This window comes from Dietzia sp. PP-33, assembly GCF_033790845.1.
Lineage (GTDB): Bacteria > Actinomycetota > Actinomycetes > Mycobacteriales > Mycobacteriaceae > Dietzia.
In genome coordinates, this window is sequence record NZ_JAMYEI010000008.1 from 1 (window position 1) to 114,666 (window position 114,666).

At 70.5% G+C, this 114,666-nt stretch carries 109 protein-coding genes and 1 tRNA gene (1 of these 110 only partly in view); 36 read left to right on the forward strand and 74 right to left on the reverse strand.

Going from position 1 to position 114,666, the window contains the following annotated elements:
• The first annotated feature begins 230 nt into the window (after positions 1-230).
• Positions 231-830: an aminoacyl-tRNA hydrolase gene (gene pth / locus NJE57_RS13865; RefSeq protein ID WP_319029074.1), complete on the forward strand. Its 600-nt coding sequence runs from the start codon at positions 231-233 to the stop codon at positions 828-830.
• Entirely contained in the window at positions 827-1,282 is a 456-nt protein-coding gene (locus tag NJE57_RS13870; protein ID WP_319029075.1) for a DUF1990 domain-containing protein, read from the forward strand. Before pth ends, NJE57_RS13870 begins: the two co-directional genes overlap by 4 nt.
• 125 nt (positions 1,283-1,407) lie before the next feature.
• Here NJE57_RS13870 and NJE57_RS13875 read toward each other — a convergent pair whose 3' ends face one another.
• Positions 1,408-3,516: a bifunctional UDP-sugar hydrolase/5'-nucleotidase gene (locus NJE57_RS13875; RefSeq protein ID WP_319029076.1), complete on the reverse strand. Its 2,109-nt coding sequence runs from the start codon at positions 3,514-3,516 to the stop codon at positions 1,408-1,410.
• Positions 3,517-3,789: 273 nt separating this feature from the next.
• Here NJE57_RS13875 and NJE57_RS13880 point away from each other — a divergent pair, with 273 nt between their 5' ends.
• The 4 genes from NJE57_RS13880 to NJE57_RS13895 all read left to right on the forward strand — a co-directional run bounded on the left by NJE57_RS13880 (position 3,790) and on the right by NJE57_RS13895 (position 10,042).
• Positions 3,790-5,460: a peptide chain release factor 3 gene (locus NJE57_RS13880; RefSeq protein ID WP_319029077.1), complete on the forward strand. Its 1,671-nt coding sequence runs from the start codon at positions 3,790-3,792 to the stop codon at positions 5,458-5,460.
• 20 nt (positions 5,461-5,480) lie between these two features.
• Positions 5,481-6,455, forward strand: a complete 975-nt coding sequence (locus NJE57_RS13885; RefSeq protein WP_319029078.1) for an LLM class F420-dependent oxidoreductase — start codon at positions 5,481-5,483, stop codon at positions 6,453-6,455.
• A 146-nt stretch (positions 6,456-6,601) separates the two neighbouring features.
• Positions 6,602-8,284: a hypothetical protein gene (locus NJE57_RS13890; protein ID WP_319029079.1), complete on the forward strand. Its 1,683-nt coding sequence runs from the start codon at positions 6,602-6,604 to the stop codon at positions 8,282-8,284.
• Positions 8,285-8,380: 96 nt separating this feature from the next.
• Positions 8,381-10,042: a serine hydrolase gene (locus NJE57_RS13895; protein WP_319029080.1), complete on the forward strand. Its 1,662-nt coding sequence runs from the start codon at positions 8,381-8,383 to the stop codon at positions 10,040-10,042.
• Between the two features lie 22 nt (positions 10,043-10,064).
• On the opposite strand, the gene NJE57_RS13900 is transcribed toward NJE57_RS13895, so the two are convergent.
• The 3 genes from NJE57_RS13900 to ppk2 all read right to left on the reverse strand — a co-directional run bounded on the left by NJE57_RS13900 (position 10,065) and on the right by ppk2 (position 13,259).
• Positions 10,065-11,246 (reverse strand): AI-2E family transporter, encoded by a 1,182-nt coding sequence (locus NJE57_RS13900; RefSeq protein ID WP_319029081.1) that lies wholly within the window; start codon positions 11,244-11,246, stop codon positions 10,065-10,067.
• 40 nt (positions 11,247-11,286) lie between these two features.
• Positions 11,287-12,345, reverse strand: coding sequence for an enoyl-CoA hydratase/isomerase family protein (locus NJE57_RS13905; RefSeq protein ID WP_319029082.1), 1,059 nt, complete (start codon positions 12,343-12,345; stop codon positions 11,287-11,289).
• 92 nt (positions 12,346-12,437) lie between these two features.
• Complete coding sequence (gene ppk2 / locus NJE57_RS13910) at positions 12,438-13,259, reverse strand: polyphosphate kinase 2 (RefSeq protein ID WP_319029349.1); 822 nt, start codon at positions 13,257-13,259, stop codon at positions 12,438-12,440.
• Between the two features lie 469 nt (positions 13,260-13,728).
• Here ppk2 and NJE57_RS13915 point away from each other — a divergent pair, with 469 nt between their 5' ends.
• Both NJE57_RS13915 and NJE57_RS13920 read left to right on the forward strand, forming a co-directional pair.
• Positions 13,729-14,283 carry a TetR/AcrR family transcriptional regulator gene (locus NJE57_RS13915; RefSeq protein ID WP_319029083.1) on the forward strand — a complete coding sequence of 185 codons (555 nt, stop codon included), beginning with the start codon at positions 13,729-13,731 and terminating at the stop codon, positions 14,281-14,283.
• Positions 14,280-15,011: an HAD family hydrolase gene (locus NJE57_RS13920; protein ID WP_319029084.1), complete on the forward strand. Its 732-nt coding sequence runs from the start codon at positions 14,280-14,282 to the stop codon at positions 15,009-15,011. Before NJE57_RS13915 ends, NJE57_RS13920 begins: the two co-directional genes overlap by 4 nt.
• A 118-nt stretch (positions 15,012-15,129) precedes the next feature.
• Here the strand turns inward: NJE57_RS13920 and NJE57_RS13925 are convergent, their stop codons facing one another.
• The 8 genes from NJE57_RS13925 to NJE57_RS13960 form a co-directional block, all read right to left on the reverse strand.
• Positions 15,130-15,957 (reverse strand): hypothetical protein, encoded by an 828-nt coding sequence (locus NJE57_RS13925; RefSeq protein WP_319029085.1) that lies wholly within the window; start codon positions 15,955-15,957, stop codon positions 15,130-15,132.
• A gap of 345 nt (positions 15,958-16,302) precedes the next feature.
• The gene (locus NJE57_RS13930; RefSeq protein WP_319029086.1) at positions 16,303-18,189 is read right to left on the reverse strand and encodes an ABC-F family ATP-binding cassette domain-containing protein; all 1,887 of its coding nucleotides are present in this window, start codon (positions 18,187-18,189) and stop codon (positions 16,303-16,305) included.
• The gene (locus tag NJE57_RS13935; protein ID WP_319029087.1) at positions 18,189-19,199 is read right to left on the reverse strand and encodes a 4-(cytidine 5'-diphospho)-2-C-methyl-D-erythritol kinase; all 1,011 of its coding nucleotides are present in this window, start codon (positions 19,197-19,199) and stop codon (positions 18,189-18,191) included. Before NJE57_RS13935 ends, NJE57_RS13930 begins: the two co-directional genes overlap by 1 nt.
• 10 nt (positions 19,200-19,209) lie before the next feature.
• A complete protein-coding gene (rsmA, locus tag NJE57_RS13940) occupies positions 19,210-20,145 on the reverse strand; it encodes a 16S rRNA (adenine(1518)-N(6)/adenine(1519)-N(6))-dimethyltransferase RsmA (RefSeq protein WP_319029350.1) in 936 nt (311 codons plus the stop codon).
• Positions 20,142-21,317, reverse strand: coding sequence for a transglycosylase family protein (locus NJE57_RS13945; RefSeq protein WP_319029088.1), 1,176 nt, complete (start codon positions 21,315-21,317; stop codon positions 20,142-20,144). The genes rsmA and NJE57_RS13945 overlap by 4 nt, the downstream gene beginning before the upstream one ends.
• A 403-nt stretch (positions 21,318-21,720) precedes the next feature.
• Complete coding sequence (locus NJE57_RS13950; protein ID WP_319029089.1) at positions 21,721-22,587, reverse strand: TatD family hydrolase; 867 nt, start codon at positions 22,585-22,587, stop codon at positions 21,721-21,723.
• A gap of 9 nt (positions 22,588-22,596) precedes the next feature.
• The gene (gene metG / locus NJE57_RS13955) at positions 22,597-24,480 is read right to left on the reverse strand and encodes a methionine--tRNA ligase (RefSeq protein WP_319029090.1); all 1,884 of its coding nucleotides are present in this window, start codon (positions 24,478-24,480) and stop codon (positions 22,597-22,599) included.
• Positions 24,481-24,549: 69 nt separating this feature from the next.
• Positions 24,550-26,106 carry a BCCT family transporter gene (locus NJE57_RS13960; protein ID WP_319029091.1) on the reverse strand — a complete coding sequence of 519 codons (1,557 nt, stop codon included), beginning with the start codon at positions 26,104-26,106 and terminating at the stop codon, positions 24,550-24,552.
• 81 nt (positions 26,107-26,187) lie between these two features.
• On the opposite strand from NJE57_RS13960, the gene NJE57_RS13965 reads away from it, so the two are divergent.
• Complete coding sequence (locus NJE57_RS13965) at positions 26,188-27,408, forward strand: aminodeoxychorismate synthase component I (protein ID WP_319029093.1); 1,221 nt, start codon at positions 26,188-26,190, stop codon at positions 27,406-27,408.
• 7 nt (positions 27,409-27,415) lie between these two features.
• On the opposite strand, the gene rsmI is transcribed toward NJE57_RS13965, so the two are convergent.
• Entirely contained in the window at positions 27,416-28,252 is an 837-nt protein-coding gene (gene rsmI, locus NJE57_RS13970) for a 16S rRNA (cytidine(1402)-2'-O)-methyltransferase (protein WP_319029351.1), read from the reverse strand.
• A 69-nt stretch (positions 28,253-28,321) separates the two neighbouring features.
• Here rsmI and NJE57_RS13975 point away from each other — a divergent pair, with 69 nt between their 5' ends.
• Positions 28,322-29,833 carry a dolichyl-phosphate-mannose--protein mannosyltransferase gene (locus tag NJE57_RS13975; RefSeq protein WP_319029095.1) on the forward strand — a complete coding sequence of 504 codons (1,512 nt, stop codon included), beginning with the start codon at positions 28,322-28,324 and terminating at the stop codon, positions 29,831-29,833.
• A gap of 135 nt (positions 29,834-29,968) precedes the next feature.
• On the opposite strand, the gene NJE57_RS13980 is transcribed toward NJE57_RS13975, so the two are convergent.
• From NJE57_RS13980 to NJE57_RS14020, 9 genes are all read right to left on the reverse strand, one after another.
• Positions 29,969-30,367, reverse strand: coding sequence for a DoxX family protein (locus tag NJE57_RS13980; protein WP_319029097.1), 399 nt, complete (start codon positions 30,365-30,367; stop codon positions 29,969-29,971).
• Between the two features lie 5 nt (positions 30,368-30,372).
• Entirely contained in the window at positions 30,373-31,236 is an 864-nt protein-coding gene (locus NJE57_RS13985; RefSeq protein ID WP_319029098.1) for an SDR family oxidoreductase, read from the reverse strand.
• Positions 31,237-31,364: 128 nt separating this feature from the next.
• Entirely contained in the window at positions 31,365-32,576 is a 1,212-nt protein-coding gene (locus tag NJE57_RS13990; RefSeq protein WP_319029099.1) for an NADH:flavin oxidoreductase, read from the reverse strand.
• A 107-nt stretch (positions 32,577-32,683) separates the two neighbouring features.
• Positions 32,684-32,974: a SelT/SelW/SelH family protein gene (locus tag NJE57_RS13995; protein WP_319029101.1), complete on the reverse strand. Its 291-nt coding sequence runs from the start codon at positions 32,972-32,974 to the stop codon at positions 32,684-32,686.
• Between the two features lie 28 nt (positions 32,975-33,002).
• Positions 33,003-34,529, reverse strand: coding sequence for an MFS transporter (locus NJE57_RS14000; protein ID WP_319029102.1), 1,527 nt, complete (start codon positions 34,527-34,529; stop codon positions 33,003-33,005).
• A 79-nt stretch (positions 34,530-34,608) separates the two neighbouring features.
• Positions 34,609-34,926 (reverse strand): DMT family transporter, encoded by a 318-nt coding sequence (locus NJE57_RS14005; RefSeq protein ID WP_319029103.1) that lies wholly within the window; start codon positions 34,924-34,926, stop codon positions 34,609-34,611.
• Positions 34,926-35,288, reverse strand: a complete 363-nt coding sequence (locus NJE57_RS14010) for a DMT family transporter (RefSeq protein WP_319029104.1) — start codon at positions 35,286-35,288, stop codon at positions 34,926-34,928. The genes NJE57_RS14005 and NJE57_RS14010 overlap by 1 nt, the downstream gene beginning before the upstream one ends.
• 71 nt (positions 35,289-35,359) lie before the next feature.
• Positions 35,360-35,432: transfer RNA gene (locus NJE57_RS14015), tRNA-Ala, on the reverse strand.
• Positions 35,433-35,550: 118 nt separating this feature from the next.
• The gene (locus NJE57_RS14020) at positions 35,551-36,108 is read right to left on the reverse strand and encodes an XRE family transcriptional regulator (RefSeq protein ID WP_319029105.1); all 558 of its coding nucleotides are present in this window, start codon (positions 36,106-36,108) and stop codon (positions 35,551-35,553) included.
• A gap of 67 nt (positions 36,109-36,175) precedes the next feature.
• Here NJE57_RS14020 and NJE57_RS14025 point away from each other — a divergent pair, with 67 nt between their 5' ends.
• Positions 36,176-37,888 (forward strand): bifunctional NAD(P)/FAD-dependent oxidoreductase/class I SAM-dependent methyltransferase, encoded by a 1,713-nt coding sequence (locus NJE57_RS14025; protein ID WP_319029106.1) that lies wholly within the window; start codon positions 36,176-36,178, stop codon positions 37,886-37,888.
• Positions 37,889-37,903: 15 nt separating this feature from the next.
• Here the strand turns inward: NJE57_RS14025 and glpR are convergent, their stop codons facing one another.
• From glpR to NJE57_RS14045, 4 genes are all read right to left on the reverse strand, one after another.
• Complete coding sequence (gene glpR / locus NJE57_RS14030) at positions 37,904-39,166, reverse strand: gephyrin-like molybdotransferase receptor GlpR (protein WP_319029107.1); 1,263 nt, start codon at positions 39,164-39,166, stop codon at positions 37,904-37,906.
• A gap of 120 nt (positions 39,167-39,286) precedes the next feature.
• Positions 39,287-39,946: a GNAT family protein gene (locus NJE57_RS14035; protein ID WP_319029108.1), complete on the reverse strand. Its 660-nt coding sequence runs from the start codon at positions 39,944-39,946 to the stop codon at positions 39,287-39,289.
• A gap of 9 nt (positions 39,947-39,955) precedes the next feature.
• Entirely contained in the window at positions 39,956-41,215 is a 1,260-nt protein-coding gene (gene glp, locus NJE57_RS14040; RefSeq protein WP_319029110.1) for a gephyrin-like molybdotransferase Glp, read from the reverse strand.
• A gap of 177 nt (positions 41,216-41,392) precedes the next feature.
• Positions 41,393-42,292 carry a UTP--glucose-1-phosphate uridylyltransferase gene (locus tag NJE57_RS14045; protein WP_319029111.1) on the reverse strand — a complete coding sequence of 300 codons (900 nt, stop codon included), beginning with the start codon at positions 42,290-42,292 and terminating at the stop codon, positions 41,393-41,395.
• Positions 42,293-42,356: 64 nt separating this feature from the next.
• Between NJE57_RS14045 and NJE57_RS14050 the strand changes: the two genes are divergently transcribed.
• The 4 genes from NJE57_RS14050 to mscL all read left to right on the forward strand — a co-directional run bounded on the left by NJE57_RS14050 (position 42,357) and on the right by mscL (position 44,567).
• On the forward strand, positions 42,357-42,920 hold the full coding sequence (locus tag NJE57_RS14050) for a 5-formyltetrahydrofolate cyclo-ligase (RefSeq protein ID WP_319029112.1): 564 nt from the start codon (positions 42,357-42,359) through the stop codon (positions 42,918-42,920).
• Between the two features lie 59 nt (positions 42,921-42,979).
• A complete protein-coding gene (locus tag NJE57_RS14055) occupies positions 42,980-43,384 on the forward strand; it encodes an FmdB family zinc ribbon protein (protein WP_319029113.1) in 405 nt (134 codons plus the stop codon).
• Between the two features lie 154 nt (positions 43,385-43,538).
• Entirely contained in the window at positions 43,539-44,003 is a 465-nt protein-coding gene (locus tag NJE57_RS14060) for a hypothetical protein (protein WP_319029115.1), read from the forward strand.
• A 135-nt stretch (positions 44,004-44,138) separates the two neighbouring features.
• Positions 44,139-44,567 (forward strand): large conductance mechanosensitive channel protein MscL, encoded by a 429-nt coding sequence (gene mscL / locus NJE57_RS14065; protein ID WP_319029117.1) that lies wholly within the window; start codon positions 44,139-44,141, stop codon positions 44,565-44,567.
• Positions 44,568-44,812: 245 nt separating this feature from the next.
• Here mscL and NJE57_RS14070 read toward each other — a convergent pair whose 3' ends face one another.
• The 6 genes from NJE57_RS14070 to NJE57_RS14095 all read right to left on the reverse strand — a co-directional run bounded on the left by NJE57_RS14070 (position 44,813) and on the right by NJE57_RS14095 (position 49,607).
• Positions 44,813-45,388, reverse strand: coding sequence for a molybdenum cofactor biosynthesis protein B (locus NJE57_RS14070; RefSeq protein ID WP_319029119.1), 576 nt, complete (start codon positions 45,386-45,388; stop codon positions 44,813-44,815).
• Positions 45,385-46,788, reverse strand: a complete 1,404-nt coding sequence (locus tag NJE57_RS14075; protein WP_413464417.1) for a trypsin-like peptidase domain-containing protein — start codon at positions 46,786-46,788, stop codon at positions 45,385-45,387. The genes NJE57_RS14070 and NJE57_RS14075 overlap by 4 nt, the downstream gene beginning before the upstream one ends.
• A gap of 58 nt (positions 46,789-46,846) precedes the next feature.
• Positions 46,847-48,238 (reverse strand): HAMP domain-containing sensor histidine kinase, encoded by a 1,392-nt coding sequence (locus NJE57_RS14080; protein ID WP_319029122.1) that lies wholly within the window; start codon positions 48,236-48,238, stop codon positions 46,847-46,849.
• Complete coding sequence (locus NJE57_RS14085) at positions 48,238-48,921, reverse strand: response regulator transcription factor (protein ID WP_319029124.1); 684 nt, start codon at positions 48,919-48,921, stop codon at positions 48,238-48,240. Before NJE57_RS14085 ends, NJE57_RS14080 begins: the two co-directional genes overlap by 1 nt.
• Positions 48,922-49,110: 189 nt before the next feature.
• On the reverse strand, positions 49,111-49,281 hold the full coding sequence (gene rpmF, locus NJE57_RS14090; RefSeq protein WP_319029126.1) for a 50S ribosomal protein L32: 171 nt from the start codon (positions 49,279-49,281) through the stop codon (positions 49,111-49,113).
• Positions 49,282-49,346: 65 nt separating this feature from the next.
• Positions 49,347-49,607: a type B 50S ribosomal protein L31 gene (locus NJE57_RS14095; RefSeq protein ID WP_095718598.1), complete on the reverse strand. Its 261-nt coding sequence runs from the start codon at positions 49,605-49,607 to the stop codon at positions 49,347-49,349.
• A 361-nt stretch (positions 49,608-49,968) separates the two neighbouring features.
• On the opposite strand from NJE57_RS14095, the gene rpmB reads away from it, so the two are divergent.
• From rpmB to NJE57_RS14120, 5 genes are all read left to right on the forward strand, one after another.
• Positions 49,969-50,205 (forward strand): 50S ribosomal protein L28, encoded by a 237-nt coding sequence (gene rpmB / locus NJE57_RS14100; protein WP_010542299.1) that lies wholly within the window; start codon positions 49,969-49,971, stop codon positions 50,203-50,205.
• Between the two features lies 1 nt (position 50,206).
• A complete protein-coding gene (gene rpmG, locus NJE57_RS14105) occupies positions 50,207-50,371 on the forward strand; it encodes a 50S ribosomal protein L33 (RefSeq protein ID WP_017836290.1) in 165 nt (54 codons plus the stop codon).
• A 3-nt stretch (positions 50,372-50,374) separates the two neighbouring features.
• A complete protein-coding gene (gene rpsN, locus NJE57_RS14110) occupies positions 50,375-50,680 on the forward strand; it encodes a 30S ribosomal protein S14 (RefSeq protein WP_319029127.1) in 306 nt (101 codons plus the stop codon).
• 10 nt (positions 50,681-50,690) lie between these two features.
• Positions 50,691-50,948, forward strand: coding sequence for a 30S ribosomal protein S18 (rpsR, locus tag NJE57_RS14115; protein WP_007632792.1), 258 nt, complete (start codon positions 50,691-50,693; stop codon positions 50,946-50,948).
• A 177-nt stretch (positions 50,949-51,125) separates the two neighbouring features.
• Positions 51,126-52,067: an AEC family transporter gene (locus NJE57_RS14120; protein WP_319029128.1), complete on the forward strand. Its 942-nt coding sequence runs from the start codon at positions 51,126-51,128 to the stop codon at positions 52,065-52,067.
• A gap of 1 nt (position 52,068) precedes the next feature.
• Here the strand turns inward: NJE57_RS14120 and NJE57_RS14125 are convergent, their stop codons facing one another.
• The 9 genes from NJE57_RS14125 to NJE57_RS14165 all read right to left on the reverse strand — a co-directional run bounded on the left by NJE57_RS14125 (position 52,069) and on the right by NJE57_RS14165 (position 62,220).
• Complete coding sequence (locus NJE57_RS14125; RefSeq protein ID WP_319029130.1) at positions 52,069-52,710, reverse strand: type II CAAX endopeptidase family protein; 642 nt, start codon at positions 52,708-52,710, stop codon at positions 52,069-52,071.
• 107 nt (positions 52,711-52,817) lie between these two features.
• Positions 52,818-53,498: a 3-oxoacid CoA-transferase subunit B gene (locus NJE57_RS14130; protein WP_319029131.1), complete on the reverse strand. Its 681-nt coding sequence runs from the start codon at positions 53,496-53,498 to the stop codon at positions 52,818-52,820.
• Positions 53,498-54,274, reverse strand: coding sequence for a CoA transferase subunit A (locus NJE57_RS14135; protein ID WP_319029133.1), 777 nt, complete (start codon positions 54,272-54,274; stop codon positions 53,498-53,500). The genes NJE57_RS14130 and NJE57_RS14135 overlap by 1 nt, the downstream gene beginning before the upstream one ends.
• Before the next feature lie 32 nt (positions 54,275-54,306).
• Positions 54,307-55,956: an AMP-binding protein gene (locus NJE57_RS14140; protein WP_319029134.1), complete on the reverse strand. Its 1,650-nt coding sequence runs from the start codon at positions 55,954-55,956 to the stop codon at positions 54,307-54,309.
• 53 nt (positions 55,957-56,009) lie between these two features.
• Positions 56,010-56,876, reverse strand: coding sequence for a CoA ester lyase (locus NJE57_RS14145; RefSeq protein ID WP_319029135.1), 867 nt, complete (start codon positions 56,874-56,876; stop codon positions 56,010-56,012).
• Positions 56,873-57,382: a MaoC family dehydratase gene (locus tag NJE57_RS14150; RefSeq protein WP_319029136.1), complete on the reverse strand. Its 510-nt coding sequence runs from the start codon at positions 57,380-57,382 to the stop codon at positions 56,873-56,875. The genes NJE57_RS14145 and NJE57_RS14150 overlap by 4 nt, the downstream gene beginning before the upstream one ends.
• Positions 57,383-57,384: 2 nt before the next feature.
• Complete coding sequence (locus tag NJE57_RS14155) at positions 57,385-58,542, reverse strand: acyl-CoA dehydrogenase family protein (protein ID WP_319029138.1); 1,158 nt, start codon at positions 58,540-58,542, stop codon at positions 57,385-57,387.
• A complete protein-coding gene (locus NJE57_RS14160; RefSeq protein ID WP_319029139.1) occupies positions 58,535-60,622 on the reverse strand; it encodes an acetyl/propionyl/methylcrotonyl-CoA carboxylase subunit alpha in 2,088 nt (695 codons plus the stop codon). The genes NJE57_RS14155 and NJE57_RS14160 overlap by 8 nt, the downstream gene beginning before the upstream one ends.
• 8 nt (positions 60,623-60,630) lie before the next feature.
• Positions 60,631-62,220, reverse strand: a complete 1,590-nt coding sequence (locus tag NJE57_RS14165; RefSeq protein WP_319029140.1) for a carboxyl transferase domain-containing protein — start codon at positions 62,218-62,220, stop codon at positions 60,631-60,633.
• A gap of 139 nt (positions 62,221-62,359) precedes the next feature.
• Between NJE57_RS14165 and NJE57_RS14170 the strand changes: the two genes are divergently transcribed.
• A complete protein-coding gene (locus NJE57_RS14170) occupies positions 62,360-63,130 on the forward strand; it encodes a metalloregulator ArsR/SmtB family transcription factor (RefSeq protein WP_319029142.1) in 771 nt (256 codons plus the stop codon).
• 256 nt (positions 63,131-63,386) lie between these two features.
• Positions 63,387-63,677 (forward strand): DUF1540 domain-containing protein, encoded by a 291-nt coding sequence (locus NJE57_RS14175; protein ID WP_319029144.1) that lies wholly within the window; start codon positions 63,387-63,389, stop codon positions 63,675-63,677.
• Positions 63,678-63,750: 73 nt separating this feature from the next.
• Here the strand turns inward: NJE57_RS14175 and NJE57_RS14180 are convergent, their stop codons facing one another.
• The gene (locus NJE57_RS14180) at positions 63,751-64,428 is read right to left on the reverse strand and encodes a hypothetical protein (RefSeq protein WP_319029145.1); all 678 of its coding nucleotides are present in this window, start codon (positions 64,426-64,428) and stop codon (positions 63,751-63,753) included.
• A 139-nt stretch (positions 64,429-64,567) separates the two neighbouring features.
• Here NJE57_RS14180 and NJE57_RS14185 point away from each other — a divergent pair, with 139 nt between their 5' ends.
• Positions 64,568-66,034 (forward strand): amidase, encoded by a 1,467-nt coding sequence (locus tag NJE57_RS14185; protein ID WP_319029146.1) that lies wholly within the window; start codon positions 64,568-64,570, stop codon positions 66,032-66,034.
• Positions 66,035-66,037: 3 nt separating this feature from the next.
• Here NJE57_RS14185 and NJE57_RS14190 read toward each other — a convergent pair whose 3' ends face one another.
• Entirely contained in the window at positions 66,038-66,505 is a 468-nt protein-coding gene (locus NJE57_RS14190; protein WP_319029147.1) for an Lrp/AsnC family transcriptional regulator, read from the reverse strand.
• Between the two features lie 187 nt (positions 66,506-66,692).
• Here NJE57_RS14190 and NJE57_RS14195 point away from each other — a divergent pair, with 187 nt between their 5' ends.
• On the forward strand, positions 66,693-70,316 hold the full coding sequence (locus tag NJE57_RS14195; protein ID WP_319029149.1) for an indolepyruvate ferredoxin oxidoreductase family protein: 3,624 nt from the start codon (positions 66,693-66,695) through the stop codon (positions 70,314-70,316).
• On the opposite strand, the gene NJE57_RS14200 is transcribed toward NJE57_RS14195, so the two are convergent.
• The 7 genes from NJE57_RS14200 to sucC all read right to left on the reverse strand — a co-directional run bounded on the left by NJE57_RS14200 (position 70,282) and on the right by sucC (position 78,505).
• Positions 70,282-71,844 (reverse strand): serine hydrolase domain-containing protein, encoded by a 1,563-nt coding sequence (locus tag NJE57_RS14200; protein ID WP_319029151.1) that lies wholly within the window; start codon positions 71,842-71,844, stop codon positions 70,282-70,284. The genes NJE57_RS14195 and NJE57_RS14200 overlap by 35 nt on opposite strands.
• Positions 71,845-71,922: 78 nt before the next feature.
• Positions 71,923-72,516, reverse strand: a complete 594-nt coding sequence (locus NJE57_RS14205) for a TetR/AcrR family transcriptional regulator (RefSeq protein ID WP_319029153.1) — start codon at positions 72,514-72,516, stop codon at positions 71,923-71,925.
• An 8-nt stretch (positions 72,517-72,524) separates the two neighbouring features.
• A complete protein-coding gene (gene purH, locus NJE57_RS14210) occupies positions 72,525-74,105 on the reverse strand; it encodes a bifunctional phosphoribosylaminoimidazolecarboxamide formyltransferase/IMP cyclohydrolase (RefSeq protein WP_319029155.1) in 1,581 nt (526 codons plus the stop codon).
• Positions 74,102-74,725, reverse strand: coding sequence for a phosphoribosylglycinamide formyltransferase (gene purN / locus NJE57_RS14215; RefSeq protein ID WP_319029156.1), 624 nt, complete (start codon positions 74,723-74,725; stop codon positions 74,102-74,104). The genes purH and purN overlap by 4 nt, the downstream gene beginning before the upstream one ends.
• Before the next feature lie 60 nt (positions 74,726-74,785).
• On the reverse strand, positions 74,786-76,309 hold the full coding sequence (locus NJE57_RS14220; protein WP_319029157.1) for a DUF6350 family protein: 1,524 nt from the start codon (positions 76,307-76,309) through the stop codon (positions 74,786-74,788).
• Between the two features lie 105 nt (positions 76,310-76,414).
• Positions 76,415-77,317 carry a succinate--CoA ligase subunit alpha gene (sucD, locus tag NJE57_RS14225; RefSeq protein WP_319029159.1) on the reverse strand — a complete coding sequence of 301 codons (903 nt, stop codon included), beginning with the start codon at positions 77,315-77,317 and terminating at the stop codon, positions 76,415-76,417.
• Positions 77,318-77,338: 21 nt separating this feature from the next.
• On the reverse strand, positions 77,339-78,505 hold the full coding sequence (gene sucC, locus NJE57_RS14230; RefSeq protein WP_319029160.1) for an ADP-forming succinate--CoA ligase subunit beta: 1,167 nt from the start codon (positions 78,503-78,505) through the stop codon (positions 77,339-77,341).
• A 335-nt stretch (positions 78,506-78,840) separates the two neighbouring features.
• Between sucC and NJE57_RS14235 the strand changes: the two genes are divergently transcribed.
• Positions 78,841-79,701, forward strand: a complete 861-nt coding sequence (locus tag NJE57_RS14235; RefSeq protein ID WP_319029161.1) for a M23 family metallopeptidase — start codon at positions 78,841-78,843, stop codon at positions 79,699-79,701.
• A 9-nt stretch (positions 79,702-79,710) separates the two neighbouring features.
• Here the strand turns inward: NJE57_RS14235 and NJE57_RS14240 are convergent, their stop codons facing one another.
• Entirely contained in the window at positions 79,711-82,209 is a 2,499-nt protein-coding gene (locus NJE57_RS14240) for a UvrD-helicase domain-containing protein (RefSeq protein WP_319029162.1), read from the reverse strand.
• Positions 82,210-82,249: 40 nt separating this feature from the next.
• Positions 82,250-83,674 (reverse strand): sodium:alanine symporter family protein, encoded by a 1,425-nt coding sequence (locus tag NJE57_RS14245; protein ID WP_319029164.1) that lies wholly within the window; start codon positions 83,672-83,674, stop codon positions 82,250-82,252.
• Between the two features lie 58 nt (positions 83,675-83,732).
• Between NJE57_RS14245 and NJE57_RS14250 the strand changes: the two genes are divergently transcribed.
• Complete coding sequence (locus tag NJE57_RS14250; RefSeq protein WP_107746400.1) at positions 83,733-84,011, forward strand: chorismate mutase; 279 nt, start codon at positions 83,733-83,735, stop codon at positions 84,009-84,011.
• Here NJE57_RS14250 and NJE57_RS14255 read toward each other — a convergent pair.
• Positions 84,008-84,508, reverse strand: a complete 501-nt coding sequence (locus tag NJE57_RS14255) for a DUF5701 family protein (protein WP_319029165.1) — start codon at positions 84,506-84,508, stop codon at positions 84,008-84,010. The two genes, NJE57_RS14250 and NJE57_RS14255, sit on opposite strands and share 4 nt — an antisense overlap.
• Positions 84,509-84,623: 115 nt before the next feature.
• Between NJE57_RS14255 and pgi the strand changes: the two genes are divergently transcribed.
• The 3 genes from pgi (at position 84,624) to NJE57_RS14270 (ending at position 88,656) form a co-directional block, all read left to right on the forward strand.
• The gene (pgi, locus tag NJE57_RS14260; protein ID WP_319029166.1) at positions 84,624-86,282 is read left to right on the forward strand and encodes a glucose-6-phosphate isomerase; all 1,659 of its coding nucleotides are present in this window, start codon (positions 84,624-84,626) and stop codon (positions 86,280-86,282) included.
• A gap of 36 nt (positions 86,283-86,318) precedes the next feature.
• Positions 86,319-86,927, forward strand: coding sequence for a dihydrofolate reductase family protein (locus tag NJE57_RS14265; RefSeq protein ID WP_319029168.1), 609 nt, complete (start codon positions 86,319-86,321; stop codon positions 86,925-86,927).
• An 88-nt stretch (positions 86,928-87,015) separates the two neighbouring features.
• Positions 87,016-88,656: an HNH endonuclease signature motif containing protein gene (locus tag NJE57_RS14270; RefSeq protein WP_319029170.1), complete on the forward strand. Its 1,641-nt coding sequence runs from the start codon at positions 87,016-87,018 to the stop codon at positions 88,654-88,656.
• Between the two features lie 5 nt (positions 88,657-88,661).
• Here the strand turns inward: NJE57_RS14270 and NJE57_RS14275 are convergent, their stop codons facing one another.
• From NJE57_RS14275 to NJE57_RS14290, 4 genes are all read right to left on the reverse strand, one after another.
• Positions 88,662-89,417, reverse strand: a complete 756-nt coding sequence (locus NJE57_RS14275; RefSeq protein WP_319029172.1) for an SDR family oxidoreductase — start codon at positions 89,415-89,417, stop codon at positions 88,662-88,664.
• A complete protein-coding gene (locus NJE57_RS14280; protein WP_319029173.1) occupies positions 89,414-90,289 on the reverse strand; it encodes a DNA-formamidopyrimidine glycosylase family protein in 876 nt (291 codons plus the stop codon). Before NJE57_RS14280 ends, NJE57_RS14275 begins: the two co-directional genes overlap by 4 nt.
• Before the next feature lie 85 nt (positions 90,290-90,374).
• The gene (locus tag NJE57_RS14285) at positions 90,375-91,286 is read right to left on the reverse strand and encodes a cation diffusion facilitator family transporter (RefSeq protein WP_319029174.1); all 912 of its coding nucleotides are present in this window, start codon (positions 91,284-91,286) and stop codon (positions 90,375-90,377) included.
• Positions 91,287-91,435: 149 nt separating this feature from the next.
• Positions 91,436-96,181 carry an ATP-dependent helicase gene (locus tag NJE57_RS14290; protein ID WP_319029175.1) on the reverse strand — a complete coding sequence of 1,582 codons (4,746 nt, stop codon included), beginning with the start codon at positions 96,179-96,181 and terminating at the stop codon, positions 91,436-91,438.
• 99 nt (positions 96,182-96,280) lie between these two features.
• Here NJE57_RS14290 and NJE57_RS14295 point away from each other — a divergent pair, with 99 nt between their 5' ends.
• From NJE57_RS14295 to NJE57_RS14305, 3 genes are read left to right on the forward strand one after another with little or no spacing between them, the layout of a single operon-like run.
• On the forward strand, positions 96,281-97,027 hold the full coding sequence (locus NJE57_RS14295; protein ID WP_319029352.1) for an inositol monophosphatase family protein: 747 nt from the start codon (positions 96,281-96,283) through the stop codon (positions 97,025-97,027).
• Between the two features lie 9 nt (positions 97,028-97,036).
• Positions 97,037-97,837, forward strand: a complete 801-nt coding sequence (locus NJE57_RS14300; RefSeq protein WP_319029177.1) for a thymidylate synthase — start codon at positions 97,037-97,039, stop codon at positions 97,835-97,837.
• Between the two features lie 17 nt (positions 97,838-97,854).
• Entirely contained in the window at positions 97,855-98,367 is a 513-nt protein-coding gene (locus tag NJE57_RS14305; protein ID WP_319029179.1) for a dihydrofolate reductase, read from the forward strand.
• A 20-nt stretch (positions 98,368-98,387) separates the two neighbouring features.
• Here the strand turns inward: NJE57_RS14305 and NJE57_RS14310 are convergent, their stop codons facing one another.
• The 14 genes from NJE57_RS14310 to mftA all read right to left on the reverse strand — a co-directional run bounded on the left by NJE57_RS14310 (position 98,388) and on the right by mftA (position 110,004).
• Complete coding sequence (locus NJE57_RS14310; RefSeq protein ID WP_319029181.1) at positions 98,388-99,002, reverse strand: DUF1707 domain-containing protein; 615 nt, start codon at positions 99,000-99,002, stop codon at positions 98,388-98,390.
• A gap of 13 nt (positions 99,003-99,015) precedes the next feature.
• On the reverse strand, positions 99,016-99,402 hold the full coding sequence (locus NJE57_RS14315; RefSeq protein ID WP_319029183.1) for a DUF302 domain-containing protein: 387 nt from the start codon (positions 99,400-99,402) through the stop codon (positions 99,016-99,018).
• A 75-nt stretch (positions 99,403-99,477) separates the two neighbouring features.
• On the reverse strand, positions 99,478-99,744 hold the full coding sequence (locus NJE57_RS14320; RefSeq protein ID WP_319029184.1) for a metal-sensitive transcriptional regulator: 267 nt from the start codon (positions 99,742-99,744) through the stop codon (positions 99,478-99,480).
• Positions 99,745-99,930: 186 nt separating this feature from the next.
• Positions 99,931-101,052 (reverse strand): NDMA-dependent alcohol dehydrogenase, encoded by a 1,122-nt coding sequence (locus tag NJE57_RS14325; RefSeq protein ID WP_319029186.1) that lies wholly within the window; start codon positions 101,050-101,052, stop codon positions 99,931-99,933.
• A gap of 156 nt (positions 101,053-101,208) precedes the next feature.
• The gene (gene trxA, locus NJE57_RS14330; protein ID WP_319029188.1) at positions 101,209-101,592 is read right to left on the reverse strand and encodes a thioredoxin; all 384 of its coding nucleotides are present in this window, start codon (positions 101,590-101,592) and stop codon (positions 101,209-101,211) included.
• 156 nt (positions 101,593-101,748) lie between these two features.
• Entirely contained in the window at positions 101,749-102,669 is a 921-nt protein-coding gene (locus NJE57_RS14335; protein ID WP_319029190.1) for an alpha/beta hydrolase, read from the reverse strand.
• 56 nt (positions 102,670-102,725) lie between these two features.
• Complete coding sequence (gene mftG, locus NJE57_RS14340) at positions 102,726-104,060, reverse strand: mycofactocin system GMC family oxidoreductase MftG (protein ID WP_319029191.1); 1,335 nt, start codon at positions 104,058-104,060, stop codon at positions 102,726-102,728.
• The gene (gene mftF, locus NJE57_RS14345) at positions 104,057-105,526 is read right to left on the reverse strand and encodes a mycofactocin biosynthesis glycosyltransferase MftF (RefSeq protein WP_319029193.1); all 1,470 of its coding nucleotides are present in this window, start codon (positions 105,524-105,526) and stop codon (positions 104,057-104,059) included. Before mftF ends, mftG begins: the two co-directional genes overlap by 4 nt.
• Positions 105,527-105,539: 13 nt before the next feature.
• Complete coding sequence (gene mftE, locus NJE57_RS14350; RefSeq protein ID WP_319029353.1) at positions 105,540-106,223, reverse strand: mycofactocin biosynthesis peptidyl-dipeptidase MftE; 684 nt, start codon at positions 106,221-106,223, stop codon at positions 105,540-105,542.
• Entirely contained in the window at positions 106,220-107,035 is an 816-nt protein-coding gene (locus NJE57_RS14355; RefSeq protein WP_319029194.1) for a mycofactocin-coupled SDR family oxidoreductase, read from the reverse strand. Before NJE57_RS14355 ends, mftE begins: the two co-directional genes overlap by 4 nt.
• Before the next feature lie 64 nt (positions 107,036-107,099).
• Positions 107,100-108,323: a pre-mycofactocin synthase MftD gene (gene mftD / locus NJE57_RS14360; RefSeq protein WP_319029195.1), complete on the reverse strand. Its 1,224-nt coding sequence runs from the start codon at positions 108,321-108,323 to the stop codon at positions 107,100-107,102.
• Positions 108,324-108,360: 37 nt separating this feature from the next.
• A complete protein-coding gene (mftC, locus tag NJE57_RS14365) occupies positions 108,361-109,593 on the reverse strand; it encodes a mycofactocin radical SAM maturase (protein ID WP_319029196.1) in 1,233 nt (410 codons plus the stop codon).
• The gene (gene mftB / locus NJE57_RS14370) at positions 109,590-109,916 is read right to left on the reverse strand and encodes a mycofactocin biosynthesis chaperone MftB (RefSeq protein ID WP_319029197.1); all 327 of its coding nucleotides are present in this window, start codon (positions 109,914-109,916) and stop codon (positions 109,590-109,592) included. Before mftB ends, mftC begins: the two co-directional genes overlap by 4 nt.
• A gap of 1 nt (position 109,917) precedes the next feature.
• Positions 109,918-110,004 (reverse strand): mycofactocin precursor MftA, encoded by an 87-nt coding sequence (mftA, locus tag NJE57_RS14375; RefSeq protein WP_067716580.1) that lies wholly within the window; start codon positions 110,002-110,004, stop codon positions 109,918-109,920.
• Positions 110,005-110,114: 110 nt separating this feature from the next.
• On the opposite strand from mftA, the gene mftR reads away from it, so the two are divergent.
• The 4 genes from mftR to NJE57_RS14395 all read left to right on the forward strand — a co-directional run bounded on the left by mftR (position 110,115) and on the right by NJE57_RS14395 (position 112,289).
• Complete coding sequence (gene mftR, locus NJE57_RS14380; RefSeq protein ID WP_319029198.1) at positions 110,115-110,711, forward strand: mycofactocin system transcriptional regulator; 597 nt, start codon at positions 110,115-110,117, stop codon at positions 110,709-110,711.
• A gap of 82 nt (positions 110,712-110,793) precedes the next feature.
• Positions 110,794-111,303, forward strand: coding sequence for a hotdog fold domain-containing protein (locus NJE57_RS14385; protein ID WP_319029199.1), 510 nt, complete (start codon positions 110,794-110,796; stop codon positions 111,301-111,303).
• 57 nt (positions 111,304-111,360) lie between these two features.
• Positions 111,361-111,900: a hypothetical protein gene (locus NJE57_RS14390; protein ID WP_319029200.1), complete on the forward strand. Its 540-nt coding sequence runs from the start codon at positions 111,361-111,363 to the stop codon at positions 111,898-111,900.
• Entirely contained in the window at positions 111,897-112,289 is a 393-nt protein-coding gene (locus tag NJE57_RS14395; protein ID WP_319029202.1) for a transcriptional regulator, read from the forward strand. The genes NJE57_RS14390 and NJE57_RS14395 overlap by 4 nt, the downstream gene beginning before the upstream one ends.
• Here the strand turns inward: NJE57_RS14395 and NJE57_RS14400 are convergent.
• The 3 genes from NJE57_RS14400 to NJE57_RS14410 form a co-directional block, all read right to left on the reverse strand.
• Positions 112,209-113,075 carry an ABC transporter permease gene (locus NJE57_RS14400; RefSeq protein ID WP_319029204.1) on the reverse strand — a complete coding sequence of 289 codons (867 nt, stop codon included), beginning with the start codon at positions 113,073-113,075 and terminating at the stop codon, positions 112,209-112,211. The two genes, NJE57_RS14395 and NJE57_RS14400, sit on opposite strands and share 81 nt — an antisense overlap.
• The gene (locus NJE57_RS14405; protein WP_319029206.1) at positions 113,072-114,070 is read right to left on the reverse strand and encodes an ATP-binding cassette domain-containing protein; all 999 of its coding nucleotides are present in this window, start codon (positions 114,068-114,070) and stop codon (positions 113,072-113,074) included. The genes NJE57_RS14400 and NJE57_RS14405 overlap by 4 nt, the downstream gene beginning before the upstream one ends.
• 115 nt (positions 114,071-114,185) lie before the next feature.
• Positions 114,186-114,666: the 3' end of an ABC transporter substrate-binding protein gene (locus NJE57_RS14410; RefSeq protein ID WP_319029208.1), read on the reverse strand. Its footprint extends 578 nt past the window's final position; only the last 481 of its 1,059 coding nucleotides appear in the window; its start codon lies off the right edge, out of view; it ends in the stop codon at positions 114,186-114,188.

Consider the following 114,666-nt stretch of genomic DNA (forward strand, 5'->3'; position numbering starts at 1 on the left):
ATACTCGGCAACGATCCGCAGCTTCTCCTCCACAGTGCGCTTCGGGATCTTCCCTGTCGATCGGGTCATGACAATCACATCCTCACGCCCCCACGGTTTGTCTCACCCCAGGCTGACAGAGAGGGCGGCGCTCACGCGCGAGTGCATCCCCGGGAGCGGATCGTGGGCGGAGCGCGTCACGGCCCGGACGGAACTGCAGAGCTGACTGTTCGGTCTGGGAGCATGAGTGCGTGAGTACCGCTGACACCCCCGGGCCCAAGCTCATCGTGGGACTGTCCAACCCCGGACCCGACTACGAGGGCACCCGCCACAACATCGGCTGGGACGTGCTCCTGGAGCTCGCCTCCCGCGCCCTGCCGATGCCGGCGCGCTTCCAGGCGCACAAGCGGACCAACTGCGAGGTCGCGCAGACCCGGCTCGCCGACCAGGCAGTGGTCCTGGCCCGGCCGCGCTCGTACATGAACCTCTCCGGGGGGCCCGTCGCAGCGGTGGCCAAGTACTTCTCCGTGGCCCCCACCGACGTGATCGTGGTACACGATGAGATCGACATCGACTTCGGTCAGGTCCGCCTCAAGCGCGGCGGAGGCGAGGGCGGACACAACGGCCTCCGATCCGTCTCCGCCGCCCTGGGCACCCGCGACTACATCCGGGTCCGGGCAGGGGTCGGCCGCCCGCCCGGACGGATGGCGGTGGCCGACTACGTGCTCAAACGCTTCTCCAAGCTGGAACAGCCCGACGTACCGTTCCTGGTCCAGGACGCCGCGGACGCCGTCGAACTGCTGCTCACGCACGGCCTGGAGACCGCCCAGAACCGGGTCCATTCCGCGTGAGTCGTTCCCGGCGTCTCGAGCGCGAGGCGCCCCTCGGGGCTGGCGCCGACCTCTTCGAGCGCGCGAGCCGCGCACTGGTCACCTGGGAAATGCACCGGCGGGCCGGCCTCGTCGTCGTCGTCGATGGTCCCGCCACCGTCGGCCGCACCGTCACGCTCCGGCCCCGCACCGGACCGGGGGCGTGGCTCCGGATCACCGCACCGTGCGAGGTCACCGCGGTGATCGACCGCCCCGACGCCCGCGGGTTCACCTATCGCACACTGCCGGGACATCCCGAGCGCGGCTGGGAGACGTTCCTTGTCCGACGCGACCCCGCCACCGACGAGGTGCGACTGCTCATCGAGGCCGAATCCGCCCACGCGAGGCTGACGGCCGCGCTGGGTGGGCCCGTCGTCCGCGCCGAGCAGGAACGGATCACCCGCCGCTACCTGGCCGCACTCGTCGAGAGCTGACCCGCGGTGGACTGAGCCGTGGAGAGCTGCCCCGTAGAGAGCTGACGCTGGTGATCGTGACTACGGGGACCTGCCCCGCCCGGAATGCCCGGGCGGGGCAGGTCCCCGTGGCGCTCGAGTCGTCGTCAGCCTGCCGGCGTGAGTGCCGCGGCGCCCACTGTGACGGGAACAGTGATGACGGTCCCCGTGTCGGTGGTGATCGTCAGCGCGCTCTCCCCGGCCGGGGTGCCCGCCGGGATCGTGACGGTGATGTCGACGCGCCCGTCGAGAGGGGTGACGTGGGCGGCCGGCCCGAAGGTCACGTCGTCGATCCCGGCTACCGCGTCGAAGGTGCCGAGCGAGGCCCCGCCGAGCTCCACCGTGGCGGACTCGGTGGTGGGGGCGCCGAGCGAGGTCAGGTCGAGATCGCTCAGTGTGAACGAGTACTCCTGCCCCGCCTGGACCGTGCCCGGCAGGTTCGAGGCGGCCACGGCGCTGCGGGCGAAGTCCGGGGCAATGCCCTCGGAGAGGTGCTCGGCCAGGTAGGCCGGCCACGCCTCCGAGTCCACCAGGCCGGTGTCACGCACATCGGTGCCCTCGGCGAACTCCGTGAAGTTGTCGCCACCGGCTGCGAGGAAGCTGGCCGCGGCCACGCGGTAGTCGGCGGCCGGGTCCAACGGGGCGCCGTCGATGGTCACCGAGGTGATCCGGTCACCCGCGGGCCTGGTCGGATCGAAGGTCCACGTGATGTTGTCCGAGGTGCCCAGCGCCAAGAACGGTCGGGACGAGCCCGCGGGCTGCCACTGCTGCTCCAGGACATTGCGGACCTGCTCGCCCGTAAGCGACAGGGTGACCAGAGTGTTGGCGAACGGCAGGACCTCGTTGGCCTCGGCCAGGGTGATGTTGCCGTCCTGATCGGCCGGGTCGTTGAAGAGCTCCGCCCGCAGGCCGCCCGAGTTCATGAAGCCGATATCGGCGCCACCGCGATCGGCCACGGCGTCCTTGAGGAACTGGCCCACCAGGTTGCCGAGAGCCGACTCCGACAGGCGATCATCGCGAGAGTCGCCGGAATAGGCGGTGGTGATGTCACCGGTGACGGTGCCGACGGGCTGGCCACCCACGACCTCGGCCTCGGCCAGGGTGGCGTCGACGATCTGCTTGACATCGGCCACGACCGGGTTGGACAGGTCGGCGCCATCGGCCGACGAGGGCACCGCCACGTTCTCCTGGGTGAAGCCGATGACCTCGCGCGTCTCCGAATCGACATCCAGTGTCACGCGGCCGATGTGACCGCCGTAGGACCCGGCCTGCAGGACCGGTCGGGTCGCGGGGTACTCGGCGACGGGGCCTCCGAGCGAACCGGTGAGGGAACCGAGTGAGCCGCCCGGCACGACGTCGACCGCACGATCGACCGAGCCGGTCAGGCCGGTGCCCGCGGCGGCCGGCCTCTCGCCCTCCCAGGCGAAGACGTGGTGGCTGTGACCGGTGAAGATCGCATCCACGCTGCCGGCGGTGCGGGTGACGATGTCGTCGAACACCTCCGACTCGGCGCGCGCGACCTCGATCGACCCCGCGGCCGGGCCGCCCTCGTGGTACTCGGCCACGAGGATGTCGGCCTCGCCGTTGGCGTCGTCACCGTCGGTCAGCCGGGCGGCGACACGGTTGACCGCGTCCACCGGGTCGCTGAACTCGACGCCCACCATGCCGCTCGGGCTGACGAGGGTCGGGGTCTCCTCGGTGACCACACCGATGACGCCGACGGTCAGGCCGCCCGCCTCGTGGAGCGAGTACTCCTTCATGGGCACGCCGTCGACGGTGACGTTGGCGGCCAGGTAGTCCCAGTCCGCGGCGGGCTCGATGCGTCCCTGGAAGTCCTCGACGCCGCGGTCGAACTCGTGGTTGCCCACGGCCGAGGAGGCGAGCCCCAGCGCGTTGAGGACGTCGATGGTCGGCTGGTCCTCCCTGAACGCCGAGGCGAACAGCGACCCACCCACGTTGTCGCCGGCGGACAGCAACAGGCTCGAGTCCGCCCCGGCCTCGGCGCGCAGTGTCTCGATCGTGTCCGCGAAGGCCACGGTGGACGGCCGCGAGGCCGAGATGCGGCCGTGGTAGTCCGTGATGTTGAGCAGGGTGATCTTGTCGGCCGAGGGGTCGTCGGTGGTCTGCGCTGTGGCGACGGGCGCGGAGAGGAGCGCGCCGGTCGCGAGGGTGCAGACCACGGTCGCGGCGATGTGCCGGGACGTGAGCGTGAACACGTGGATTGTCCGATCGTCGAGAATCCGGCCCGCCCTCTGGCGGACCGGTGCGGCACCCACCGTGCCCGGCCCGGCCCGGCCGGACCAAGAGGATCACTCAGGATTTCAACGCCTCTTCGCCTTGGCGCACCGGACGTGCACGCGCCGTTTGACCTCGACTTATCTCACACACCACCCGCCCCTCACGTCACACCGCCGGATTGGGCGCTCGGCCGTGCGCACACGTACCCTGGATTGACGACGGCGAGGGCCGCCGCAGCTGGAGGAGGACGCGTGACCGAGACCGCCGAGGACACCGGGACCACCGGACGACCGGCAGGTCCCGAGGCATCCGGGCACGTCGCGACCGAGGTCTCGCGCCGACGCACCTTCGCCGTGATCGCCCACCCGGACGCCGGCAAGTCCACGCTCACGGAGGCGCTCGCGCTGCACGCCCGGGTGATCACCGAGGCGGGCGCCGTGCACGGCAAGTCGGGCCGACGCTCCACGGTGTCGGACTGGATGGACATGGAGAAGGCCCGCGGGATCTCCGTGAGCTCCACGGCCCTGCAGTTCACCTACGCACCCCACGGTTCGGACCCCGAGGACCCGTACGTCATCAACCTCGTCGACACCCCCGGTCACGCCGACTTCTCCGAGGACACCTACCGCGTCCTCACCGCGGTCGACGCGGCGGTGATGCTCATCGACGCCGCCAAGGGCCTCGAGCCGCAGACGCTCAAGCTGTTCCAGGTGTGCAAGCACAACGGTCTGCCGATCATCACGGTGATCAACAAGTGGGACCGCCCCGGCCAGGCGCCGCTGGAGTTGCTCGACGAGATCACCGAGCAGATCGGCCTGGTCCCCACCCCGCTGTTCCTGCCGGTGGGGATCGCGGGCGACTACCGGGGCCTGCTGCGGCGGGGCACCGACGGAGCGCCCGAGGAATACGTGCACTTCACCCGCACCGCCGGCGGCTCCACCATCGCCCCGGAGGTGCACTACGACCCGGCCGCCGCGGCCGAGCGCGAGGGCGACGTGTGGGAGACCGCGGTCGAGGAGTCCGAGCTGCTCTCGGCGATGGGACAGGACCACGACCAGGAGCTGTACCTGGCCGGCGAGACCAGCCCGGTGATCTTCGCCTCGGCCATGCTCAACTTCGGCGTCCACCAGATCCTCGACGCACTGGTCGAGCTGGCGCCGCCGCCACGGGCGTGGGACACCGTCTCCGGTGCACCGCGGGAGACCACGGATCCGTTCTCGGCCGTGGTGTTCAAGGTGCAGGCCGGCATGGACGCCGCGCATCGCGACCGCCTGGCGTTCATGCGCGTGGTCTCCGGCGAGTTCGAGCGCGGCATGGTGGTCACCCACGCCCAGTCGGCCAAGCCGTTCACCACCAAGTACGCGCTCACCGTGTTCGGCCGCGACCGCACCACCGTCGAGACCGCCTACCCGGGCGACGTCGTGGGCCTGGTCAACGCCACCGCCCTGGCCCCCGGCGACACCCTCTACACCGGTAAGAAGGTGCAGTTCCCGCCGATCCCCAAGTTCGCCCCCGAGCACTTCGCGGTGGTGCGCGCGCAGTCGCTGGGCAAGTACAAGCAGTTCCGCAAGGCCGTTGACCAGCTGGCCGCGGAGGGCGTGGTGCAGATCCTGCGCAACGACGCCCGCGGCGATGCCAACCCGGTCATGGCTGCGGTCGGGCCGATGCAGTTCGAGGTGGTCACGGCCCGCATGAAGACCGAGTTCAACGTCGAGGTGGTGGTGGACAACCTCCCGTACACCATCGCCCGCCGCACGGACGCCGCGTCCGCCGCCGAACTCGGCCGCCAGCGTGGGGTCGAGGTCTTCCAGCGCAACGACGGCGAGCTGCTGGCCCTCTTCGGCGACAAGTGGCGCCTGCAGTACATCAGCAAGGAGATGGAGCACCTGACCATCGAGCCTCTGGTCGCCGACACCAACTGACTGGTGGCATCCTGGACGGCATGCCAGCAGATCACGCCACGCCCTCCACCGGGAGTTCCTCCGGCCGCGTCGGCCTCCGGGTCTTCGTCGAACCCCAGCAGGGGGCGACCTACGCCGACCAGCTCGCCGTGGCACGCGCCGCCGAGGACCTGGGGTACGAGGCGTTCTTCCGCTCCGACCACTACCTGAAGATGGGCGGGGCGAGCGGCCTGCCCGGACCCACCGACGCCTGGCTTACCCTCGCCGGGCTGGCCCGGGAGACGTCCAACATCCGGCTCGGCACGCTGCTCACCTCCGTCACCTTCCGCCACCTCGGCCCGCTGGCGATCTCGCTCGCGCAGGTCGATCAGATGTCCGGGGGTCGACTCGACGTCGGGCTCGGCGCCGGCTGGTACGCCGACGAGCACACCGCCTACGGGATCCCCTTCCCTCCCCTCGGCGAGCGGTTCGACCTGCTCGAGGACACCCTCGGTGCGCTGGAGCAGCTGTGGGCGGCGCCTGAGGGCGAGACCGTCACGGTTCGCGGTCGGCGAGTCGACCTCCTCGACTCCCCCGGCCTGCCCAAGCCGCTGCAGACGCCGCCCCCGGTGATCGTCGGCGGGCACGGCAAGCGCCGCACCCCCGCGTTGGCGGCCCGGTTCGCCGACGAGTTCAACGTGCCGTTCGCGGACGTCGACACCGTCGCCGGGCAGTACCGGCGCGTCGACGAGGCGTGCGCCGAGCGCGGCCGACCGCCCGGGGAGATCGTGCGTTCGGCGGCGCTCGTGCTGTGCTGCGGCCGCGACGAGGCGGAGATCGCCCGCCGCGCGGACGCCATCGGTCGCGATCGGGGCGAACTCCGGGCCAGCGGTGCGGCCGGGACACCGTCCGAGGTCGTCGACACGATCGGACGGTACGCCGCGGTCGGTGCCAGCCGCATCTACCTGCAGGTCCTCGACATGTCCGACCTAGAGCACCTGGAGCTGGTCGCCTCGGAGGTGGCGCGGCAGCTCTAACGCGGACCGTGGTCGGCCGGCGCCGTCCGGGAATCGGACGCAATCCCCGGCGGGAGCCCGCGCCCACGGTTAGCCTCGCCCTCACGACGGGCGCTTTCCGCCGGTTCGGTGGGGCAGCCCGGTGGAGACCTCCGGGAGGCACTGCCATGGGCGCGGAGACTGTGACGACGACGAGGTCGGCGATCTCCGGGAGGTGGACGCGGTCCGCGATCGCGGTCCTCGCCGTCGTCGCCCTGATCGCCCCTCTGACCACCCACCCGGCCGTCGCTCCGTCCCCGGCCGCCGCCCCGATCGGGGCCGGTCCCGACGGCGCCGATCCCATCAGCGGCATGGTGGACGCCCACGCGCACCTGGCCGCATCGCAGGCGTTCGGCGGGGCGCTGAGATGCGGGGAGCCGTTCGCCCCCGGCGGCATGGCCCAGGCACTCGCCGACTGCCCCACGCACTCGGGCTTCGGGCATTTCGCGCTGCTCGAGTCGGTCCTCGGCGGCACCGCGGTCCCCGGCGGTACGCAGGGCCACCCCACCTTCGCGCAGTGGCCGGCCAGAGACACCCAGCTCCACGAGCAGGCCTACTACACCGGTATCGAGCGGGCGTGGCGCGGCGGGCTGCGGGTGCTCACCAACCACCTGGTGGCCAACCGGGTGCTGTGCGAGGCACTCGCCGGGATCGGGGTGCCGGCACGCTACTCCTGCGATGAGATGGATCAACTGCGCCGGCAGGTGGACTACCTGAACCGGATGGAGGCCCACATCGACGCCGAACACGGTGGACCGGGGCGCGGCTGGTTCCGCATCGCGCGCTCGCCGGGGGACGTCCGGGCGATCGCGGCCGAGGGCAGACTCGCCGTGACACTGGGCGTGGAGGCGTCCGAACCGTTCGGTTGCCGGATCGTCGACGACGCGCCGATGTGCACCACCGGGGACATCGACCGCGGGCTCGACGAGTTCGCGTCCTGGGGCGTGTCCACCGTGTTCCCGGTGCACAAGTTCGACAACGCGCTCGGTGGCGCCCGGATGGACGAGGACCTGGCGGGGCTCGCGGTGAACATCGGCAACAAGATCGGTACCCAGCGATTCTGGGAGACCGAGCCGTGCACGGGCCCCGACGCCGATCACGACCAGCCGCTTGTCAGCACTGCCGTCGCCGACGGGCTGGCCGCGGCCTCCGCGGGCGCACCGTCGGGCGCGGCGCTGCCCGTCTATCCCGAGACCCCGCTGTGCAACATCCGCGGACTCACTCCCCTCGGCGAACACGCGATCCGCGGGATGATGGCGCGCGGCATGGTGATCAACATCGACCACATGGGCGTCAAGACAGCCCACCGCACGCTCGACATGGCCGCCGAGGCGGGTTACACCGGTCTGGTCGTGGACCACGCCTGGGCCACCCAGGGCAACACCCGCCGGGTGCACGAGCAGGGCGGGTTCGTGGCCGCGTTCGCCTGGCCCGCCGAGGCCACCGAGAACTTCGACACCGGGTTCCTCGAGCAGTGGCGCACCAACACGGCCGGTCTGGCGCGGCCGGTCGACGGGTACGGCTTCGGCTCGGACGTCAACGGCCTGGCCCCGCTCGCCGACCCCCGTCCCAGCGCGGCCACCGACCCGCTGGTCTACCCGTTCACCGCGCTGAGCGGGGAGGTGATGGACCGTTGGCGGTTCGGCGACCGTGTCTACGACCTCAACGTCGACGGGGTGGCCCAGTACGGCCTCTACGCGGACTGGGCGGCCGACCTGGTGCACCGGGCCGGGCCCGACCGGCCCGAACTCGAGCGTCAACTGATGGGCGGCGCCGAGGCGTGGGTGTCCAACTGGGAACGGGCGCGCTGACCGGGCGAGGCGACCCGCTCAGGTGGGGTCCGCGGCTTTCGGGGAACACGGGCCGGAGCAGCCGTGATCCGGCCGCCGAGGAACTAATATTCGAGCATGTTCAAGGATCCGGCCCCCTCCTCGCGCCGCTCCCGCCCCCGGGCGGTCGGACTGGTGGCCGCCGGCATGTCCGTCGCGCTCCTCGCGTCGGCGTGCGGGGAGCCGGTGGCCGAACCCGGCCCGGACGAGAGCCCGGCCGCCTACTCGGGGCTCGAGGTCAAGGAGGACCGGATCGAGTACGCGATCGGCAAGGTCACCGACATCGTCGAGGAGGAGCTGGACGCCTCAGGCATCCCCGGGGCGGCGGTGGCCGTCGTCCACGGCGGTGAGGTCGTCCTCGCGGAGGGCTTCGGGGTCCGGGACACCGGGACGGAGGCGGAGGTCGACGCGCGGACCGTCTTCCCGTTGGCCTCCATCTCCAAGCCGGTCAGCGCCACGGTGGTGGCCGCGGAGACCGCCGCCGGCGAGGTCGACTGGTCGACGCCCGTCCGCGACCATCTGCCGTGGTTCGAGTTGTCCGATCCCCTGCTGACCCCGATGGTGACCGTCGGCGACATGTTCGCGCACCGTTCCGGGCTGCCCGAGCACGCCGGGGACGACCTCGAGGACCTGGGCTACGACCGGCCCGCGATCCTGCACGGTCTGCGCCATCTGCCGCTGACGCCGTTCCGCGCCTCGTACGCGTACACCAACTTCGGGCTGACCGCCGGTGCGGAAGCCGTGGCGGTCTCGGCGGGGACGCCCTGGAGCGAGCTCGGTCGCGAGCAGATCTTCGAGCCACTCGGCATGACCGACACCTCGTTCTCCCACGAGGAGTTGCTCGACCGGGACAACCGGGCGGTCGGGCACGTGCGCGCCGACGCCGCCGATCCGGGGCGACCCGCCGGGGACTGGGAACCGGCCGACCCCCCGCGCGACCCCGACGCCCAGGCCCCGGCGGGTGGACTGAGTTCGTCGGTGACCGACATGGCGCGGTGGATGGCGATGGTGCTCGACGACGGCAAGGGACCCGGCGGCGCCCAGGTCGTGCCGGTCGAGGCACTGCGGGAGGCACTGACCCCGCAGAGCCTGTCCTCCCCTCCCCGGTCGGCGGCGGATCGCCCCGGCTCCTACGGATACGGGTTCAACATCGGCACCAGCTCCTCGGGCCGGGTCCAGTGGGGCCATTCGGGGGCGTTCGCGCTGGGCGCGGGGACGGCAATGCTCATGATGCCCTCACTGGACCTGGGGATCATCACGCTGACCAACGCGGGGCCGGTCGGGATGGCGGAGACGGTCAACTCCCGATTCGCCGACCTCGCCCAGTACGGAGACCCCACCCTGGACTGGCGGGAACTCTACGGAGAGGCGTTCGAACCACTGCTCGAGCCCGCCGGGGATCTGGTGGATGCCCGGCGGCCCGCCGATCCGGAGCCGCCGCGGGACCCGGGCGAGCTGGCAGGGGTCTACCGCAACGACTACTTCGGGACGATCGAGGTGCGCCGGTCCGGGGACTCGCTGCTGCTGGCCGTGGGCGGCGCCGAGCCGTGGCCGCTCGAGCACTGGGACGGCGACACCTTCGCCGCCAGCCCGGAGAGCGAGAACTGGACCCCGGGCTCGCGCGGCAGCGTGGTGTTCGACGGCGACGAGGTCACCGTCGAGCTCCTGGACGGCAACGGGCTCGGTACCTTCACCCGCGCGCCCGCCGGAGACGAACCCGGTGGGGCGGAGGCTGGCTGAGGAGGGCGCGCGTCGCCGCCGGCTAGGAGGCTGTCGCCGCCGACTTCCCACCCCGCCGTCGATCGCGCTTGGCGTCCGCGCCGGGCGGGGTGAGGAATGTCGAGAACCAGGCCAAGCGTGGGTCGGCGTCCACCAGCACCGCCTTGACGGCGAGAGTGAGCGGCACCGAGAGCAGCGCGCCCAGCGGTCCCCCGATCCCCGCCCAGAACACCAGCGACAGGAACGTGACGGTGGGGGTCAGCCCGACCGCGTCGCCGTAGAACTTGGGCTGGATGAAACTCTGCATGACCAGGTTGATGACGCTGTAGATCACCACCACCCAGAGCGCCTCGGCGGGTCCGCCGGTGAGAAGGGCGAACAGCGCGGGCGGAACGAGGCCCAGCACGAAACCGATGTTCGGGATGTAGTTGGTGACAAAGGCGAGCACGCCCCACACCAGAGCGAGCGGGACTCCGAGGATGAACAGCGCCACCACGTCCATCGCTGCGACGATGAGACCGAAGACCGTGGAGACGATCCAGTACGACTTCACGCCGTGGGTGAACGACTCGATGGCGTCGTTGAACCGCGGCCTCTGCTCGGCGATCACCTCACGTCGACGCGCGATGCCCGGGATGTCGAATACGAGGAACGTCAGTGCGATCACCAGTATCGACAGTTGCCCGCCGGCGGAGGAGAGCTGCCCGGCCACGTTCTGGACGGTGCCCATGATCGCCTGGGGATCGATTCCGGCGAGGCTGGACGTGATCTGGTCCTCACCGACGCCGAAGGTGCCGAGGAAGGCGATGGTCTGTTCGTAGATCCGGGTGAACTCGTCCTGGTACTCCGGGATCCTCTCGGCCGCGACCCACACCGACCACACGAGCATCCCCACCAGCGCCAGGAGCACCAGGTAGAGCACCAGAAGAACGACGATCATCGCCGGCCACCGTGGCAGCCCCTTGCGTTCGAGGAGTTTCTGGAGCGGCTGTGCGGCGATCACGAGGTTGAGCGCGAGGAACGCCGGCATGATGATGCCGGCGTGCTCGAGCATTCCCCAGAGCACCACGAACACCGCCGCGAGGGAGATCACCGTGATGCTGGCGATCCCCCAGCCTTTGGGCTGTTCGTGAGGCGCCGGCGCATCGGGTTCGCGCGGATCGGGTTCGCGCTCATCAGATTCGGGTACTTCGTTCTCGCGTACGTCGTCACCGGTGGTGTTCATGTCCCCTTTCCGCCCGGCGCCCTGCGGCGCCGGTCGCGGATCAGAGTAGACCCTCCTCGCTCCCGGCGAGCGCCGAGCGAATGCCCTCGACGTCCACGGCGTCGAAGTCGGACGGATCCCAGGTCGGGTTGCGGTCCTTGTCGATCACCACGGCCCGCACGCCCTCGACGAAGTCGGGCCGGGCGGTGATCCAGCCACCGAGCGCCAGCTCGCCCGCCAGGCACTCCTTGAGATCCGCGGCCTTCGACCCGGCGCGCAGCAGCTCGATGGTGGCGATGACCGACGTCGGGCAGTGTGACCGCAGCATCTCCAGCGTCGCGGTGGCCCACTCGTCCTGCTCACCGGACTCCAGGGCGGCGATCATCTCCTGAACGGTCGTGCGCGAGAACACGTCCTCGATCCGGTCGATGTGCTGCTCGACCGCGGACTGCCCTGCCTCCGAGCGGTCCAGCCCGAAGCGCTCCAGGGCGGGGTCCAGGCCGTCCTCGCCGACAGCGGTGACGAACGCGTCGCGATCGGCGTCATCGATCAGGTGGGTGGCCAGACCGGTGTAGAGGGCGTCGGCGGAGTTCATGCGCACGCCGGTGGTGCCCAGGTAGATCCCCACCGCCAGGCCGCGGGCGCCGCCACCGCACAGGCGGGGCAGGAAGTGACTGGCGCCGACGTCGGGGATGAACCCGATGGCCGTCTCCGGCATCGCCATCATGACCTTCTTGGTGACCACCCGGTGGGAGCCGTTGATGGACACACCGAGACCGCCGCCCATCGCGACGCCGTGGATCACGGCGACCGTCGGCACCCGGTGCGTGTGGTACGCGAGATCCATCGCGTACTCCTCGGAGAAGAACTCCCGGTTGGTCTGGTGTTCCCCGGCCGCCGCGGCGTCGCGCAGCGCCCGGATGTCGCCGCCGGCGCAGAACGCCTTCTCTGAGGTGCTGGTGGTGACGACGGCCTCCACACCCGAATCCTGCGCCGCGGAGTCCAACGCGGAGTGCAGTGCCCGGCACATGTCCAGGTCGAGGGAGTTCAGCGCCTTGGGGCGGTCCAGGACGATGTGCTGCATCCGGCCTTCGCGCCGGGTGGTGACGAATTCGCTCATGCCCCCAGTGTGTCAGGCCGCTCGAAGACCGTCGGCGAGATACTAGGAATTCCTACCTCGCGCCGCCCCCGACAGCGGTCCGCACCCCGGCGTCAGTCATCGAGCAGTTCCGACGCCACGTCCGGGACGTAGCGGAACTCCTCGCGCGGCGGACGCTCGTAACCGGCCCCCCCGGACTCCTCGGGCCGCTCGGGGATCTCCAACTCCGGGGGATCCAGTTTCTCCCACGGAATGGTGGACAGGAGATGCGAGATCACGTTGATCCGCGAGCGCTTCTTGTCCTCCGACTCGACCGTGTACCAGGGCGCCTCGGGGATGTCCGTGTGGACGAACATCTCGTCCTTGGCCCGGCTGTAGGCCTCCCACCGGGTGATGGACTCCAGGTCCATGGGCGAGAGCTTCCAGCGGCGCATGGGATCGTTGTGCCGATCACGGAAGCGTCGTTCCTGCTCCTCGTCTGAGACCGAGAACCAGTATTTGCGCAGCATGATCCCGTCCTCCACCAGCAGTCGCTCGAATATCGGCGCCTGGTGAAGGAACTGTTGGTACTCCTCCGTGGTGCAGAAACCCATCACCCGCTCCACGCCCGCCCGGTTGTACCAGGAGCGGTCGAAGATCACGATCTCTCCCGCCGCTGGGAGGTGCTCGATGTAACGCTGGAAGTACCACTGGGTCTTGTGCACTTCGGACGGCGCGGGCAGCGCGACGATGCGGGCGTGCCGCGGATTGAGGTACTGGGTCATGCGCTTGATCGCCGATCCCTTGCCTGCGGCGTCACGGCCCTCGAACACCACGACGAGACGGTTCCCGGACTCCTTGAGCCAGGCCTGCATCTCCACGAGTTCCGCCTGCAGTCGCTCGAGCTCTGCCTCGTAGGCCTTCTTGGGCAGCTTCTTGAGCCCGCTGGGCAGCACGTTCTTCTTCTTGGACTTGCCCTTGCCCCCGCTCTTCGACGACGCCTTGGACGAGGCCTTGTCGTCCTTGCCCTTGCCCTTGGCTGGTGACGTGACGCTCTGGTCCTTGGACGGCGCTGTGCTGCTCGCCGCCTTCGAGGTGGTGGCGCTCGCGCCCTTGGCCGAGGTCTTACTGCTCGCAGCCTTGCTCGAGGACTTGCTGCCCGCAGCCTTGGCCGGCGTCGTGGCACCCGCGTCTGAGGATTGTTTCTTGCTGCTGCCGCTCTTCGTGGTGGCCTTCTTGTCGTCTTTTTTTCCGCCCATGACAGAAGAGCCTACGGCGGACGCGGCTCCCGTCGGCGCGGGACGAGCACGAGTCACGACCCGCGGCGGGTACCCCGGGTGATCGACCGCCACGATGCCGGCCCGTATCCCGGAGCGGGCACCCTCCTCGCGGCGACGTCGACCAGTTCGCGCGATACTGGTACCCGTGAGGTCACGAGACACCGTCCTGGAGGCCGCCAGTGCCGTGATCGGGGAGGTCGGCTTCGGTGGCGTCACCATCGCCGCCGTGGCCACACGGGCCGGGGTGAGCCGCCAGACGGTGTACTCGATCTTCAGCTCCCGCGAGAACCTGGTCTCCCAGGCGGTCTCGGACCGGTTGACCACCCTCAACGGCGCCTTCACCGATGTACTCGAGTCTGCTGAGACCCCACTGGAGCTACTGGTGGAGATCATCGTCCAGGCCCGCCACCGCATCCTGGCAGACCCGATGCTGCGGGTGCTCACCCTGTCCGGGAAGGGCAACCCGATCTTCGATCCCGGGGCCACCGACCGCGCCCTCGAGTACTGCCTGGGCCTGCTCGCGCCGGCCGTCGACCGGTTCCCCGAGATGTCTGGCCGCCTCGAGTTCCTCGCCGACATCGGAGTGCACGTGGGCTGGTCCGTGCTGTGCTTGGACTCCCCCACCACCCGGTCGGACGCCGAACTGCGGGCCTTCCTCACCTCGTGGCTCGGTCCGGTGCTGTCTGCGTCGCAGACGTGAGCGACCTGCTGGTCCTCTGGGACCTCGACCTGACCCTGCTCGACCCGGCCGGCTTCGGCGCACGGATGATCGGCCCCGCGCTCGCCGAGACGCTGGGGCGCGAACCGGTGATGGGCGCGTCGTTCGCCGGTCGGACCGACCGCGCGATCCTCACCGAGTTGCTGGTCCTCAACGGGATGGAGCGGCCCGACGACGACGAGGTCACCCGCCTCATGAACTCGGTCGCCGACCGGTGCGAGCGCTACGGGCAGGACCTCCTCGACGCCGGGGGCGGCCCGCTCCCAGGGGCCCTGCGCGCGATCGCCGCAATCGCCGGGCTCCCCGCGGATCAGCGAGTCCATCAGGGCGTCGTCACCGGGAACATGCGCCGAACAGCCCTGCTCAAGCTGCGGTTGTGCGGGTTCTCGGGCCTGCCCGACCCCCGGCTCGGGGCATTCGGCGATCACCACGCCGACCGCGCCGACCTCGTCCGCGAAGCGATCGCCGCCGGCCGCTCCCGCGGTCTACAGGTGTCCGCCTCGAGCGCGATCGTGATAGGCGACCACGTCCACGACGTCCGCGGCGCGCTCGATGCGGGAGCCGCCTGCATCGGCGTGGCGACCGGTCGGGTCTCCGCCGACGACCTCCGCGCTGCCGGCGCCCACGCGGTACTGCCCGACCTCACTGACGTCGACGCTCTGCTCGCGGCGCTCTCCGGCGCGACACGCCCCGCCCCCGGCCGCGCCTGATCCCAGTCTGCTGCGAACTTGGTCGTTCCCACTGCGCTCAGAGTGCAAAGTCCTCGCAGTAGGCACGACCAGAATCCGGGGCACGTGATCGCCGCCGCATGGTGGGCTCGAGGGCGGCTCACCTGCGCTCGCGTCCACGCTCCAGGGCCGCTCCGATCTGCCGGAGGACTGTTCGCGTGCTGCGGAGCATCGGCCCGGTCACTCGCACCACCTGCCAGCCGAGTTCCGCGAGTTCCGCATTGACCCGCGCGTCGTACTCCCAGGTGGACCTACCGCGGTGGATGTCGCCGTCGTAGAAGATGGCCACCTTCTCGATCTCGTACGCCAGATCCGCGGTGGCGATCTTCGCACCGTACTCGTTGACAATCCTGACCTGCGGAACCGGGTCGGGCAGGTCTGACCTCGCGATCACCAACCGCAGCCGCGTCTCCGGCGGCGAATCCGCGCGTCGATCACACCACCTCAGAAGGTCTCGTACCCTCTGCAGCCCGTGCAGGGCTCGCAACTCTGTGGCGAGTGTGCGCACCTCGCAGACGTCGGTACGAGACCGATTGCAGACGGCATCGATCTTCGCGAAGGCGACCTCGTCGTCGTCCTCCCACCTCGCCGCATCGATCGCGGTCCGCGCGGCGGAGGTCACCGTCAGACCGCGGATCGTCACCACCTGCTCCGCGGGAAGGGCGCGCCGCAGACGACGCAGCCGCACCCGGTCGGGCGCGGGCGGCGTCCCCACCGTGTAGATGTCGATCTCACGCGCGACTGCTGCTGGTGCGTACCACCGCTCCCGGTGCAGCAGCGCTGCCGCGAGACCGCCCAGCACTGCTCCCGGGGGCGCCCAGAGCGCTGCGCCGCGGACCAGTGACTCCGGCTCGATCGGCCCGTCGCGGGCGAGGTAGACGCCGGGGAACAGTCGATGATGCGCTGACCTGAGCCGATGACCGGTCATGGTTCCAGCGGACAACGCAGCACTACCGAGGAACGGGTCTGTGGGCTCAGGATGCGGCACCTGGACAGCATGGCCCTGCAGCGAGCGTTCACACGCGCTCGGAGAGTCCCCTGTGGATGAACTCGACGACGATCCACACTCGGCGTCTCAGTCCGGGGCCAGCAGCCGATGCCCCGACCCAGCCGCAGCCCAGCCCCCCCCCCAGCTCCACCCCAGCCGCGCCCCAGCCCCAGAATTTGGTCGTCTCTGCTGCGGAGAATCGGCCGATCCACCGCAGCAGGAACGACCAAACCTGCGATTCACACGGCCCCGAGGGGGGCAGCCGGCGGCGGGGAGGCCGGGGCCTCAGCCCTCGACCTGCTCGCCCAGCTCCATCCAGCGCTCCTCGAGCTGCTCCTTCTCGGCGCCCACGTCCTTGAGGTCGCGGTCGAGGGTGGCGAGTTTCTCGGTGTCGAGCGCCTCACCCGAGGCGGCGGCGAGGGCGTCGTGGAGGGTGGCCTCCCGCTGATCGAGCTTGAGCATCTGGCGCTCGATCTTGGACATCTCCTTGCGCAGCGCCCGCTCGTCGCCCGAGCTCAGGCCCGAGCCGCCCCCTGCACCGCCGGCAGGCGCGGCAGCGGATGTCCCCGTGGATCCGCCCCCGCCGGCGCCGGCCCCGTTGCCTGTGCCGTCACCCGAGCCCGCGGGGGACGTATCGCGGTAGCCCTTGCCCGAGTCTCCGGCGGCACCGGCACGTCTGCGACGCTCGAGGTACTCGTCGATCCCCCGCGGCAGGTTGGTGAGCCCGCCGTCGCCGAACAGTGCCCACACCGAGTCGCAGATGCGCTCGACGAGATAGCGGTCGTGCGAGATCACGACCATCGTGCCGGGCCAACCGTCGAGAAGGTCCTCGAGCTGGCGGAGCGTGTCGATGTCCAGGTCGTTGGTGGGCTCGTCGAGCAGCAGCACGTTGGGCTCTGCCATGAGCACCCGCGTGAGCTGCAGTCGCCGCCGCTCGCCACCGGAGAGGTCCCCGACCGGCGTGCGCTGGCGGGCCGGCGAGAAACCGAGTCGCTCGGCCAACTGGGCGGCGCTCAGCTCGATGTCGCCGAACGCCACGCGAGCGGCCACGTCCTCGATCGCCTCGAGAACCCGCTGGTCGAGGGGCAGGTCGTCGAGCTCCTGCTTGAGCCAGCCGATGCGGACCGTCTTGCCCTCCTTGCGGCGCCCGGCCGCGAGCGGGGCCTCACCGGCGAGGGCGCGCAGGAGGGTGGTCTTGCCGGATCCGTTGACGCCCACCAGACCCAGACGCTCTCCTGGAGCGAGTCGCCACGTCAGGTCATCGACGAGGGTGCGGCCGTCGGGGGCGTCGAGGCGCGCCTCCTCGAGCTCGATCACGACCTTGCCCAGGCGACGCGCGGCGAAGCTCGACAGGCGTAGAGAATCCCGGGGCGGTGGCACGTCCTTGATCAGCGACTCCGCCGCCTCGATGCGGTAGCGCGGTTTGGAAGTGCGCGCCGGGGCCCCGCGACGCAGCCAGGCGAGCTCCTTGCGCATGAGGTTCTGCCGCCGCGACTCGGAGGCGGCGGCCTGACGGTCCCGCTCGGCGCGGGCGAACACCCAGTCGTTGTAGCCGCCCTCGAACTGCTCGACCCGTCCGTCGACGACCTCCCAGGTGTGGGTGGCGACGGTGTCGAGGAACCACCGGTCGTGGGTGACCACGACGAGCGCCGACGACCGCTGGCGCAGGTGATCGGCCAACCATTGGACGCCCTCGACGTCGAGGTGGTTGGTCGGCTCGTCCAGGACCAGCAGGTCCAGGTCCTGCACCAGGGCCGCGGCCAAAGAGACGCGCCGGCGTTCGCCACCGGACAGGTCGTCGACCTGCGTGTCCAGTCCCAGGTCGTGGATGCCGATGCCGTCGAGCACCGCGCGGATCCGCGAGTCGCCGGCCCACTCGTGGGTGGCCACGCCCAGTCCGCCGAGCACGGCCTCGCCCACGGTGTCGGCGGCCAGCTCGGTGCGCTGGGTGACCACGGCCAGTCGCAGACCACTCACCCGCGACACGCGCCCGGTGTCCGGCTCGGCCACGCCGGTGAGGATCTCGAGGAGGGTGGTCTTGCCGCCGCCGTTGAGGCCGACCACGCCGATACGGTCGCCGGCGTTGACGCCCAGTGAGACGTCGTCGAGCACCTGCCGGATCCCGAAGGACACCGAGCCCTGCTCGAGGTTGATGAGATTGGTGGGGGCCATTACTGCTCCGGTGTCTGTTGCGGGTTCTGGTGCGCGGTCTGGTGCGGGGTGTCGAGGATGCGGGCGCCGCCGACGGGGCCGTGGGTGATGCGGACCTCGCGGGCGACGCCGTTCTCACTGAGCTCGGCGGCCACCGAGATCGCCTGCTCGCGGCCTGTGCAGAAGAACAGGCAGGTGGGGCCGGAGCCGGAGACCATGCCGTGCAGCGCACCCGCGTCGGCGCCGGCGCGCAGGGTCCTGCGCAGGGCCGGCATCAGCGAGAGCGCGGCGGGCTCGAGGTCGTTGGCCAGCAGCCCGGCCACCCGCGCCGGGTCGTCGCCGCCCAGCGCCTCGACCAGTGACTCCACACCGCCTGCCCGGGGCAGGTCCCTGCCGGCGGCGGGACGTTCGGCGCGCAGCCGGTCGAGTTCGGCGAACACCACCGGGGTGGACAGCCCACCGTCGGCCAGCGCCACCACCACGTGTTGCTCGGCGCGGGCGTGCAGCAGCGTCGCGAGCTTCTCGCCGCGGCCGGTGCCGAGGGCGGTGCCGCCGAGGAGACAGAAGGGCACGTCGCTGCCCAGGCGCGCGGCCCGCTCCTCGAGCGCCGCCCGTCCCATTCCCAGTCCCAGCAGTCGATCAGTGGCGACCAGCGCGGCGGCGGCGTCCGCGCTGCCGCCCGCCATTCCGCCGGCCACGGGGACACCCTTGCGGATCCTGATGGACAGCGGCGCGTCGGTCCCCGCCTCCTCGCGGAGCAGATCGACCGCCCGGGCGGCGAGATTGCTCCGGTCCGTGGGCACCTGGCCTGCTCCGGGCCCGGAGACGATCACCTCGTCGTCGTCGGGATCGTCACCCTCGACCAGCGCGACGGTGACCTCCTCCCACAGGTCCACGGCCCGGTACACGGTGAGCAGGTCGTGGAATCCGTCGGGGCGCAGATCGCCGACCCCGAGGTGGAGGTTGATCTTGGCGGGGGCGACGGCCGTCACGGCGCGCGCGCCGACGGGGGTGGAGACGTCACGGGGCACGCCGACCAGCCTACGGCTCGCGGTGGGACGGCCCTATCCCGAGCCGCCGTGCCGCCTCCGCGATGCGGACGAAGTCGGCGGTGGTGAGCTGCTCCCCGCGAGCCTTGGGGTCGACGCCTGCCTCGACGAGCGCGAACTCGGCCTGGGCGCCGGACCCCGCCCAGCCGGACAGGGCCGCGCGCAGGGTCTTGCGGCGCTGGGCGAAGGCGGCGTCGGCCACGGCGAACACCCGCTTGCGGTGCTCCTCCCCCAGGTCCCACGGCGGGGTCTGGTGGGCGTCGATCCGCACCAGGCCCGACTCGACGTTGGGGACGGGCCAGAAGACGTTGCGGCCCACGGTCCCGGTGCGGCGGACGGTGCCGAAGAACCCGGCCTTGACGCTCGGCACCCCGTAGACGCGTGACCCCGGGGGTGCGGCCAGCCGTTCGGCCACCTCGAGCTGCACCATCACCAGCGCGGTCCGCAGGGTCGGGACCTCGGCCAGCAGGTGCAGGAGCACGGGGACGGACACGTTGTAGGGCAGGTTGGCCACGAGCGCGGTCGGGGCGGGCTCGCCGAGGTCGGCACGGTAGAGATCCGTACCGCGCACCGCGAGGGCGTCGGCGGTCACGACGGTCAGCGAGGCGGCCCGCTCCGGGGCCCGCTCGGCGACGGTTCGCGGCAGCCGCCCGGCCAGGACCGGGTCGATCTCGATCGCCACCACGCGACCTGCGGCATCGAGCAACGGCAGCGTCAGCGAGCCGAGCCCGGGGCCCACCTCGACCACGGTGTCGGATCGCCCCACCCCGGAGGCGGTGACGATCCGCCTGACGGTGTTGGCGTCGTGGACGAAGTTCTGACCCTTCGACTTGGTGGGCTTGAGGTCCAACTCCCCCGCCAACGCGCGCACCTCCTGCGGGCCGAGGAGCTCGGCCTGTCCGCGGAAGGTCGCGTCCGGACCGGTCAGCGCAGGCCCAGCTTCGAGGTGCAGGCGGGCCAGGCGCCCCAGCCCTGCGAGGCCCGGACCTTCTCGGCGATCGCGATCTGCTGCTCACGCGTGGCCAGGTGGGCGCTGGGGGCGAACTGGCCGCCGCCGTGCCCGGTCCAGGTGCCGGCGGCGAACTGCAGACCGCCGGAGTAGCCGTTGCCGGTGTTGATGCTCCAGTCACCGCCCGATTCGCACTGGGCGATCGAGTCCCACACGCCACCGTTGGAGACGGCGGGCGCGGAGGGGCGGGGCTTGGTGCCCACCCGGACGACCGCCGGGCGGGCCTCGGTGAGGACCTTCTCCTCGCCGCGGGCGCGCTCGGTCTCCACGCCGTTGACCGTCGTCACGCGGAGGGCGACCTCGCGCTCCCCGGGGGCGCCGGGGTCGACCACGGTGCGCTCACCCTCGGTGGCCTGCGGGTCCTCCTCGACGACCTCGGGGGCCCGGAACGGCTCCACCACGGTCTCGTCGGCGGTGCTCACGCGGGTGATGGTGACCTCGGTGCCGGGGGCGGCGGGCGCGTCCGCGGCGGGCTCGACCGTGTCCAGCGGGCCGAGGGCGATGCCGGCGCGCTCGAGGTAGTCGCCGACCGTGTCGCCGGGCGAGGCGAGGGGGGTGGCCGGGCCGCCGTTGTCCGACAGCAGCAGCTCGCGCGGGGTCACCACGGAGATCTGCGCGCCGTCGAGGGGGACCTCGGCGTCGATGCGCGGGGTGATGTAGCTGCGGGGCGGGACGTCGTCGCGCTCGGCCACGACATCGGCCACGGTGGTGCCGGTGGTCCACACCTGTTCGCTGAGACCGTCCACCTCGATGGTCACGGGGCGGGACCGCAGCAGGGTGACGGTGTCGCCGTCGTCGATCCGGTCGTCGGGCGCCACCACCACGTCGCGCTCGTCCACGCTGTAGCCGGCGTCCTCGATCGCCGTGCGCACGTCGGACTTGAACGTCACGAGCTCCACCTGGTCACCGTCGACCTCGAGGGTGAAGGCGGTGCGCTGGTCCAGCGCCGCGACGCCGCCCACCACGAGGGTGGTGAGCATGCCCGCCACGGACACCCGCAGCATGGTCGAGCGTGACCGGTGGATGCGGTGGATCGGGGCGAATACGCCCGTGGCGCCCTCGGGGGTGTCGGTCCGTGCATCGTCTACCACTGGTCAGTTCTCTCCTCGCGTCGCCCGCGCACGCCCATACGGGCGTCCGCGATTCATCACAAGAGCGTAACGACTCGCCCGCCGCGGAGCAATGTGACGTCCCTGACGTGCGACGACGACGAGGTGCGCAGATCACGTTTCGTTACATTCTCCCCGGCAGGCGCATGCGCCACATGCGCCACACAGCGTGGGCTCGCAGGCGCTCCTGCAGATGCCCACCGCCGCGCGCAGGCGCTCCCGCGGATGCCCACCTGGCCGAAATCCGCCCGCCACGATGCACTCCCGCGCGTACCGCGGCGCAGGCAGGAGTGCATCCCGGGGAGCGGATTGCCGCGCGCCCCGAGTCGCCCCGAGTGGCCGAACTCGGACGGACTCTGACTGGCTCGGCCGAACCCGGCCGCACTCAGACGGTCAGGCCGAACACCCCGCGCGCGGTGTCGGCGAGCTCCGCGACGAACTCCTCCGGCGACTGCCCGCGGACCTGCGCCACGGCCCGCGCGGTGTACCCCACCAGTCCGGGCTCGTTGCGCGCGCCGCGGAAGGGCTCGGGAGCCATGTAGGGGGCGTCTGTCTCCACGAGGATCTGTCCGGCAGGGGCCAGGCGGGCGGCCTCGCGCAGGTGCTCGTTGGCCTTGAAGGTCACATTGCCGGTGAACGACAACACGTAACCGCGGTCAAGTGCGTCCCGGGCGACCTCCAGCGGCGAGGAGAAGCAGTGCAGCATGACGTGCGGGATTCCCGAATCCGGGCCGGCCACCTCGGCCAGGACGCGCATCAGGTCGGCGTCGGCCTCGCGGTTGTGGATCATCAGGCACTTGCCCAGCTCGGCGGCGAGCCCGGCGTGCCAGCGCAGCGACTCCTCCTGCTGGGCGGGGTCGGCGCACCCGTCCATCTTCCCCACCCAGTAGTGGTCGAGGCCGGTCTCCCCCACGGCCACCACTCGGGGGTGTGCCGCGAGTTCACGCAGCCGCGCGCGCACCTGCTCGCCCCGGGCCGGGTCGGTGAGCTCGCCGGCGCGGGTGGGGTGCACGGCCACGGCCGCGTACACGCGCTCGTCGGCCTCCGCGGCGGCCACCACGGCCTCCGACTCGGCCAGGTCGTCGCCCACCGTCACCATGGCCGCCACCCCGGCCAGCGCGGCCCGGTCGGCGGCGGCGCGGACCTCGTCCGCCGTGCGGTGGCCGCAGGAGTACAGGTGCGTGTGGGCGTCGACCAGTCCGGGCAGCAGCTCGGGCAGGACGGGGGTCGGACGGGGCTTGCGCTTACCCATGGACGCCGCTCACTCCGCCTTCTCGATCGGGGCCTTCTGGACCGGAGCCGGCTGGGCCGCGACCGGCTGGATCGGGGCCCAGCTGGGACCGGTCTCGGCGAGCTCGGGGTCGACCTTGGCGAACAACGGGCTGGGCTTGGCCAGCGGCGTCCCGGGCGTGATCGCGGTGCGCGCCCACCGGGCCTGCTCGGAGGCGTAGTCACCCATGATCACGGGGTAGCCGCGCCCGGCCTCGGGCACGCCCACGCCGGCGACGTCCACGGGCATGTCGTCGGTGACCTCGCGGACCTCGGGCGCCGCTGCCCACACCCCCTGCCCGCCGATGGCGCCGTGGATCTGCTGCGCCGCGGACGGCAGGTACGGGGTGAGCAGGGTGTTGGCGTCGGAGACCACCTGCAGTGCGGTGTTGAGGACGGTCCCCAGACGCTCGCGCTGGTCCGGTTCCTTGGCCAGCTTCCACGGTTCGGTGGCCGCGATGTAGCGGTTGGCGGCGCCGACGATCCGCATGGCCTCGGTGGCACCGGCCTTGAACCGGGAGCGCTCCAGGTGCCCGGCGACGGTGGCGAACGCGGACTCCGCGTCACGCAGCAGCTCGGCGTCCAGGTCGGTCAGTGTCCCGGGTCGCGGGATCTCGCCGAAGTTCTTGTGCGCCATCGACACCGTGCGGTTGACCAGGTTGCCCCAGCCGCCCACCAGCTCGGCGTTGGTGCGCCGCACGTACTCGTCCCAGGTGAAGTCGGTGTCCTGGTTCTCCGGCCCGGCCACGGAGATGAAGTAGCGCAGGGCGTCGGGGCCGAACTCGGCCAGGAAGTCGCGGACGTAGATCACCACGCCCCGCGAGGAGGAGAACTTGGAGCCGGACATGGTGAGGAACTCGCTGGAGACCACCTCGGTGGGCAGGTTCAGCGCGCCCAGCGACCCCGGCTCCCCGCCGCGGGCTCCCCGGCCGTCGTAGCCGATGAGCTCGGCCGGCCAGATCTGCGAGTGGAAGGTGATGTTGTCCTTGCCCATGAAGTAGTGGGAGACCGCCTCCGGGTCCGTCCACCAGCGCCGCCACGCCTCGGGCTCACCCGAGCGCCAGGCCCATTCGATCGAGGCGGACAGGTATCCCACCACTGCGTCGAACCAGACGTAGAGCTTCTTGTCGCCGCGGTCCTGCCACCCCTCCACCGGGATCGGGATCCCCCAGTCGATGTCGCGACTCATCGCGCGCGGGCGCAGGTCCTCGAGCAGGTTGAGCGAGAACTTGAGGACGTTGGGCCGCCAGTCCTTGCGGCCCTTCAACCAGTCCCCCAGTGAGTCCGCCAGCGCGGGCAGGTCCAGGAACCAGTGTTCGGTCTCGATGAACTTCGGGGTCTCGCCGTTGATCTTGGAGACGGGGTTCTTGAGGTCGGCCGGGTCGAGCTGGTTGCCGCAGTTGTCGCACTGGTCGCCGCGGGCGCCGTCGTCCCCGCAGATCGGGCAGGTGCCCTCGATGTACCGGTCGGGAAGGGTGCGCCCGGTGGAGGGGCTCACCGCCCCGGTGGTGGTCCTGGCCACCATGTACCCGTTGCGGTGCAGGCCCTTGAACAGTTCCTGGACCACCGAGTAGTGGTTGCGCGTGGTGGTGCGGGTGAACAGGTCGTAGCTCAGTCCGAGTCCGGCGAGGTCCTCGACGATCACCCGGTTGTACCGGTCCGCGAGCGTCTGGACCGGTACGCCCTCCTTCTCGGCCTGGACCAGCAGCGGCGTGCCGTGCTCGTCGGTGCCGGAGACCATCAGCACGTCGTTGCCGGCCATCCGCTGGTATCGCGAGAAGACGTCCGACGGCACCCCGAACCCCGAGACGTGACCGATGTGCCGGGGGCCGTTCGCGTACGGCCACGCGACCGCGGTCAGAACTGTCTTCGCCATGGCCTACAGACTAGTGGTCACGTGCGCGGCGGCCGCCCCGGGCGTACACCCGTACGCCCGGGGCGCCGATCACGCTGCGTCAGCCGCCGGATCGTGCGAGAGCGACTTGTGGATGGACACGCACAGGGCGATCAGCACGAGCACGAACGGCGAGGCCGCGATGATGGTCATGTTCTGCAGACTCGACAGGGCGTCCCCGCCACCGTCGCCGGCCACGAGCATGATGATCGCGACCGCGGCCGTGAACGAGCCCATCAGCATGACGATCCACCGGGACGGCTCCTCGACCCCGTGCTGGGCCATGCCGCCCATGACGATCGACGCGGAGTCCGCGGAGGTGATGAAGAAGACGGCGATGAGCACCATGGCCACCACCATGAGCACCGGTGCGAGCGGGAGCTCACGGAGCAGGTTGAACAGCTGCGGCTCGAGTGAGCCGTCGCCGAAGACGCTGCGCCCGGCCTCCTCGAGGTAGAGGGCGAACCCGCCGAAGATGGAGAACCACACGAGCGACAGGGTGCTGGGGATCAGGACGACCCCGATGATGAACTCACGGATCGTGCGGCCGCGGCTGATCCGGGCGAGGAACATCCCGACGAAGGGCGACCAGGAGATCCACCAGGCCCAGTAGAAGACGGTCCAGCCGGAGAGCCACTCGGCGGCCTGACCGTTCTCGCTCACGGCCGTGCGGGAGGCCATGTCGAAGAAGTCGGAGAAGTACGCACCGACGGTGGTGGGGATCAGGTCGAGCATGAAGAACAGGGCGCCGGAGAAGAGGGCCACGAACAGTGCCAGGGAGATCGCCAGCACCAGGTTGATGTTGGACAGGATCCGGATGCCGTTGCCGATCCCGGAGGCCGCGGAGGCCAGGAACACCAGCCCGAGCACCACGATGACGCCCACGACGAGCGCGATGCCCCCGCCGTCGACGGCACCGGTCTCGTTGAGACCGGCCCGGATCTGCAGCGCGCCCAGTCCGAGCGAGGCCGCGGTGCCGAAGATCGTGGCCACGACCGTCGCCACGTCGAGGACCTTGCCGATCCATCCGCTCGCGCGCTTCTCCCCGATGAGCGGGACGAACGCCTGGGACACCAGGTGGCCGCGCTTGAAGCGGTAGGCGGCCAGCCCCAGGGCGAGGCCCACGATCGCGTACATCGACCACGGGTGCAGGGTCCAGTGGAACGCGGTGGTGGCCATGGCCACGTCGTACTGCTGGTCCTGCCCGGGCGGCGGGGTCTGGAAGTGGGTGAGCGGCTCGGACACGCCGTAGAACATCAGCCCGATGCCCATACCGGCGGCGAACATCATGGCGATCCAGGACCGGGTGGTGTACTGCGGCTTCTCGTCATCGCCGCCCAGTCGGATCCCGCCGAAGCGGGAGAACGCGAGGTAGATGGTGTAGGCCACGACGGTGGTGGAGACCAGGATGAACAGCCAGCCCACGGTGTCGACGACCAGCGAGAACGCGTTTCCTGCGGCGTTCTCGAAGGACGCCGTGTAGAACGCTCCCCACACCACCACGATCAGGGCGATCACGGTGGTCGGGATGATCACCGAGAGGTCTGCACGGGGTTTCGCTGCGGGCAGGGTTGCTGGGTCACTCTTCTGGTGGTTGGTACTGGACATTCATGAAACCTTGTCAACAACTCCGGCAGAGTGCAAGATAATAACTTCTTCACCAGCACCGGTGCGTGTAAGCATGAACGGGTGTCCGACCGTCTGGTAACCGCCCCGGAGCTGCTGAGAGCGCTGCACCAGCGGGCGCGGGACCTCGATCTCGCGCCGCCGGCCGCCTTCCTCGGCGACTGGCGTGGCTCCCGGGCGGTGGTGGTCCCGTCGGTCGACCTCAGGCCCGTCCGGGCGGACGCCGCGTTCCTCGAGTCGGACGGCCTCGTCGTCGTCTACCGGTCCTTTCCCGACACCGTGCGCGGAGCCGCCCCACCACTGCCGGCCGCGGTACGCGGCGAGGCCCCGGGGTGGCTCACCCTCGGCGACGACGGCCGGTGGTCGCGCCACGGGGACGCCCCCGACCCCCGGCAGGTGGTGGGCGACCACGGTCCTGGCCGAGCGCACCGCGAGGACGACAACGACGACCACGACCACAACCACGACGACGACGACGAGAGCCGCCTGCCGGACTGGGCCGCCCCCGACCGCACAGCCCACCGCTCCGCCGTGACGGACTGTCTCGAGGCGATCCGCGCCGGCGAGGTCTATCAGACCTGTCTCAGCACCCGCGTGCACGGCCGACTCCGTACCGACCCGCTCGAGACCTTCCTCGGGATCGCCGGTCACTCCCCCGCTGCCCGCTCCGCGTACCTCGAGGGCCCCTGGGGCGCCGTGCTCGGGTTCTCGCCCGAGGAGTACCTCGTGCGCCACGGCGAGACGGTGCGGTCCAGCCCCATCAAGGGCACGCTGGCGGCGGACCTGGACCCGGCGCGGTTGCTGGAGTCCGCCAAGGACATCGCGGAGAACATCATGATCGTCGACCTGGTCCGCAACGACCTCGGTCGGGTGGCCGACGTCGGATCGGTGACCGTGACCGACCTGCTGGCCGTCCGCCCCGCCCCCGGCGTCCACCACCTGGTCTCCACCGTCGCCGCCCGGACGGGAGCGAGCAACCAGGCGCTCGTGGAGGCCACGTTCCCCCCGGCCTCGGTGACCGGCACCCCCAAGGCCCGGGCCCGAGAGCTGATCGCAGGGTGGGAGCCGGAGTCGCGGGGACTGCACTGCGGGACGTACGGCTTCGCCCTGGGCCGGGACCTCGAGCTCGCGGTGGCCATCCGCACCCTCGAGGTGACCTCCGACGGTCACGTGGAACTGGGCGTGGGCGGCGGCATCACCATCGACTCCGAGCCCGACGCCGAGTGGGACGAGTGCGTGCACAAGGCGGCCTTCACCTGGGGCGGCGGGCCGGCCCCCTGGTAGGCGCCCGTCAGCCGCGCGAGTCGACCACCGCCTGGTAGAGCTCCCGCTTGGTCATCGTCGACCCCTCGGCGACGGCCGCGCAGGCGTCCTTGAGCCGCTCGCCCGACTCGACCCGCTCCTCGACGATCTCCACAAGGTCCTCCGGTGTCGCCGAGGAGTCGACGGTGTCCGCCCCCTCGATCACCACCACGATCTCCCCCAGCACCCCGCCGGCAGTCCGCTCGGCCAACTCGCCGAGCGTGCCCCTCAGGACCTCCTCGTAGGTCTTGGTGAGCTCGCGACACACCGCGGCGCGCCGGTCGGCCCCCAACACTCCGGCCGCCTCGGCGAGCGTGTCGGCCAGCCGGTGCGGCGACTCGAAGAACACACACGTGCGCTCCTCCGCGGCGAGCCGGGCCAGCCAGGTCCGCCGGCGGCCCGCCCGGCGCGGGGGGAAGCCGTCGAAGCAGAAGCGGTCCACGGGCAGCCCGCTGAGCACCAACGCCGTGGTCACGGCCGAGGGTCCGGGAAGGCAGGTCACCGGCAGGTCGGCCTCGATACACGCGACGACCAGTGAGTACCCCGGATCCGACACCGCCGGCATCCCGGCGTCGGTCACCACGGCCACCACATCCCCGGCACGGACCCGGTCGACGAGCTGGGGGACGCGGCCGGCCTCGTTGTGCTCGTAGAAGCTCATGACCCGGCCCGGGATAGTCACCCCGAGAGCGGTCGCGAGACCCTTCAGCCGCCGGGTGTCCTCGGCGGCGACGATGTCGGCCGTGGCCAGCAGATCCCGGAGCCTGGTGGAGCCGTCGCCCGGGTTCCCGATGGGGGTGGCGGCCAACACGACGCGTCCGGACATCATGCGGCCCACCCTATCCCCGGTCGCCCTTGTCCCCGGCGCCCGGCGGGACCCCATTATGCTCGCGGTGTGACCTCGACCCTCGGCGTGCGATCCCCGGGCCGCCCGCTTCCGGACCCGGACACGGGGCCGGTCGACACCACCCGCGACCGGATCGTCACCGCCGTCATCCTCCTGCTGGCCTTCGTCTCGCGTTTCTGGGGTCTGGACTCGGCCACCGACAAGGGCACCCCGGTCTTCGACGAGAAGCACTACGCGCCGCAGTCCTTCAACATCTCCCAGCTGGGGATCGAGGAGAACCCGGCCTACGGGCTGGTGGTCCACCCGCCCGTCGCCAAACAGATCGAGTCACTCGGCGGCCTGATCTTCGGGTACACGCCGCTGGGCTGGCGGTTCACCGCCGCGGTCTGCGGCGTGCTCGTGGTGCTCATGGTCATGCGCATCACCCGGCGGTTGACCCGGTCCACGCAACTCGGCCTGATCGCGGGGCTGCTGCTCTGCCTCGACGGCGTCACCTTCGTGACCTCCCGGATCGGCATGCTGGACATCTACCAGGTGCTGTTCGTCGTGGCCGCGGCCGGCGCCCTGCTCGTCGACCGCGACCAGATGCGCGGCCGCATGCACCGGGCCGCCCTCGCGGACCGGGTCCACCTGTCGGACTTCGGACCCCGCCTCGGCTTCCGCTGGTGGCGCTTCACCGCAGGGGTGATGCTCGGGATGGCGCTCGGCGTCAAGTGGTCCGGCCTGTACTTCATCGCCTTCTTCGGCCTCATGACCGTGGCCTGGGACTGGGGACTGCGCCGCCGCTACGGGGTGCGGCGACCCCTGGCGGGTGCGTTGGTGCGGGACGCCGTCCCGGCGTTCGTCACCCTGGTCATCTGGCCCGCGCTGATCCACCTGTTCACCTGGCTGCCGTGGTTCGCCAGCGAGAACTCCGTGTACCGCCACGTGGTGGGCACCGAGGTCCAGGACAACTGGCTCCCCGATTCGCTCCAGTCCTGGCTGTACTACCAGTCGTCGGTGCTCGACTTCCACTCCTCCCTGACCACGTCGGCGGGCAACCGGCACCCGTGGGAGTCCAAGCCCTGGGCCTGGCCGATGAGCCTGCGACCGATGCTCTACTACGTCGAGCAGGGCGAGGACGTGACCGGCTGTGGTCAGGACTCGTGCGTCCGCGCGATCATGCTCCTGGGTACCCCCGCCATCTGGTGGCTCGCGGTCCCCGTGCTGGCCTGGGCGTTCTGGCGGGCGGTGATCTGCCGCGACGGCCGCTACGCCTTCCCCCTCGTCGGCTACATGGCCGGTTACCTGCCGTGGTTCTTCCAGCACGACCGGCAGATGTACTTCTTCTACGCCTCCGTCATGGTGCCGTTCTTCGTCATGATGGTCGCGCTGGTACTGGGCGAGATCGCCGGCAAGGCCACCGACACCCCACAGCGCCGCACCCTGGGACTGGGGATCGTCTGCCTCTACCTGGCACTGGTGGTGGCGAACTTCATCTACATGCTGCCGATCCTGTCGGGGACGCCGATCACCCCGACGGAGTGGAGCAACCAACTCTGGCTGCCGTCCTGGCGCTGACCCGCCGCCGCGACCACAGGCCCCGGGAGGCTCGCCACACACCCACCGGGTGCGCGGCGAGAACGCACGCCGGGGCCGGACCCACGCGTCCGGATCGGACCACAGGGCCCGCGCACGTCGGACGGGTCGCGGGGCTCAGCCGCCCAGCGCCCGGTCGATGCTGAACCGGCCCGCCCCGACGGCGGCGACGAGCAGCACGCCCACCCCCAGCGCCACCACCAGCTCCCAGCCGTTCTGCGTGACGAAGGGCCCGTTGGTGGCGTGGACGAAGTACAGGGCGCCCGCCATGTCGACACCCAACAGGATCCCGGCCAACGGCGTGAGGATCCCCGCGATGAGCGCGATCCCGGCGATCAGCTCGACCCCGGCGACGATCGCGGCGGTCACCTCGGGCTGCGGGATGCCGAAGCCCGCGAACTGCTCCCCCACCCGGCTGAGACCCAGCGTGAAGAACTTCTGCCACCCGTGGGCCACGAACACCGCGCCCAGCCCGATCCGGGCCAGCAGGATGGCGGCGTCGTTGAGCGTGTCCATCCCCCTCACGACAGGATCCCCTCGCCGGCCTTGGTGATGCGGCGGCCGAGGAACCTCATCGCCAGCATGTAGAGCGGCGGGGCGAACTTCTGGGCGGCGAACCCCAGCCGGATGTCCGGGGAGGTGTAGACGATGTAGCGGCCCTTGCGAACGCCCTCGATCGTCTTGCGCGCCGCGACCTCCGGGGTGACGGCGTGGCGGCGGAACTGGTCCACGGTCTTGGCCACCTCGGGGTTCGAGCGGTCCACCCCGGCGATCTCGACGGTCTCCACCAGCGGGGTGTCGACGCCGCCGGGACACACCAGGTGCACTCCGATTCCATACGGCGCCAGGTCGAATCGCAGCACCTCGGCGATGCCGCGGATGCCGAACTTGGCAGCGCTGTACGCGGCGTGCCACGGCAGGCCCAGGAGCCCCGCCGCGGAGGAGACCATCACGAGCGCCGAGGGCCGCCGCGCCGCCATCATGGCCGGGACGAACGCCTCGATCACGTGGATGGTGCCCATCAGGTTGACCTCGACCATGGACCGCCACACCCGGTGTTCGAGCAGGTCGGGCCGCCCCCAGGCCGAGTTGCCCGCCACATGGAAGATCGCCTCGGGAGCGCCGTGGGCGGCGACCACGGCCTCGCCGAACGCCGTCACCGCCTCGTGTTCGGTGATGTCGAGTACCTCGGAGACCAGCACCGGTGCGCCCTCGTCCCGGCAGGCTTGCGCCACGGTCTCCAGGCCGGCCGCGTCGCGGTCCGTCAGCACCATCCGGGCGCCCTCGCCCGCCAACCGGATCGCCACGGCGCGCCCGATCCCGCTGGCCGCTCCGGTGACCACGCAGGTCTTGCCACGGAAGTCGGTGATCCGTCGCCTCGACATGTCGGTTCCCTCCCGGGCCCGGGTCGACAGGAGCGGGCCTCTAGGGGTCCCACCGTAGCGGCCCGCAGGTGCGGGGCAGGCGCTGTAGGCCAGGAGCTGTCAGGCGGTCGCCCCGATGCCGGTCGGCGTCAGCCGCGCGCCGGGACGGGGGGAACGTAGTCGCGCAACACACAGCGGCTACCGCTGTAGATGGTGGCCATGCAGCGGTTGCAGTGCACGCACAGCGAGCGGCGGCGGTCGTCGGCCTTCAGCTTGTTGGGCAGGTCCGGCTCGCGCAGCAGTCCGCGTCCCATCGCCACGAACTCGAACCCGGCGCCCATCGCCCTGTCCATCGACGGCCGATCCACGATCCCGCCGAGCAGCATCATCGGCAGGCTGACGGCCTCACGGATCTGGCGGGCGTCGTCGAGCATGTAGGCGTCGGTGTAGGGGTACTCCTTGAACATCCTGGGCCCGACGACCTTCATGCCCATCTTGATGACCGGCGGCTGGGTGGCGGCGAACTCGTGCAGGGGGGCGTCCCCCTTGAACAGGTAGATGGGGTTGAGCAACGAGCTGCCCACGGTCATCACCAGGGCGTCGGCCGAACCGTCCTCCTCGATCCACTTGGCCACCTGCACGGCCTCGTCGATCCAGAAGCCGCCGGGCACCCCGTCGTCCATGTTGAGCTTGATGGTCACCGCGATCCTGTCGCCCATCGCGTCGCGGACGGCCCGGCCGATGCGGCGGGCGAACCGCGCACGGTTCTCCAACGACCCACCGTAGGCGTCCTTACGCCTGTTGAGTTTCGGGCTGAGAAACTCGCTGACCAGGTAGTTGTGGCCGAAGTGCACCTCGATGGCATCGAACCCGGCCGCAGCGGCGCCGCGGGCGGCCCGGACGTGGTCCTCCACGATCCGGTCGATGTCCGCCTCTGTGCAGGCCTTGGTCAGGGACATGCCGGTGGGGGCCGGGATCCGGGAGGGCCCCATCGCCGGCATCTTGTTGGAGGCGGAATTCGCCACCGCGCCGGCGTGGCCGACCTGCGCGGAGACGGCCGCTCCCTCGGCGTGCACGGTGTCGGTGAGCTTGCGCAGCATGCCACCGTCATCCATGCCCCAGTGGTACTGGTGCCGGTCGGTGCGCCCCTCCGGTGAGGTGGCGAGGTACGCGACGGTCGTCATGCCCACCCCGCCGCGCGCGTACTCGGCGTGGAACTCGATCAACTCGTCGGTCACCCGCCCCTCGGGGCAGCGACCCTCGAACGTCGCGGCCTTGACGATGCGGTTGCGCAGTGTCACGTTCCCGATCCGGGCCGGGCTGAAGACGTCGGGGGCGGGTGTGCCTGGCTCAAGAGTCATGGGCGAAACTATAACGCGTTCTAGGGCCTCGGTCACCCAGTTTGGCCAGTGCTTTTGCACTGAGTGCAACCAGGGTCACTGATCCACCACGGGGCCGATCCGAGTGGCTAGTCGGAGGGCGCGACCCGGTCGGCGTGGCCGAGTGACTTCTCCGGAGCGACGAGGTCTCGTACACGTCGCTTCAGTTCGGTGATCTCGGGGAATCCGCCGTCTCTCTTGCGGTTCCAGACATGCTCGTCGTCGACGTCGATGCGGAACGTGCCGCCGGTCGACGGCACCAGCGCGACCTCACCGATCTCGCCCTCGAAGGTCTGGAGCAACTCGCCCGCGTACCACTGGGCCCGCAGCATCCACCGGCACTGCGTGCAGAAAGTGATGGCGATCCGGGGGGATGGCATATCGCCCACAGTGCCACAGCCGAGGTCGTCAGTCCCGCGCGGCGAGCCCGGGAGACACCGAGGGCTCCTCGCCGAACAGCGAGTCGATGTCCTCGACGCTCTTGCCGGTGGTCTCGATCCGGAACTTCCAGGTGATGACGGCGCCGAGCAGTGAGGTACCCACGAGAATCGCCAGCACTGTGCTGGTGCCCCAAGCGACCAGGAGGATCGGGAACAGGAACGAGGTGAGCACCGCACCGACCTTCGCGAAGGAGGCCGCCATGCCGGCCCCCATACCGCGGAGCGAGGTGGGGAACACCTCACCGGCCACGACGTAGGTCATCGAGTTGGGGCCGAGGTTGGTCATGAACTGGAACAGGATGAAGCCGCCGAAGACGAGCACGGTCTGCGCCGTCCCGGTGGCGTACGTCGACGCCGCCGCGATCGCCAGTCCGACCGCGCACCCGACGAAACCGATGATCTGCAGGCGCATGCGGCCCAGTCGGTTGACGAGCAGGATGGCCACCACGATGCCGACGAGGAGGAAGGTGTCGATGAAGGCGGCCCCCTCGGCGCCGAGCAGATCGTTGTGGATGATCGCCGACGACGACGAGGCGTTGTGGTCGACATCCCCGAGGGTGGTCGCGATGATCGTCGGCGTGAAGATGCCGATGCCGTAGGTACCGAGATCCTGCAGGAACCACGGAACGGACGCCAGGATCGTCGATCTGCGCCACGGTCTGCGGAACAGCGAACCGAGCTTCCGCCCCTCGGCCGCTTCCGTGCTGCGTTCCGTTGCCAGCGAAACCACCGAGGGGTATCGGGGCGTGCGGTCGAGCAGCTTTTTGAGTTCGACCTGGGCCTCGTCGACCCGGCCGACGTTCGCGAGCCAGTGCGGGCTCTGCACGATGAACAGTCGGCCGACGGCCACGAGCGCCGCCGGCACCACGACGACGCCGAACATCAGTCGCCAGGAATCGAGCGAGTCGGTGGGGGTGAGGATCGCGACCCCGACGAGCGTGCCCGCCACGGCGCCGACCGCCTGGAACGCGAACGCAGACAGGACCTTCTGCCCCCGGGACGCCGTCGACTGCGTCTCGGAGATCATCGTGTGGGCTGTGGGGTAGTCGCAACCGAGAGCGATGCCCATCCCGAATAGGCAGATCAGAAAGACGACGAATCCCGGCGCCACCGTCGCACCCAGCACGAACAGGGTGAACAGCACCATCTCGACGAGGAACATCTGCCGTCGACCGAACCGGTCCGACAGCCCGCCGAGCGCGGTCGCGCCGACCATGATGCCCGCGAGGGGCGCCGCGGTGAGGAGGCCGGTCTCCACCGTCGAGAGGGACCAGTAGTCGGTAATGAGTGGCAGGGCGACACCGATGAGGAACACGATCAGGCCCTCGAAGAACTTGCCCGCGGAGGCGAGCCACCAGATCCGGCTCTGCATTCTCGTCATGCCGCCCGCACCCGCCGGGGTGCCGTCGCGCCACTGCGGGGTCTCGTCGATATATCGCTGAACCGTCGAAGGGGCCTCGGTACCACCGTCACCTTCGCCCGCGCGTGTCGCCATGATGCGACACAGTACTCAGCCGCGGCACTGGTCACCGGCCTGTTGGTGAACCCGATGCCAACGTCCGGTGACGCAGCCCTCAGGCGCTCGCGCCCAGTTCCACGAGCAGGACCCCGGCGGCGATCAACACGATCCCCGCCCCCATCAACGGCGTCAGCGGTTCCCGGAACAACGCCCGGCTCAGCACAGCGGCCAGCGCGACGCCGGTGGCCGTCCAGATGCCGTAGGCCACGCCCAGCGGCATCCCCGCAGCGAGGGTCAGGGACAGGAAGACGAAGGCCACGAGGTAGCCGGGTACCACGGCGGCGTACCACCGCGCGTTGTCGACGGCCAGACGGAGCGAGAGGGTCCCGGCGAGCTCGCACCCGATCGCGACGACGAGGTAGGCCCAGGCCATCAGGTGGCCCCGGCCGCACCAGCGCGGGCGCGCCCGGATCCCAGTTCGACGCACAACACCCCGGCGATGATCACCGCGATACCCGCGATCATCAGCGGGGTCAGCGGCTCGGCGTAGATCATCGAGGACAGTGCCGCGGTCAGCGCGACGCCCGAGGCCCCCCAGATCCCGTACGCCACCCCGAGCGGGACCCCCGCCCGCAGGGTGAGCGCGAGAAAGACGAACGCGCCCAGGTACCCGGTGGCCACCACGGCGTAGAGGGCGGGAACCTCGAGCGCCCCTTTGAGGGAGAGGGATCCCACCACTTCCAGGGCGATGGCCGCGGCCAGGAACAGCCACTTGCCGCGCACGTCGGTCTCCATCGGCCGCCGGTCCTCTCACAAATGACAGTTGTCCCGGACCATCTCGAGCGATGATCCGGGACAACACGGTGTGGAGCTAAGGGGAATCGAACCCCTGACCTTCTCGATGCGAACGAGACGCGCTACCAACTGCGCTATAGCCCCGCACGGCCCTCGCGGACCGTGTTGCCGCCCTTTCGGGAAGCGGTGCCACCCTCTCGAGCAGCGTGGAACACCTTACCAGCACGTCCGGTCGGCCGACCAAACCGGGAGCCCCGGGGCCTCATGAGCTCGCCGTGTGCGTGTGCATCCGCACCCCGTCGTCGTTGAAGATGCTGATCACCTGCGCGGGCCGAGCCCCGGCGGCCGACAGGCTGTGCGGGACCCTGGTGTCGAACTCGGCCGCCTCTCCGCGGGTCAGGATCAGCTCCTGACCCCCCAGGGCCAGGCGCAGTTTCCCCGACAGGACGTACAGCCATTCGTAGCCCTCGTGGACGCGGGGTTCGGGCGCCGCGCTCGTCGGCGGGTAGGTGATCTTGTAGGTCCCGATCGACGAACCCTCGGGCGCCAGGGGCGCGATCACCATGCCCTCCCGGTGGATCACCGGGCGCCGCACCCTGGGGTCGACGGTCGCCGGAGCCACCAGGTCGTCGAGACCGATCCCCAGCTGGCGGGTGAGCGGCAGCAGCAGCTCGAGACTGGCCTGCCGTTTGCCGGATTCGAGTCGCGAGAGGGTGCTCGCCGACATCTCCGCCCGCTCGGCCAGCTCGTCCAGGGTCCACCCCTTGCTGTGGCGGTACGCCCGCAACCGCATCCCGACCTGCTTCAGCTCCGCCGTCATCGCCCGACTCCTTGCCAATAGTGCAAACTTGCTTGCAGTTTACGCATGCGAGGCGTGAACTGCTCCCATGCAGATCAACAGGGATACACACGAACACTGGGACGTCATCGTGGTCGGCGGCGGAGCCGCGGGACTGTCGGCGGCGCTGATGCTGGGCAGGGCGCGCCGACGCGTGCTGGTGATGGACGCCGGCGAACCGCGCAACCGCTTCGCCGCGCACATGCACGGCGTCCTCGGTCACGAGGGCGTGGACCCGCTCGAGCTGCTCCGTCGGGGCCGCGAGGAACTGCGGGAGTACGACGTGACGGTGCGGACGGGGTCGGTGGCCAGGGTCGAAAGCGGCAGGATCGAAAGTGGCAGGGTCGAGGACGGGGAGGTCGACGACGGAGGTATCGACGACGACGAGGCCGGCCTGACCGTCGAGTTCACCGACACGGCGCGCGCGACCGCCCGCGCCCTGGTCGTCGCCACCGGTCAGACGGACCAGCTCCCCGACATCCCCGGACTGCGCGAGTTCTGGGGCACGAGCGTTCTCCACTGCCCCTACTGCCACGGCTGGGAGGTGCGCGGCCGACGGCTCGCGGTGCTGGGCACCTCCGCGATGTCGGCGCACCAGGCGCAGCTCGTGCGGCAGTGGACCGACGACCTGGTGTTCCTCACCGCCGGCATCAGCGACTCCGGTGGCGAGACCCATGGCGGGCTCGATGCCGAGGTCGCCGACCGCCTCCGCGCCCGCGAGGTCACGATCGAGCGGACCCCTGTCGACCGGGTCCTGTCCGAGGGCGGCCGGTTGAGCGGCGTCCGCCTCGCCGACGGGCGCGAGATCGCACTCGACGCGGTCTTCGCCGCACCCACGGCGCGACCCCACGTCCGGTTCCTCGACGGCCTGGACCTCGAGCAGGCCACCACCCCGATGGGGACGGCTCTCGCCGTGGACCAGTTCGGCGCCACGAGCCACCCGCGCATCTGGGCGGCCGGCAACGTCACCAACCCGGGCGCGACCGTGCCCGTGTCCATGGCCGCGGGCTCGATGGCCGGTGGGATTGTCAACATGGCGCTGGTCAACGAGGACTTCGACCGCGCTCTCGCCACCCGCTCCGCCGACCCCGCCGAGCACTGGGAGAGCGAGTACGCCGACAACGGACCTCGCTGGTCGGGGGCCGTCAACGCCACCACGGCCTCGGTGGTCGCCCCGCTCCCGGTCGGCTCCGCCCTCGAGCTGGGCTGTGGTGAGGGCGGGGACGCCGTCTGGCTGGCCGAACAGGGATGGCGGGTCACCGCCGTCGACCTGTCCCCCACCGCCGTCTCGCGGGGCGCCGACGCGGCGGCCGCCCGGGGCGTGGCCGACCGGATCGACTGGGTCGCCCACGACCTGGCCACGTGGACCTCCGACGAGCGCGTCGACCTCGTCACGGCCAGCTTCTTCCACTCCACCGTCGAACTGCCCCGCGCGGAGATCCTGCGACGCGCCGCGGAGTCCGTCCGGCCCGGCGGCCACCTGCTGTTGGTCTCCCACGTATTCGAGTCGGAGGACGACCTCCCGCCGTGGGCCACGCGGCCCGGCGGCGGGGACCATTCAGGACACGGCGGACACACAGCCCACCGCAACGCCCACCCCGACCTTCCGACCCCCGCCGAGGAGGTGGATGAGCTCGCGCTGGACCCGGCTCTGTGGGAGCTCGTGCTCGCCGAGGTCCGTCCCCGCGAGGCGGTCGGTCCCGACGGGATCCAGACGGCCACGCTCAAGGACGGCGTCGTCCTGTACCGACGACGGTCCTGATCACCGGGTGACGGGTCAGCCGACCGCTCGCCGCAGCGGCTCGCGGTGGGCGGTGCGGTGGCCGGTCCGGTGATCGCGGCGACCGGGGTCGATGTCCTGCTCGCGGTCGATGGTGTCCAGCGTGTCGAAGGCCGGGTCCTCGTCGTCGACCTCCAGGACCACCGCGCCGGGCCGGCGCAGTCGCGGCGGAACCACGGAGAGCTCGTCGTCCTCGCGGGATTCCACGCCCAGCCGGGCGCGACGCATGCGCTCGACGCGGCGTCGCCGCAGGCTCTCCTCCAGGCGGACCTGTCGGCGCAGGTAAGTCAGGTAGGAGGCGAGCAGCAGGCCCGCGCCGCCGGCGAACCACCAGACGGCGGGGACGGTCAGCAGGGCGGCGACCACGGCCACCACGGCCAGTGCCACCAGGATGAGGGCGGTCCGCTGACGGGCGTGGGCGCGCTGCTCGGCGGCCCGGCGGTCGGCCATGGGGTCGTAGGCCCCGCGGCCACGCCTGCGCTCGGCGAAATCCAGGTCGGCATCGGTGAGCTCGACCTCGGGCTCGGCGGGACGCCGGCGGCCGCGGTGGACGAGCACCGCCTCGGCGTCGATCCCCGCCGCGTCCTCGGCGTGGTCGGCGCGCGAGGTGGCCCGGTCGCCCGCGGTGGTCTCCACCAGCTCGCCGTCGACGACGTCCGGCCGCCGGTTCTCCCCTACCGCTTCGAGCTGCTCCACCCGCTCGAACCGGTCCGCGCCCCCGCCATCGGCGGCGACGGTCGAGGCACCGCCCCGGGTGCCGGTGGTGGCGACTCCGGCGGACCCGGACTCATCGGTCACCACGACCGCCGGAATCTCGGAGGTGGTCTCCTCCGCGGCGGTGTCGCCGGCGGCCTGCTCGTGACTCGAGCCGGCGTGACCCGAACCGGCGTGATCCGACGCCGCGTGACGACGCTCCTCCATCACGCGCCGTACGGCTTCGCCGCGCCTGCCTGCGGCCTCGCGGCGGAGCGTCTGCTCCAGCAGGTGCTCCCACGTGTCGGTGTCCAACAACTCGGCGTCGGTGGCGCCCGCCCCGGAGGGCAACCCGAACAGCGTCTCCTCGGACTCGACCCGGACCGGGTCCACGGAGGCGCGCCCACGGCTGGGGACGAGCCGCCCGGAACCACCGGAGTAGAGGGTCCGCGTCTGTGCGAGCGCGTCCCCGGTGCGACGGATCGGGTTGCGCGACCGGATGAGCATCGGCGCGAGGACGAACAGCCAGACAACCACCAGCAGGATGATCAGCAGCGAGCTGGACATCGATCAGGCCTCCTCGAGCGTCTACCCCGACACGGACCGTCGCGGTGAGATCCCAACCGTAACGGCGGCCGGGCCCCGCTCCGTGGCGGCGCGCCGCTGGTCACGATGCTCAGGACATCCTCAGACGCGCTGGGCGAAACCGGATGCCACCAGCGCCGCCACCGCTCCCCGGCCGTGCTCCTCACGGGTCCGGGCGACCAGCAGATGATCGCGCCACGCCCCGTCCACGTGGAGGTAGTGCCGCAGCAGCCCCTCCTCGCGGAAACCGCACCGCTCCAGCACCACGCGGCTGGCGGTGTTCTCCGGCCGGACGGTGGCGTCGATCCGGTGCAGGGCCCCCGGCCCGAGTGCGTGATCCAGCCCCAGGGCGAGCGCCGCCGTGGCCACCCCGCCCCCGCCGAAGCTCCGCCCCACCCAGTAGCCGATCCAGCCCGAGTGCAACGCGCCGCGCACGATCCCGCCGACGGTCAGCTGCCCGCAGAACCGGCCGTCCACCTCGATGGCGGCCGGGAGCGAGGCCCCGGCCCTCGCGAAGCGCCGGAGCTGGGTGTGGATCGGGGGCCAGGCGCGGGGGGTGTTGTTCTGCCACCACTGCCCGTCGACGGTCGGCTCCCACGGCTCCAGGTGGTCGCGCTCGCCGAGCCGGAGCGCGGACCAGTCGCGCCCGTCACGCCGACGCACCGGCCGGAGGGTCACCTCGCCGCCGCGGACCCGGAGCGGGCCCGCCTCGATCGGCCAGCCGGGGGTGGCCACCGAGTCGGCCGTCAGGGCGGTCCACATGCCGCCGGCTCAGCCGCGCTGGGCGAGGAACATCACGTCGACCTCGTCGCCCGCCCGCACGGCGGTGACGTCGGGGTCGAGCACCACGAGACAGTTCGCCTCCGCGAGCGAGGCGAGCAGGTGCGTGGAGGAACCCTGGGCGCCGCCGAGGGCCCGCACCAGGTACTCGCCGGTATCGGTGTCCCGCATGAGCTGCCCGCGCAGGTAGCCGCGCCTGCCCTCCACCGAGGAGATCGGCGCCACGGTGCGGGCGCGGACGGTCCGCCGCATGGGCTGACGTTTGCCCAGCGCGATGCGGATGAGGGGTCGCACCATGATCTCGAACACCACGAGCGCGCTCACGGGGTTGGACGGCAGCAGGAAGGTCGGCACCTCGTCGCGGCCGAGCCGACCGAAGCCCTGTACCGACCCGGGGTGCATGGCCACCCGGTTGACCTCGATGTGGCCGAGCTCCTCCATCACCTGACGGATCCTCGTGGTGGCCTCACCGCCGGCGGCGCCGGAGACCACCACGAGCTCACTGCGGACCAGCTGCCCCTCGAGCACCTCGCGCAGCCGCGAGGGCTCGGTGCTGGCGATGCCCACCCGGTGCACGTCCGCGCCGGCGTCGCGACCGGCCGCGGTGAGTGCGTAGGAGTTGACGTCATAGACCTGCCCGGTGCCGGGCTGACCGTCGACGTCCACGAGCTCGTCACCCACCGAGATCACGGACATGCGCGGCTTGGGGTGCACGAGGACCTTCGCCCGGCCCACGGAGGCGAGCAGACCCACCTGCGCCGGGCCGATGATGCTGCCGGCGCGCACGGCGACGTCACCCGGTTGCACGTCGTCGCCGACGCGGCGGACGTAGTCACCACTGCCGACGGTGCGGGTGGGGGTGATGCGCTGGCCGTCGGCGGTCGCCCAGCCGACCGGCAGGACGGCGTCGGCCAGGGTCGGCAGTGGCGCCCCGGTGTCCACCCGGACGCACTGGCCGGGCTGGAGACGCGTGGGCTGGCGGGACCCCGCGGTGATCCTCCCCACCACGGGCAGGGTGACCGGACCGCCGGCCGTGTCGCCGGCCGCTCCGGTGGAACCGCCCCCGCGGACGTCGACGCTGCGCACCGCGTAACCATCGATCGCGGACTGGTCGAACGACGGGAGCGGGCGCTCGGCCACCACTTCCTCGGCGCACAGCAGGCCCTGGGCCTCGGAGATCGACACGCGCACCGGTCGGGGGGCGACCGCGGCCGCGGTCACCAGTGCGAGCTGTTCCTCGACGGAGCGCACCAGGTGTCCCCTTCCCGTACGAATGTCGCTGACCGTGGGGCGATGTCCGGCCGGAGCTGCCGGCCACCCCCGGGCCCTTGAGGGAGAGGGTAGCGGCCGAAGGGTGTCATCCCGGCGCGGCGCCACCGCGCCACCACGTGTTTCCGGCGGATCCCCCGCCAGAGGGGCTCGGACCGGCTAGGAGCAGAGCCGGCCCTGCAGCCACTGCCGGAGTTCGTCGGCGTACGCGGGGTTGTCCAGGGCGAAGTCCACGCAGGCCTTGATGTACCCACCCGGGTTGCCGAGATCGTGCCTGGTCCCGTCGTGCACCACCACGTGCACCGGGTGGCCCTCGCTGATCAGGAGGTCGATCGCGTCCGTGAGCTGGAGCTCGCCGCCGGCGCCCGGCTCGATGCGCCGTAGGGCGTCGAAGATCGCGCGGTCGAGCACGTAGCGCCCGGCCGCCGCGAGGTTGGAGGGGGCGTCCTCGGCTGCGGGCTTCTCGACCATGCCGAGCACCTTCTTGACCGACGGCTCGTCGGTGTCGGAGACCTCGAACACCCCGTAGGAGGACACGTCCTCCGGGTCCACCTCGAACGCGCACAGCACGCTTCCGCCGAGTTCCGCGCGGACGGCCGACATCCGGCCCAGGATCCCGAAGGGCAGCACCAGATCGTCCGGCAGGAGCACCGCGACCGCCTTCTCCTCCGGCCCCAGCACGGATTCGACCTGCGCCACCGCGTGTCCCAGCCCCAGCGGCTCGTCCTGACGGACGTCCACGACCTCGATCAGTCCGGGTGCGCGCCGGACCTTGTGCAGCAGGACGTCCTTGCCGCGGTCGGACAGGGTGTCCTCGAGGACCTGGTCGTCCGAGAAGTGCGCCATCACGCCGACCTTGCGTTCGGAGGTGATGATCGCCAGCCGACCGGCTCCGGCCTCGGTCGCCTCCTCGGCGATGAGTTCGATCCCGGGGGTGTCCACCACCGGCAGGAGCTCCTTGGGCACCGTCTTGGTGGCGGGCAGGAACCGGGTCCCGAGGCCGGCGGCCGGGACGACCGCGGTGCGGAACTGCGAGTCGGGCGAGGCGGTGGACGTCATGCCGTACACCTTAGACGGCGGGCTGCGGCGTCGACGTCCACACCGCGGACGGCACACTGGTGTGATGGATCCGGACAAGTCCTCGGTACGCCGTGCGGTGCGGCTGCGTCGTGCGTCCGTGACCCCGTCGGTGCGCGCCGAGCGGGATCGCGCGATCCGTGAGCGGCTCGCCTCGGTGGTGACGGAGGGGATGGTGGTCTGCGCGTTCGTGCCCGACGACGACGAGGCCGGCGGACCGGATCTGCCCGAGGCGCTCACGCGCGCCGGAGCGCAGGTGCTGCTGCCGGTCTCCCCCGTCGTCGGCCCGCTCGGGTGGGCGGCGTACGCGGGGCCGGAGGACCTGGGCCCGGGCCGGTTCGGCATCCCCGTGCCGTCCGCGCCGCCCGGGGGTCCGGACCGGATCGCCGAGGCGGACCTGGTCCTGGTCCCCTCGGTGGCCGTGGACCGTAGGGGCAACAGACTCGGCCGCGGGGGCGGGTACTACGACAGGTCGCTCGCCCTGGCCCGCCCGCACACCAGGCTGCTGGCGGTCCTCGATCCGGAGGACGTGCTCGACCACGTGCCCGCCGAGGCGCACGACCTGCCCGTCCACGGGGTCATCACCCCTGGCGGAGTCCTCGCCTTTTAGTACCTGGCACTCGGGCAGGTAGAGTGCCAGTCGATATCCGACTCTGCCCCGGAGGCCAGATGCCCACCTATTCGTACCGGTGCCGCGACTGCGACGTCGCCTTCGACATCCAGCAGTCCTTCGACGAGGACACGCTCACCGTCTGCCCGCAGTGCAACGGTGGTCTGCGCAAGCTGTTCAACACGGTCGGAGTGGTCTTCAAGGGCTCGGGCTTCTACCGCACCGACAGCCGCGCGGCCGCCTCCGGATCGGGCTCGGGCTCGGGCTCGTCCGGTTCGAGCACATCAGGCTCCGGAAAGTCCGACTCCGGTTCGTCGGGGTCCACCTCATCCGGTTCGGGCTCGTCAGGATCCGGTTCGGGCTCCTCGGGCTCCGGCTCGTCGGGCTCGGGCTCGGGCTCTGGCTCGTCGGGCTCGGGCTCGTCGGGCTCCTCCTCCGGTTCGTCGTCCACCTCGTCGTCGTAGCGGGTACCCGGCCCCGCTCGCTCCACAGGGTCCACGCGCCTCCACAGGCGCCGGCCCTCTCCCCCGCGTACGGCGCGGACCCGCCCGCGGCGGGCGATACGGTCTGCGGCGAGAGCGCGCTCACCGGCAGCGCGCCGAACGACGGGGGATCCAGATGCGCCGAGTCATCGCGTCGGCGACGACACCCGGTCGATGGCGCCGCCGACGCGCCGCCCGGATAGCACTGGCAGGCGCCCTGGTCCTGGCCGCGCCCTTCGCGGGGCACCCGGACGGCCACGACGTCCCCGCCTCGCCGTCGGACGCCCGGCACTCCCCCGACCACGGCCACAGGGACCCCGGCCCCGCCACCCACAGTCGCGTGCGGGTGGTCCCGGTGCCGCTGGCGGACCCGGCCGTCGCCGACCTCCTGCAACCAGGTGATCTCGTGGATCTGGTCGGCACCGCGGACCCGGCCTCACCCACCGGCCCCGCGGTGGTCGCCCGCGCCGCTCGTGTCACCGGTTCCCCCGCCGGGCGCGCGGGCAGCCGGTCGATCCTGGTGGAGGTGCCCGAATCCGACGCCGCCCGGCTGGCCTCCACCGCCGCCGGTACCCCGCTGGCTGTGCTGGTGCACGGGTGACTCCGCGCCCGGCGGGAGGAGGCGTTGAGGTCTAGATCCGCCGATCGGTGCTGGTAACGTCCCCGGCGGCTCAGTCCTCAACACATCAACGCGTACGTGGTGAACCGCACCGCGTCTCCACGAGAGGGGTGCAGGATGCTCAAGGGCTTCAAGGACTTCATCATGCAGGGCAACGTGATCGACCTCGCGGTCGCCGTGGTCATCGGTACGGCATTCGCATCCATCGTGGACGCCTTCACCAGCGCCATCATCAACCCGCTCATCGCCCTGCTCGGAGGGAACAGCGAGATCGGGTTCGCGGTCCGGCTCCTGGAGGGCAACCCCGAGACCACGATGGACTTCGGTCTGCTGCTCACCGCGATCATCAACTTCCTGCTGATCGCCGCGGTGATCTACTTCGTGCTGGTGGGACCGATGAACAAGATGAAGGAGGCCGCCGCCAGGCGAAAGGGGATCGACGCCCCCGCCTCGGACAACGACCTCCTGGTGGAGATCCGCGACCTGCTGGCCGGTCGTCCGCTGACGCACCCCTCCGACCCGGAGAGCCCGTCCGGCGAGTCCTGAGGGCCGCGGGCGCGCACCGCACGCAGATCGCCTCGACCCCGCATCCCGGGAGGATGCGGGGTCTCGGTCTCATCCGTGGTGGGGAGGCCGTTGCTCCACCCACCAGTCGTCATCGATCCGGCCGTCCCGGTCCCGGGCCTCATCGGAGGTGGTCTCCGGAAGGGTCTCCCCGAACACCTCGTCAATCCGAGCCGTGTCGATCCGGGCCGTGTCAATCCGAGCCGTGTCGATCCGGGCCCTGTCGGTCACAGTTCGTCGATCGCCGACAGCTGCGCCACCACGTACGCGACCAGCGGGCACAGCGTCGCCATCCCGTCCCGGATCGCCGCGCGACTCGGGGCGAGGTTGGCGACCACCGTGCTACCGGAGACCCCCACGAGCCCGCGGGAGACGATCGAGTCGACCGCACCTGCGGTCAGACCGGACGACCGGACCGCCTCGGCGATGCCGGGCAAACGTTGGTCGAGGATCTCCTCGGTGACCTCGGGGGTGATGTCCCGGGGGCCGACACCGGTGCCCCCGACGGTCACGACGAAGTCGAAGCCGCCGACCACAGCGGTCTCGAGAGCCTTGCGGACCTCCGATTCGTCGGAGGCCACGCCGACGACCCCGCCCACCAGGAAACCCTCCTCCTCGAGCAGCTCGGTGACCAACGGGCCGATCGAGTCCTCGCGGGGGTCCATCCGGTCGGTGACCACCACGACCATCGCGCGGCCGGCGATGGGGGTGTCCGCCGGCGCGGCGGCCGAGGGATCGAACTCCACCTCGGTCTGGATCCGGCGTCCACCGGGCAGCGACCTCGGGTCGAATCTGGTGCTCATCTCGCCTCTCCCAGTACCACGTCGACAGTCGTCGGCTGTTCGCCCACACGAGCAGCATAGGTGACGGAGATCGTCTCCCCCGGCGCCTGGGATCGGATTGCGGCGACCAGGGCGTCGCCACCCTCGATCAGCCGGTCCCCGACCTTGGTGATGACCGCGCCCTCCTCGATGCCCGCCTGCTCGGCGGGACCCCCCACCTCGGTGGAGCGCACTAGCGCTCCTTCGATGTCGGGCTGGTCGCTCACCGAGACCCCGAGGACCGCGCGGGTGGCGAAGCCCTGCTTGATCAGCTGGTCCGCGATGCGCCGGGCCTGGTCCACCGGGATCGCGAACCCCAGGCCGATCGATCCGGAGTTCCCCGAACCGAGCGAGGCGATGGCCGAGTTGATGCCGACCAGCTCCCCGTTCATGTTGACCAGTGCTCCGCCGGAGTTACCCGGGTTCACCGCGGCGTCGGTCTGAATGGCGTCGATCACAGTGTTCTGATCCGACTGCGCACCACCCGCCCGCACCGGGCGGTCGAGCGCGGACACGATGCCCGTCGTCACCGTCCCGGACAGTCCGAGCGGGGAGCCCACCGCTGCCACCGCCTGCCCCTCCTCGAGGTTCGCGGAGGTACCCAGGGCGATCGGGGTGAGCGGCCGGTCGGTGTCCGCCCGGATCACCGCGATGTCCGTGGCGGGGTCGGTGCCGATGACGGTCGCGGGAGCCCTGGACCCGTCGTTGAACCGCACCTCGATCTGGCCGCCGGCCGTCGCCATCGCGATCACGTGGCTGTTGGTGATGATCAGACCGTCCTGGGTCAACACCACCCCGGAACCCTCACCACGCCCGGTCTGCGCGCGGACGTCGATCGAGACCACACTCGGGAGGACCTTGTCCGCCACCGCCTCGACGGTGCCGTCCGGGGCCTGCCCCTCGGGCTGAGCGACGCTGAGCGGCGACGACAACCTCGGGCCGTCGCCCCCTCCGGCCACCGAGGCGCCGATCCACCCGCCCAGGCCTCCCGCGACGAGCATGGCCGCCACAAGGCCGGCGGCCAACAGGCCGCGGCCGGACTTCCTGGGCGCGGGGGCCCCGGGATCGCCGGCGCCGTATCCGGGTTGTGGGGGGTACGCCGTGGTCGGTTGCCCCGGCTCGCCCCAGCTCTGGTTCGGCTGCCCCGGTGCGCCCCAGCCCTGGCCGGGCTGGACGTGACCGTACTGGCCCGGTTGTCCGGGGTTCGGCTCCCCGGGGTTCGGTTGCCCGGGGGTTGGTTGTCCGGGGTTCGGTTGTCCGGCCCCATAGGGGTTCCCCCCCGCCGGCCGCTGACCGAACCCTCCCGGCCCCGCTCCCGCACCAGATGCCCATTCGTCTCCGGGCCCGGGACCACCCGTGCCCCGATCATTCTCGTTCTCCATACTCATCATGGTTCCTCTCCGCGCTGTGCGCCCGCTGAAACGGGCGGGCTCGTCCGGGTCAGTTCGGGGGGAGCTCGCTACCCGGGATCGTCATCCGCACCTCGGTGCCGCCGCCCCGGGCGTCGTGGATCTCCACGGTCCCACCGTGCCGGGTCACCACCTGTCTGACGATCGCCAGCCCGAGCCCCGAACCCGGCATGGCTCGCGCCTCCCGCGACCGGTGGAAGCGCTCGAAGACCAACTGCCTGTCCTCCTCCGGGATACCCGGGCCCTGGTCGGCGACGGTCAACTCCACCACCGACTCCGACACCGGGTTCATACGGACGGTCACCGTGCCCCCGGTGGGACTCCACTTGGCGGCGTTGTCGCAGATGTTCAGTACGGCCCTCTCCATCCCCGCGGAGTCCCCGAACGAGTACCAGGGCACCAGATCGACGTCGAAGTGGATGTCGTGGCGCCGCCGTCGCACGCGCTCCAGTGCGCGGTCCACCGCCTCGGACACCGCGACCGGTTCGGGGTCGACCTCCCCCGAGTCCTCCCGCGCCAACTCGACCAGGTCCCCGACCAACTGGCTGAGCTCGGAGATCTGACCCATCACGTCGACCTCGAGCGCTCCCCTGTCGGCCGCCGGGATCGACGGTGCCCCGGGTCTGCTCGCGGCGATGAGCAACTCGACGTTGGTCCGCAGGCTGGTCAGGGGCGTCTTGAGCTCGTGCCCGGCGTCGGCCACGAGCCTCGACTGACGTTCCCTGCTCTCCCCCAGCGCGACTAGCATCTGGTTGAACCTGGCGGTGAGTCTGGCGATCTCGTCGTCTCCGGTCACGGGAATCGGGCGGAGATCGTCGGTCCGGGCGATGCGCTCCACGGCCCTCGTCAACCGGGCGACCGGGGCGAGGCCGGTCCGCCCCACCGCCGTCCCGGCCACCGCCGCCAGCGCGATACCTGCGGCCCCCACCAGGGTGAGGACGATCGCCAGGCGGTTCAGGGCCGCTCTGGTGGGGCTCAGGTCCTGGGCGAGGATGAGCGTGGACCCGTCGCGGACCCCCACCGCGTAGATCTGCTTGCCGCCGGACGTCCGCAGACTCGACTCGGCCTCACCCCGCACCACCGCGACCTCGGGCCCGCCGATCTGGAACGGCTCGCCGGTGGCCGTCCGGACACCGGAGGGGGCGACGATCTGCGCGTCCAGGTTCGGATTGAAGGCCCGCAGGGCGATGAGCGTGCTGCGGGACTGGAGGGCGAACTCGGATGCGAGCTGACTGTTGACCAGTTGATCGGCCTGCTGCTGGAGGCGGTTGTTGACCTCGCTGTACATCGACCCGGACACGACGAAGTACGCCGCGACGGCCATCAGGGCCACCGCGACGCCTACCGAACTCGCCGCCAGCAGCGTGACCCGCTGGCGCAGCGAGATCGGTGTGGAGCCCCACCCCACCGTCCGGGTCGGCACTACGGCGTCTCGCGCAACACGTATCCCACGCCACGGACGGTGTGGATCAGCCGGCTCTCCCCCTCGCCCTCGGTCTTACGGCGTAGGTACCCGATGTACACCTCCAGTGCGTTCCCGGAGGTCGGGAAGTCGTACCCCCACACCTCCTCGAGGATGTGGCTGCGGGTGAGGACACGACGGGGATGGTGCATCAGCAACTCGAGAAGGGAGAACTCGGTGCGGGTCAACTGGATCCGGCGCTCACCCCGGTGGACCTCACGCGTCGCCAGGTCCATCCGCAGGTCCTCGAACTCCAACACCTCGTCGGCGTCCTCGGACTCCGGACTCCGACGCCGCAGCAACGCTCGCAGCCGGGCCAGCAGCTCCTCCAACGCGAAGGGCTTGGGCAGGTAGTCGTCCGCACCCGCGTCCAGGCCCGCCACCCGCTCCGACACCGCGTCCCGGGCGGTCAGCATGAGCACAGGGAGGTCATCTCCCCGGCTACGCAGGATCCGGCACACCTCGAGGCCGTCCCGGCGGGGCATCATCACGTCGAGGATGACCGCGTCCGGGCGGTCCGCGTCGAGGCGTTCCACGGCCTCCACGCCGTCACCGGCGAGCTCCACCGTGTAGCCGTTGAAGGTGAGTGAGCGGCGCAGTGATTCGCGCACGGCCTGGTCGTCGTCCACAACGAGGATCTTCATGGGAGGAATTCTCTCCCACCCGGCTGAACCACGGCTGAGGAACGCCGGGACCGCCCGCCGGCGCACGTCGCCGACGCACCCGAACCCGGTCTACGCCGACGAGCCCGGTGGGTCCGTGGGACCCACCGGGCTCGTGACCGGGGCGTGTGCGAGCGGCGGTTCGGCGCCGCCGGGCTCAGTCGGCTCGGTTCAGCGGTCGAGGTCGACGAGGCCGAGCTTGGCGGCCTTGACCAGTCGACGCGGCAGCACCACGGGGCGACCGTCGATCTTCGTCTCCTGCAGGGCCGGGTTGTCGGCCTTCCACTGCGAGCGACGGGAATGGGTGTTGGCGCGCGAGAGGCGACGCTTCGGAACTGCCATGACTATTACGTCCTCTTCGGTCTCGGGTGTGGGAGTGGACCGGCGGTGGACCGCCGGTCCGCGGCTCACTTGGTGCGGCGGGTGCGGTTGCCGTAACGGCGCTGGAACTTCTCGACACGGCCGGCCGTGTCCATGACGCGCTGCGCGCCGGTCCAGAACGGGTGCGACTCGCTGGTCACGTCCACGACGATGAGCGGGTAGGAGTTCCCGTCCTCCCACTCGACGGTGCGCTCACTCTTCGCGGTGGAGCGGGTGAGGAACTTGGTGCCCGTGCCCGAGTCCTGGAAGACCACCGGGTGGTAGTCGGGGTGGATGTCGTTCTTCATACTGGATCCCTCTAGCTCGGTAGAAGTCTTGGGTCTGGCGCCCGCTCCAGCCGGAACGGGCAGTTGCCAGTGGCCGAACCGGGGATTGCCGGTATCAGCACACGCATCGGTAGATCGTACCCGTAGGATGACCGGGTACCCAACTCGTGCGGCCGGTATGCGTGCCGCACCGGCGCTGACGTGCTGATTACCGTTTCCCGCGGCCGGGCCGTAAACTAGACCATCGCTGTTGTCTGCACGTTTGCTATCGCCTCTCACGGTGTCCGCGACGTGGTGATCCGCACCCGCTCGGCCGAGGCCGTCCGGATGCTCGTGACCATCACGCGCCATCGCACTCCGGAGGCGGAAGGAGAACCACGCCATGTCGGCGCATTGCCAGGTAACGGGACGGAAGCCGGGTTTCGGCAAGTCCGTCTCGCACTCACACCGCAGGACCAACCGTCGCTGGAACCCGAACATCCAGCGCCGTAGTTACTTCGTGCCCTCCGAGGGTCGTCGCGTCACGCTGACGGTCTCCACCAAGGGCATCAAGACCATCGACCGCGATGGCATCGAGGCCGTCGTGGCCCGCATCCGCGCCCGTGGGGAGAAGATCTGAGATGGCACGTAACGACGTTCGACCCATCATCAAGCTCAAGTCCACGGCCGGGACCGGGTTCACCTACGTGACCCGTAAGAACCGCCGTAACAACCCGGACCGCATCGTCCTCAAGAAGTTCGACCCGGTCGTCCGCAAGCACGTCGAATTCCGAGAGGAGCGCTGACCCGTGGCCAAGAAGTCAAAGATCGCGCGTAACGAGCAGCGCAAGGCCAAGGTGGCCAGGTTCGCCGAGCGGCGCGCCGAGCTCAAGGCGACCATCAAGAACCCCGAGAGCACGGACGAGGCGCGCATGGACGCCCAGACCGCGCTCAACAAGATGCCGCGTGACGCCTCGCCCGTGCGGGTGCGTAACCGCGACGTCGCCGACGGCCGCCCGCGCGGCTACCTCCGCAAGTTCGGTCTCTCCCGCGTCCGGATGCGCGAGATGGCCCACCGTGGCGAGCTGCCCGGTGTCACGAAGTCGAGTTGGTGAGTAGGTAATCATGGCTAAAGCGCGTAGTACCCCGTCCAAGAAGATCCGTGCCCAGGAGGGCCGTCGGCCGAAGAAGAACCCGTTGAAGGTCGCGGGTATCGAGACGGTCGACTACAAGGACGTCAACACCCTCCGCACGTTCATCTCCGATCGTGGCAAGATCCGTTCACGTCGCGTGACCGGCCTGACGCCGCAGCAGCAGCGTCAGGTCGCCGTCGCGGTCAAGAACGCTCGAGAGATGGCGTTGCTGCCGTTCACCAGCCGCTGAGCTACTGCTCGGCGCGGGTGAACCGCACCGCACGTCCCGCCTGCGGCACCTAGCCGCCGACCGGACAACAGCAACCCGATCGGGGTCGTGCCTCCTGCTCGCAGGAGCGCACGGCCCCGATCGGCGTTACCGCTCCCCCTCCCGTAAACCCCCTCCCCCAACCACAGGAGTCCGCCAGTGGCCGGCGTCCTCAACGGCTTCGCCGTGATCGTCGCGGTGGTCGCACTGGGCTGGCTGCTCGCCCGTAGCCGCGTTCTCGGCACCGACGCGCACCTGGTGCTCAACCGGCTCGTGTTCTTCGTCGCCACCCCGGCACTGCTCTTCGACGCCCTGGCACGCACCACGCTCGACCAGGTCTTCACCGGCGTCTTCGTGGTCTCCGCCGTCACGGCGGTCGTCATGGCGGTGGTCTACGTACTCATCGCGAGAGTGTGGTTCCGCCGGCGGGCTGCCGACCTCGCGGTCGGCGCCCTGGCCGCCAGCTACGTCAACTCCGCGAACCTCGGCATCCCCATCGCCGTCTACGTCCTGGGGGACTTCGGCTTCGTCATGCCCCTCCTGCTCTTCCAGGTGGCCGTCCTGCAGCCGATCGCCATCGCCGTCCTCGAGCGCGCCGCCCGTGCCGAGGGCGCGACCGCAGGAAGCGGTGGCGCGATCGCCTCGGCGCTCCAGGCCGCCCGGACCCCCCTCGTCGTGGCGGCGCTCGCCGGCGTGGTGGTGGCCGCCCTGCCGTGGTCGCCTCCCGAGCGCCTCCTGGAACCCGTCCATCTGGTCGGTCAGATCTCGGTTCCCGGTGCGCTGCTGGTGTTCGGCATGTCCCTCTACGGGGTCAAGGTGCTCGAGGCGGGAGCGTCCCCGCGCAGGGAGATCGCCCTCGCCAGCGGGCTGAAACTCGTCGCGCACCCGCTGCTCGCCTACGCCGTCGGCGCCGGGCTCATGGGGATGCGAGGCCACGAGCTGCTCACCGTGGTGGTGGCCGCGGCCCTGCCCACCGCCCAGAACGTCCTCGTGGTGGCCACCCGCTACGGCCACGGGGTGCTGCTCGCGCGCGACTCGGCGGTTCTCACCACGCTCGGTGCCCTCCCGGTCCTTCTGCTTGTGTCAGCCCTGCTGGCCTGACTCAGGCCGCCCCCGTCGCGACGACTGCGCCGAACACCACCGCGTTGTTGACCCCGTGGAGCACGATCCCGGGGACGATCGACCGGTACCACTGCGCCATCGCGCACAGCGAGACACCCACCACCAGCAGATAGGGCAGGGCGGGCGGGATGAGGTGCACGACGGCGAAGACGGAACCCGCCAGGGCGATCCCCGGCACGGCCGTCATCCTCGCGCGCAGCGCGGGCAGGACGATCCCCCGGAAGACCACCTCCTCGGCCACGGGCACGAGCACCGCGACGGCGAGCAGCCCGAGGAGCACGAACGCCGGCCCGCCGGTGGCGAGGTCGTCGAGCGCGTCGTCGGAGCCCTCCGGGCCGGTTCCCAGGGGCACGAGCACGACCATGGAGACCACGGCCCCCGCGACCATCACCGCGGGAATCTGCCACAACAGGTGCCACGGGGACCGGTCCGGTCGTCGCAGCCCCACGTCTGCCCACTCCAGCCCGCGTCGTCGGAGCAGATGGACCCGCACGGCGACCAGGGCCGCGACCGCCGTGCCGCCGAGCACCACCAGGGCGAGGAGCGCGGTGTCGGGGCGTCCGGTGCCAGCCGCCCGTGCCGCGAGGAGTCCCAGGAGGACGACGACGACGAGACCCGCCACGTACAGGGCGACCCAGGCGAGAGCCGAGAGCGCCGCCCGACCCCGGACCGGTGTGGTCCAGAGTCCGACGGCGCCGCCGGCCGGTGACGTGATGACCCCGGTCCCGTCTACTGCAGTCCCTCGGCCACCCGGTACGGGGCTCCCGTGGCGGAGGCCACCTGCTCGAGGGTCACCCCGTCGACCACCTCGATCAGGGTGAGCCCGTCGGAGTCGCGATCGAACACCCCCAACTCGGTGATGATCCTGTCCACGCAGCCCAGTCCGGTGAGCGGCAGCGAGATCTCGGGGACGATCTTGGACGAGCCGTCCTTGGCCACCTGGTCCATCACCACGACGATGCGGCGGGCACCCACCACGAGGTCCATCGCGCCGCCCATGCCCTTGACCATGGCGCCGGGGACCATCCAGTTGGCGATGTCGCCGGCCGGGTTGACCTCCATGGCTCCGAGGATGGCCACGTCGATCTTTCCCGAGCGGATCATCCCGAAGCTGGTGGCCGAGTCGAAGATCGAGGACCCGGGGAGCGTGGTCACCGTCTCCTTGCCTGCGTTGATCAGGTCCGGGTCGACATCGTCCGGGTGCGGGTACGGGCCGATACCCAGCAATCCGTTCTCGGACTGCAGGGTGACGTTGACGCCCTCGGGGACGTAGTTCGGCACCAGGGTCGGCAGACCGATCCCGAGATTGACGTACTGGCCGTCGGAGAGTTCGAGGGCCGCGCGGGCGGCCATGGCCTTGCGGTCGCGGCCGAGCCGGGCGGGCGTGGCGTCAGGTGCGGCGGTGCTCATCAGCGCTGTCCTTCCGAGGGCGGGTTGGTCGTGGTCTTCTCGATCCACTTGGTCTGCTCCACCTGCTCCGGGGTGAGCTGCACCAGGCGGTGCACGTAGATGCCGGGCAGATGGATGTCGTCGGGGGCCAGCTCGCCGACCTCGACGATCTTCTCCGCCTCGACGATGCACACCCGGCCGGCCATCGCGGCCAACGGCGAGAAGTTGCGGGCGGTGAGGTTGAACCGCAGGTTACCGCTGCGGTCCGCGACCGCGGCCCGCACGAGCGAGAAGTCGGCCTCGATGGCCTGCTCGAGCACGTAGGTCTCGCCGCGGATCTCTCGGGTCTCCTTGGGCGGCGAGGCCAGCGCGACGCCGCCGTCGGAGTCGTACTTCCACGGCATCCCGCCGTCGGCCACGTAGGTACCCACGCCCGTGCGCGTGTAGAACGCCCCGATCCCGGAGCCACCGGCGCGCATCCGCTCGGCGAGCGTGCCCTGCGGCGTCAGCTCCACCTCGAGCTCACCGGACAGGTACTGGCGCGCGAACTCCTTGTTCTCGCCCACGTAGGAGGAGACGATGCGCCGGAGCTTGCCGGACTCCAGGAGCATGCCGAGGCCCTTGCCGTCGACACCGGCGTTGTTGGAGAACACCTCGAAGTCCCCGACGTCGCGGGCCGCGAGTGCCTCGATGACGACCTGCGGGATCCCGCACAGTCCGAACCCGCCGGCGGCGATCGACGCCCCGTCCGGGATGTCCGCGACGGCCTCCACCGCGGTCATGATCTTGCTGGACATACACATACTCCTTGTCAGATCTGGGGAGGTCGTCAGGCGATGCCGAGGATCTCGATGGCCGTCTTTCGCATGTCGACCTTGCGGACCTTGCCGGTGACGGTCATCGGGAACTCGTCCACCACGTGGACATACTTCGGGATCTTGTGACGGGCCAGCTTGCCGGTGGCGAAGTCGCGCACCTCGTCTGCCGTCAGGTCGTCGCGCCCCGGCTTGAGGCGGACCCACGCCATGAGCTCCTCACCGTACTTCGGATCCGGGACCCCGATCACCTGGGCGTCGAGGATGTCGGGATGGGTGTAGAGGAACTCCTCCACCTCGCGCGGATAGATGTTCTCGCCGCCGCGGATCACCATGTCCTTGATGCGGCCGGTGATCGTGACGTACCCGTCGGCGTCCATCTCCCCGATGTCACCGGTGTGCATCCACCCGTCGGCGTCGAGCGCCTCGGCGGTCTTCTCCGGCTCGTTCCAGTACCCGACCATCACGCTGTAGCCCTTGGTGCAGAACTCCCCCGCCTCCCCGCGCGGCAGGGTCTGCCCCGACTCGGGATCGACGATCTTGATCTCCAGGTGCTGGCCGACCCGCCCGACGGTGGCGACGCGGCGATCCAGCGAGTCGTCGGCACGGGTCTGGGTGGACACCGGGGAGGTCTCGGTCATGCCGTAACAGATCGACACCTCCTCCATGTTCATCTGGTCGATCACCTGACGCATGGTCGCCTCCGGGCACGGCGAACCCGCCATGATCCCGGTACGGAGGGACGACAGGTCGTAGGAGTCGAAGTCCTCCAGTGCGAGTTCGGCGATGAACATGGTCGGCACGCCGTACAGGCTCGTGCACTCCTCCTGCTCGACCGCCCGCAGCGAGGCGGCCGGGTCGAACGCCGGCGCGGGGATCACCATGCACGACCCGTGGGTGGTGCACGCGAGGTTGCCCATCACCATGCCGAAGCAGTGGTAGAAGGGCACCGGAATGCAGACCCTGTCCAGTTCCGAGTAGTTGATCGTCTCGCCCACGAAGAACCCGTTGTTGAGGATGTTGATGTGCGAGAGGGTGGCGCCCTTGGGGAATCCCGTCGTGCCCGAGGTGTACTGGATGTTGATGGGGTCGCCGGCGCCGAGTCCGGCGCGGATCCCGTTCAGTTCCTCGGCGTCGGTGGGCCCCGACATCATCGACTCCCACTCCTCGTCGCCGAAGAGCACGACCACCTCGAGGTCCGGGCAGCTCGGCTGGACCTGCGAGAGCATGCCGGTGTAGTCGGAGTCCTTGAACTGGGGCGCCGCGACGACGGCCTTGATGCCGGCCTGCTTGAGCACGTACTCCAACTCGTGGACGCGGTAGGAGGGGTTGATGTTGACCAGCACCGCGCCGATCTCGGCGGTGGCGTACTGGATCATCACCCACTCCCAGCGGTTGGGAGACCAGATGCCGACGCGGTCGCCGGTCCGGATCCCGAGCCGAAGCAGCCCCGAGGCCAGCCGTCGGACGTCCGCGTGGAAATCGGTGTAGGTCCAACGGCGCCCGGCCTGGACGTCGACCAGGGCATCGCGGTCGCCGAACCGTTCGACCGTGGTGGCCAGGTTGTCGGCGATCGTCTGCGTGAGCAGCGGGACGTCGGTCTCACCGCGCGTATGGGACAGTGCGGGGTCGAGGGGGGTGGAATCGAGATCGGTGGTGGTCATCTCGGTGCTCCTTGAAGGTGTGGCGGACGGCCCACGAAGTGGGGGTTGCAGTATCAGGTGGTGACGGCCGCGGCGCGACGCATCGTCGCCTCGGCCTGGCGGAAGACGGGGCCGTCGACCATGCGGCCGTCCAGCTGGAAGACGCCCTGGTTGCTCTCGGCGGCAGCGAGGACCTTCCGGGCCCAGGCCACCTCGTCGTCGTCGGGCGCGTAGGACTGCCGGACCACCGCCACCTGGGACGGATGGATACAGGCCGTGCCCACGAACCCGAGCGCGACGGCGTCGAGCGCCTCGGCGCGCTGACCCGCCTCGTCGGCGATGTCGAGGTGGACCGAGTCCACCGCCCAGCGCCCGAACGCCGCCGCGGCGAGCGCGACCTGCGCACGGGCGTGCCGGGGGACGTCTCGGTACTCCCCCGCGACCCGGGGGCCTCCCGCCTCGACGTCCGAGAAGCGGCTGGTGGAGCCGCCCATCGCCGCCAGCAGGTCCTCGGCCCCCCACATCATCCCGGAGCATCCGGGGGCGGCGGCGATCTCCGCAGCGCGGATCACGCCGAGCGGGGTCTCGACCAGGGCCAGCACCGCGGCGCCGGTCGCCGAGTGAACGTCGGCGACCTGTGCGGCGGACTCGGTCTTGGCGAGCATGACGCACCGGTAGTCGGTGTCGGCGAGGGCCGCGAGGTCGGCATCGTGGTCGTCGGAGCCCACCGGGTTGACGCGCACGATCGTGTGCTCCGGATCGAGAGCCGACGCCCGCAGAGCCTCGCGGGCAGCCGGGCGGGACTCGGGCGCGACCGCGTCCTCGAGGTCCACGATCACCACGTCCGCACGCTCGGCGGCCTTGCCGTACCGCTCCGGTCGGTCGGCCGGGCAGAACAACAGTGCCGGACCGGGCGGGGTCCACACGGGCGCCGGGGTCATGCCGATCCCTGGCCCGTGGACTCGGTGGGGCGCTTGCGGACCAGGGTCTTGCGGACGGCCTTGGCCACGATGTCGCCGTGTTGATTGCGTCCGATGTGCTCGAGGGTCACGATGCCCTCGCCCGGACGCGACTTCGATTCCCGCTTCTCGGTGCACACGGTCTCGGCGTAGAGGGTGTCCCCGTGCAGCATCGGCTTGGGGAAGCTGACCTCGGAGAAGCCCAGGTTGGCCACGATGGTGCCCTGCGTGAGCTGGGCGACCGACAGTCCGACGAGGGTCGAGAGCGTGTGCATGGAGTTCATGAGCCGCTCCCCGCCGAAGCCCGGCTGCTCGGCCGACCACGCGGCGTCCAGGTGCAGGGCCTGGGTGTTCATGGTCAGTGTGGTGAACAGGACGTTGTCCGTCTCGGTCATCGTGCGGCCCGGGCGGTGGAGATAGGCGGTGCCGACCTCGTACTCCTCGAACCACAGACCACGCTGGAGAACCTCTTTGCGGGTCTCGGACATCTCTACAGCCCCAGCCCGCGCGCGATCAGCATGAGCTGGACCTCGGTGGTGCCCTCGCCGATCTCGAGGATCTTGGAATCGCGGTAGTGCCGGGCGACCAGGTACTCGTTCATGAAGCCGTAGCCGCCGTGGATCTGGGTGGCATCGCGGGCGTTGTCCATGGCCGCCTCCGAGGAGACCATCTTGGCGATGGCGGCCTCCTTCTTGAAGGGCTTGCCCGCCAGCATGAGACGCGCGGCCTCGTAGTAGGCACAGCGCGCGGTGTGGGCGCGGGCCTCCATGCGGGCGATCTTGAAGGAGATCGCCTGGAACGAACCGATCTTCTGGCCCATGGACTCGCGCTCACGCGCGTACCTGACCGACTCGTCGACGCAACCCTGGGCGGCACCGGTGGCCACCGCGGCGATCGCGATGCGGCCCTCGTCGAGGATCGACAGGAAGTTCGCGTAACCGCGCCCCTCCTCACCGAGGATGTTGTCCGCCGGGACCCGCACGTCGGCGAAGGTCAGCGGGTGCGTGTCGGAGGAGTTCCAGCCGACCTTGTCGTAGGCCGGTTCGACCGTGAAGCCGGGCGTGCCCGACGGGACGATGATGGTCGAGATGGCCTTCTTCACCGATCCGTCCGCGGCCCGCCGCTCCCCGGTCACCGCCGTGACGTTGACCAGCGAGGTGATGTCGGTTCCCGAGTTGGTGATGAACTGCTTGTTGCCGTTGACCACCCACTCGTCGCCGTCACGCTTCGCGGTGGTCTTGGTGGCCCCTGCGTCCGATCCCGCACCGGGCTCGGTGAGGCCGAAGCCCGCGAGCTTCGTGCCCGTCGCGAGATCGGGCAGCCACGTGTTCTTCTGCTCGTCGGTGCCGAAGTGGTAGATCGGCATCGCGCCGAGGCCCACTCCGGCCTCGAGCGTCATGGCGGTCGACTGGTCGACGCGGCCCAGCTCCTCGAGCGCCAGGGAGAGGGCGAAGTAGTCGCCGCCCATGCCGCCGTACTCCTCGGGGAAGGGCAGACCGAACAGGCCCATCTCGCCCATCTTGGCCACGATCTCGTACGGGAACGTGTGGTTGCGGTCGTGCTCCGCCGAGGCGGGGGCGACCACCTTGTCGGCGAACTCCGCGACGGTGACCTTGAGGTCCTGGTAGTGCTCTTCCAACTCAGGCATCGGTTTCTCCTTGGGGATCCTCGGTGGAGGGGTGGGGCTCGACCGTCGCGAGCAGGTGATCGGCGGGCACCTGCTCGCCGGTGGAGACGTGCAGCCGGACCACACCGTCGACCGGCGCGGTGAGCGCGTGTTCCATCTTCATGGCCTCGACGGCCAGGACGTTCTGCCCTGCGGTCACCTCGTCGCCGTCGTCGACGAAGCAGGCGATGACCGAGCCGGGCATGGGGCTGAGGATCTGACCGTCCGACATGCCGGCGTCGTGGATCCGGGAGTCGATCAGCGGGAGCATCCGCAGGTCCCAGGTCCCGCCGTCGCCGGCCACCCAGAAGGTGTCCGCAGCCCTGTGGTCACGGGAACGGACGACGGTCCAGCGCTGCTGGGTGCCGTCGACGGTCAGTCGGAGCGACCCGCCGTCGCGGGCGACCCTGGCCCGGTGCCGGGAGGAGACCTCGGGTTCGGCCGTGGAGCCGATGGTCGCGTCGGTGATGGTGACCTCGGCGTCGTCGGGGGTCCCCTTGAGTCCGACGGTGACGGCATCCGAACCCGGACCTGAGTCCAACCGGGTCCACACCTCGGCGCGCCCACCGACCCGCCAGCCGTTGGGCACGTCCCACGGACCCCGCCGGTTGGCCGGCACGCGGGCCCAGCGCTCCTCGGTGCGGTGCATGGCCACGGCGACCAGTGCACCCTCGGGCGCCGGGGTGGCGGTGTAGTTGTCGACCGTGCGGTCGAGCAGACCCGTGTCGAGATCACCGGCCACGACCTCCGGCTGCGAGAGCAGGAAGCGACAGAAGTCGATGTTGGTCCGCAGGCCCAGGACGTGGGTACTGGCCAGCGCGGCGTCGAGACGGGCCAGCGCCTCGCCGCGGTCGGCGCCGTGCGCGATGACCTTGCCCAGCATGGGGTCGTAGTCGCTGCCGACGACCGTGCCGACGCGCAGGCCGGAGTCCACGCGGATCCCGCTGCCCGTGGGCTCTTCGAGTCCGAGGACGGTGCCGCCGGTCGGCAGGAAGCCCTTGGCCGGGTCCTCCGCGTAGACGCGCGCCTCGATCGCGTGACCGGTGAGGGTGATGTCCTCCTGGCGCAGCGTCAACTCTTCGCCCGCGGCGATGCGTACCTGCCAGTCCACCAGGTCCACGCCGGTGACCATCTCGGTGACCGGGTGCTCGACCTGCAGTCGGGTGTTCATCTCCATGAAGAAGAACTCGTCCGGAGCTTTGGCCGAGACGATGAACTCGACGGTGCCGGCGCCCACGTAACCCACCGAGCGGGCGGCGTCGCACGCGGCGGTGCCGATTCGCTGACGGGTGACCTCGTCGAGCAGCGCGCTGGGCGCCTCCTCGATGACCTTCTGGTGGCGGCGCTGCAGGGAGCACTCACGCTCGCCCAGGTGGATGACGTTGCCGTGGGTGTCGGCGAGGACCTGCACCTCGATGTGGCGCGGGGTGTCGACGAACCGCTCGAGGAACAGCGTGTCGTCGCCGAAGGCACCTGCCGACTCGCGGCGGGAGGAGTCGAGCGCGGCGCGCAGGTCCTCCGCTCGCTCCACGCGGCGCATGCCCTTGCCGCCGCCGCCCGCGGACGGCTTGACGAGAACCGGGTACCCGACCTCCTCGGCGCCGGCGACCAGGTCGTCGTCGGTCAGTCCGGGCCGGGAGATCCCGGGCACGGTGGGAACGTCCCGGGCCGACACCGCGGCCTTGGCCGTGATCTTGTCGCCCATGGTCTCGATCGCGGTGGCCGGAGGCCCCACGAAGATCAGGCCCTCCTCCTCGAGCGCCCGCGCGAACCGCGAGTTCTCGGACAGGAAACCGTAGCCCGGGTGGACGGCCTGCGCGCCCGTCTGGCGGCACGCGTCGATCACCTTCTCGAAGTCGAGGTAGGACTGCGTGGCCGGGGCCGGGCCCAGACGAACGGCGGCGTCGGCCATGCGCACGTGCAGCGCGTCGGCGTCGGCATCCGAGTACACGGCGACCGAGCGGATTCCCGCCGCCCGCAGCGAGCGGATCACGCGGCACGCGATCTCGCCGCGGTTGGCCACCAACACGGTGTGGAGTTTCTGGGACAATTCCTCTGACATGGGGCTTCTCACATCCTGAAGACGCCGTTGTTGACCGGCTCGAGGGGGGCGTTGGCCGCGGCCGCGAGGGCCAGGCCGAGGACGGTGCGGGTGTCGGCGGGGTCGATGATCCCGTCGTCCCAGAGGCGGGCCGTGGAGTAGTACGCGGTGGACTGCTCCTCGAACTGCTCACGGATGGGCGCGGTGAACTCCGCCTGCTGCTCGTCGGTCCACTCACCGCCCGCCTTGGTCACCTGCGCGGCACGGACCGACGCGAGGGTGTCCGCCGCCTGCGGCCCGCCCATCACGGCGATCCGGGCGTTGGGCCACATCCACAGGAAGCGCGGCGAGTACGCACGGCCACACATCGAGTAGTTGCCGGCGCCGAAAGAACCGCCCACGACCACCGTGAACTTGGGGACGCGCGCGCACGCCACGGCGGCGACCATCTTGGCACCGTTCTTGGCGATGCCGCCCGCCTCGTACTGGCGGCCGACCATGAAGCCGGTGATGTTCTGGAGGAAGATCAACGGGATCTTGCGGCGGTCACACAACTCGATGAAGTGCGCGCCCTTGAGCGCGGACTCGGAGAAGATGACGCCGTTGTTGCCGATGATCCCCACAGGATGACCGTGGATGTGCGCGAACGCGGTGACCATCGACGTGCCGTAGTCCTTCTTGAACTCGGTGTACTCGCCGCCGTCGACGACGGTGCCGATGATGTCGCGGACGTCGTACGGGGTCCGGGAATCGACCGGCACCAGGTCATAGAGGTCGGTCTGCGGGCGTACGGGCTCACGGGACTCGAGCACCTCCCAGTCCGGCTCGGGCGCCGGCGGACAGGTCGCGATGATCTCGCGGACCTTCATCAGGGCGTCGTAGTCGTCGTCGGCCAGGTGGTCCACCACGCCCGAGGTCTTGGCGTGCAGATCGCCACCACCGAGATCCTCGGCGGTGACCTCTTCCCCGGTGGCCGCCTTCACCAGCGGCGGACCGGCGAGGAAGATCGTGCCCTGGTTACGGACGATGATGGCCTCGTCGCTCATCGCCGGGACGTAGGCACCGCCGGCGGTGCAGGACCCCATGACGGCGGCGATCTGCGGGATCCCCTGGGCCGACATGGTGGCCTGGTTGTAGAAGATGCGGCCGAAGTGGTCCCGGTCCGGGAAGACGTCGTCCTGCTGGAGCAGCATCGCTCCGCCCGAGTCCACCAGGTAGATGCACGGCAGGTTGTTGGCCAGCGCCACCTCCTGGCCACGGAGGTGCTTCTTGACCGTCATCGGGTAGTAGGTGCCGCCGGAGACCGTCGCGTCGTTGGCGATCACCAGGCACTCGCGCCCGGACACGCGGCCGATCCCGGCGACGACGCCGGCGCCCGGCGCCTTACCCCCGTACATCTCCTCAGCGGCCAGCGGGGAGAGCTCGAGGAACGGGCTACCGGGGTCCAGGAGAACGTCCACGCGCTGGCGGGCGAGCAGCTTGCCCCGCTCGAGGTGACGGGCGCGGGCCTTCTCCCCGCCGCCCAGCGCGGCCCGCTCGAGGCGGTCGCGGAGGTCGGTGAGGAGTTCCTCGTGCGCCTGGCGGTTGGTGGTCGGGTGATCGGTGGTCGCGGAAGTCATCAGTGCCGCTCCCTTTCAGTTAAGTCGGATTAACTGAGTTTGACCATAGTGCCCTGCCTCACAGAAGTCCAGAGTGCGCGACCTGAATCCTCACTCGCAGGTCTAGATTTATGCAACCAAATGGGTGCATAATGGGCGGGTGGACGTCGACCCGATCTTCCGAGCCCTGGCCGACCCGACCCGTCGGCGACTTCTCGACCGACTCCGCGAGCAGAACGGACAGTCCCTGGGCCAGCTGTGCGACCGGCTTGACATGACCAGGCAATCCGCCACCAAACACCTCGACATCCTCGTCCGCGCTCACCTCGTGACCGTGGTCCGCCGAGGTCGTGAGCGACTGCACTATCTCGACCCCACACCGATCCACGACATCGAGCGCCGGTGGATCTCGGAGTTCGACGCCCCGAGACTGCGCGCCCTCGCCGCCATCCGATCCACAGCAGAAGGAGCCGTCATGATCCCCGACTACGTGTACGTGACCTACATCGAATCGACGCCCGAGCGGGTGTGGGAGGCGCTGACCGACGCCGACCTCACCGCCGCCTACTGGGGCCACGCCAACGTCTCGGACTGGCAGCCAGGCTCAACGTGGGAGCACCGCCGAACCGACGGCAGCGGCGCGGCCGACGTGACGGGCACCGTCCTCGAAGCCGTCCCCCCGACCCGACTGGTGATCACCTTCGAGGACTCCCCCGGACAGGCGGCGCGGCGCGAACCGTCCGTCGTGACGTTCGAGGTGGAGCCCTATCACGAGATCGTCAGGCTCACGGTGACCCACGAGAAGCTGCCGGACAGCGAGATGCACGCGGGGATCTCGCATGGTTGGCCAGCGGTCCTGGCCAATCTCAAGTCCCTCCTCGAGACCGGTTCCGTCCTCGCCCGGCCCCCCTGGGAGGTCCCGACCCCCTGAGCCCACCCGAATGTGCCCGCCGGCGACGACTCACGACGACAGCGTGGTCACGGGGCACGCAGGTGAATTCCGGGCGAAACTGCAGTTCAGTCGCTAAGGCTTACCTCTCATAGCAGAGCCTGGCCTTGCTTGCAAGTCGAGGTGATCAGGGGTTGACTCGGTGCCACCCGAACGGTCCGACACGACCGGATCGGAGTCGACACCCCCGGAATCATCACCCCCGGAGTCACCACCCCCGATACGAGGAGCAACCACCATGGCCACTCTCACCGGAATCAGCACCTGCACCGCCACCACGTGCTCGTTCAACGCCGACGACGCCTGCACCGCCCCGGCCATCACTGTCGCCGGATCCCCGGACCACGCCGAGTGCGGCACCTTCATCTCCCTGGACGTCCGCGGCGGGCTGCCCACCGCGAGCGCACACGTGGGCGCGTGCCAGCGTGTGGAGTGCACGCACAACAAGGACCTGCTCTGCTCGGCGGAGTCCGTCACGATCGGTGCGGGCGCCGACACGGCCGATTGCCTGACCTACTCCACGGACTGATCCACCCCACGGAGTAGGGAGTCGGCCCGGCAGCGGGCCGGGCACCGCGGCCGGGCACCGTGGGTGGGACCGGTCAGCTCGCGCGTGCCACGTAGTGGCCCATCTCGCGGACCACATCGCCCGCGCACTCCGCGCGCGTGCTGAACGGCACGTGCATGACGTCGGCGTCGACCCCCAGGGCGGTCAGCAGATGGAGACCGTCCGGGTCGACGCCCAGCACGAACGGCGGCTGCGCCGGGTCCTGCGACCCGGCCAGGATCGCCAGTTCCTCGCCGAAACGCGCCCGGATCTCGTCCGCGAGACCGGGCGCCGCGCTCGCCAGCGGGTCCGAGGGCACCGAGTCCAGCTCGCGGGCCAGGACGGTTCCCTCGTGACCGAGCCGACGAACCTGGAGCTCACCGAGTTCGATCTCGATCTCCACGACCCACCCCTCGCCCTGGCGGGCCGCCCGCGCCACGCCGAAGCCGTAGAGGCTGGCCACGTGGACCTTGGCCTCGACGATCGGAGCGAACTCGTCGATCATCACGACGACCTCCACGGAGGAGCCGGGTTCCACGATCAGGCCCGACCAGGGCGCCGGGGCCCCGGTGACGACGACGGCCCCGCCACCGATCCAGCGGTGCTGGGCGGAGACCATGACATCCGAACGGTCCTTGGTCCCGCGGACGGCGATGGTGGCGATACCCGCCCCGTCGAGCAGACGTCGAGCGCCCGTGACGACCGGATCCGACACGATCGGGTGCACTGTCATGGTTGGCCCTCCACGGGTTGCCTGCTCGACGTCTTGCCGGCTCGACGACGAGGATAAGGTGACCCTCGCCTAAGTTAGGTACCCCTAAAATGCACGAGAGGGTCAGCGATTGTCAAGGGGGCGCCCCTACAGTGGGGGCGTGACCGACACCACAACCGACTCCCCCGCCGACACGACGTCCGCCACCGCGCGACGCCGCCTGGACGCCTTCCGGGACGACGCACTCGGCTACGACGACGCCACCGCGCTGGCGGCCCGCATTCGCGGCCGGGAGGTCTCCCCGACTGAGCTCGTGGAGGCGGCGATCGAGCGCTGCGCTGCGGTCGACCCCGTGCTCGGGGCTCTGGTGCACACCGATTTCGACCGCGCCCGCCGCCGGGCGGCCTGGGTCGGGACCTCACAACTGTCGGCCCCGCTCTCCGGCGTGCCGTCGGCGTTCAAGGACGCGGTCCGGGTCGAGGGCCTGCCCATGACACTCGGTTCGTCCGCGGTCCCCACGGACCCCGCGCTCCGGGACGGCCCCTACGCGCCGCTCTTCCGCGCGACCGGCCTCAACCCGGTGGGGACCACCGCGATGCCACCGTTCGGCTGGACGGCCGCCACCGAGCGGCAGGGTGGCCTGGTGACCCGGAACCCGTGGGACACCGGTCGCACCAGTGGCGGGTCATCGGGGGGTTCCGCAGCACTGGTGGCCGCCGGAGCGCTGCCGATCGCCCACGCCAACGACGGCGGCGGGTCGATCCGCATCCCCGCCGCGGTCACCGGGTTGGTGGGGTTCAAACCGAGTCGCGGCAGGCACCCCGACGAGAAGTTCTCGGCCGGTATGCCGATCCCGATCATCTCCCAGTCCGTCGTCACCAGGTCGGTCCGGGACACCGTCGCGTTCCTCACCGCTTTCGAAGCCGGACACCGCCCCACCGGCGTCCCGCCGATAGGACCGGTGGCCCCGGCCCCCGGCCGGCGGCTGCGGATCGGCCTGGTCGAGCACAGCCCGGCGGGCGGTCCGACCGACCCCGCCACCCTGGCCGTGGTCCGCGAGGCCGCCGAGCGACTGGCCGCGCTGGGCCACGAGGTCGTGCCGACCCCCGCGCCGGTCCCGGCGTCGTTCCGCGAGGACTTCATCGCCTACTGGGGGCTGCTCGCCCTGGGTACCGCCACCGGCGGCCGGGGCATGTTCGGCCCAGGGTTCGACGCCGACCTCCTCGACCCGTTCACCATCGGCCTGGCGGGGATGGCCAGACGGAGACTGGCCGCACTGCCCGTGCACCTGTACCGCCTGCACCGGACCAGGCGTCGGTTCGACGCGAGCTTCGGCGACGTCGACGTCTACCTCAACCCCGTGGTCGGTCACGAGACCCCGGAGGTCGGATACCTGGACGCGGACCTGCCCTACGAGACCCACCTGCGGCGGGTCTCCGACTGGGTCACCTTCACCCCACTGCAGAACATCGCCGGCTCCCCCGCCGTCTCACTCCCCACCGGCACGGCCCCGGACGGCATGCCGATCGGCGTGCACCTGTCCGCCCGTATCGGCCAGGACCGCCTCCTCCTCGAGCTGGCAACCGAGTACGAGGCGGCCCACCCGTTCGCGCGCATCTGGGAGTGACCCTCACCCGTCGAGCAGTTGCGCGAGACGGGGACCGACCCGCTGACGCAGGATCACCTCGGTCCGGGTCCGCAGGACGCCTCGCGTGGAGATTATCGCGCTGAACACCTCCTCGAGATGCGCGTGATCGCGGGCCACCACCCGGCAGACGATGTCGAACTCCCCCGCCACGCTCATCACCTCGAGGATCTCGCGCACCTCCGCCAGGCCGGCACACGTCTCCTCCAGCTCGGCCTGCGCCATCTGGATGTGGACCAACGCGGAGAGCGGGTAGCCGAGCGCCGCCGGATCGAGCGTCGGCGCCCACGACCCGAGCACACCCCGCGCCTCGAGTTTGTCGAGCCGGGCCTGAGCGGTTCCGCGGGCCACCCCGAGACGTCGGGAGAACTCGCGCACCCCGACCCGGGGGGCCGCCAGGACGATCTTCAGGAGCCGACGGTCGGTGTCATCTATGTGGGGAGCCGCGTCCATGTGCACACGATATATGACGGCTAGGTGGACAGTATGCTCACTCGTTGCAGGTTGTCGCCCGACCTTCTGTACAGAGTGCCCAGGGAAACACTGACCACGTGACGCGCATCACCATCGCGCCTAGCCTGGGCATATCAGTTCACGACTTCGACTCAGTTCACGACTTCGACAAGGCCGGGTGAGACCGATGACCTCCCTACTGGGCCCGCCGAGCGGCACACACGACGATCTCCCACGTACCGGACGGGCAGACGCCGGTTCGTTCTCGCTCTCTGACCGCTACACGCGCGAGAGCGGCAGCGTCTTTCTGACCGGGATCCAGGCGATGGTGCGCACGGTCCGTGATCGCGCCCGGCTCGACCGCAGGCAGAACCTGTTCACCGCGAGCCTGGTCAGCGGGTACGAGGGGTCACCGCTCGCGGGGTACGACCTGGAACTGGCCCGGCGCCGTGAGTTCCTCGACCCGGTCGATGTCGTGCACCGCCCCGCCCTCAACGAGGAGGCCGGCGCGACCGCCGTCATGGGTTCTCAGCTCGCCCACCGCACGGGAACCCTGCGATCCACCGCGAACACCGGGGGTGCGCCACTGCAGGGTGTCGTCGGGTACTGGTACGGCAAGGCCCCCGGGCTGGACCGCGCGACCGACGCGATCCGCCACGCCAACCTCATCGGGACCGACCCCACCGGCGGTGCCGTCGCGTTCGTCGGCGACGATCCCGGTGCCAAGTCGTCGACGGTGCCGTGCTCCTCCGAGCTCGCGCTCGCCGACCTCTACCTCCCGACGCTCTACCCGGCGGACTCCCAGGACGTCCTCGACTTCGGGGTCCACGCCGCACTGCTGTCCCGGGTCTCCGGCCTGTGGTCGGCCATGAAGATCTCCTCGCACGTCGCGGACGCCTCGTCGACCGCGATCGTCGACCCGGACCGGATCCTGCCGGTCTACGGCGACCTCGGGACCAGCCCGCACGTACCGTCGGGCCAGCTGCTCGGGGCCAGTCTGATGGAGCTGGAGCAGAACCAGCTCACCATCCGCATCCCCCGCGCACTGGAGTACGCGCGGCTCAACAGGCTCAACCGGATCGTGCAGTCGACGTCTGACGACCGGATCGGCATCGTCGCGGCCGGCAAGACCTACCTCGAGGTCCGCGAATCCCTGCGTCGACTCGGCCTGGACGACGCCGCGCTCGGACGCCTCGGCATCCGGATCCTCAAGCTGGGCATGATCTATCCGCTGGAGCGCACGATCCTGGACGAGTTCATGACCGGCCTCGACGAGGTGATCGTGGTCGAGGAGAAGCGCGACTTCATCGAGACCATGATCCGGGACATCATGTTCCGCCGCCCCGGGGTGGCGGGCGTCGTGGGCAAGGCCCACGAGGACGGTTCGACGTTGTTCAGCCGTTTCGGCGAGCTGGACGTGGACTCGGTGACCCGCGGCCTGGCGCAGCGACTGGGCACGGTCCACGGAATCGAGCCCGCCCGGGCCTGGCTCGACGGACCCGGCCGCGGTCGCTCGCGCATCGCGTTGCCGCTCGCCACCACCCGCACCCCGTACTTCTGCTCCGGCTGCCCCCACAACAGCTCCACCAAGGTCGCCGACGGAACGCTCGTGGGCGGTGGCATCGGCTGTCACGCCATGGTGCTGATGATGGACGAACAGCAGGTCGGTACCGTCACCGGTGTCACCCAGATGGGCGGCGAGGGCCTGCAGTGGACGGGCATGTCGCCCTTCCTCACCGAGCGCCACATGGTGCAGAACATCGGCGACGGGACCTTCATGCACTCCGGGTCGCTCGCACTCCGCGCCGCCGTCGCCTCGGGTGACAACATCACCTACAAGCTGCTCTACAACGGCACCGTCGCCATGACGGGCGGCCAGGACCCCGTCGGTCAGATGGACCTACCCGAGATCCTGCGACTGCTCCAGGCCGAGAAGGTCGCCAGGATCGTCGTCACCACCGACGACGTCAAGGCCACCAGGTCCCAGGGGCTCCCGCGCGGCATCGAGGTCCGCGATCGCCGGGACACCCTCGAGATCCAGCGGGAGCTCGCCGCGGTCCCCGGCGTCACGGTCCTGGTCCACGACCAGTACTGCGCTGCGGAGAAGCGCCGCCACCGCAAGCGTGGCACCTACCCGACCCCCGCCGAACGGGTGGTCATCAACGAGCGCATCTGTGAGGGCTGCGGCGACTGCGGCCGCAAATCCAACTGTCTGTCTGTCCACCCCGTCCAGACCGAGTTCGGTCGCAAGACCCAGATCGACCAGTCGACCTGCAACTTCGACTTCTCGTGCCTCGAAGGCGACTGCCCGGCGTTCGTCACGGTGGTCCCGGGCGAGAAGACCGAACGGGTGGCCACCGCCCCGGCTCTCGACGCGACCGCGATCCCGGAGCCGACCCGCGCCGCGGTCGACCCCGCGCGTGGTTTCTCGCTACGCCTGACCGGAATCGGGGGCACGGGCATCGTCACCGTCTCGGCGGTCCTGGCCACGGCGGCGGTCCTCGACGGCAACTCCGCCCGCACCCTCGACATGACCGGGTTGGCGCAGAAGGGCGGCGCCGTGGTCTCCGACATCCGGGTGTCCCGGACCCCGCTCGAGCAACCCCCGAAGATCGGCGCCGGCGACTGCGACCTCTATCTGTGCTGTGACGGGCTCGTCGGTGCGGACAGCACCCACCTCAAGGTCGCGGAACCCGGGCGCACCACGTCGGTCGTGTCGACCACGCAGGTCCCGACGGGCCAGATGGTGATCGATACCTCCGTGCACTTCCCGTCCGACTCGGACATCCAGGCCGTCATCGGCCGCGCCTCGGACCGAGGCGTCTACCTGGACCCCGGCACGATCACGGAGAACCTCTTCGGCTCCACGCAGTCGTCCAACATGCTCATGGTGGGCGCGGCATACCAGAGCGGTGCGCTGCCCATCTCCGCCACCGCGATCGAGCAGGCGATCGAGCTCAACGGCGTGGCCGTCGAGGCGAACCTCCAGGCGTTCCGCCGCGGGCGTCAGGCCCTCGCGGATCCGGAGGCCCTGACGAGGCTGGTCGCTGATCTCCACCAGCCGGTATCCACCGCGACCACTGACCGTCACGTCCCGTCGCCGGCGTGCGAGCGGTTGCTCACGGTCCTGGGCGAGGAGGCCTCCGACGAACTCCGGGCCGTCGTGGCCCTGCGCACCGACGAGCTGATCGGCTACCAGAGCGAGACCTACGCGGCGGACTACGTGCGCCGGGTCGAGGACCTCCGCGCGGCCGAGGCCCTGCAGGACCCCGGCGTGGGCGGTGCCGCCCCAGGTCAACTCACCCTCGCCGTGGCCCGTCACCTGCACAAGCTCATGGCCTACAAGGACGAGTACGAGGTGGCCCGGTTGGCCGTGGACCCCGGGTTCGCCGCGCAGGTCACCGAGGACTGGGGCGAGGGCGCCGTAGCCGAGCTGCGACTGCACCCGCCGGCCCTGCGTGCGATGGGGATGAAGAAGAAGATCTCGATCGGCCCCAGGGCCATGCCGGCCATGGCGGCGCTGGCCCGGTTGAAGCGCCTGCGCGGCACCCCGCTCGACGTGTTCGGCTACGCCGGGGTCCGCAGGGTCGAACGGGAGCTGCTGGCCGAGTACCGCGGGCTGGTCGACCGGCTGACCTCCGAACTCCGGCGGACGGGCCCGGCCGGCAGGGACGCGGCCTGGCACGAGGCCGCTCTCGCGCTGGCCGGGCTACCGGACATGGTGCGCGGATACGAACACGTCAAGCTGGAGAACGTGGACCGCTACCGTGCGGAGCTCAGCCGTCTGCTGGACGATCTGGGCTGGCGCTGACCCCGCCGGAGACACGGTGGTTCCAGGCGAGCTCGCGCGCAACCGTCACGGCCGTCACGAGGAACACCAGGCCCATCGTCAACCAGACGAGCAGGGCGGCATCAGGGGCCCACAGCGAAGCGACCCCGAGCGGCACCCCGACCACCGCGGGGACGCCGAGCAACCCGCCCACCAGGAGGGCGGCGCCGACGAGTGACACCAGCAGGACGCGCGTGACGGTCGCCCGTGTGGACCTGCGTGGCGAGGGCCTCCTTACCAGTCCGGTCACCACCCATCCGAGCAGGGCGACGAGCAGCAGCACCAGCACGATCCCGCCGACGATCACCCCGGTGTACAACCCGGAGTCGGGTTGCGCACCGGAGGGCAACCCCATGATCCGGTCGGCGAACGCCCCGGCCGCGCCGGCCGACTCCCCCGATCGGAGCTCGCCGTAGGAGTTGGCCACCAGCACCACCCCGACGTCACGCTCAGGGGCCAGGGCGAGATAGGTGAAGTACCCGGGGACCGCTCCGGAATGGCGGACCACGGTCACCTCGTCGTCGTCGCCGTCCGACCTGTCCTCGAAGATCAGGCCGTTGCCGTACCGGCCACCGGTCCCCGTCCCCACCGCTCCGTCCCGCCGCTCGACCGACTCCGTCGACGTGGACCGGAGGTCGCCGAGCTGCCACGCCGCGTACTTCGCGAGGGAGTCCGTCGGGCCGGACAGGTAGCCGTAGGCGAGCCCCGCGGAGTCGAACCCCACGTCCACGGGTCTCTCGCCGAAGAAGTACGGCGCGTGGCCCGGAGGGACGTCCTCGGCGAACCGGCCCGGGTCGGTGACGACGTCGGTCACTCCGGCGGTCGAGGCGAGGACCTCGTCGAGCACGTCACCGTAGGGCCGCTGCGTCACGGTCTCGACAACCGCCTGGAGCAGGAGATAGTTGAGGCTCGAGTATCGGTAGGTGCCCCGCGGTCCGAGGCCCGCCACGTCCGCGATCTCGGGGACGACCTCCGAGGCAGGGCTGGTGCGCCCCCACACGTCTGTGATTTCCACCTGGTGCGGCAGACCGGAGACGTGGTGGACGAGGTCGGCGATGGTGACTCCCGTGGTGTCGAGCTCACCCCCGCGCAGGGCCGGCAGGACCGAGGCCACCCGGTCCGAGGCGGACAGCGTCCCCGACTCGTCGAGCACGGACACGACGAGTGCCGCGAAGGACTTGGACACCGACCCCCAGACGAACGTGGTCCTCTCGCCGACCGGCGCACCGTCGCCGTCGACCCCGTGGTGGGCGCTGCCCACGACACCCGTGGAGTCGACCACCGCCACGGCGACACCCGGGGCCCCGAGCTCGTCGGCGAGGCGGGCGGCCTCCGCTTCCAGATCGACTCCCCCGGCGGCGGGCCCGGCGGCAGCGGGGGCCACGGTTGGCGCGATCACGAGCACCGCCAGGAGCGCGATGACGGCCACCAACGCGATGCCGACTCCGGACCATGTCCGCGGTACCGCCGCGGCGCGGGCTGGGCCGGGTATCGCTCCGGTGCAGGTCACGTCCGGGACCATATCCACGAACACTGGCGGCTGGGCCCCGCTACCTTCTCCACTGGCCCAGAGGGCGTTGCCCCCGGTTCACGCTCGGAGTGACGCCGCCGCCATCGCCGTGAGCACCCGCCGCAGTTCAGCCTCGGCCATCGACGGCAGGCGGGGACTGGAGTTGAGCAGGCCGAACACCGCGTGGACGTGGGCGCGCGCGTCGACCGCGGCCAGCTCGGGTCGGAGGCGGACCAGCGCGTCGACCCACATCTCGGCGTACTCGCGCTGGAGACTGCGCACCTCGTGCCGGGGGCCGGCCGGCAGGGCGCCCAGGTCACGGAACTGCACGCTGATCAGGTCGGGTTCGGTCGCCACGAAGTCCACGTGGACCCCCAGCAGCGAGTCCAGCACCTCCGCTGGATCTCCGCCCCGCTCCACCGCCTCACGTCCGCCGTCGCGGAGTCGGCGCGAGATGTCGAGCAGCATCTCGGCGAGCACGTCCTCCTTCGAGGTGAAGTACCGGTACATGCCAGGCCCGGAGATGCCCACCTCGGCGCCGATGTCGTCGAGGCGCACGGCGTGGAACCCACGCCGGGCCATGAGCCGGGCGGCCGCGGCGAGGATCTCGTCGCGGCGCCGGGCCTTGGCCTGGGCACGTGGGGTCAGTGCCGTCGCGTCCTGCTGCTCCATCTACATCCTCAGTGGAAGAAGTGCCGGGCGCCGGTGAAGTACATGGTGATTCCCGCCTTCTCGGCCGCCTCGATCACCTCGGCGTCGCGGACGGAGCCCCCGGGCTGGACCACCGCGCGCACGCCGGCCTCGGCCAGCACCTCGAGACCGTCGGCGAAGGGGAAGAACGCGTCCGACGCGGCTACGGCCCCGGTCACCCGCTCCCCTGCCCGCTGTACCGCGAGCCGGGCGGAGTCGACACGGTTGACCTGCCCCATGCCCACGCCGACCGTGGCGCCGGACTGGACCAACAGGATGGCGTTGGACTTGACCGCCCGGCAGGCGCGCCAGGCGAAGAGCAGGTCGCGCAGGGTCTGCTCGTCGGCCTCGTCGCCGCAGGCCCTGGTCCAGCCCCCGGTCACGTCCCCCTCGGCGTCGAGCGAGTCGCGCTGCTGCACCAGCACTCCGCCGGAGATCTGCTTGCGTTCGAGCTCCCCCGCGGTCGGGGCCTGCGCCTCGAGGATCCGGATGTTCTTCTTGCGCTGCAGGATCTCCACGGCCCCGTCGGCGTAGGACGGCGCGATGATCACCTCGGTGAAGATCTCGGCCACCTGTTCCGCCATCTCCACACTGACCTCGCGGTTCGCGGCGATCACACCGCCGAACGCGCTGACGGGGTCGCATTCGTGGGCGCCACGGTGGGCTGCGGCGATGTCCGCGTCGATCGCGATCCCGCACGGGTTGGCGTGCTTGATGATCGCCACGCACGGCTCGGCGTGGTCGAAGGCCGAGCGCCACGCGGCGTCGCCGTCGACATAGTTGTTGTAGCTCATCTCCTTGCCGTGCAGCTGCTCGGCCTGCGCGAGTCCGGGTGCGGCGGCGGAGTCGGTGTACAGCGCGGCACCCTGGTGCGGGTTCTCGCCGTAGCGCAGCGTCGCGGCGAGGTCGAGGCTCTGTCCCTGCCACACGGGGAAGACGTGGGGGCCGTCCGCCGCGGCGTCGTCCACGGGAGCCGCGGTCTGCTCGGTCATCCAGGTGGCCACCGCCACGTCGTACGCACCGGTGTGGCGGAACGCGGCGGCGGCCAACCGACGACGCTGCTCGATCGGGAACCCGCCCGCGGCGACCGCTTCCAGCGCCTCGCCGTAGCCGGCCGGGTCGACCAGCACGGCGACGGACGGGTGGTTCTTGGCGGCGGCGCGGACCATGGACGGCCCGCCGATGTCGATCTGTTCCACGCACGCGTCGTAGTCCGCGCCGGAGGCCACGGTGTCGGTGAAGGGATAGAGGTTGACGACGACGAGCTCGAACGGTTGCACACCGAGATCCGCGATCTGCTCGAGGTGCTCGGGCTTGCGCGTGTCCGCCAGGATGCCCGCGTGGACCCGCGGGTGCAGGGTCTTGACCCGACCCTCCAGGCATTCCGGGAACCCGGTCAGCGCGTCGACGGGCGTCACGGCGACCCCGGCGTCGGCGATACGCTGCGCGGTCGAACCGGTCGAGACGATCTCTACCCCGGCAGCCGCCAGGCCCCGGGCGAGGTCCTCCAGTCCGGTTTTGTCGTAGACGCTGATGAGCGCGCGCCTCACGGGCCTGCGGGAATCGGTCACGTTAGGTGCACCTTTCGACCTTCGATGTGGAGTCGGCCACTGGCGGCGGCCGCGAGGACGTCGACGAGCAGCTCGCGCTCGACGACCTTGATTCGTTCGTGGAGGGTGTCGTCCGTGTCGTCCGGGCGGACGTCGACCGCACGTTGCGCGATCACCGGCCCCGTGTCCACCCCGGCATCGACCAGGTGCACGGTGCATCCGGTGACCGTGACGCCGTAGGCGATCGCGTCGCGGACCGCGTGGGCTCCGGGGAAGGCCGGCAGCAACGCCGGGTGAGTGTTGACCACGCGGCCGGCGAACTCGTCGAGGAAGGACTCCCCGAGGATGCGCATGAACCCGGCCGAGACCACCCAGTCCGGGGAGAGCCCACGGACCGCATCGGTCAGCGCACCATCCCAGGCCGGACGGTCGGGGTGATCGGCGGGCCGGACCACCGCGGTGGGGAGCCCGGCGCGCTCGGCGCGGGCCACGGCCTCGCAGTGGCGGTCCGAGACCAGGCCGACGACGCGGTAGGGGCAGCCGGGCTCGTCGGCGGAGTCGAGCACGCTCTGCGCGAGGGTGCCGGCACCGGAGGCGAGGAGCACGACCGGACAGGTCGCCCCGGACTCGGCACTGACCACGTCCTACGCTCCTGCCCGTCGATCCTCCTGCCCGCCGTTTGCCCGGGCACTGGGGGGAGTCTAGTCGGAGGCCTTCGGGTCCCCCGCGGGGTCCTCGTGGGGGCTCTCTTCGGGGCCCTCTCCGGGATCCGCCGGTGGGGCCGGATCGGATGTCTCCTCGGGGTCCGCCCCGTCGGGATCGGCGGGCCCGGCGGACTCGGGATCGGGCTCGGCACTGCCCTCGGAGGGCTCCTCGTCGTCGCCGTCCGGCTCGTCGCCGTCCGGCTCGTCGCCGTCCGGCTCGTCGTCGACGGGTGCCTCTACTCCGGCGGGCACCTCGTCGCCGGATCCCGGTGACACCTCCTCCGGCTCGGAGCCGGTTCCTCCCCCGGCCACGGTTCCCACCCTGCGACGGCGACGCTCGAGCTCGCTCTCGGCCCGCTCGCGACGCCGGGTCAGACCTGCGAGGGACAGGGCGATGGTGGCCGAGCCGATCACGCCGAACAACGCGAGCGCGGTTCCCGCGGCGATGAGCGATCCGGTGCCGACGGTACCGAGCACGCCGAGTTCGCCGCCCGCCACGACCGGGCTCACCGCCACCACGACCGCGACGACGACGGCCGCGAGCCACGCGGCCCTGACCGCATCGGCGGTGGTGCGGAACCAGTGAGCGACCGCGCGGGCGAGCCCGGCCGCCACGAGAACCGTCACCAACAGGAGTCCCTGCACCACCCAGTGCGGGTCCGTCGTGGGCAGCGCCGCGGCGAGCGGGACCTCCGGCATCGGCCCCCGCGAGACCGCGAACACGCTGTACGAGGCCTCCCCCAGGTGGACTTCCCCACCGACCGCGAGGGTGGCGGACGCCATCACGACGTTGGGTAGGTAGGCGACCGAGATCGCCGTGAGTGCCGCGGTGCCCGTGAGATCCTTGCCGATCTCCAGGACCGAACCGATGGGCCCCCACGCCGCCAGCAGGCCGATCAGCAGGAGAACCGTCGCGATAGCCCACAGCGCCGCCACGAACGCGGACCCGAGGTGGATCCCGCCGCGCACCCACAGCGGCAGGACCTCGCGGAGCGCCCGCCTGAAGTACAACCACACCCCCAGTCCGGACCCGAACAACGCCACGGCCACCGTCCACAACAGCGCCGCCGGCAGGGAGGCCTCGCGCACGGCGAAGTCAGAGGCCGACGATCCGACGAACAGGGAGGCCAGCGCGGTCAGCAGGACCCCGGCGAGCGTCACGCCCGCCACCGCGGCACCGGCCTCGCGGGGGCCGGGTAGTTCGATGTCGGACAACACTGCACGCGTCTGCCGGGCGAGCACCGCGACGTAGACCAGCGGAGGCAGCAGCGGGAGGAAACCCAGGGGCACCGCGTCGACGGCGAGGGGCACCCTGTTGACCACCAGCCACTCCACCGCGACCACCGCGAACAGAGAGTCGAAACCGCGGGCGGAGAACACCAGGACCGCCAGGGTGACCGCGACGAGGACCAGCGCGGTGACGATGACCGGGAGCGCCGCGGCCGCCGCCGTCCACAGAAGTGACCCGACGCCCGCGGGCGTGCGTCTCGCTGCGGGGCGGATGACTCGGGGAGGGCTCACCCTGACACCGTAGATACCCGTCCGCGCGTGGCACCCCCCGGCACGCCGCGACCCCCGCCATCCGGGGATGACGGGGGTCGGGGAGGCGCACCTGTGATCGGGAGATCACATGGCGTCGAGGATCTCCTTGGCGAGCGCGGCGGTCGCGGACGGCGTCTTGCCGACCTTGACGCCCGCGGCCTCGAGGGCCTCCTGCTTGGCCTGCGCGGTGCCCGCGGAGCCGGAGACGATGGCGCCGGCGTGGCCCATGGTCTTGCCCTCGGGTGCCGTGAAGCCGGCCACGTAGCCGACGACCGGCTTGGTGACGTTGTCCTTGATGTAGTCGGCCGCCCGCTCCTCGGCGTCGCCACCGATCTCACCGATCATCACGATGACCTTGGTCTCCGGGTCGTTCTCGAAGGCCTCGATGCAATCGATGTGCGTGGTGCCGATGATCGGGTCGCCGCCGATGCCGATGGCGGTGGAGAAGCCGTAGTCGGCGAGCTCGTACATCATCTGGTAGGTCAGCGTGCCCGACTTGGACACGAGTCCGATCGGGCCCTTGCCTGCGATGTTGGCCGGGGTGATGCCGACCAGCGACTCGCCCGGCGTGATGATGCCCGGGCAGTTGGGGCCGATGATGCGGGTCTTTTCGCCCTTGGCCACGTTGTAATTCCACGCGTCGGCGGTGTCCAGGACCGGGGCGCCCTCGGTGATGACCACGGCGAGCGGGATCTCCGCGTCCACGGCCTCGATGATGGCGTCCTTGGTGAACGGCGGCGGGACGAAGAGGATCGTCACGTCGGCACCGGTGGCCTCCATGGCCTCGGACACGGAGCCGAACACGGGGAGCTCGACGTCGTTGCCGTCGGCGTCCTTGTGGGCCACGGTGGTGCCGGCCTTACGGGCGTTGACGCCACCGACGACCTGGGTGCCGGCCGCGAGCATGCGGGCGGTGTGCTTGGTGCCCTCGCCGCCGGTGATGCCCTGGACGATGACCTTGCTGTCCTTGTTGAGGAAGATCGACATTTCGTGTTGTTCCTACTCTTCCTACTTGGAGGCCAGCTCGGCGGCCTTGTCGGCGCCGGAGTCCATGTTGTCGGCCAGGGTCACGAGCGGGTGGTTCGCGTCGGCGAGAATCTTGCGACCCTCCTCGACGTTGTTGCCGTCCAGGCGGACGACCAGCGGCTTGTTGGCCTCGTCGCCCAGCATCTCCAGAGCCTTGACGATGCCGTTGGCCACCGCGTCGCACGCGGTGATGCCGCCGAAGACGTTGACGAAGACGCTCTTGACCTGCTCGTCGCCGAGGATCACGTCGAGACCGTTGGCCATGACCTCGGCCGAGGCGCCGCCACCGATGTCGAGGAAGTTGGCGGGCTTGACCCCACCGTGGTTCTCCCCGGCGTAGGCCACCACGTCGAGCGTGGACATGACCAGTCCGGCACCGTTGCCGATGATCCCGACCTGACCGTCGAGCTTGACGTAGTTGAGGTCGTTCTCCGCAGCCTTCTGCTCGAGCGGATCGGTGGTGCCCGCGTCGGAGAAGTCGGCGAAGACGTCCTTGTGACGGAACTCGGCGTTCTCGTCCAGCGTGACCTTGCCGTCCAGCGCGAGGATCTCGTCGTCCGGGGTGCGGACCAGCGGGTTCACCTCGACGAGGGTGGCGTCCTCGTTGACGAACACCTCGTACAGCTTCGCGATCGTCACGGCGGCCGCGTCCAGCACCTCTTCGGGGAGATGGCCGGCGGCTGCGATCTCGCGCGCCTTTGCCACGTCGACCCCGACCGTGGGGTCGATGTTGATCCGTGCGAGGCGGTCCGGGGACTCCTCGGCGACCTGCTCGATCTCCACGCCGCCCTCGACCGAGCACATGGCCAGGTAGTTGCGGTTGGAACGATCGAGGACGAAGGAGATGTAGTACTCCTCCGCGATGTCGCTGGCCTCGGCCACGAGGAGCTTCTTGACTATGTGGCCCTTGATGTCCAGGCCCAGGATGTCCTCGGCCCGCGCACGTGCCTCGGTGGCGTTCTCCGCCAGCTTCACGCCGCCGGCCTTACCGCGGCCTCCGACCTTGACCTGCGCCTTGACGACGACAGGCTTGCCGATCTCGGCCGCGACCTTCTCGGCCTCTTCCGCGGTATCCGCGACGCGCCCCGGGGTGGTGGGGACGTCATGCTTCGCGAAGAGAGCCTTTGCCTGGTATTCAAAGAGATCCATCAGCTCACCATCTTGACGTGGGTAGATTCGCCCGGCCCTGTTGAAAGCCGAGTCAACCCTCATCCTAAGCGCGCGGTGTGTCGCCCGTCGCACACTGGGGGTGCCAGTGTGCGTTGGATCACCGCAACGGTCATGCCCGTTGCGCTCGAGGTCGCCACACGGGACCCACGCGTCATCGTCACACCCGTGCACCACTGGAGTCACACCAGTGTGATCCACCCCTCGCTCCCCGGTTGCCGGTTACCTTGCGGCACCGTTGCCGATCCGTTACCTTGGACGACGTCTTGGTCACGGAAAGATCACAGCACGACCTCAGAGGGGAAACACCACCGGTGATGAACGAGTCGCAGTACGTACCACCAGCGGCTCCTGTCGTCGTGCCCGCCTCCGGTGCACCCCGCACCGGACGCCACCGTCTCCCCGCTCCCCCGCACGCACTTCGCGGTCGAGCCGCCGTTCTGGCCGTCGCCGCGGGCGCCGCGGTCTCCGCCGCCTCCGCCGGTTCCGCCCTGGACCTCGCGGGCACCCACTCGGCGGAGGCCGGTGACATCGCCCTGCTCGCCAACGGCGAGTCCGCCCCGGCGACCACCGCGCCCACCGCGTCGTCGAGCTCCGCCACCGCCACTCCCTCGCTGCCCGAGCCCGTCGTCGTGCCGGTCGTCGCCACCGAGTCGGAGAACGCACAGTCGGCCATGCTCTACGCCGGCACCGAGATCAACACACAGCGTGAGATCGCCGAGGAGCAGGCCCGCCGCCCGAAGGTCTCCCTGCCCGCCATCGGAACGTTCACCTCGGGCTTCGGTATGCGCTGGGGCGCGATGCACGCGGGCATCGACATCGCCAACTCCAACGGCACCCCCATCCTCGCGGCCACCGACGGGGTCGTGGTCGACGCGGGTCCGGCCCAGGGCTACGGCAACTGGGTGCGGATCATGTCCGACGACGGGACGATGACCGTCTACGGCCACATGGAGACGGTCGACGTCCGTGAGGGCGAGCGGGTCTACGCCGGCCAGAAGATCGCCGGCATGGGCAACCTCGGCTTCTCCACGGGCACCCACCTGCACTTCGAGGTCCTGCTGAACGACGGCACCCAGCACATCGATCCGGTGATCTGGCTGGCCCAGAACGGCCTGCAGCTCCCCGGCGCCGAAAGCTCCGAGAGCAGCTCGGTCTCCCCTCTCTTCGGGAGCTGATCCGCTCTCCTAGAGCTTCTGCATGGGGACTCCCCCGATAAGCATCAACCGCACCTTTCCCGAGGCGCCGAAGTCGATCGTCGCCGTGGCCCGCGGACCGCTCCCGTCGCAGGTCAGGACCTTGCCGAGACCGTACTTGTCGTGGGTGACGCGATCTCCGGGAACCAGCTCCAGTGCGGGTGCGGACGTCTTCGCGCGCGGGATCCCCGAATTCCTGCCCCCGCCGGAGCCGAACCCGCCGCCGGTTCCGTAGCCGCCGCCCCCCGCTGTCCCTGCGCCGAAACGGCGCCGGGGCGCATACGAGTCGCCGTCACCGAAACCGCTGCCGCCGGCCGGCTCCTCGCGCTGCCATTCGATCGCCTGTGAGGGGATCTCCTCGAGGAAGCGCGACCCCGGATTGGTCATCGGTTGACCCCACGACGAGCGCATCATGGCGCGGGTCAGGTAGAGCCGCTTGCGGGCACGGGTGATCCCGACGTAAGCGAGACGCCGCTCCTCGGAGAGCTCGGCCGGATCCCCGAGTGCGCGCATGTGTGGGAACAGCCCGTCCTCCATCCCGATGAGGAAGACCACCGGGAACTCGAGCCCCTTCGCGGTGTGCAGGGTCATGAGAGTGACCTGTCCCTGGTCCTCGGCGGGGATCTGGTCGGCGTCCGCGACGAGCGACACCCGCTCGAGGAATGCCGCCAGCGAACCGGGCTCGGCCAGACCCTCGTCGAGTTCGGCATCAGCCTGGTCGGCGACGGCGCCCGCGGCGTCTCCCGCCTGTTCCTCCCCGAAGCCCTGTTCGCGTGCGGAACGCTGTAGCGCGGCCTCGGAGGAGAACTCCCGCCCCACTCCCACCAGCTCGTTGAGGTTGTCCAGACGCGCCGCGTCCTGCGGGTCGTTGGACGCCTCCAACTCCGCCCGGTATCCGGTCCGATCGAGCACGGCCTCGACGAGAGCTCCGACGTCGGGAGCGGATTCCTGGCCCCCTGCGTGGTCGCCACCGTCCAACCGCCCGCGGAGCTCGTCGAGCAACGCGACGAACCCCGCGATCGCCTTGACCGAGCGGGTGGGCAGCAGCGAGACCTTCCCCTCGGCCGCATCCCTGAGCGCTTCACCGAACCCGATGGCCCGCTGCTCGGCGTGGACCACCACACAGGCCTCGGCGCGGTCGCCTATCCCCCGCCTCGGGGTGTTGAGGATCCGGCGCAGCGCCACCGTGTCCTCCGGATTCGAGAGGGCCTTGAGGTACGCGACCACGTCGCGCACCTCCTTGCGCTCGTAGAACCTGGTGCCCCCGACGACCTTGTACGGCAGTCCGAGTCGCACGAACACGTCCTCGATCACGCGCGAGGAGTTGTTGGTCCGGTAGAACACCGCCACGTCCGAGTAGCCGGCAGCCCCGGAGTCCACGAGTCGGTCGATCTCTCCGGCGATGAACCGGGCCTCGTCGTGCTCGTTGTCCGCCACATACCCCACGAGCAGCTCGCCGGCCCCCTCGTCGGTCCAGAGGTTCTTCTCCCGGCGGCCGGGGTTGCGGGAGATCACCGCGTTCGCGGCGGAGAGGATCGTCTGCGTGGAGCGGTAGTTCTGCTCGAGCAGGATGGACCTGGCGTCCGGGTAGTCGTGTTCGAAGTCCTCGATGTTGCGGATCGTGGCGCCACGGAACGCGTAGATGGACTGGTCCGCGTCACCCACCACGCAGAGCTCCGCCGGGGTCACGCCCGCCGCCGCGTCCGCCTCGGACCCGGCGGCGCCGCCCACGAGCGTCCGGACCAGGACGTACTGCGCATGGTTGGTGTCCTGGTACTCGTCCACCATGACGTGCCGGAACCGGCGCCGGTAGTACGCCGCCACCTCCGGGTGGGCCCGGAGCAGCCCCACCGTCTCCCCGATCAGGTCGTCGAAGTCGAAGGCGTTGGCCGACTGCAGGCGCGCCTGGTACTCGGTGAACACCGCCGCCACCGTCTGCCCGGTCCGGTCCGAGTCCTCCAGCGCACGGTCCATGGCCTCCGACGGCTCACGGAGCTCGTTCTTGTGGTTGGAGATGGCCGAGGCCAGCATCCGCGGCGTGAACTTCTTGACCTCGAGGTGCTGCTCCTTGGCGATCATGCCCAGCAGCCGACGGGAGTCGTCCGAGTCGTAGATCGTGAAGTTGGAGTTGCGGGTGCCCAACAGCGCGGACTGCGCGCGCAGGATCCGCACACAGATCGAGTGGAACGTGGCCACCCACATCCGCTCGGCATGCGGCCCGACGAGCGCCGACACCCGCTCCCGCATCTCGGCCGCGGCCTTGTTGGTGAACGTGATGGCGAGGATCTGCCCGGGGTGCGCACCGCCCTCGGCCAGCAGATAGGCGATCCGCCTGGTCAGCACACTGGTCTTCCCCGACCCCGCCCCGGCGACGATCAACAGCGGTCCGCCGCGGTGCGTGACCGCAGCGACCTGCTGAGGGTTGAGCCCGTCCAGGAGAGGCGAGCGGGGCGAGGTGGGGCTGACTGGGGCCGGTGCGGAATAGGTCATCGTGGCGTCCAATCTACCCACCCGGTCCGACACCCCGGACTCAGCGCTGGCGGGCCCCCATGAACTCCTCGACCTGTGCCGCCGTCGCCTTCAGAGACGGATCGTTGTCGAGGTAGTGCCGGGTCTCGCGGGCGATGAGACCGGAGAGAACCAGGAGGCCGATGAGGTTCGGGATGGCCATGAGCCCGTTCATCACGTCCGCGAAGTTCCACACCGTCTCGAGCTCGGTCACGGCGCCCACGAACACCACGCACGTGAAGACCATCCGGTACGGGATCACGCCACGGGCACCGGCAAGTCTCTCGACGCACCGCTCGCCGTAGTACGACCAGCCGAGGATCGTCGAGAACGCGAAGAAGGCGATCGAGACCGCCACGAGTTTGTCCCCGTACGGCATCGCCTCGGCGAACGCGTCGGCGGTCATGGTCCCGGCCGAGTCCCCTCCCCGCTGCCACACCCCGGAGGTGACGAGGACCAGGCCGGTGAACGTCACCACGATGATCGTGTCGATGAACGTCTGCGTCATGGACACGAGGCCCTGGCGGGTGGGGTGGGTGGTCTTGGCCGCCGCGGCCGCGATGGCCGCGGACCCCATGCCCGACTCGTTGGAGAAGATGCCACGCGCGACACCCATCTGAATGGCGTACAGGATCGCCGAACCGGCGAAGCCCCCCACCGCGGACGTGCCGGTGAAGGCCTCGGAGAATATCTGACCGAACGCCCCGGGGATCGCCTCGGCGTTGACCACCAGGACGACCATGCCGCCAATCAGGTAGAGCACGATCATCAGGGGCACGAACCCGGCCGTGACCCGGCCGATGGCCTTGATGCCGCCGAGCAACACCGCACCGGTGAGGACGAACAGGATGATCCCGGTGGCGACCACGGGCACGCCGAAGGAGTTGTCGAGCTGGGCGGCGACCGCGTTGCCCTGCGTCATGTTGCCGATACCGAAGCTCGCCAGTACGGCGAACACCGCGAAGACGAGCGAGAGGACCAGCCCCACCCTGCCGCCGGTTCGCCCGAACAACTCGGCGAACCCCCGGTGAAGGTAGTACTGCGGGCCGCCTGACTGCTCCCCGCGGGCGTCGGTGACGCGGTACCGCACACCGAGGAACGCCTCCGAGTACTTGGAGGCCATACCCACGAGGGCGGTCACCCACATCCAGAAGAGCGCTCCCGGACCGCCCAGGGAGATGGCCGTGGCCACGCCGACGATATTGCCCACGCCGACGGTGGCGGCGAGCGCCGTGGTGAGCGCCTGGTACTGGGTGATGTCACCCGGTCCGGCGTCGTCCTTCCTCCGCACCAACCCCAGATTGAGAGCGGGACCCAGTTTGCGGAACTGCAGCAGCCGCAGGCGGATCGTGAGGAAGAGGCCGGTGCCGAGGAGCAGCGGGATGAGGACGAACGGTCCCCAGATCACGGATCCGATGTCCGCGAGAAGCGATGTCAAGTTCTCCACGGGCGGAAACAATAGACGGTACTGCGGCCTCCTCGGAAGGGAGTGGGATAATCCCGGTATGAACACCGACCCCGCCGGCACCGACGATCCGCTTTCCGAGGCCCAGATCCAGGAGCTACGCCTGGAGATCGACCGTCTCGACGCCGAGATCCTGGACGCGATCGTCCGCCGCAGCGAGATCTCCAAGCGCATCGGTCGGACGCGCATGCAGTCCGGTGGAACCAAGCTCGTCCACACCCGCGAACTCAAGGTCTACGAACGCTTCTCCTCACTCGGTCAGGAGGGTCAGACCCTCGCCGGCATGCTCCTTCGCCTCGGTCGCGGCCGACTGGGCTAGAGACCTGTCAGGCCGACCCGGGACGGCCCGAGGCGAACGGACGCCGAGGCGAACCCCGGCCACGTGTGGTGGTTGTTCACCCAGTACCAGCCCACCTTGGGGGCGCCCTTGTTCTCCCGCCCGTCGCGCCCGGTCCCGCCACTGATCCACAGAGCCGGCGTCCGCGCGTCGAGCGCGCCGTTCGTCTTCCGCTTGCGCGAACCGATGCACATGAAGCACCTCCCCGGTTCGCGCCGGTCCGGCTCCTGCAGCAGCCAGCTCACCCCTTCAGAGATGGTCAGCGGTGTGCGCGCCCGTCGTGCGAGCTCGGCGTGTGCCTCGGCCGGCGTCCAGTCCAGCATGTCGTCGCCGCGCCTCACGTCCCCCACCAGATAGAGCGGGACGTCCGGCACGTGGACGTCGTCGGTGCGCGGATCGGCGGAATCCGGGCGGGCAGCGTCGAGGGAGGCGGCGTGCTCCCGTAGCTGCGCGGCGGTGGTCCCGCCGAGCTCGGGCACGCCCGATTCGACCAGTCGTTCGGCCTGAACGGGCGACGCCGCCCCCGTATTCGCGACTAACCTCGAAGAAGGACGGGCGGGCGATCCCCGGCGGCGACTCTCGGCAGGAGCAGTGATGACGGACATCAGCACGACACGGCAGTGGGCGGCGGTCGAGGATCTCGTCCCGGCGATCGGAGAGGTGACGCTCCGCGACCTGTTCGACGCCGACCCGGAACGGGGCCGCCGCATGTCCGTCACCGCCGGCGACCTGCACGTCGATCTGTCCAAGAACCTCGTCACAGACGAGGTGTTGGCCGCCCTGACCGAGCTGGCCCACGCCGCCCGGTTGCCGGCGCAGCGGGCCGCCATGTTCCGGGGAGACCGCATCAACACGACAGAGGACCGATCCGTGCTCCACACGGCGCTCCGTCTCCCGGCGGACGCCGAGCTCGTCGTCGACGGCTCCGACGTGGTCGCCGAGGTCCACGCGGTGTTGGCGCGCATGACCGACTTCGCCGACCGTGTCCGGTCGGGCGAGTGGACAGGCCACACGGGCGCGCGGATCGACACCGTGGTCAACATCGGCATCGGCGGCTCCGACCTCGGGCCCGTGATGGTCGACAAGGCCCTCGGCCACCTCCAGACCGCCGGGATCCGCGCGCGGTACGTCTCCAACGTGGACCCCGCGGACCTCACGGCCGTGCTCTCGGAGATCGACCCCGCCACGACTCTCGTGGTGGTCGCCTCCAAGACCTTCACCACGCAGGAGACCATGGCCAACGCCCACGCGGCGCGCCGGCACTTCGTCGAGGCCCTGGGCTCCGAGGACGCGATCGCCGCGCACTTCGTCGCGGTGTCGACGGCCGCGGACGAGGTGACCGATTTCGGTATCGCGGCGGACAACATGTTCGAGTTCTGGGACTGGGTCGGGGGCCGGTACTCGGTGTCCTCGGCGATCGGGCTGTCCGTGATGCTCACCGCGGGCCCGGCGGCCTTCGTGGAGATGCTCGAGGGCTTCCACACGATGGACCTGCACTTCGCCACCGAAGCCCCCGAGCACAACGCGCCGGTCCTCATGGCACTGCTCGGTATCTGGTACACCTGTTTCCTCGGCGCCCAGGCCAAGGCGGTGATCCCGTACGCCCAGGGTCTCCTGCGATTCCCCGCCTATCTGCAGCAACTCACCATGGAATCCCTGGGGAAGTCGGTGCGACTCGACGGCTCCGACGTCACCTACCCCACCGGTGAGGTCTACTGGGGCGAGCCCGGCACCAACGGCCAGCACGCGTTCTTCCAGCTCCTCCACCAGGGCACGCACCTGGTACCCGTGGACTTCATCGGCGTGGCGCGCCCCGCGACCGACCTGGCCGCCCGCCTGCCCGGCCAACCGGATCCGGTCTCGATGCACGACCTACTCATGGCCAACCTCTTCGCGCAGTCCCGCGTGCTGGCGTTCGGCAAGACCGAGGACGAGGTGCTCGCCGACGGCGTCGACCCGGCAATCGCACCGCACAAGGTCATGCCGGGCAACCGACCGTCCACCACCATCCTGGCGCCGTCGCTCTCGCCCGGCGTGGTCGGTCAGCTCATCGCGCTCTACGAGCACGTGGTGTTCGTCCAGGCGGCTGTGCTCGGGATCAACGCGTTCGACCAGTGGGGCGTCGAGCTGGGCAAGGCGCAGGCCGGTGAGCTGCTGCCCGCGCTGATCGCGGACAAGCACCCCGGGGACGGCTTCGACTCCTCCACGGACTCGCTCGTCGAGATCTACCGAGAGGCCCGCGGACGGCGTTGAGCCGTTCATGTCGTAACCGGGTGCCACCATATGCCCATGGCCACGATCTACTGCACTGCAACCAGCCTGGACGGGTACATCGCCGACGACGACGAGAGTCTCTCCTGGCTTTTCGCGACGTCCGGTGAGGCCGAGCCCGCGGGCTACACACCGACCGACCCGGATCCCTCCCTGCCCGACCTCCACTTCGACCGCTTCTACGCCGACGTCGGTTCGATCGTCTGTGGCGTCAACACCTTCGAATGGGTCCGCCGCGACCTGACCAGGGACGGCCAACCGTTCGCCTGGCCGTACACGGTGCCCAGCTGGGTCGTCACCCACCGCGATCTCGCTCCGGTCGACGGCGTCGAGTTCTTCTCCGGTGACGTCACCGACCTGCACCCACTCCTCACGGAGGCCGCCGACGGCAAGGACGTCTGGATCGTCGGCGGGGGCGACCTCGCGGGCCAGTTCGCCGACCACGGACTACTCGACCGCGTCTGGATCCACCAGTGCCCGGTGGTACTCGGTTCCGGGCGACCCCTCCTGCCCCGCCGACTCCGTCTGCACCGTCAGAAGATCGAGACCCACGGCCAGTTCACGGCGATGCTCTTCGACGTGGTGGGACGCGAACCCCGAGACCCGGGCAAGGACCGATCCGGCTAGATCACACCCTTGCCGGATCGAAAGTATGTGCGTATAATAGAACGTATATTCGATGATGGGATGGCGACCCGGGACGGAGGGGCAGGGCATGACTGACGACACGGCCGGCGCCTCCTCTGCCGCGCCGAGCGCGTTGACCGACTTGACCACTGCAGCCCGCGCCGGGTGGGCCGCGGAGAACCGAGCCTGCGCGCAGCGGCTCACCGCCTGCTATGAGCTGTTCCGGGAGTGCGTGCGCAGAGAGGACTCCGGCGCAGGTCAGGATTGCCAGCCCGGTCACGCGGTGGTCGATTCGTTCGTTGTGGCCTCCGGCTACGTGGTGGCGGCGATGGCCGTCTCCACCCTGCGCGCCGAATCGATGATCAGCTTCGCGGTGGACCTGCACGAGCGCTACCCCGCGATCCTCGCGGCCCTGGCCGCCGGACGGTTGGACCACAGCGCGGCCCAGTTGTTGGCCAGGCAGATGTCCACAGTCGACGCCGACGTGGTCGCACTGGTCCAGCAGGAGGTGGTCGAGGAGTACCTGGCCGCGCTGGAGGCCGGGGAACGCCTGGGCGCCCGGGCGGTGCGCGAGAACGTCGACGCGATCATCGCCCGCTACGACGCCGACGGGATCCGGCGCCGCAGAGAGGAGGCCAGCCGCGACCGCGGGGTGCGCATCTCCAAGGGCACCGACGGCATGTCCACCCTGTCAGCCATCCTCGCCTCGGAGGAGGCCGCCGTCCTGGCCGAAGCCATCGACCAGCGGGTCGCGGAACACGCCGACGCAGACGCGGACGCCGCCGACACTGCCGGTGACTCGTCGGCGGAGGCGGCAGCGGACCGGGAGTGTTTCTACACCAAGGCAGAACGCCGCGCCGACGCCCTGCTGTCCCTGGTGTGCGGCGACGCCCTCCGCACCTACGAAGCGGACGAACCCCCGGCGCCCCTGCGGCCCAGGGTCACCGTCATCGCGCCGTGCGACGGCGTGGACGGGGAGCAGGCGCGGGTGGAGTTCACCCGCACCGGCCAGTCCGCACTCCAGGCACTGCTGGACATGCTCGTCACCACTGACGGAGCCAGCTTCGAGAAGATCGATCCCCGCATCGGAGCGGCCGACGATGCCCGCCGGGCGTTGACATACCGCCCCGGCACCGAGCTCGCCCGCCGCATACGGCTACGAGATGGCACCTGTCGCCACCCCGGCTGCGCGGTGCCGGCCGACGACTGCGACGTGGACCATGTTCGCCCGTTCGATCACGCCGACCCCGCCCGGGGCGGCCCGACGGAAGAGCGCAACCTGATGTGTCTGTGCCGGCGTCATCACCGGTTCAAGACGTTCTCCGAGTGGATCTACGACCTGCAACCCGATGGCACACTCCTCGTCATCACCCCGGACGGGGCAACCATGATGACGCGACCGTCCGGGCCGCTCGGGGCCTACCGACGTGAGCAGGCCCGTGCTGAGACCCGCGCGTGGGACAGGCAGCAGCAACGCAATCCGGACCCCACCACCACGCTCGGCGACGCTCGCTCCGAGCCCACGTACTGGACCCGCCGCGCCTCCCGCCTGAACGCTGAACGCGCCCACACCCGCGCCGAGCCCGCCCGTGCTGGTGGTACCGGGCCCGGCAACACCCGCCCCGCCGACCACAGTCGTTGGTGGCAGCGCAACAGGCCCGTGATCAGCGAGGTCGAGCAGCAGGTCCAGGTTCTGCTCGACGAGATCCTCGACCCACCGCCCTTCTGAGCCGGTCAGACGAACTTGCGGCTGGCCTTCTCCGGCAGCAGGGTCAGAAGCGGTCCGAGTGCCTTCCACGGCTTTGCGGGGACGAGCGCGCGGGTGGGTTCGGCGTCGATCGTCGTGACAAGGGCGTCGACACCCTCGTCGAACTCGGTCATCAACTTGGTCTTGACCGACCGGTTGATGTCGGTGCGGATGTACCCGGGCAGGATGTCGGTGACCTTGATGCGGCTGCCGGCGCTGTCGAGCTCGGCGTACAGCCCCTGCGCGAGGGAGGACACGAACGCCTTGGTGGCACCGTAGGTGTTCTGGGCCTTGGGCATACCACGCAGGGAGCTCACCGACGAGATGAACACCAGGTGCCCCTCGCCCCGCGCGTGAAGCAGTTCCATGGCGGCTTCCGCCTGATTGAGCGTGCCGACCACGTTGACCATCGCGGTCTCACGGTTGGCGTGCGCCTTGCCCGTACCGATGGACGCGCCCTTGCCCAGACCGGCGTTGAGGACGAACCGGTCGATCCCGCCGAGTTCCGCGTCGAGCTCACCGAAGACCCGCTCCACCGCGTCGCCGTCAGACACGTCGAGCTCGCGGACCGCCACCGTGATCGACGGGTTGGCCGCCAGGAGCTCGGTGCGGAGCTCCTCCAGGCGCTCGAGACGACGGGCACAGAGCGCCAGGTTCTTTCCCTGCGCGGCCCAGCGACGAGCCATGCCCTCGCCGAGACCCGCGCTGGCGCCGGTGATCAGGATCGTGTTGCGGTCGGTCACAGGTTCTCCTCCGTTGGCGATTGCCCCAGTGTGGCACGCGCCGGCTGGCACGACGGGCAACGGTAGGCGATGCGATCGAGCGAATCGCTCGGCTCGTCCGGGTCTGCGAGACCGCCCAGCCGGAAAGTCTCCACCCCGGTCCCGCACCTGCGGCACGGCTTGCCGTCCCGCCCGTACACCCACAACTCCCGCCCACGCCGGGTGTCGCCGGTGGTCACCCGGACCGCGCGATCAGCGTTGGCGACCAGCAGTTTCCGCGCAAGAGTGACGGTGGCGGGAAGGTCGGACACCGCCCCCACCGGGTCGCGCGGGTCCAGGCCCCGCAGGAAACACAGTTCGGCGCGGTAGACCGTACCGATCCCGGCGAGATTGCGCTGATCCAACAGCGCCTCACCGATCGTCCGGGACGGTCGCTGCTCGATGCGGCGCACGATCTCCGCCGTACTCGCCCCCGGATCCCAGTCCGCACCCAGCAGATCCGGGCCGAGATGGTCGATCGCCCGGTCAGCTTCGGAAGGGCTCAACGCCCGCAACAGCCCGAGCTCGGTGCCCACCACTTCCATGTCGCCGGCGCGCAGCACCAGCCGGGCGGTGTGCGCGGGGAACCGCCAGCGCTCCCCTACCCGCTGGACGTGGATCCGGCCCTCCATCTTGAGATGGACGTGGAGCGTGACGGGGTCGCGCCCCCGGTCGTCAGGGCCGACCGCGAGAAAGAGGTGCTTCCCCCGGGACCGGGCCCCCTCCACGGTCCTGCCGCGGAGATCGACCGCCGCGAACCGCGGGACCCGGAGCTCGGCCCTGTCCAGGGTCCGCCCGGCGATCGCCTGCTGGACCCGCCTGGCCGCCCTGTAGACCGAATCGCCCTCCGGCACCGTTGACCCCTTCGCCCGGCAGCTGAATGTAGAAATCCCGGTGCCTTCGTGGCACCGACCGCGGCCGGTTCACCAGTCGCCGGGTTCACCATCCCAGTTCGCGACACCCCACGACACCGGCGGTCTCGATCTGCACCGTGACGTGCTCGATCCCGTGCTCGTCGAGCAGGACGCGTCGCGACTCCTCCAACACGTCGGAGTGGGTCACGTCGCTCCCCACCACCAGGTGCACGGTACCCACGTCCATCCCGGAGGTCAGGGTCCACAGGTGCAGGTCGTGCACCTCGTCGACGCCACCCACCGAGGCGAGGTGGGACTCCACCGCGGCCGGATCGATGCCGGCGGGCGCGTGTTGAGCGAGTACCGCGAGAACCTGTCTGCCGAGCATCAGCGAACGAACGACGATGAACACGGCGATCGCCACCGCGACCACCAGGTCCCACACCGTCGAGCCCGTGGCACGCATGAGCAGCGCGGCCGCGATCACCCCGACCGAGCCGGCGGCATCGGCGACCACCTCGAGGTACGCACCTCGGACCGCGAGGCTCTCGGAGGACCCGCCGCGCAGCAGCAGGATCGAGATGACGTTGACGACGAGCCCCAGAACCCCGACAAGAAGCATGGTTCCGGTGGCGACGGGAGCATGGGACCCCCACCGGCTGACCGCCTCGAGCAGGACGTACACGCCCATTCCGAGCATGATGAGCACCGCCAGACCGGAGGCGAAGATCTCTACGCGGTAGTGGCCGAACGTGCGGCGTCCGGTGGAGTCCGGCCGCGACGCGATCATCGTCGCCAGCAACGCGGCCCCGAGCGCCACCACGTCCGCCGCCATGTGCCCGGCGTCCGAGAGCAGAGCCAGGGAGCCGGAGACGAGGCCCGCGATCAACTCCACCACGAAGAACGCCGAGGTCAGCGCAAAAGCGATCGCCAGCCCGGTCCGATGGCGCGCTCCGGCGTGACCGGTCGGCCGCGCGTGAGAGTGTCCGGCACCCATTCGACTTCACCTCCAGATACATGCATCTATGCGCATATCCTAACTGAAGGGGTCACGGGACTCAACGGCCGCTGTCCGAACGCCTGAGATCTCATGGGTTCGGATCCTCACCGTCTGAGAGACACCGACTGAGAGTTACCGCCTGAGAGTTACCGCCTGATGCGCAGCCCCTTGGGCGTGGCCCCGAAGCCTGCGGACTCGAACGCGGCCGCGGCGGATGAGGTGTGGACGGGTTCGCCGCCGAGGGTGGTGACCGTGAGCGGCCCGACCGCCCCCGATCGCACGACCTCCGCGAGCGCCGAGGCCGCGAGCGGTACGGCCTCCGGGCGATCGTCGAGCACGAGCACCGTGCGACCGCCGCGTTCGACGAACAGGACGCACAGCCCGTCGACCAACACGACCAGCGCCCCCGCCTTACGGCCGGGCCGGTGACCGGACCCGGCGTCCACACCGCGCGGCCAGGGCAGTGCCGCGCCGTACGGGTTGGCCGGGTCGGTGGCGGCGAGGACCCGGACGACGGGAGCGTCGGTGCCCGAGGGCCAGTGCGCGTCATCGGCGGTGTCGTCGTAGGCACGGAGTCTGTCGATGGTGTTGCCGGTGGCGAACTGAGCGGCGCCGAGCCCGTCGACGAAGTAGCCGCGCCGGCAGCGACCCGAGTCCTCCATCTGCGCCAGGACCTTGTAGACGGCGGCGAACCCGCCCGGGATCTCCTCGGCCTCGACCGCGCCCCGGGTCACCACGCCGTGGCGCAACAGCAGGGTCTCGGCCCAGGCGTGGGCGCGCAGGGTCGCGTCGGTGACCGGTTCGGGGACCAGCGACCACCGACCGGCGAGCACCGGCGGGGTGCGGCTGCCGGCAGACATGGCGCCGTTGAGCTGCGCCATGGAGGTCCGGCCGAGGCGGGCGCGACGCGGCCGGGCCGTGGAACGCCGTGAGCGGTGCGCGGTGCCCAATCCAGACGAGCCGCCACCGGCAAGGACCGCGCGCAACGGGGCGAGCGTGTCGTTGGTGACCAGCCCGTCCCACACCAGGTCCCACAGCGCGTCACGAACCGCGGCCTCAGTGATGGGCGCCTCGGTGACGGGCGCCCCGGTGACGGGCGCCCCGGTGACGGCGGGAGACTCACCCGCTGCCGGCTCCTTCACCCGCGCGACGACGTCACGGAAGAACAGCGCCCCGCCACGTAGGGACTCGATGACGGCGAGGTGGACCGGCCCCTCCGGCTGCAGGCGATCAAGCGGCAGGGTCGCGCCGGCGGTGTCGGCCGGGTGCAGGGAGACCCAACCGTCGCGGGATCCCGCGCGGCCGCGCCCACTCCAGATCACCTCTCCCCCGGCGAGGAGCTCGTCGAGCATCGCCGGCGAGTAGTCACGCACGCGGGGCGCCAGGACGAGCGGCTCGAGCGCGGAGGCGGGCAGCGCGAGGCCGTCGAGTTGTTCGATCACCGCGAGCACCCCGTCGACGCCCGACTCGGCGCCGCGCGACTCGACTTCACCCGACTCGACTCCACCCGACGCAGCCGCCCCCAGGCTCTGCCAGCCGGGCAGGAACCGGGCGAGCGCCGTGTGCGAGACCGGCTCGATCTGACTTCGCAGCGCCGCCAGCGACCGCCGACGGATGTGGCGCAGCACCTCGGCGTCGCACCATTCCGGTCCCGACGCCCCGGGCCGGAACTCTCCCGCCAGCAGGGTCCCGGCCGAGGTCAGCCGGTCGAGAACCCCGCGGGCCACCGCCACCCCCAGGCCGAAGCGCCCCGCGAGGGCGTCCACCGTGAACGGACCATGGGTCCTCGCGTAGCGCCGGACCAGTTCGCCGAGCGGATCCTCGACGTCGCCGAGGAAGGCCGAGGAAACCCCGGGCGGCGGCGGCACCCCCAGCCCGTCCCGGAGTCTGGGCACGTCCTCGACACCGGCCCACCAGGTACACCCGGCGTGCTCGAAGGTGACCACGCGGAACGCCTGTGACAGTGTCGTCAGCCACCCGGGCACGGCCTCGGGCTCGGTCGACCGATCGGCTATCTCCTCCGCGGTCAGCGGGCCGAGCAGTCGCAGCAGGTCTGCCACGGCCTCGGAGTCGCGGGCCGCGCGATCGGGCTCGAGGTGTTGGAGACGGCGTTCGATCGAGTCCAACACCGGGGCGTCGAGCAGCTCCCGCAACTCGACGCGACCCAGGAGCTGGCCGAGCAGGGACGGGTCGATGGCCAGGGCGGCGGCCCGTTTCTCCGCCAGCGGCGAGTCGCCTTCGTAGAGGAACGCGCCGACGTAGTCGAAGAGCAGTGACTGGGCGAACGGCGACGCGCTCGGGGTGTCCACCTCCACGATCCGGACGTTCCGGGACTCGATCTCACCCAGCAGCCGCTCCAGCGCGGGCACGTCGTAGACGTCCTGCAGGCACTCGCGCACGGCCTCGAGGATCATCGGGAAATCCGGGTAGCGGCGTGCCACGTCGAGTAGCTGGGCCGACTTCTGGCGCTGCTGCCAGAGCGGCGCCCGTCGACCCGGGTCGAGGCGCGGGAAGAGCAGGGCTCTCGCCGAGCACTCCCGGAATCTCGAGGCGAAGAGCGCCGACCCGCCCACGTGGGTGGTGACCAGGTCCACGGCCTCCTCGGCGCTGATGGCGAACGTCTCGGCTCCCGGTCGGGCGCCGGCCTCACCGTCGTCATCGATCGTGTCCGGGACCCGCAGGATGATGCCGTCGTCCGACACCACGGGCACCGCGTCGAACCCGTGCGCGGCGGCGAGCCTCGCGCGCACCGCCTCCGCCCACGGCCAGTGCACGCGGGCCCCGAACGGCGAGTGCAGGACGACGCGCCAGTCCCCCACCTCGTCGCGGAAGCGCTCCACCACCAGGGTCGTGTCACTGGGGATGTGGCCGGTGGCCTCGCGTTGTTCGGCCAGGTAGCGCCGCAGGTTGGCCATCGCGTTGGCGTCGAGACCAGCGGCCTCGAGGCGGGGGCCCACCTCGTCGTCGGGCCCGTGTCCCACCTCGCGCAGGAACCCGCCGAGGGCGCGCCCCAGTTCGGCCGGGCGCCCCTGGTCGTCACCGAGCCAGAACGGCAACCGTCCGGTCCCGCCGGGAGCGGGCGTGACCAGGACGCGGTCGTGGGTGATCTCCTCGACTCGCCAACTCGACGCCCCGAGGGCGAACACGTCTCCGACCCTGGACTCGTAGACCATCTCCTCGTCGAGCTCGCCGACCCGGGTCGCCTTCTCCCCCACCATGAACACACCGAACAGCCCGCGGTCGGGGATGGTGCCGCCCGAGGTGACGGCCAGGCGTTGCGCTCCCGGGCGGCCGGTCAGGGTCCCGGCGTCGCGGTCCCACACGAGCCGCGGCCTGAGTTCCGCGAAGTCCGCCGACGGGTACTTGCCCGCCAACATGTCGAGCGTCGCCTCGAACGCCGACCGCGGCAGCCCGACGAACGGGGCGGTCCGGCGTACGGCGGCGAACCAGTCCTCCACGTCGATCGGCTCGAGAGCGCACGCGGCCACCGTCTGCTGCGCGAGGACGTCCAACGGGTTGGTGATGACCGCCATCGCCTCGATCGCGCCGCCGATCATCCGCTCGACGGTCACCGCGCTGTGGAGCAGGTCGGCGCGATGCTTGGGGAAGACCGCCGCGCGGGAGACCTCGCCGACCTGGTGCCCGGCGCGGCCGACACGTTGGAGCCCCGAGGCCACCGACGGCGGCGATTCGACCTGCACCACCAGGTCGACCGCACCCATGTCGATCCCCAGCTCGAGCGACGACGTGGCCACCACGGCGCGCAACCGACCGGACTTGAGGGCGTCCTCGATCATCGCCCTACGCTCCTTGGACACCGATCCGTGGTGCGCCATCGCCAGCTCCGGCGGGGCGCCGCGGGAGACCTCCGACGGCACCATGATCTGTGCTGGTGGCCGGGCCGGAGCGGGCGGAAGGGACCCCGGATCGGTGTCCTCCGCGTGGATCTCGTTGAGCCGGGCGGTCAGGCGTTCGGCCAGGCGTCGGGAGTTGACGAACACGATCGTGGAGCGGTGCGCGGTGACCAGGTCGACCACCTGCCGCTCGACGTGCGGCCAGATCGACCCCTCACCCGGGGTGCCGGGCGGCGCCGTGACGTCCGAACCGGCCGAGGACAGGTCCGTCATGTCCTCCACGGGCACCCGCACCGTGAGCTCGAAACGCTTGTCGGATCCGGGCGCCACCACCGTGACGGGCCGCTCCCCCGCCAGGAAGCGGGCCACCTCCGAGTGCGGCCGGACGGTGGCGGACAGGCCCACCCGCTGGGCGGGGGTCTCCAGCAACTCGTCCAGACGCTCGAGGCTCAGCGCGAGATGGGCGCCCCGCTTACTGGCGGCCACCGCGTGGATCTCGTCGATGATCACCGTGTCGACCGTGGCCAGGGTCTCGCGCGCGGCGGAGGTGAGCAGCAGGAAGAGCGACTCGGGGGTGGTGACCAGCACGTGCGGCGGCCTGGCGCGCTGCCGGCGGCGCTCGTCCGGCGGGGTGTCACCGGTGCGGATCCCCACCGTCACGTTCGCGGTCTCCACGCCGAGGGCCGCCGCCTCCCGCGCGATCCCGGCCAGTGGCGCCCGGAGGTTGCGCTCGACGTCCACGGCCAGCGCCTTGAGCGGGGAGATGTACAGCACGCGGGTGCCCGGCGCGGGCGTGGCCGCGCCGCTGTCGTGATCATCGCTGCCGTGATCATCGCTGCCGCTGCCCAGCATCAGCCGGTCCAGCGACGCGAGGAAGGCCGACAATGTCTTGCCCGACCCGGTGGGCGCCACCACGAGGGTGTGCGCGCCGCTCGCGAGTGATCCCCACGCGCCCACCTGTGCGGGGGTGGGGCGGTCGAACGCGCCGCGGAACCACGATGCCGTGGCCGGGTGGAACCGCTCGAGTACGTCGGACATGAACTCATGATGGCGCACGCCTACGACATCGACCCGACCCGCGCCCCGCCTCCGTAGGCTGTCGACATGCGCAAGACTGTGAGCATGCACAGCGACAGCATGCGCGATCTCGACGACGACGACCTGGCCTACTTCCTCGCCACCGGGATCGGGGAGATCGTCAAGGGCACCCGGGCCGGGGGGCTGCTGCGCGGGCGCTCTCTCGCACGGGTCGCCAACGAGGTCGCGCAGAACTGGACCGACGAGGTGTTGGCCGTGCACCGACCGGACGACGGCACCCTCTCCGAGGGGGTCTCGGACGACCTCAGTCGGCTGGAGAAGTCGAGGGTGTGGATCATCGACGTCATCGACGGCACCAAGGAGTTCTCCACGGGCCGTTCGGACTGGTCGGTCCATGTCGCGCTCGTCGTCGACGGGCACCCCACCGTCGCCTCCGTGGGACTTCCCGACTCGGGTCGCGTGTTCCGCTCAGACCAGGTCGCCCACGTCGACGGCCCCCACTCCGGGACCATGGTGATCAGCCGCAACAACCCCCCGGCCGGGGCGCGCCAGGTGGCGGACGCCCTGGGCCTGGACGTGAGACCGATGGGGTCTGCCGGCGCCAAGATGCTGTCGGTGCTGCTCGGGGACGCCGACGCCTACCTCCACGCCGGCGGTCAGGACGAGTGGGACCAGGCCGCGCCGGTCGGCGTCGCCCTCGCGGCGGGACTGCACGCCTCCCGCCTCGACGGCACGCCGATCCAGTTCAACAAGGCCGACACCCACTCCCCGGACGTCCTCATCTGCCGCCCCGAGCTCACCGAGAAGATCCTGGCCGCGACGGCCGCCCAGGCCACTCGAACGTAGACTGACCGCATGACCGTCCCCACCCCGTACGAGGACCTGCTCCGACTCGTCCTGGAACAGGGCGCCGCCAAGTCCGACCGCACGGGAACGGGCACGCGGAGCCTGTTCGGCCACCAGCTGCGCTACGACCTGGCGGCGGGATTCCCCCTGATCACGACCAAGCGCGTCCACTTCAAGTCGGTGGCCTACGAGCTGCTGTGGTTCCTGCGCGGTGATTCCAACGTGGGGTGGCTGCGGGAGAACGGCGTGAGCATCTGGGACGAATGGGCTGACGACGACGGCGAGCTCGGCCCCGTCTACGGGGTGCAGTGGCGGTCCTGGCCCACCCCCGACGGTCGACACATCGACCAGATCGCCGCCTCGATCGAACTGCTGCGCACCGACCCGGATTCGCGGCGCAACGTCGTCTCCGCATGGAACGTCGGCGAGCTCTCGGACATGGCCCTGCCGCCCTGCCACCTGCTGTTCCAGTTCTACGTGGCCGACGGCAAGCTGAGTTGCCAGCTCTACCAGCGCAGCGCCGACCTCTTCCTGGGCGTGCCGTTCAACATCGCCTCCTACTCACTGCTCACCCACATGGTGGCGCAACAGGTGGGGCTCGAGGTGGGCGAGTTCGTGTGGACCGGGGGCGACTGCCACATCTACGACAACCACGTCGATCAGGTCCGCACGCAGCTGACCCGGGACCCCTACCCCTACCCGGAGCTGCGCCTGCACCGGGCGGACTCGGTCTTCGACTATCGCTTCGAGGACTTCGAGGTGGTCGGCTACGAGCACCATCCGGGCATCAAGGCCCCGGTCGCGGTCTGAGTCGGGAGCACGCAACCGTGCCGGTGCGGATGGTGTGGGCGCAGGCCCGCGGCGGGGTGATCGGTGACGGCCGGGACATGCCGTGGCACGTCCCCGCCGATCTCGCCTTCTTCAAGGAGGCCACGGCGGGCCGGGCCGTCGTCATGGGCCGCACCACGTGGGACTCGATCCCCGTGCGCTTCCGGCCTCTGCCCGGCAGGCGCAACATCGTGTGCACGCGCGATCCCGGGTGGTCGGCCGAGGGCGCCGAGCGCGCCGGATCGGTGGACGAGGCCCTGGAGATGGCCGGCCCCGATGCCGCCGTGATGGGGGGCGGCCAGATCTACGCCACCGCACTCGCCGCCGCAGACGAGTGCCTGGTCACCGAGATCGACGCCGACGCCCCCGGGACGGTGCTGGCGCCGGAGCTGGACGAGTCGTGGGAGCGGGTCGAGGTGGGTGAGTGGATCGCCGATCCACGGAGCCGCGTCCGGGGTCACGACGACGAGGTCAGGCACCGACACACCGTGTGGCGTCGACGGCAGGGCTGAACCGGCCGGGACCGCGCCGGCTAGAACCACTTCCAGGTCTTGGGGATCTTCTCCCCCGCCCCGAGGATCTTGATCTTGACGCCGGCCATGAACCCGTTGATCTCGATGTCCAGATGGGGGCCGCCGCGGATGTCGTAGCGCCCCTCGTCGATCTTGAGCTCGGACCACGTCCGGTTGCCGGTGACCGCGACGGAGACGCCCGGCGGGAGCAGGATCTTGGCGTTGGCCCCCCAGAGGTCCAGTTGGAGGTGGGTGCGCGGGCGGTCGACCACGGCCTCGCGGGCATCCAGGTAGATCTCGCCCATCCAGGACGTCAGCCGGTAGTCGTCCGGCAGTGACCAGCGACCTTCCCGCTTGAGCGTGTCGAAGACCGAGGTCTTCTTGTGGCTCTCGTCGACGGTGATCGCCCCGGTCTGACGAGTGGCCGGCACTCTCGCCGAACCCGGGTCCGGCCCCGTCGCGGGCCCCGCCGGTAGTCCGCTCAGGGCCACCTCGAGCTCCGCCGGGCAGGTCGCGGCCCAAATCTTGGCGGCGCGGTCCGAGAACTCGGCGAGGGACAACTCGCCCCGACCGACCATCGCCTCCAGCCTCTGCTGTGCGAGGGCCCGCGGGTCGATGTACGGCTCTTGGGTCATGCCCCCAGGCTACTCAGCGGGTGAGGTCCTTCATCATCGACCGCATCTGGACCGACAACTCGTCGGCCATGTCCTGCAGACCGCCTGAGATGACCTGCGCCAGCAGCGCCGGGTTCTGCGCCTCGATGACACAGCCCCCGGCCGATTCACGGACCACGACGTTGCAGGGCAGCAACAGCGCCACGTCCTTGCTCACGTCGAACGCGTCTCCGGCGAAGCCGGGATTGCACGCGCCCAGGATCAGGACGCGCTCGATGTCCTTGTCGATCTTCGTCTTGAGCGTCGCGGTGAGATCGATCTCGTGGAGGATCCCGAAGCCACGCTCGGCGAGCGCAGCGCGGGTCGCCTCCACCGCCTCGTCGAATCCCATCTCCGTGTACGTACCGATTCCGACGTCCATGTCTCAGTCCTCACGTCTGTGGTCGGGTGGTGTCTCCGCGTTCCGGGCCAGCATCCCACGCCCCGCGGCCCGCGGTCAGGCGAGCGAGAGGAACAATTTCTCCAGCTCCGCGACCGTGATCCCGTCCTCGCCGGTGTCCCCGTCGCTCTTCAGGCATTCCTGGATGTTGGTGCTGATGATCTTGAACCCGGCCCTGTCCAGCGCCTTGGAGACCGCCGCGAGCTGTGTGACGACCTCCTTGCACGGGCGCTCCTGCTCGACCATGTCGATCACCGCGTTGAGCTGTCCCCGCGCCCGGCGCAGCCTGTTGAGCACCTGCGTCCTCGCCTCGTCGTCAGCCATCTCGGGCCCTCCTGCTCTTCTCCGCGGATACGGGATTCGATCCAGAACCCGATTGTACCCGTGGGGGTATCGGTGTCCAGTCCCCACTGACGATGAGGGCCCCGGTCCACCCACGCGGGGGAACCGGGGCCCGCGCCCACGACAGGGGCCGAAGGGGCAGTCGTCGTGGGCCCAGTCGTCGTGGACTCAGTCGTCGTGGACGATGATGCCGCGGACCATACCCTGGCCGCCGGACTCCATGATCTCGTAGCCCTCGTTCACCTGGTCGAGTGTGAACCGATGCGTGATCAGCTCGTCGAGCTTCAATTGCTTCTCGTCCCACAGGCGCAGGATGTTCGGGATGTCGTGGAAGGCGTTGGCCGAGCCGAACAACGAACCCTTGATGACCTTCTCGTACTGCGAGACGAACAGACCGGTGAGGTTGATGGACTGGTTGTCGAGCCCGCCCATGGACGTGAGGACCACGACCCCGCGCTTGCCCACCATGTCGGTGGCGTCGGCGGTGACCTTGGCGTCGGCCACGCCGATCGTGATGATGGCCTTCTCCGCCATGTTGCCCCAGGTCATTCCCGGGAGCTCGGCCTTCGCCTGCTCGACATCCGAGTAGACGTGCGTGGCGCCGAACTCGGTGGCCTTGGCCAGCTTCGACTCATCGGTGTCGATGGCCAGGATGAATCGCGCGCCGGCGTGCTTGGCACCCTGGATCGCGTTGATCCCGATACCGCCGATGCCGAACACCACCACGGTGTCACCGGCCCGGACGTCGGCGGAGTAGACGGCCGAACCCCAGCCGGTGGTGACGCCGCAGCCCACGAGCGCCGCGACCTCGAACGGGATCCAGTCCTGGATCTTGACCACCGAGTTCATGTTGGCGACGGTGTACTGCGAGAACGTGCCGAGGGTGCACATGGCTCCTGCGGTCTCGCCGTTGGCCAAGGCGAACGGGTAGCGGCCGTCGGCCATCTCGCCGATCGTGCCGTTGAGCCCGCCGTCGCAGAGGTTGGTCATGCCGCGCGCGCACGCGGAGCACTTGCCACAGGCCGGGATGAACGAGCCCACCACGTGGTCGCCGGGTTGGACGTGGGTGACACCCACGCCGACGGCCTCGACGACGCCCGCGCCCTCGTGGCCGCCGACGATCGGCAGGCGGCCGGGCAGGTCACCGCTGGTGATGTGCAGGTCCGAGTGACACAGACCGGCAACCTTCCACTTGACGAGCACCTCGCCGAAGTTGGGTCCGTCGAGTTCGGCCTCGACGATCTCGAACGGCTTACCCAACTCGCGGGCGATGGCGGCCTTGGTCTTCATGCGACTCCCTCCGGGCGCGACGAGCGGAGCCCGTCACTGGAACGTGTTCTCATCACGGTATCCGCATTGTTGCATCGGGTGTCGCAATTCCGAGAACCTGTTCCAGTTCCGGCTCGATCGTTCGCGGAGGCGGAGGGTCGCGCAGGCCGTGCAGGATCAGGCCTGGGCGTCGCCCTGCTGGGCCTGCGCCTCCTCGACGGCCTTGCGGACCTCGTCCATGTCGAGCCCCTTGATCTGCTCGACCAGGTCGTCCAGCGCCTGCTCCGGGATCGCACCGGAGTGGCGGAACACGGCGATGCCCTCGCGGAACGCCATGAGCGTCGGGATCGACTGGATCTGCAGCATCGCGCCGAGCTGCTGCTCGGCATCGGTGTCGACCTTGGCGAAGGTCAGCTCGGGGTTCTTGCCGGAGACCTTCTCGAAGACCGGCCCGAACGCCTTGCACGGGCCGCACCACTCGGCCCAGAAGTCCACCAGGACGATGTCGTTCTCCGTGACGGTCTTCTCGAAGTCGGCGGTCGTGATCTCGACGGTGGTCATACGAATGCCCTCCTAGTGGGACGGGGCGACTCTCGTCCCGTCGTTTCTCGTCGCCAGCCTACGGACAGCCCGCGCCGGCGACGACCTTCTCGCACGAACAATACCCATGAGGGTATTGCCGACCGTGCAGTCAGGACCAACGCCTCCCGATCGGGGTTATTCCCCTGCCGCCCCCGGGCGGGGCGGGGAGCCCATGACCTCCGCGAGAAACCACTCGAGCTGATCGAGGAAGACCGCGTTGTCGTCGCCCGCCACCATGTGGCCGGCGTCCGCGACCTCGTGGGTGTACGCGTGTGGGAGGTGCTCGAGGAGGTGGGCCACCGACTCGTCACTGACGATGTCGGAGCGCGAACCCCGGATGAGCATGGTGGGTTCGACCACATGGGGCACGATCCCCTCGAAGTAGTCGTTCCCGATCTCGGCGTTGTCCCCCGTCGCGCCCGCGACGAATCGCGGGTCCCAGTGCCAGTACCACCGGCCGTCGTTCTTCTGTCGCAGGTTCTTGCGCAGTCCGTCGAGGTTGGCCGGGCGGCGACGGCCCGGCTGGTAGGCGGCGATCGCGTCCGCGGCCTCCTCGAGGTCCGCGAAGCCCTCCAGGCCCGACCGCATGAAGTCGCCGATCCGCTCGACGCCCTTCGACTCGATCCTGGGCGTGACGTCCACCAACACGAGCGCCCGGGCGACGGATTTGGCCGTCCCGAGCGCCAACAACCCGGTCAGCCCCCCGAGTGAGGCCCCCACGAGCACCGGCAGGCGGCCGGGGAACCGCGAGGCGACGATCAGCTCGAGATCGTCGACCATGCGGTGGATGTCGTAGTCACCGTCGTGTGCCCAGTCGCTGTCACCGTGCCCGCGGGCGTCCATCGTCGTGACCCTGTACCCCTCCGCCGCGAGGCGCCGGGCGGCGCGGTTCCACGAGTTCCGGGTCTGCGCCCCGCCGTGGAGCATGAGGATCTCGTCGACGGGATCCGCGCCGCCGTGCGGCTCCCACACGTCGCCCACGAGAGTCCCGGCCGCTCCGGCGAGCGTGAACGACCGGGGTTCGACGGTATGGGCCTGGGTGTCGCTTCTCGTCATGGTGAGCCTTCCGCCCCGCACTCCCACCGATCAGTGGAACGTGTTCTCGTTCGGTTCTACCACGACGCGCCGGATATCACCCGCGCGGCCAGATCCTCGGCCACCGCGAGCACCGAGACGTAGGGGCCGCACCGGGGCAGCGACGGCAGCACCGAGGCATCGGCGACCAGCAGCCCCTCGCAGCCGAGGACGCGCCCGGACCCGTCCACCACCTCGCCGATCCGTGCCGAACCCGACAGGTGCTGGGAGGTCGACGGGACGGGTCCCGGCCGGCCGCCGTCCGGTCGGGTGATCCCCAGACGATCGGCGACCAGACCGGCGGCCCCGGCGAGAGCGGCGGCGTCCCGGGCGTCGTCGCCCAGCACCACGCGGACACCGCTGCTTCCGACACCGCTGTTCCTGGTGATCTCGCCACGGCCGACCGGGTTCATCAGGGCCACGCCGATCCGGTGCGGCTGGGGGGCGAGACCGGGGACCACCCGGTGCAGCGGGACCGCGTACGGCCGCACCTCGAACTCCGCGATGCCCGTGGGTCCGGGCAGCGCGAGCCGCACGACGTGTGAGAGCAGGGGCTCCACGGGGACCTCGACCGCAGAGCCGGTCCCTGGGGACTCACCCGCCCGGGTCCGCCTCGCCGGGGTCCACTCGGCCGGCAGGTCCAGCAGGACCTCCGGATGCTCCTGCGTCCCCCGGCCCACCGGGTGCCCGGACTCCGGTCCGATCCCCGAGCCCAGCAGGAGTGCGGCGGTCCCGATCGACCCCGCGCTCAGGATCACCTGGCGGGCGGCGATCTCGTCGTCGTCGAGCACCACGCCGTCGCACCGCCCCCCGGTACGCCCGCCGACCCACCGGAGCCCGCGGACGGTCGCGCCCGTCACCACCCGCACGCCCGCGCCCGCGGGATCCCAGGCGTCGAAGGCGGTGACACGCCGGCCGTCGCGCCGCGCCTGGGCGATGGCGGACACCCGACCGGGGAACGCCGCCGCCACACGAGAGGCGACCAGGCCGGCGGGCGCGAGGCGCGGCCGCAACCGCTCGGTCGCCCGGGCGAGACCCACCTCGTACCGGCGGGGCCAGTCCGGGCCCCACGCGGCGAGGTCGGACGGCCGGGCCGGGGCGCAATACCCGCCGTTGACCGCGCCCGACCCGCCGAGTGTGCGACCGCGCGGCAACTCCACCGCCGAGGAACCCAGCGTCGCGGGATGTCGCGAAACCACCCGGGACCCGGGGCCTATGTCGAGCACACCGGCGCGCGCGGGTGCCCGATCGGACCCCGCCTCGAGCAGGACCACCTCCGCCCCGGCCTCGGCCAGGCGGCGGGCCATCACGCATCCGGCCGGCCCCGCCCCCACCACCACCACGTCTGCGGCGCGCACCCCGTGGGCCCTCATCGTCTGAGCTCCGGTCGCAGGGCGCGCGTGGATCGGGCGTCCCACGCGGAGCGCCACACGCCGACGCCGTAGGCCAGGTCGTCCAGACGGTGCAGGACAACGTGGCCCGCCGGCTCGTCGACCGGGAGCCGGCCCGGCTCGCGGGCCGACCACCAGTGCCACAGCCCCTCGGCCGCCGCGGCCACCACCACGCGTCGACGCAGGCCGCGGGCGAGGCGGCTGCGCGAGCGCGCGGTCGCCGCCAGGACCACCGCGGTGAGCGGCCAGTAGGGGCGCAGCACCGCCTCGGGCAGCTGCCGGATCGAGGCCCCGGCGCCGCGTGCGACCAGTTCGGCCGCGGCGCGGTCATCTCCGGTCAGGGCCCGGGTCCTGTGCCACGCCCGTCCGGCCGCCGCCGTCGCCACGAGCACTCCGACGGGGGTCGCGCTCCAGAACCCCAGCGCCACCGCGAGCGACCACGGGGCGGCTACCGCGGGTGCCACGTGCGCGCCGTGCCGGTCCGCCAGCGGGGCAGCGCCCCGGCCGTAGAACGCCCTCCGACCCAGCAAGGGCCCCACGGTGGTGCGGTGCCGGTGGGCCACCAGCGACGCGGGTTCGTAGCGGATCAGTCCACCGGCGTCGTCGGTGCGCCAGCACAGGTCCACGTCCTCGGCCACCCGCAGCCGCTCGTCGAACGGCCCCTCTCCCCCACCGCCGGGAACCGTGGGCAGCCGGTCGGGCCGCACCGCCAGGGCCGCGCTGGGGACGTACGCCACTCGGGTCCGCGGCCGCACCCGCGCCGGTTCGGTCCCCATGTCCAGTGCCGAACGCGCGGTCTCGTAACCGCGGACCCAGAACCTGCCCGGATCGGCGGCCACGATCCGGGGCGCGACCGCCGCCACCCGCGGATCGTCGAGGTGCGTGAGCAGAGGACCCAGCCATCCGGGCCGCGGGATCACGTCGGCATCCAGGTATACCACGACCTCGGCACCGCCCGAGATCGCGACGGCCGTGCCGGTGTTGCGCGCCGCGGCCGGGCCCCGCGAGTCGCCGTGCCGGACCACGCGGACCGGGCCGGGCGCGATGGACGGGGCAGACGGGACAGACGGCATCGCGAGGGGAACCGCCGAACCATCGTCGACGACGACGACCCGCAGTCCGCGCGCGATGTCGGCCCCGAGGGTGTCCACCAGGGCCGCGACACCGTCTGCGTCGTCGTGGACGGGGACCACCACGGCGACGGCGCCCAGGTCTCTCGCATCGACGGGTCCGCGGACGTCGGGGTGGGCCATCCCGCGGTCGGTGAGCGCCCTTGCCAGAGCGGCTCCGGCGGGGGTGTCGGTGGGGATCGTCCCCGCGCCCAGGAGCGCGGCCACCGCGGGAGACGGGGTGACCAACGTGACCGGATCCCCGCCCAGCACCCGGACCACGCCGCCGCGCTGCAGCACCCGGGTGCGCCGGTCCAGCACGACGGGCGGGACCGTCATCTCAGCATCACCGTCATCGCAGCATCCCGTCGGACCCGCCCGGCTGCCACCGCGCGAGACGGCCCCCGGCATCGGTCAGGAGTTCCTCCCACAGCCTGCGGCCCTCGGCGGCGGTGGCCGTGGTGGGATCGCCCAGGACCCCGGACGGGCTCACCGCGGCCACGCCGCCGGCGCGCAGGGCCGGCAGGATCTCCGCCAGGGGGCGCGTGCACCCCGCGGCCGCGCGCTCCATGTGGACCAGCTCGGGGTGCAGGTGCAGCATCAGCGAGGTCTCGGCGTGACCGGCGTGGGAGTCGGCGGGGTCCTCGGACGTCCGACACGGCAGCCACGCGGCGTCGCGGCCCTCGACGCGCAACCTCGGGATGGCGCGGCGCAGCGCGTCGACGTTGCCGCCGTGGCCGTTGACCACCAGGAGACGGGTGGCCCAGGTGGACACCGACCGGCCGAGCTCGACCACCGCGTGCTCCAGCGCCTCTGTGCCGAGGGACACCGTGCCGGGGAACGACTGGTGCTCCCCGCTCGCACCGTAGGCGAGAGCGGGGAGCACGTGGGCATCCGCGACCACGAGGCCGCGTGCAGCCTCGAGGCCGCGTGCTGTCGCCACCGCCAGCAGGGTGTCCGTCTGTGTGGGCAGGTGCGCGCCGTGCTGCTCGGTGGCGCCGAGCGGCAGCACCGCCAGGACTGGCTCGATCGTCAGACCTTGATCGCGCCCATGTCGACGGTGAAGGTCGACGCGGTGATGGTGCGGGAGGAGTCCGATGCCAGGAACAGCACCGAGTCGGAGATGTCGTCCGTCGTGGCCATGCCCATGCCCAGGATCGGCGTGAAGTGCGGCAGGAACTGGGGCATGTTGCTGAACACGTCGTGCGCGGCCGGGTCCTCGGCCCCCATCGGGGTCAGCACACCGTAGGGGTGGATCGTGTTGACCCGGATCCCGTGCTCACCCAACTCTTTCGCGGTGGTCTGTGCCAGACCCACCACGCCGTACTTGGACGCCGAGTAGGGCGACTGCACCGGCATGGCCTTGAGTCCCGCCACCGAGCTCACCAGGACGATCGACCCACCGTTGTCCGCTGCCAGCATGTGCGGGATGGTGGCCTTGAGGGTCTTCCAGTACCCGGTGAGGTTGATGTCGATCGTGTCCTGCCACTGCTGCTCGTCGATCTCCCAGACCTTGCCCCAGTTGCAGATGCCGGCGTTGGCGATCACCACGTCGAGACGGCCACCGAACTGCGCGACGCCACGCGTGACCAGATCCTGTTGGAAGGCCAGGTCGCGGACGTCTCCGACCTCGGCGAGGATCTCCCCGCCCTCGGCCCTGACCTTCTCCACCGTCTGCGCGAGATCGTCCTCGGTGGCGGCCTTGTAGCCGACGTGGTCCGACGGCGAGGCGCACAGATCCATGCCGATGACCTTGGCGCCCTCGCGAGCGAAGCGGATGGCGTGCTTGCGGCCCTGACCGCGGGCGATACCGGTGATGTAGACGACCTTGTCGTCGAATTCTCCCATTGACTCGGCTTCCCTCTTCTCTACAGGTGCACAGACGCGGCGCCCGGACGGGCGGCCCCGGAGGTCACTCTCCCAGGCGACGCATGAAGTCGTCGGGGATCACGTAGTCGTCCCTGCCGAGTTCGGAGATCGATGACTTGCTCAGGCCGATCAGGCTGGAGTCCAGGCCCGAGCGCAGGATGTCCAGCACGTTCTCCACACCGGCCTGGCCGTTGGCGCCCAGGCCCCACAGGTACGCGCGGCCGATCATCACGGCGCGGGCGCCCAGCGCGAGCGCCTTGGCCACGTCCGACCCGCGGCGGACGCCGCCGTCCATGAGCACCTCGACCCTGCCGTCGACGGCGTCGACGATCGGTCCGAGGCAGCGGATCGACGCGGGCGTGCCGTCGAGGTTGTTGCCACCGTGGTTGGAGACCGAGATCGCGGCTACTCCGGCGTCGACCGCCCGCTTGGCGTCGTCGATGCGGGTGATGCCCTTGAGCATCACCGGGCCGTCGAAGTTGTCCACGACCCAGGCGATGTCCTCCCACGTGGCCGGCGGGGTCCCCATCCACTCGCCGTATGCGCCGAAGAAGGTGGGGCCCATCTCGCCCGGGGGGACCAGGTTGGGCGTGGTGAGGTCGGGGAAGCGCTTGTTGACGACGACGTCCCGGGCCCACTCCGCGGCCCAGCGCGGACGCACCGCGATCTCCGGGGCCAGCGTGAGCATGGCCTTGGCGTCGAGCTTCTCCGGGATGGTCGGGCTGCCCCAGTCGCGGCCCATGGAGAACGACCAATCGGTCGTGAGGATGACGCCCGCGGCACCGGCGGCCTTGGCCCGCTCGAGGCGCTGGAGGACCTGCTCCTTGCCGCCCAGCCAGTACACCTGGAAGAAGGTCTGCGGATTGGCCGCGATCACCTCTTCGATCGGCTTGGAGGCGAACGAGGACAACCCCATCGCGGTACCGCGGGCGGCGGCCGCTCGGGCCACGTCGACCTCGCCGTCAGGGGTCACGGCCTGCACCCCGGTCGGCGAGATCATCACCGGCATACTGATGGGCTGACCCATCACCGTGGTGGCCATGTCCCGCTCGGCCTTGGCGCCGATCACGTGCGGCTTGGGGCCCAGCTCGGCGAACGCGGCGGTGTTGTCGTCGATCGTCACGCCCTCTTCACTGCCCGCCACCAGCGCCATGTAGACGCTCCGGGGCAGCTTCTTCTTGGCACGACGCTGGGCCTCGGCGACCGACTCGAACCAGGGGTTGGTGCGCCAGGGGTTGGCCTCGGCGATTTTCGACAGGCGGGACACTGGAGATGGCTCCTTCTGGGAGATCGGGACGGTCGGGTCAGACCGGGGACTCGTCGCACAGGCTGGTGGGCCTGCGCGGCGGGGTGGTGACGAGGGTCAGCGGGACGGGCCCGGTGGGCTGCTTGCGCGCGGCCAGGCCCTTGACGCGGGAGTGGTCCTGTGACGGCGAGGGGATGTTGCGCTCGGCCGCGAGCAGTCCCTCGCCGTACCCCTGGACGCACTCGGGGTCCGGCCCGTCCATGGGCAGACCGGTGAAGAACTTGGCCGCCATGCACCCGCCGCGGCAGCTGTCGTAGAAATCGCAGGACGCGCAGGCCCCGGCCGACTGCGGCTCGCGCAGCTCGCGGAAGAGCTCCGAGGTCTGCCAGACGGTCTCGAAGCCACCGTCCGAGACGATGTTGCCGGCGAGGAACTCCTCGTGGATCGCGAACGGGCAGGCGTAGACGTCGCCGATCGGATCGATCAGGCACACCACGCGCCCGGCGCCGCAGAGGTTGAGGCCGGGCAGCGAACCCTGGCCGTCGCCGAAGGCCGACAGGTGGAAGAAGCTGTCCCCCGTCAGCACGTTGGAGCCGTGCTCGACCAGCCAGTCGTAGAGGTCCTTCTGCTGCTCGGGCAGCGGGTGGAGGTCGTCCCAGACGTCGGCGCCGCGGCCCGAGGGACGCAGGCGGGTGATGCGCAGCGTCGCGTCGAAGCGGTCTGCGAGTGCCTTGAACTCGTCCAACTGGGTGACGTTCTCGCGCGTGACCACCACGGAGATCTTGGCGTCGGTGAAGCCGGCGTTCTGGAGGTTCTCCAGGGCACGGACCGCCATGTCGAACGAGCCCGGACCGCGGACCGCGTCGTTGACCTCGGCCGTGGCGCCGTCCAGGGAGATCTGCACGTCCACGTAGTCGCTGGCGGCCAGGCGCTGCGCCACCTTCTCGTCGATGCGCACGCCGTTGGTGGAGAACTTCACGCCCACCTGGTGGCTCGTGGCGTAGTCCACGAGCTCCCAGAAGTCGGGGCGGACGGTGGGCTCGCCACCGCCGATGTTGACGTAGAAGACCTGCATCTTCTGCAGCTCGTCGATGATCGCCTTGCACTGCTCGGTGCTCAGCTCGCGGGGATCCCGCTTGCCCGACGAACTCAGGCAGTGCACGCAGGCCAGGTTGCAGGCGTAGGTGAGCTCCCAGGTCAGACAGATCGGGGCGTCGAGCCCGCGCTCGAACTGGTCCACGAGTCGGCCGACGGGTGCGGGGGCCGCCGGGCGGCTGAGCGTACTGGTCATGAGGTCTCCTCGATCATGCGCGAGGCGGCGAGCTGCCCGAGCGCGTGCAGGTACAGGCGGGCGGTCCCGGGGTCGTCGATCGGTACCCCGGCGGCAGCGCACGCGGCGCGGGCGGTGGGGTGATCGGCGAGGATGCGGACCACCTCGACGATGGTCGGCGACTTGAGAAAGCTGAGCTTGCGGGTGTGGAAGTGGTAGAGCAGGGCCCCGAACGGCTCGGGACGCAGTGCCACCCCGGGGTGCAGGCGCCAGCCGGCGTCGAGATCGAAGGCCGCGGGCGCGGAGTCCTGCCCGGCGCCGGCCGGCGCTGCAGCGGGTTGCATCTCAGTAGACCCCGCACATGCCGTCGATCGAGACCTCCTCGATGAGGGCCTCCTCCAGCACTACCTCGGTGTTCTGGGTGTTCTCCACGGCGGTTCCTCTCTTCAGACCTGATGGACGTCTCACCTCTCGAGGTGAGACCTGCATCATATTGGCACTTGGTGCCAATTGCAATGGTTGCTCCTCTAGGCTTTTCTGTCATGGTGACGACCGAGCCGGACGACAGCCGCATCCCCGGGCGGCGCCCGTCCACGACGCGGGCCTCGATCGTGACCGTGGCACTGGACCTGTTCGAACGCCAGGGATACGAGTCGACCAGCGTCGACCAGATCGCCGAGGCCGCGCACATCTCCCGCCGGACGCTTTTCCGCTACTTCCCCGGAAAGGCCGCGATCGCGTGGGGCGAGTTCGACGTGCAGATCGACGGGATGCGGCGTGAGCTGAACGAGATCCCCGCCACCACCCCACTCCGGGACGCTCTCGCGGACTCACTCGTCGCGTTCAACACCTTCCCCGACTCCGAGACGCAGGTGCACCGCCTGCGGATGGGCCTTCTGCTCGGAGTGGACGAACTGCAGGCCCACTCGACGCTGATGTACGCCGACTGGCGGCGCGCCGTCGCCGAGTTCGTGGCCGCCCGCCGCGGGGAGGCCGTGCACGACCTGATCCCCGCCGCCACGGCCTATGCCGCACTGGGGATCGCCATCTCGGCCTATCGGCGCTGGGTGAGCGAGCCCCACGCGGACCAGGCCCGGCTCCACGAACTCCTCAGGCAGGGGACGTGCATCCTGGCCTGAGGCGGACGGCCGGGCGGTGGGCACCGCGGTGCATCCGGTGGTGCACGACACCCGGAACCTACCGGGGAGTAATATCTCCCGAATGACCGACACCACGCCCGTCCAGCCGACGCCCACCCAGACGTTCCGCCTCTGGCAGAAGGCGACCCGGCTGCCCTTCGGCTCGCGCCTGTTCAGCGCGGCCGTGAGCCTCAAGGCCCCCTACTTCCGCACCGTTCTCCCGCACGTGGTGGACGTGCGGCCCGGACGGTGCGAGGTGCGCGGCCCGGGCTGGTGGGGCAACCGCAACCACATCGGCACCTTCCACGTGATCGCCGCCTTGAACCTGGCCGAAATGGCGATGGGCGTGCTCGCCGAGGCGACCGTGCCGGCCACCCACCGGTGGATCCCCGTGGGCATGAACGTGCGCTACCCGGCCATGTCGACCGGCGGCTTGACCGTCACCGCCGAGTGGACCGAGCTCCCCGACTTCGCGGCCATCACCAGCGGCCGGGACGTCGAGGTACCGCTGCGCTTCGTCGACGACGCCGGCGTCGAACCGGTGGTCGGGTCCATCACCATCCGGGTCTCGCCCCGGAAGAAGACGCGATGACCCCCGGCCCCTGACTTTCCGTTGCGGAAAAAGAACGGCGGAACTACTGTTTCCGTCATGGAAAACGAACGTGCGTCCCAGCCCTCGCCAGAGCAGCCGAGCGGGTCGCACCCCGCGGATTCCTACGATCCGGCGACCGCACTCGCCGACGTTGACGCGGCACGCCACTCGGTGGCCGACCGGCTGATCACCCCCTGGTGGTACCACCCCGCACTCGGGGCGATCGTCGCCGCGATCGTCCTCATGGGCGCCCTCGACCTACCGAACCTGGTGAGACTGCCCATCGCGCTGGCCTGCGCCGCGGGCATCGGGCTGTTGGTCTCCGCCTACCAGCGGGTGACCGGCCTCTGGGTGGACGCACGCAACCTCGGCCCCACCTCCCGCAAGTGGTGGTTGGTGTACGGAGTGATCGCCGGCATGGCGGTGTGCGCCTCGCTCATACCTCTGGCCACCGGCGACGCATTCCCCCTGTGGCTGTCCCTCCTGCTCGCCGTGGTCACCGTCGTCGCGACGATCGTCCTGGGCCGACGGGTCGACAGCACCATGCGCGCGGAGATCCGCTCCGGCGCCGCCACGATCCCCCCGACACGTCGATGACGAGGAGACGACCGGCGGCACGGTTCGACGAGATCATCCACGCTCCCCACCGTCTGCGGATCTGCGCATTGCTCGCCCCCGTGGAATCCATGGAGTTCGGTTCGGTCCGCGACGAACTCGGCGTCGCCGACTCCGTCTTGTCCAAGCAGTTCAAGGTCCTCGCCGACGCCGGCTACGCGAGCACGTCCAAGGCCGCCGGGGACACCGGCCGCGCGCGGACGTGGCTGACACTGACCCGGGACGGTCGCACGGCGTTCTCGGCACACCTCGAGGCGCTGCGCGAACTCGCCGCAGCCGCGGAGGGCGCGTCAGTCGCGGGTGCGGGCGTCGAAGGCCTTGACGGCGATCGGGGCGATCACCACGGTCAGTCCGACGATCCACAGCAGTGACGCCAGCACCGGGTACTGCAGCGGCAGGGCCGCTTCCGGGCCGACCGCGGGGGCGTTGCCCCAGAGCTGGCGCATCGCCTGGACCACGGAGGAGATCGGGTTCCACTCGGCGATCACCCGCAACCAGTCGGGCATCGATTCCGGCGGGGCGAACGTGTTGGCGACGAACGTGATGGGGAAGGTCGTGGTGAACATGACACCGTTGACCGCCTCGATGGTCTTGAGTCGGGAGCCCACGACGATCCCGATCCAGATCATGACGAAGCCGAAGCCCAGGAGGATGAGGTAGCCCAGCAGCGCGTCGAGGATCCCGCTGCGGATCCGCCACCCCACGATCAGGCCCGTCAGCGACATGACCACCACTCCGATCGACGAGTGGATGAGGCTGGAGGCGCTGCGCGCGATGAGGATGGACGCGCGCTGGATGGGCAGGGTCCGGAAGCGGTCGATGATCCCCTTGTTGAGGTCGTTGCACAGCCCCGCGGCCACGACGAACGAGGAGAACGCCATGGTCTGCGCCATGATCCCCGGGAGCAGCCATTCCCGATAGCTCACGCCGCCGGCCACGGCAATCGCGCCGCCGAAGACGTACGCGAACAGCAGGACGAACATCACCGGCTGGATGGTGACGTCCGCGAGGTTCTCCGGCTGGCGGCGGATGTGGAAGAGGTTGCGGCGCACCAGGGCGGAGATCTGGCGGCCGAACGTCGGCCCGTCGGGGCGCACCGGCATCGCGAAGCGCTCGTGGGTCGCGGAGGTGTGGGTGGGGTCGGCGACGGTGCTCATACCCGGTTCTCCTGTTCGATGGTGTCAGCGTCCCGTGAGTCCTCGGCCTTGCGTCCGGTCAGGGACAGGAAGACGTCGTCCAGGCTGGGGCGCTGCAGCCCGATGTCGTCGAGCTCGATCCCGGCCTCGGTGAACGCGGCGGCGATCCCCGCCAGCGCCGAGACCCCCTCCGAGGCCGCGGTCAGCCGGCGGGCGTCACGGTCCACGTGCAGGTCGCCGATCCGGCCGTCGAGTACCCGGACGGCCTCGTCCACGTCGTCCGCCCTCGAGACGGTGATGACCAGGCTGGCCGCCCCGGAGCGGTCCTTGAGCTGCAGCGGGGTGCCTTCGGCGATCACGCGGCCGTGATCGATCACGATCACCCGGTCGGCCAGTTGGTCGGCCTCGTCGAGGTACTGGGTGGTCAGCAGGAGCGTGGTGCCGTCCCGCACGAGGTCGCGTAGGACGTCCCACAGTTCGTTACGGGACCTGGGGTCGAGCCCCGTCGTGGGTTCGTCGAGGAACAACACCGGCGGGGCCGCGACGAGGCTTGCGGCCAGGTCGAGGCGGCGACGCATGCCACCCGAGTAGCTCTTGGCCACCTTGGTCGCGGCGTCGGCGAGGGAGAACTTCTCGAGCAGCTCGTCCGCGCGCGACTTCACCGCCTTCTTGGGCAGCCCGTACAGGTCGCCGATCAGACGCAGGTTCTCGCGCCCCGTGAGCAACTCGTCGACGGTGGCCGACTGTGCGGTCAGCCCCATGGCCTTGCGTACGTCTGCCGGGGCGCCCATGACGTCGTGGCCGGCGACTCTGGCCGTGCCGGAGGTGGGCGGGCTGAGCGTCGTCATCATGCGGATCGTGGTGGTCTTGCCGGACCCGTTGGGGCCCAGCAGGCCCAGGACCGAGCCGGTGGGAACGGTGAAGGAGATGTCGTCGACGGCGGTGAAGTCGCCGAACTTCTTGACGAGGTGTTCCGCCTCGATCGCCGGCGAATCGGACGGTGGTCTTGTACTCACCCGGAAAGAGTGCCGCGACCGGAATCGGTAGTCAATACTCACGCCGCCCCCGTGCTCGCACAGAGGACTGTTCCTGTCCTTTGCACGCGCCCCGCTGCCCTGCCGGTGTGCCCCACTAGTACGCCGCGCTCACGGCGTCGGCCATGTGCTGGGCCAGGCTCTCGGCGGTCAGCACCATCCCAGCGTTGTACATGGTGGGAATATCTGCCACCCGGTTCGCCTCGACCGCGGGCAGACGATGCCACGCCTGGGACTCGAAGACCGGATCATCGTCCAGGTTGACGACGAAGAGGAAGTCCGCATCGGCGAAGACGTCGAGGTTCTCGCTACTGTACGAGCGGAGGAACCCATCCGAAGGCTGCAAGTCATCGCTGGAGACGACCTCGAATCCGAGGTCCCGGGCCACGAACACGTTCAACGGGCCATGGCCGAGGGAGACATCGGCTCCGGTCATCTCCCCTGTGGCAAAGGCGAGAGTCACCCCCTGCCCGTCTGCTGGTAGCTCTCGGCTGAGGTCCGCGACGGTCGCGTCATACTGATCCAGCAGTTCCTCGGCCTCGTCGCTCTTGTCGACCACGCTCATGTTGCCGGCGAAG

Coding starts and splice junctions, on each gene's coding strand:
- NJE57_RS13885 (WP_319029078.1), top strand. CDS start 5,481: ATGCCAGCAGATCACGCCACGCCCTCCACCGGGAGTTCCTCCGGCCGC.
- NJE57_RS13890 (WP_319029079.1), top strand. CDS start 6,602: ATGGGCGCGGAGACTGTGACGACGACGAGGTCGGCGATCTCCGGGAGG.
- NJE57_RS13895 (WP_319029080.1), top strand. CDS start 8,381: ATGTTCAAGGATCCGGCCCCCTCCTCGCGCCGCTCCCGCCCCCGGGCG.
- NJE57_RS13900 (WP_319029081.1), bottom strand. CDS start 11,246: ATGAACACCACCGGTGACGACGTACGCGAGAACGAAGTACCCGAATCT.
- NJE57_RS13905 (WP_319029082.1), bottom strand. CDS start 12,345: ATGAGCGAATTCGTCACCACCCGGCGCGAAGGCCGGATGCAGCACATC.
- NJE57_RS13925 (WP_319029085.1), bottom strand. CDS start 15,957: ATGACCGGTCATCGGCTCAGGTCAGCGCATCATCGACTGTTCCCCGGC.
- NJE57_RS13930 (WP_319029086.1), bottom strand. CDS start 18,189: ATGGCCCCCACCAATCTCATCAACCTCGAGCAGGGCTCGGTGTCCTTC.
- NJE57_RS13950 (WP_319029089.1), bottom strand. CDS start 22,587: ATGGGTAAGCGCAAGCCCCGTCCGACCCCCGTCCTGCCCGAGCTGCTG.
- metG (WP_319029090.1), bottom strand. CDS start 24,480: ATGGCGAAGACAGTTCTGACCGCGGTCGCGTGGCCGTACGCGAACGGC.
- NJE57_RS13960 (WP_319029091.1), bottom strand. CDS start 26,106: ATGTCCAGTACCAACCACCAGAAGAGTGACCCAGCAACCCTGCCCGCA.
- rsmI (WP_319029351.1), bottom strand. CDS start 28,252: ATGTCCGGACGCGTCGTGTTGGCCGCCACCCCCATCGGGAACCCGGGC.
- NJE57_RS13980 (WP_319029097.1), bottom strand. CDS start 30,367: ATGGACACGCTCAACGACGCCGCCATCCTGCTGGCCCGGATCGGGCTG.
- NJE57_RS13985 (WP_319029098.1), bottom strand. CDS start 31,236: ATGTCGAGGCGACGGATCACCGACTTCCGTGGCAAGACCTGCGTGGTC.
- NJE57_RS13990 (WP_319029099.1), bottom strand. CDS start 32,576: ATGACTCTTGAGCCAGGCACACCCGCCCCCGACGTCTTCAGCCCGGCC.
- NJE57_RS13995 (WP_319029101.1), bottom strand. CDS start 32,974: ATGCCATCCCCCCGGATCGCCATCACTTTCTGCACGCAGTGCCGGTGG.
- NJE57_RS14000 (WP_319029102.1), bottom strand. CDS start 34,529: ATGGCGACACGCGCGGGCGAAGGTGACGGTGGTACCGAGGCCCCTTCG.
- NJE57_RS14005 (WP_319029103.1), bottom strand. CDS start 34,926: ATGGCCTGGGCCTACCTCGTCGTCGCGATCGGGTGCGAGCTCGCCGGG.
- NJE57_RS14010 (WP_319029104.1), bottom strand. CDS start 35,288: ATGGAGACCGACGTGCGCGGCAAGTGGCTGTTCCTGGCCGCGGCCATC.
- NJE57_RS14020 (WP_319029105.1), bottom strand. CDS start 36,108: ATGACGGCGGAGCTGAAGCAGGTCGGGATGCGGTTGCGGGCGTACCGC.
- NJE57_RS14025 (WP_319029106.1), top strand. CDS start 36,176: ATGCAGATCAACAGGGATACACACGAACACTGGGACGTCATCGTGGTC.
- glpR (WP_319029107.1), bottom strand. CDS start 39,166: ATGTCCAGCTCGCTGCTGATCATCCTGCTGGTGGTTGTCTGGCTGTTC.
- NJE57_RS14035 (WP_319029108.1), bottom strand. CDS start 39,946: ATGTGGACCGCCCTGACGGCCGACTCGGTGGCCACCCCCGGCTGGCCG.
- NJE57_RS14045 (WP_319029111.1), bottom strand. CDS start 42,292: ATGACGTCCACCGCCTCGCCCGACTCGCAGTTCCGCACCGCGGTCGTC.
- NJE57_RS14050 (WP_319029112.1), top strand. CDS start 42,357: ATGGATCCGGACAAGTCCTCGGTACGCCGTGCGGTGCGGCTGCGTCGT.
- NJE57_RS14055 (WP_319029113.1), top strand. CDS start 42,980: ATGCCCACCTATTCGTACCGGTGCCGCGACTGCGACGTCGCCTTCGAC.
- NJE57_RS14060 (WP_319029115.1), top strand. CDS start 43,539: ATGCGCCGAGTCATCGCGTCGGCGACGACACCCGGTCGATGGCGCCGC.
- mscL (WP_319029117.1), top strand. CDS start 44,139: ATGCTCAAGGGCTTCAAGGACTTCATCATGCAGGGCAACGTGATCGAC.
- NJE57_RS14070 (WP_319029119.1), bottom strand. CDS start 45,388: ATGAGCACCAGATTCGACCCGAGGTCGCTGCCCGGTGGACGCCGGATC.
- NJE57_RS14075 (WP_413464417.1), bottom strand. CDS start 46,788: ATGGAGAACGAGAATGATCGGGGCACGGGTGGTCCCGGGCCCGGAGAC.
- NJE57_RS14085 (WP_319029124.1), bottom strand. CDS start 48,921: ATGAAGATCCTCGTTGTGGACGACGACCAGGCCGTGCGCGAATCACTG.
- rpmF (WP_319029126.1), bottom strand. CDS start 49,281: ATGGCAGTTCCGAAGCGTCGCCTCTCGCGCGCCAACACCCATTCCCGT.
- NJE57_RS14095 (WP_095718598.1), bottom strand. CDS start 49,607: ATGAAGAACGACATCCACCCCGACTACCACCCGGTGGTCTTCCAGGAC.
- rpmB (WP_010542299.1), top strand. CDS start 49,969: ATGTCGGCGCATTGCCAGGTAACGGGACGGAAGCCGGGTTTCGGCAAG.
- rpmG (WP_017836290.1), top strand. CDS start 50,207: ATGGCACGTAACGACGTTCGACCCATCATCAAGCTCAAGTCCACGGCC.
- rpsR (WP_007632792.1), top strand. CDS start 50,691: ATGGCTAAAGCGCGTAGTACCCCGTCCAAGAAGATCCGTGCCCAGGAG.
- NJE57_RS14130 (WP_319029131.1), bottom strand. CDS start 53,498: ATGAGCACCGCCGCACCTGACGCCACGCCCGCCCGGCTCGGCCGCGAC.
- NJE57_RS14135 (WP_319029133.1), bottom strand. CDS start 54,274: ATGTCCAGCAAGATCATGACCGCGGTGGAGGCCGTCGCGGACATCCCG.
- NJE57_RS14140 (WP_319029134.1), bottom strand. CDS start 55,956: ATGACCACCACCGATCTCGATTCCACCCCCCTCGACCCCGCACTGTCC.
- NJE57_RS14145 (WP_319029135.1), bottom strand. CDS start 56,876: ATGACCCCGGCGCCCGTGTGGACCCCGCCCGGTCCGGCACTGTTGTTC.
- NJE57_RS14150 (WP_319029136.1), bottom strand. CDS start 57,382: ATGTCCGAGACCCGCAAAGAGGTTCTCCAGCGTGGTCTGTGGTTCGAG.
- NJE57_RS14155 (WP_319029138.1), bottom strand. CDS start 58,542: ATGCCTGAGTTGGAAGAGCACTACCAGGACCTCAAGGTCACCGTCGCG.
- NJE57_RS14160 (WP_319029139.1), bottom strand. CDS start 60,622: ATGTCAGAGGAATTGTCCCAGAAACTCCACACCGTGTTGGTGGCCAAC.
- NJE57_RS14165 (WP_319029140.1), bottom strand. CDS start 62,220: ATGACTTCCGCGACCACCGATCACCCGACCACCAACCGCCAGGCGCAC.
- NJE57_RS14175 (WP_319029144.1), top strand. CDS start 63,387: ATGGCCACTCTCACCGGAATCAGCACCTGCACCGCCACCACGTGCTCG.
- NJE57_RS14180 (WP_319029145.1), bottom strand. CDS start 64,428: ATGACAGTGCACCCGATCGTGTCGGATCCGGTCGTCACGGGCGCTCGA.
- NJE57_RS14190 (WP_319029147.1), bottom strand. CDS start 66,505: ATGGACGCGGCTCCCCACATAGATGACACCGACCGTCGGCTCCTGAAG.
- NJE57_RS14195 (WP_319029149.1), top strand. CDS start 66,693: ATGACCTCCCTACTGGGCCCGCCGAGCGGCACACACGACGATCTCCCA.
- NJE57_RS14205 (WP_319029153.1), bottom strand. CDS start 72,516: ATGGAGCAGCAGGACGCGACGGCACTGACCCCACGTGCCCAGGCCAAG.
- sucD (WP_319029159.1), bottom strand. CDS start 77,317: ATGTCGATCTTCCTCAACAAGGACAGCAAGGTCATCGTCCAGGGCATC.
- sucC (WP_319029160.1), bottom strand. CDS start 78,505: ATGGATCTCTTTGAATACCAGGCAAAGGCTCTCTTCGCGAAGCATGAC.
- NJE57_RS14235 (WP_319029161.1), top strand. CDS start 78,841: ATGAACGAGTCGCAGTACGTACCACCAGCGGCTCCTGTCGTCGTGCCC.
- NJE57_RS14240 (WP_319029162.1), bottom strand. CDS start 82,209: ATGACCTATTCCGCACCGGCCCCAGTCAGCCCCACCTCGCCCCGCTCG.
- NJE57_RS14250 (WP_107746400.1), top strand. CDS start 83,733: ATGAACACCGACCCCGCCGGCACCGACGATCCGCTTTCCGAGGCCCAG.
- pgi (WP_319029166.1), top strand. CDS start 84,624: ATGACGGACATCAGCACGACACGGCAGTGGGCGGCGGTCGAGGATCTC.
- NJE57_RS14265 (WP_319029168.1), top strand. CDS start 86,319: ATGGCCACGATCTACTGCACTGCAACCAGCCTGGACGGGTACATCGCC.
- NJE57_RS14270 (WP_319029170.1), top strand. CDS start 87,016: ATGACTGACGACACGGCCGGCGCCTCCTCTGCCGCGCCGAGCGCGTTG.
- NJE57_RS14285 (WP_319029174.1), bottom strand. CDS start 91,286: ATGGGTGCCGGACACTCTCACGCGCGGCCGACCGGTCACGCCGGAGCG.
- NJE57_RS14290 (WP_319029175.1), bottom strand. CDS start 96,181: ATGTCCGACGTACTCGAGCGGTTCCACCCGGCCACGGCATCGTGGTTC.
- NJE57_RS14295 (WP_319029352.1), top strand. CDS start 96,281: ATGCGCGATCTCGACGACGACGACCTGGCCTACTTCCTCGCCACCGGG.
- NJE57_RS14300 (WP_319029177.1), top strand. CDS start 97,037: ATGACCGTCCCCACCCCGTACGAGGACCTGCTCCGACTCGTCCTGGAA.
- NJE57_RS14310 (WP_319029181.1), bottom strand. CDS start 99,002: ATGACCCAAGAGCCGTACATCGACCCGCGGGCCCTCGCACAGCAGAGG.
- NJE57_RS14315 (WP_319029183.1), bottom strand. CDS start 99,402: ATGGACGTCGGAATCGGTACGTACACGGAGATGGGATTCGACGAGGCG.
- NJE57_RS14320 (WP_319029184.1), bottom strand. CDS start 99,744: ATGGCTGACGACGAGGCGAGGACGCAGGTGCTCAACAGGCTGCGCCGG.
- NJE57_RS14325 (WP_319029186.1), bottom strand. CDS start 101,052: ATGAAGACCAAGGCCGCCATCGCCCGCGAGTTGGGTAAGCCGTTCGAG.
- trxA (WP_319029188.1), bottom strand. CDS start 101,592: ATGACCACCGTCGAGATCACGACCGCCGACTTCGAGAAGACCGTCACG.
- NJE57_RS14335 (WP_319029190.1), bottom strand. CDS start 102,669: ATGACGAGAAGCGACACCCAGGCCCATACCGTCGAACCCCGGTCGTTC.
- mftG (WP_319029191.1), bottom strand. CDS start 104,060: ATGAGGGCCCACGGGGTGCGCGCCGCAGACGTGGTGGTGGTGGGGGCG.
- mftF (WP_319029193.1), bottom strand. CDS start 105,526: ATGACGGTCCCGCCCGTCGTGCTGGACCGGCGCACCCGGGTGCTGCAG.
- NJE57_RS14355 (WP_319029194.1), bottom strand. CDS start 107,035: ATGGGAGAATTCGACGACAAGGTCGTCTACATCACCGGTATCGCCCGC.
- mftC (WP_319029196.1), bottom strand. CDS start 109,593: ATGACCAGTACGCTCAGCCGCCCGGCGGCCCCCGCACCCGTCGGCCGA.
- mftB (WP_319029197.1), bottom strand. CDS start 109,916: ATGCAACCCGCTGCAGCGCCGGCCGGCGCCGGGCAGGACTCCGCGCCC.
- mftR (WP_319029198.1), top strand. CDS start 110,115: ATGGTGACGACCGAGCCGGACGACAGCCGCATCCCCGGGCGGCGCCCG.
- NJE57_RS14385 (WP_319029199.1), top strand. CDS start 110,794: ATGACCGACACCACGCCCGTCCAGCCGACGCCCACCCAGACGTTCCGC.
- NJE57_RS14390 (WP_319029200.1), top strand. CDS start 111,361: ATGGAAAACGAACGTGCGTCCCAGCCCTCGCCAGAGCAGCCGAGCGGG.
- NJE57_RS14395 (WP_319029202.1), top strand. CDS start 111,897: ATGACGAGGAGACGACCGGCGGCACGGTTCGACGAGATCATCCACGCT.
- NJE57_RS14400 (WP_319029204.1), bottom strand. CDS start 113,075: ATGAGCACCGTCGCCGACCCCACCCACACCTCCGCGACCCACGAGCGC.